The sequence below is a fragment of the Clostridia bacterium genome (assembly GCA_017554615.1).
In the GTDB taxonomy this organism is placed as follows: domain Bacteria; phylum Bacillota; class Clostridia; order UMGS1840; family HGM11507; genus SIG450.
Genome location: JAFZHY010000004.1, coordinates 1 through 115,343, shown reverse-complemented (window position 1 = coordinate 115,343; position 115,343 = coordinate 1). Strand labels below are relative to the sequence as shown.

At 32.7% G+C, this 115,343-nt stretch carries 104 protein-coding genes, 3 tRNA genes and 1 other annotated feature (1 of these 108 running past the window's edge); of the genes, 35 read left to right on the top strand and 72 right to left on the bottom strand.

Going from position 1 to position 115,343, the window contains the following annotated elements:
* The 7 genes in view from IKZ35_01505 to rlmN are tightly spaced (at most 11 nt apart) and all read right to left on the bottom strand, a layout consistent with a single transcriptional unit that may run on beyond the window.
* On the bottom strand, positions 1-487 hold the 5' portion of the coding sequence (locus IKZ35_01505) for an undecaprenyl-diphosphate phosphatase (GenBank protein MBR4892642.1). Its footprint begins 332 nt before the window's first position; 487 of the gene's 819 nt are visible here — the first part of the coding sequence; the start codon lies at positions 485-487; its stop codon lies beyond the left edge, outside the window.
* Positions 488-491: 4 nt separating this feature from the next.
* The gene (locus IKZ35_01500; GenBank protein MBR4892641.1) at positions 492-1,106 is read right to left on the bottom strand and encodes a thiamine diphosphokinase; all 615 of its coding nucleotides are present in this window, start codon (positions 1,104-1,106) and stop codon (positions 492-494) included.
* Positions 1,103-1,735, bottom strand: a complete 633-nt coding sequence (gene rpe, locus IKZ35_01495) for a ribulose-phosphate 3-epimerase (GenBank protein ID MBR4892640.1) — start codon at positions 1,733-1,735, stop codon at positions 1,103-1,105. Before rpe ends, IKZ35_01500 begins: the two co-directional genes overlap by 4 nt.
* Positions 1,735-2,610: a ribosome small subunit-dependent GTPase A gene (rsgA, locus tag IKZ35_01490; GenBank protein ID MBR4892639.1), complete on the bottom strand. Its 876-nt coding sequence runs from the start codon at positions 2,608-2,610 to the stop codon at positions 1,735-1,737. Before rsgA ends, rpe begins: the two co-directional genes overlap by 1 nt.
* An 11-nt stretch (positions 2,611-2,621) precedes the next feature.
* Positions 2,622-4,637 (bottom strand): Stk1 family PASTA domain-containing Ser/Thr kinase, encoded by a 2,016-nt coding sequence (pknB, locus tag IKZ35_01485; protein ID MBR4892638.1) that lies wholly within the window; start codon positions 4,635-4,637, stop codon positions 2,622-2,624.
* Positions 4,637-5,365 (bottom strand): Stp1/IreP family PP2C-type Ser/Thr phosphatase, encoded by a 729-nt coding sequence (locus tag IKZ35_01480; protein ID MBR4892637.1) that lies wholly within the window; start codon positions 5,363-5,365, stop codon positions 4,637-4,639. The genes pknB and IKZ35_01480 overlap by 1 nt, the downstream gene beginning before the upstream one ends.
* The gene (gene rlmN / locus IKZ35_01475) at positions 5,366-6,391 is read right to left on the bottom strand and encodes a 23S rRNA (adenine(2503)-C(2))-methyltransferase RlmN (protein MBR4892636.1); all 1,026 of its coding nucleotides are present in this window, start codon (positions 6,389-6,391) and stop codon (positions 5,366-5,368) included.
* Positions 6,392-6,538: 147 nt separating this feature from the next.
* On the opposite strand from rlmN, the gene IKZ35_01470 reads away from it, so the two are divergent.
* The 4 genes from IKZ35_01470 to IKZ35_01455 are packed head-to-tail and all read left to right on the top strand — an operon-like array spanning position 6,539 to position 9,920.
* Entirely contained in the window at positions 6,539-7,207 is a 669-nt protein-coding gene (locus tag IKZ35_01470; protein MBR4892635.1) for a DUF624 domain-containing protein, read from the top strand.
* A complete protein-coding gene (gene radA, locus IKZ35_01465) occupies positions 7,208-8,551 on the top strand; it encodes a DNA repair protein RadA (GenBank protein ID MBR4892634.1) in 1,344 nt (447 codons plus the stop codon).
* An 18-nt stretch (positions 8,552-8,569) separates the two neighbouring features.
* A complete protein-coding gene (locus tag IKZ35_01460) occupies positions 8,570-9,184 on the top strand; it encodes a sigma-70 family RNA polymerase sigma factor (protein MBR4892633.1) in 615 nt (204 codons plus the stop codon).
* A gap of 46 nt (positions 9,185-9,230) precedes the next feature.
* A complete protein-coding gene (locus tag IKZ35_01455; GenBank protein MBR4892632.1) occupies positions 9,231-9,920 on the top strand; it encodes a hypothetical protein in 690 nt (229 codons plus the stop codon).
* A gap of 44 nt (positions 9,921-9,964) precedes the next feature.
* Here IKZ35_01455 and IKZ35_01450 read toward each other — a convergent pair whose 3' ends face one another.
* The 13 genes from IKZ35_01450 to lon all read right to left on the bottom strand — a co-directional run bounded on the left by IKZ35_01450 (position 9,965) and on the right by lon (position 25,710).
* Positions 9,965-11,320 carry a trypsin-like peptidase domain-containing protein gene (locus IKZ35_01450; GenBank protein MBR4892631.1) on the bottom strand — a complete coding sequence of 452 codons (1,356 nt, stop codon included), beginning with the start codon at positions 11,318-11,320 and terminating at the stop codon, positions 9,965-9,967.
* 77 nt (positions 11,321-11,397) lie between these two features.
* Positions 11,398-12,798, bottom strand: a complete 1,401-nt coding sequence (locus IKZ35_01445) for a HAMP domain-containing histidine kinase (protein ID MBR4892630.1) — start codon at positions 12,796-12,798, stop codon at positions 11,398-11,400.
* A complete protein-coding gene (locus tag IKZ35_01440) occupies positions 12,798-13,496 on the bottom strand; it encodes a response regulator transcription factor (GenBank protein MBR4892629.1) in 699 nt (232 codons plus the stop codon). Before IKZ35_01440 ends, IKZ35_01445 begins: the two co-directional genes overlap by 1 nt.
* 14 nt (positions 13,497-13,510) lie before the next feature.
* On the bottom strand, positions 13,511-14,686 hold the full coding sequence (gene metK, locus IKZ35_01435; protein MBR4892628.1) for a methionine adenosyltransferase: 1,176 nt from the start codon (positions 14,684-14,686) through the stop codon (positions 13,511-13,513).
* A 94-nt stretch (positions 14,687-14,780) separates the two neighbouring features.
* A complete protein-coding gene (locus IKZ35_01430) occupies positions 14,781-15,266 on the bottom strand; it encodes a small multi-drug export protein (GenBank protein ID MBR4892627.1) in 486 nt (161 codons plus the stop codon).
* 49 nt (positions 15,267-15,315) lie between these two features.
* Positions 15,316-16,674, bottom strand: coding sequence for a DUF4340 domain-containing protein (locus tag IKZ35_01425; GenBank protein ID MBR4892626.1), 1,359 nt, complete (start codon positions 16,672-16,674; stop codon positions 15,316-15,318).
* A complete protein-coding gene (locus tag IKZ35_01420; protein ID MBR4892625.1) occupies positions 16,674-18,014 on the bottom strand; it encodes a GldG family protein in 1,341 nt (446 codons plus the stop codon). Before IKZ35_01420 ends, IKZ35_01425 begins: the two co-directional genes overlap by 1 nt.
* Before the next feature lie 15 nt (positions 18,015-18,029).
* On the bottom strand, positions 18,030-18,737 hold the full coding sequence (locus tag IKZ35_01415) for an ABC transporter permease subunit (GenBank protein ID MBR4892624.1): 708 nt from the start codon (positions 18,735-18,737) through the stop codon (positions 18,030-18,032).
* Positions 18,737-19,690, bottom strand: coding sequence for an ATP-binding cassette domain-containing protein (locus IKZ35_01410; protein MBR4892623.1), 954 nt, complete (start codon positions 19,688-19,690; stop codon positions 18,737-18,739). The genes IKZ35_01415 and IKZ35_01410 overlap by 1 nt, the downstream gene beginning before the upstream one ends.
* 34 nt (positions 19,691-19,724) lie before the next feature.
* Positions 19,725-21,518, bottom strand: a complete 1,794-nt coding sequence (gene aspS / locus IKZ35_01405) for an aspartate--tRNA ligase (protein MBR4892622.1) — start codon at positions 21,516-21,518, stop codon at positions 19,725-19,727.
* A gap of 1 nt (position 21,519) precedes the next feature.
* Positions 21,520-22,776, bottom strand: a complete 1,257-nt coding sequence (locus IKZ35_01400; protein MBR4892621.1) for a histidine--tRNA ligase — start codon at positions 22,774-22,776, stop codon at positions 21,520-21,522.
* A gap of 27 nt (positions 22,777-22,803) precedes the next feature.
* Positions 22,804-23,382, bottom strand: coding sequence for a YihA family ribosome biogenesis GTP-binding protein (locus tag IKZ35_01395; GenBank protein MBR4892620.1), 579 nt, complete (start codon positions 23,380-23,382; stop codon positions 22,804-22,806).
* A 9-nt stretch (positions 23,383-23,391) separates the two neighbouring features.
* Entirely contained in the window at positions 23,392-25,710 is a 2,319-nt protein-coding gene (gene lon, locus IKZ35_01390) for an endopeptidase La (protein ID MBR4892619.1), read from the bottom strand.
* Between the two features lie 160 nt (positions 25,711-25,870).
* Here lon and IKZ35_01385 point away from each other — a divergent pair, with 160 nt between their 5' ends.
* The 3 genes from IKZ35_01385 to IKZ35_01375 all read left to right on the top strand — a co-directional run bounded on the left by IKZ35_01385 (position 25,871) and on the right by IKZ35_01375 (position 27,479).
* On the top strand, positions 25,871-26,359 hold the full coding sequence (locus tag IKZ35_01385; GenBank protein MBR4892618.1) for a hypothetical protein: 489 nt from the start codon (positions 25,871-25,873) through the stop codon (positions 26,357-26,359).
* 47 nt (positions 26,360-26,406) lie between these two features.
* The gene (locus IKZ35_01380) at positions 26,407-27,270 is read left to right on the top strand and encodes an RluA family pseudouridine synthase (protein ID MBR4892617.1); all 864 of its coding nucleotides are present in this window, start codon (positions 26,407-26,409) and stop codon (positions 27,268-27,270) included.
* A gap of 134 nt (positions 27,271-27,404) precedes the next feature.
* A tRNA-Gly gene (locus IKZ35_01375) sits at positions 27,405-27,479 on the top strand.
* Positions 27,480-27,692: 213 nt separating this feature from the next.
* On the opposite strand, the gene IKZ35_01370 is transcribed toward IKZ35_01375, so the two are convergent.
* Together IKZ35_01370 and spoIID are read right to left on the bottom strand one after the other, a co-directional pair.
* Positions 27,693-28,388 (bottom strand): M23 family metallopeptidase, encoded by a 696-nt coding sequence (locus IKZ35_01370; protein MBR4892616.1) that lies wholly within the window; start codon positions 28,386-28,388, stop codon positions 27,693-27,695.
* Positions 28,389-28,464: 76 nt separating this feature from the next.
* On the bottom strand, positions 28,465-29,460 hold the full coding sequence (gene spoIID / locus IKZ35_01365; protein ID MBR4892615.1) for a stage II sporulation protein D: 996 nt from the start codon (positions 29,458-29,460) through the stop codon (positions 28,465-28,467).
* A gap of 97 nt (positions 29,461-29,557) precedes the next feature.
* On the opposite strand from spoIID, the gene IKZ35_01360 reads away from it, so the two are divergent.
* From IKZ35_01360 to IKZ35_01335, 6 genes are all read left to right on the top strand, one after another.
* A complete protein-coding gene (locus IKZ35_01360; GenBank protein MBR4892614.1) occupies positions 29,558-30,922 on the top strand; it encodes a citrate/2-methylcitrate synthase in 1,365 nt (454 codons plus the stop codon).
* A gap of 49 nt (positions 30,923-30,971) precedes the next feature.
* Positions 30,972-32,870 (top strand): ABC-F family ATP-binding cassette domain-containing protein, encoded by a 1,899-nt coding sequence (locus tag IKZ35_01355; protein MBR4892613.1) that lies wholly within the window; start codon positions 30,972-30,974, stop codon positions 32,868-32,870.
* Positions 32,871-32,946: 76 nt separating this feature from the next.
* Entirely contained in the window at positions 32,947-33,894 is a 948-nt protein-coding gene (locus IKZ35_01350) for a DUF1385 domain-containing protein (GenBank protein ID MBR4892612.1), read from the top strand.
* Positions 33,888-34,739, top strand: a complete 852-nt coding sequence (prmC, locus tag IKZ35_01345) for a peptide chain release factor N(5)-glutamine methyltransferase (protein ID MBR4892611.1) — start codon at positions 33,888-33,890, stop codon at positions 34,737-34,739. The genes IKZ35_01350 and prmC overlap by 7 nt, the downstream gene beginning before the upstream one ends.
* 37 nt (positions 34,740-34,776) lie before the next feature.
* Positions 34,777-34,935 (top strand): rubredoxin, encoded by a 159-nt coding sequence (locus tag IKZ35_01340; GenBank protein ID MBR4892610.1) that lies wholly within the window; start codon positions 34,777-34,779, stop codon positions 34,933-34,935.
* Between the two features lie 42 nt (positions 34,936-34,977).
* Positions 34,978-36,132 carry an FprA family A-type flavoprotein gene (locus IKZ35_01335; GenBank protein MBR4892609.1) on the top strand — a complete coding sequence of 385 codons (1,155 nt, stop codon included), beginning with the start codon at positions 34,978-34,980 and terminating at the stop codon, positions 36,130-36,132.
* A gap of 36 nt (positions 36,133-36,168) precedes the next feature.
* Here the strand turns inward: IKZ35_01335 and IKZ35_01330 are convergent, their stop codons facing one another.
* On the bottom strand, positions 36,169-36,390 hold the full coding sequence (locus IKZ35_01330; GenBank protein MBR4892608.1) for a hypothetical protein: 222 nt from the start codon (positions 36,388-36,390) through the stop codon (positions 36,169-36,171).
* Between the two features lie 244 nt (positions 36,391-36,634).
* Here IKZ35_01330 and IKZ35_01325 point away from each other — a divergent pair, with 244 nt between their 5' ends.
* The 3 genes from IKZ35_01325 (at position 36,635) to IKZ35_01315 (ending at position 37,729) form a co-directional block, all read left to right on the top strand.
* Positions 36,635-37,480 carry a helix-turn-helix domain-containing protein gene (locus IKZ35_01325; GenBank protein MBR4892607.1) on the top strand — a complete coding sequence of 282 codons (846 nt, stop codon included), beginning with the start codon at positions 36,635-36,637 and terminating at the stop codon, positions 37,478-37,480.
* Positions 37,481-37,570: 90 nt separating this feature from the next.
* A tRNA-Thr gene (locus IKZ35_01320) sits at positions 37,571-37,646 on the top strand.
* 7 nt (positions 37,647-37,653) lie between these two features.
* Positions 37,654-37,729, top strand: a tRNA-Lys gene (locus IKZ35_01315).
* A gap of 203 nt (positions 37,730-37,932) precedes the next feature.
* On the opposite strand, the gene IKZ35_01310 is transcribed toward IKZ35_01315, so the two are convergent.
* From IKZ35_01310 to IKZ35_01285, 6 genes are all read right to left on the bottom strand, one after another.
* Complete coding sequence (locus IKZ35_01310) at positions 37,933-38,097, bottom strand: hypothetical protein (protein ID MBR4892606.1); 165 nt, start codon at positions 38,095-38,097, stop codon at positions 37,933-37,935.
* 115 nt (positions 38,098-38,212) lie between these two features.
* Complete coding sequence (locus tag IKZ35_01305) at positions 38,213-38,380, bottom strand: hypothetical protein (GenBank protein MBR4892605.1); 168 nt, start codon at positions 38,378-38,380, stop codon at positions 38,213-38,215.
* A gap of 801 nt (positions 38,381-39,181) precedes the next feature.
* Positions 39,182-39,340: a hypothetical protein gene (locus IKZ35_01300; protein MBR4892604.1), complete on the bottom strand. Its 159-nt coding sequence runs from the start codon at positions 39,338-39,340 to the stop codon at positions 39,182-39,184.
* A 297-nt stretch (positions 39,341-39,637) separates the two neighbouring features.
* Positions 39,638-40,069 carry a DUF4373 domain-containing protein gene (locus IKZ35_01295; GenBank protein MBR4892603.1) on the bottom strand — a complete coding sequence of 144 codons (432 nt, stop codon included), beginning with the start codon at positions 40,067-40,069 and terminating at the stop codon, positions 39,638-39,640.
* The gene (locus IKZ35_01290; protein ID MBR4892602.1) at positions 40,053-40,244 is read right to left on the bottom strand and encodes a hypothetical protein; all 192 of its coding nucleotides are present in this window, start codon (positions 40,242-40,244) and stop codon (positions 40,053-40,055) included. Before IKZ35_01290 ends, IKZ35_01295 begins: the two co-directional genes overlap by 17 nt.
* Before the next feature lie 2 nt (positions 40,245-40,246).
* Entirely contained in the window at positions 40,247-40,456 is a 210-nt protein-coding gene (locus IKZ35_01285; protein ID MBR4892601.1) for a hypothetical protein, read from the bottom strand.
* Positions 40,457-40,621: 165 nt separating this feature from the next.
* On the opposite strand from IKZ35_01285, the gene IKZ35_01280 reads away from it, so the two are divergent.
* Both IKZ35_01280 and IKZ35_01275 read left to right on the top strand, forming a co-directional pair.
* The gene (locus IKZ35_01280) at positions 40,622-40,930 is read left to right on the top strand and encodes a helix-turn-helix transcriptional regulator (GenBank protein MBR4892600.1); all 309 of its coding nucleotides are present in this window, start codon (positions 40,622-40,624) and stop codon (positions 40,928-40,930) included.
* Positions 40,920-42,053, top strand: a complete 1,134-nt coding sequence (locus IKZ35_01275; GenBank protein ID MBR4892599.1) for a site-specific integrase — start codon at positions 40,920-40,922, stop codon at positions 42,051-42,053. Before IKZ35_01280 ends, IKZ35_01275 begins: the two co-directional genes overlap by 11 nt.
* 642 nt (positions 42,054-42,695) lie before the next feature.
* On the opposite strand, the gene IKZ35_01270 is transcribed toward IKZ35_01275, so the two are convergent.
* A complete protein-coding gene (locus IKZ35_01270) occupies positions 42,696-43,412 on the bottom strand; it encodes a tRNA threonylcarbamoyladenosine dehydratase (GenBank protein ID MBR4892598.1) in 717 nt (238 codons plus the stop codon).
* A gap of 1 nt (position 43,413) precedes the next feature.
* Entirely contained in the window at positions 43,414-44,724 is a 1,311-nt protein-coding gene (locus IKZ35_01265) for a citrate/2-methylcitrate synthase (protein MBR4892597.1), read from the bottom strand.
* A gap of 343 nt (positions 44,725-45,067) precedes the next feature.
* Between IKZ35_01265 and rplU the strand changes: the two genes are divergently transcribed.
* The 4 genes from rplU to obgE all read left to right on the top strand — a co-directional run bounded on the left by rplU (position 45,068) and on the right by obgE (position 47,342).
* Entirely contained in the window at positions 45,068-45,376 is a 309-nt protein-coding gene (gene rplU, locus IKZ35_01260; protein MBR4892596.1) for a 50S ribosomal protein L21, read from the top strand.
* Positions 45,377-45,378: 2 nt separating this feature from the next.
* A complete protein-coding gene (locus IKZ35_01255) occupies positions 45,379-45,708 on the top strand; it encodes a ribosomal-processing cysteine protease Prp (GenBank protein MBR4892595.1) in 330 nt (109 codons plus the stop codon).
* A 2-nt stretch (positions 45,709-45,710) separates the two neighbouring features.
* The gene (gene rpmA, locus IKZ35_01250; protein MBR4892594.1) at positions 45,711-45,989 is read left to right on the top strand and encodes a 50S ribosomal protein L27; all 279 of its coding nucleotides are present in this window, start codon (positions 45,711-45,713) and stop codon (positions 45,987-45,989) included.
* 72 nt (positions 45,990-46,061) lie between these two features.
* Positions 46,062-47,342 (top strand): GTPase ObgE, encoded by a 1,281-nt coding sequence (obgE, locus tag IKZ35_01245; protein ID MBR4892593.1) that lies wholly within the window; start codon positions 46,062-46,064, stop codon positions 47,340-47,342.
* Between the two features lie 345 nt (positions 47,343-47,687).
* On the opposite strand, the gene IKZ35_01240 is transcribed toward obgE, so the two are convergent.
* Together IKZ35_01240 and lnt are read right to left on the bottom strand one after the other, a co-directional pair.
* A complete protein-coding gene (locus tag IKZ35_01240; GenBank protein ID MBR4892592.1) occupies positions 47,688-49,436 on the bottom strand; it encodes an ABC transporter ATP-binding protein in 1,749 nt (582 codons plus the stop codon).
* On the bottom strand, positions 49,423-50,775 hold the full coding sequence (lnt, locus tag IKZ35_01235) for an apolipoprotein N-acyltransferase (protein ID MBR4892591.1): 1,353 nt from the start codon (positions 50,773-50,775) through the stop codon (positions 49,423-49,425). Before lnt ends, IKZ35_01240 begins: the two co-directional genes overlap by 14 nt.
* Before the next feature lie 202 nt (positions 50,776-50,977).
* On the opposite strand from lnt, the gene IKZ35_01230 reads away from it, so the two are divergent.
* The 10 genes from IKZ35_01230 to IKZ35_01185 all read left to right on the top strand — a co-directional run bounded on the left by IKZ35_01230 (position 50,978) and on the right by IKZ35_01185 (position 62,196).
* Positions 50,978-51,220, top strand: coding sequence for an AbrB/MazE/SpoVT family DNA-binding domain-containing protein (locus tag IKZ35_01230; protein ID MBR4892590.1), 243 nt, complete (start codon positions 50,978-50,980; stop codon positions 51,218-51,220).
* Between the two features lie 236 nt (positions 51,221-51,456).
* Positions 51,457-54,201, top strand: coding sequence for a preprotein translocase subunit SecA (secA, locus tag IKZ35_01225; protein ID MBR4892589.1), 2,745 nt, complete (start codon positions 51,457-51,459; stop codon positions 54,199-54,201).
* A 121-nt stretch (positions 54,202-54,322) separates the two neighbouring features.
* Entirely contained in the window at positions 54,323-55,342 is a 1,020-nt protein-coding gene (gene prfB / locus IKZ35_01220) for a peptide chain release factor 2 (protein MBR4892588.1), read from the top strand.
* A gap of 12 nt (positions 55,343-55,354) precedes the next feature.
* Entirely contained in the window at positions 55,355-56,425 is a 1,071-nt protein-coding gene (gene prfA / locus IKZ35_01215) for a peptide chain release factor 1 (protein MBR4892587.1), read from the top strand.
* Positions 56,426-56,429: 4 nt separating this feature from the next.
* Positions 56,430-57,884 carry a threonylcarbamoyl-AMP synthase gene (locus IKZ35_01210; protein MBR4892586.1) on the top strand — a complete coding sequence of 485 codons (1,455 nt, stop codon included), beginning with the start codon at positions 56,430-56,432 and terminating at the stop codon, positions 57,882-57,884.
* Complete coding sequence (gene rimI / locus IKZ35_01205; GenBank protein MBR4892585.1) at positions 57,874-58,311, top strand: ribosomal protein S18-alanine N-acetyltransferase; 438 nt, start codon at positions 57,874-57,876, stop codon at positions 58,309-58,311. Before IKZ35_01210 ends, rimI begins: the two co-directional genes overlap by 11 nt.
* A gap of 3 nt (positions 58,312-58,314) precedes the next feature.
* Positions 58,315-59,406, top strand: a complete 1,092-nt coding sequence (gene tsaD / locus IKZ35_01200; protein ID MBR4892584.1) for a tRNA (adenosine(37)-N6)-threonylcarbamoyltransferase complex transferase subunit TsaD — start codon at positions 58,315-58,317, stop codon at positions 59,404-59,406.
* A gap of 59 nt (positions 59,407-59,465) precedes the next feature.
* Positions 59,466-60,632, top strand: coding sequence for an isocitrate/isopropylmalate dehydrogenase family protein (locus tag IKZ35_01195; GenBank protein ID MBR4892583.1), 1,167 nt, complete (start codon positions 59,466-59,468; stop codon positions 60,630-60,632).
* 16 nt (positions 60,633-60,648) lie between these two features.
* Positions 60,649-61,287: a redox-sensing transcriptional repressor Rex gene (locus IKZ35_01190; GenBank protein MBR4892582.1), complete on the top strand. Its 639-nt coding sequence runs from the start codon at positions 60,649-60,651 to the stop codon at positions 61,285-61,287.
* Positions 61,288-61,332: 45 nt separating this feature from the next.
* Positions 61,333-62,196, top strand: a complete 864-nt coding sequence (locus IKZ35_01185) for a YitT family protein (protein MBR4892581.1) — start codon at positions 61,333-61,335, stop codon at positions 62,194-62,196.
* A 31-nt stretch (positions 62,197-62,227) separates the two neighbouring features.
* Here IKZ35_01185 and thrS read toward each other — a convergent pair whose 3' ends face one another.
* Together thrS and IKZ35_01175 are read right to left on the bottom strand one after the other, a co-directional pair.
* Positions 62,228-63,973, bottom strand: a complete 1,746-nt coding sequence (gene thrS, locus IKZ35_01180; protein MBR4892580.1) for a threonine--tRNA ligase — start codon at positions 63,971-63,973, stop codon at positions 62,228-62,230.
* A gap of 54 nt (positions 63,974-64,027) precedes the next feature.
* Positions 64,028-64,249, bottom strand: a binding site (T-box leader).
* Positions 64,250-64,291: 42 nt separating this feature from the next.
* Complete coding sequence (locus IKZ35_01175) at positions 64,292-65,692, bottom strand: Ig-like domain-containing protein (GenBank protein ID MBR4892579.1); 1,401 nt, start codon at positions 65,690-65,692, stop codon at positions 64,292-64,294.
* Positions 65,693-65,844: 152 nt separating this feature from the next.
* Here IKZ35_01175 and IKZ35_01170 point away from each other — a divergent pair, with 152 nt between their 5' ends.
* Positions 65,845-66,900: an acyltransferase gene (locus IKZ35_01170; protein ID MBR4892578.1), complete on the top strand. Its 1,056-nt coding sequence runs from the start codon at positions 65,845-65,847 to the stop codon at positions 66,898-66,900.
* Between the two features lie 30 nt (positions 66,901-66,930).
* Here the strand turns inward: IKZ35_01170 and IKZ35_01165 are convergent, their stop codons facing one another.
* From IKZ35_01165 to IKZ35_01030, 28 genes are all read right to left on the bottom strand, one after another.
* Positions 66,931-67,842, bottom strand: coding sequence for a dihydroorotate dehydrogenase (locus tag IKZ35_01165; GenBank protein MBR4892577.1), 912 nt, complete (start codon positions 67,840-67,842; stop codon positions 66,931-66,933).
* Entirely contained in the window at positions 67,839-68,612 is a 774-nt protein-coding gene (locus IKZ35_01160; protein ID MBR4892576.1) for a dihydroorotate dehydrogenase electron transfer subunit, read from the bottom strand. The genes IKZ35_01165 and IKZ35_01160 overlap by 4 nt, the downstream gene beginning before the upstream one ends.
* An 11-nt stretch (positions 68,613-68,623) precedes the next feature.
* Positions 68,624-71,806: a carbamoyl-phosphate synthase large subunit gene (gene carB / locus IKZ35_01155; GenBank protein MBR4892575.1), complete on the bottom strand. Its 3,183-nt coding sequence runs from the start codon at positions 71,804-71,806 to the stop codon at positions 68,624-68,626.
* Positions 71,799-72,878, bottom strand: coding sequence for a carbamoyl phosphate synthase small subunit (locus tag IKZ35_01150; protein MBR4892574.1), 1,080 nt, complete (start codon positions 72,876-72,878; stop codon positions 71,799-71,801). The genes carB and IKZ35_01150 overlap by 8 nt, the downstream gene beginning before the upstream one ends.
* Positions 72,879-72,908: 30 nt before the next feature.
* Positions 72,909-73,820, bottom strand: a complete 912-nt coding sequence (gene pyrF, locus IKZ35_01145; protein ID MBR4892573.1) for an orotidine-5'-phosphate decarboxylase — start codon at positions 73,818-73,820, stop codon at positions 72,909-72,911.
* Complete coding sequence (locus IKZ35_01140) at positions 73,821-75,101, bottom strand: dihydroorotase (GenBank protein MBR4892572.1); 1,281 nt, start codon at positions 75,099-75,101, stop codon at positions 73,821-73,823.
* Complete coding sequence (locus IKZ35_01135; GenBank protein ID MBR4892571.1) at positions 75,098-76,030, bottom strand: aspartate carbamoyltransferase catalytic subunit; 933 nt, start codon at positions 76,028-76,030, stop codon at positions 75,098-75,100. Before IKZ35_01135 ends, IKZ35_01140 begins: the two co-directional genes overlap by 4 nt.
* Before the next feature lie 69 nt (positions 76,031-76,099).
* Positions 76,100-77,485 carry a uracil-xanthine permease gene (locus IKZ35_01130; GenBank protein ID MBR4892570.1) on the bottom strand — a complete coding sequence of 462 codons (1,386 nt, stop codon included), beginning with the start codon at positions 77,483-77,485 and terminating at the stop codon, positions 76,100-76,102.
* 33 nt (positions 77,486-77,518) lie between these two features.
* On the bottom strand, positions 77,519-78,046 hold the full coding sequence (gene pyrR, locus IKZ35_01125) for a bifunctional pyr operon transcriptional regulator/uracil phosphoribosyltransferase PyrR (GenBank protein ID MBR4892569.1): 528 nt from the start codon (positions 78,044-78,046) through the stop codon (positions 77,519-77,521).
* Positions 78,047-78,239: 193 nt separating this feature from the next.
* Complete coding sequence (locus IKZ35_01120; GenBank protein MBR4892568.1) at positions 78,240-79,154, bottom strand: RluA family pseudouridine synthase; 915 nt, start codon at positions 79,152-79,154, stop codon at positions 78,240-78,242.
* A 1-nt stretch (position 79,155) separates the two neighbouring features.
* On the bottom strand, positions 79,156-79,614 hold the full coding sequence (gene lspA / locus IKZ35_01115; GenBank protein MBR4892567.1) for a signal peptidase II: 459 nt from the start codon (positions 79,612-79,614) through the stop codon (positions 79,156-79,158).
* Positions 79,615-79,674: 60 nt separating this feature from the next.
* Positions 79,675-82,461 (bottom strand): isoleucine--tRNA ligase, encoded by a 2,787-nt coding sequence (gene ileS, locus IKZ35_01110; protein ID MBR4892566.1) that lies wholly within the window; start codon positions 82,459-82,461, stop codon positions 79,675-79,677.
* 21 nt (positions 82,462-82,482) lie between these two features.
* On the bottom strand, positions 82,483-82,920 hold the full coding sequence (locus tag IKZ35_01105; protein MBR4892565.1) for a DivIVA domain-containing protein: 438 nt from the start codon (positions 82,918-82,920) through the stop codon (positions 82,483-82,485).
* A 13-nt stretch (positions 82,921-82,933) separates the two neighbouring features.
* Positions 82,934-83,704, bottom strand: coding sequence for a hypothetical protein (locus IKZ35_01100; protein MBR4892564.1), 771 nt, complete (start codon positions 83,702-83,704; stop codon positions 82,934-82,936).
* 9 nt (positions 83,705-83,713) lie between these two features.
* The gene (locus IKZ35_01095; GenBank protein ID MBR4892563.1) at positions 83,714-84,172 is read right to left on the bottom strand and encodes a cell division protein SepF; all 459 of its coding nucleotides are present in this window, start codon (positions 84,170-84,172) and stop codon (positions 83,714-83,716) included.
* 45 nt (positions 84,173-84,217) lie between these two features.
* Complete coding sequence (locus tag IKZ35_01090; GenBank protein ID MBR4892562.1) at positions 84,218-84,943, bottom strand: YggS family pyridoxal phosphate-dependent enzyme; 726 nt, start codon at positions 84,941-84,943, stop codon at positions 84,218-84,220.
* The gene (locus IKZ35_01085; GenBank protein MBR4892561.1) at positions 84,915-86,150 is read right to left on the bottom strand and encodes a hypothetical protein; all 1,236 of its coding nucleotides are present in this window, start codon (positions 86,148-86,150) and stop codon (positions 84,915-84,917) included. Before IKZ35_01085 ends, IKZ35_01090 begins: the two co-directional genes overlap by 29 nt.
* A 16-nt stretch (positions 86,151-86,166) precedes the next feature.
* Positions 86,167-87,087: a tRNA (adenosine(37)-N6)-dimethylallyltransferase MiaA gene (miaA, locus tag IKZ35_01080; GenBank protein MBR4892560.1), complete on the bottom strand. Its 921-nt coding sequence runs from the start codon at positions 87,085-87,087 to the stop codon at positions 86,167-86,169.
* Positions 87,088-87,090: 3 nt separating this feature from the next.
* On the bottom strand, positions 87,091-88,908 hold the full coding sequence (gene mutL / locus IKZ35_01075; GenBank protein MBR4892559.1) for a DNA mismatch repair endonuclease MutL: 1,818 nt from the start codon (positions 88,906-88,908) through the stop codon (positions 87,091-87,093).
* 3 nt (positions 88,909-88,911) lie between these two features.
* Complete coding sequence (gene mutS, locus IKZ35_01070) at positions 88,912-91,563, bottom strand: DNA mismatch repair protein MutS (GenBank protein ID MBR4892558.1); 2,652 nt, start codon at positions 91,561-91,563, stop codon at positions 88,912-88,914.
* Between the two features lie 25 nt (positions 91,564-91,588).
* Positions 91,589-91,966, bottom strand: a complete 378-nt coding sequence (locus tag IKZ35_01065; GenBank protein ID MBR4892557.1) for a YlbF family regulator — start codon at positions 91,964-91,966, stop codon at positions 91,589-91,591.
* Between the two features lie 15 nt (positions 91,967-91,981).
* Positions 91,982-93,388, bottom strand: a complete 1,407-nt coding sequence (gene miaB, locus IKZ35_01060) for a tRNA (N6-isopentenyl adenosine(37)-C2)-methylthiotransferase MiaB (GenBank protein ID MBR4892556.1) — start codon at positions 93,386-93,388, stop codon at positions 91,982-91,984.
* Between the two features lie 130 nt (positions 93,389-93,518).
* Positions 93,519-94,757 (bottom strand): permease, encoded by a 1,239-nt coding sequence (locus IKZ35_01055; protein MBR4892555.1) that lies wholly within the window; start codon positions 94,755-94,757, stop codon positions 93,519-93,521.
* 64 nt (positions 94,758-94,821) lie between these two features.
* The gene (locus tag IKZ35_01050; protein ID MBR4892554.1) at positions 94,822-96,096 is read right to left on the bottom strand and encodes a methionine gamma-lyase family protein; all 1,275 of its coding nucleotides are present in this window, start codon (positions 96,094-96,096) and stop codon (positions 94,822-94,824) included.
* A 4-nt stretch (positions 96,097-96,100) separates the two neighbouring features.
* Positions 96,101-97,051 (bottom strand): hypothetical protein, encoded by a 951-nt coding sequence (locus IKZ35_01045; GenBank protein MBR4892553.1) that lies wholly within the window; start codon positions 97,049-97,051, stop codon positions 96,101-96,103.
* A 2-nt stretch (positions 97,052-97,053) separates the two neighbouring features.
* Positions 97,054-98,067 (bottom strand): M42 family peptidase, encoded by a 1,014-nt coding sequence (locus IKZ35_01040; GenBank protein MBR4892552.1) that lies wholly within the window; start codon positions 98,065-98,067, stop codon positions 97,054-97,056.
* Positions 98,067-99,074, bottom strand: coding sequence for a M42 family peptidase (locus IKZ35_01035; GenBank protein ID MBR4892551.1), 1,008 nt, complete (start codon positions 99,072-99,074; stop codon positions 98,067-98,069). The genes IKZ35_01040 and IKZ35_01035 overlap by 1 nt, the downstream gene beginning before the upstream one ends.
* Entirely contained in the window at positions 99,067-100,434 is a 1,368-nt protein-coding gene (locus tag IKZ35_01030; protein ID MBR4892550.1) for a UDP-N-acetylmuramoyl-L-alanine--D-glutamate ligase, read from the bottom strand. The genes IKZ35_01035 and IKZ35_01030 overlap by 8 nt, the downstream gene beginning before the upstream one ends.
* A 138-nt stretch (positions 100,435-100,572) precedes the next feature.
* Here IKZ35_01030 and IKZ35_01025 point away from each other — a divergent pair, with 138 nt between their 5' ends.
* A complete protein-coding gene (locus IKZ35_01025) occupies positions 100,573-101,151 on the top strand; it encodes a hypothetical protein (protein MBR4892549.1) in 579 nt (192 codons plus the stop codon).
* A gap of 21 nt (positions 101,152-101,172) precedes the next feature.
* On the top strand, positions 101,173-102,831 hold the full coding sequence (locus IKZ35_01020) for an STAS domain-containing protein (protein ID MBR4892548.1): 1,659 nt from the start codon (positions 101,173-101,175) through the stop codon (positions 102,829-102,831).
* Between the two features lie 49 nt (positions 102,832-102,880).
* Here IKZ35_01020 and IKZ35_01015 read toward each other — a convergent pair whose 3' ends face one another.
* The 9 genes from IKZ35_01015 to IKZ35_00975 form a co-directional block, all read right to left on the bottom strand.
* Positions 102,881-104,239 carry a sodium-dependent transporter gene (locus IKZ35_01015; protein ID MBR4892547.1) on the bottom strand — a complete coding sequence of 453 codons (1,359 nt, stop codon included), beginning with the start codon at positions 104,237-104,239 and terminating at the stop codon, positions 102,881-102,883.
* A 107-nt stretch (positions 104,240-104,346) separates the two neighbouring features.
* Entirely contained in the window at positions 104,347-106,734 is a 2,388-nt protein-coding gene (locus IKZ35_01010) for a homocysteine S-methyltransferase family protein (protein MBR4892546.1), read from the bottom strand.
* The gene (locus tag IKZ35_01005; GenBank protein MBR4892545.1) at positions 106,731-107,384 is read right to left on the bottom strand and encodes a Vitamin B12 dependent methionine synthase activation subunit; all 654 of its coding nucleotides are present in this window, start codon (positions 107,382-107,384) and stop codon (positions 106,731-106,733) included. Before IKZ35_01005 ends, IKZ35_01010 begins: the two co-directional genes overlap by 4 nt.
* A 2-nt stretch (positions 107,385-107,386) precedes the next feature.
* Positions 107,387-108,262, bottom strand: a complete 876-nt coding sequence (gene metF / locus IKZ35_01000) for a methylenetetrahydrofolate reductase [NAD(P)H] (protein MBR4892544.1) — start codon at positions 108,260-108,262, stop codon at positions 107,387-107,389.
* Between the two features lie 33 nt (positions 108,263-108,295).
* Entirely contained in the window at positions 108,296-108,811 is a 516-nt protein-coding gene (locus IKZ35_00995) for a hypothetical protein (protein MBR4892543.1), read from the bottom strand.
* Positions 108,812-108,847: 36 nt separating this feature from the next.
* Positions 108,848-109,861 (bottom strand): putative sulfate exporter family transporter, encoded by a 1,014-nt coding sequence (locus IKZ35_00990; protein MBR4892542.1) that lies wholly within the window; start codon positions 109,859-109,861, stop codon positions 108,848-108,850.
* 21 nt (positions 109,862-109,882) lie between these two features.
* Positions 109,883-111,133, bottom strand: a complete 1,251-nt coding sequence (locus IKZ35_00985) for a hypothetical protein (GenBank protein ID MBR4892541.1) — start codon at positions 111,131-111,133, stop codon at positions 109,883-109,885.
* Positions 111,134-111,154: 21 nt separating this feature from the next.
* On the bottom strand, positions 111,155-111,946 hold the full coding sequence (locus IKZ35_00980; GenBank protein MBR4892540.1) for a Nif3-like dinuclear metal center hexameric protein: 792 nt from the start codon (positions 111,944-111,946) through the stop codon (positions 111,155-111,157).
* Positions 111,947-112,117: 171 nt separating this feature from the next.
* The gene (locus IKZ35_00975; GenBank protein ID MBR4892539.1) at positions 112,118-114,409 is read right to left on the bottom strand and encodes an AMP-binding protein; all 2,292 of its coding nucleotides are present in this window, start codon (positions 114,407-114,409) and stop codon (positions 112,118-112,120) included.
* Positions 114,410-115,343: the final 934 nt, after the last annotated feature.

The following is a 115,343-nucleotide window of genomic DNA, read 5'->3' as shown; positions in this document are numbered from 1 at the left end:
ACACCTGAAAAAGACCTATGCAAAATGCAGTTTTATAACTTAAATTATCAAGGCTTACGGTTGTAATATTTCTATTCTTTTTTTCGATAAGAATAAATAACACACCATAGATAATAAGCATCAGTGATACAACATATGAATTATAAAAAATCTGGTCTATTTTTTCATCAAATAAAAGACCGATAATCGCAGCAGGGATACATGAAACAATTATTTTAAACCATAAAACTATTGTATTATTATTCATAATAATTTTCCCATTTTCTTTTTTTACAGGGAAAAGTTTTTTAATGTATAAAAATACAACTGCAAGAATTGCTCCCAACTGGATAACAACAAAGAACAGTTCTTTAAATTCCTCCGATACACTTAATTTTATAAATTCGTCAACAAGTATCATATGCCCTGTACTCGATATAGGAAGCCACTCGGTTATCCCCTCAACTATACCTATAAGTAATACTTTTAATAATTCGATAATATTCATTATTTTACTCCTTCACTGCCATTACAACCAATGCGCCGCTCTTTATACTGATTTCTCCTGTATTTTCTAATAATACATTACTTATCCCAAGAGGATAATCACAAGATAAGGTATGGTTATTTAATGTATATTTAAAACCTTTTAAAGTAACGCCCTCACATTTTGGGGAAACAGAAAAAATAGAAACATATTTAAAATCTTCTTTTTCTATTTTCTTTTTATCTAAAACAAGAAAGACTCTTGTTTTATCGTCAATAAGTTCCAAATCGACATTCTTATCGGCTGCATATTTAATAAGAAAAATATTCGCAAAAGTATGGTCTAATCTATTACCTAAACAACCGATACCCACACATTTACAAAACCCGTTTTCCGATGCATAATTTATCGCAAGAGCCAAATCGGTGTCATCCTTTTCTTTTGGATAAACAATTTTATTTTTATACTCCAATATTTTAGAGGAATCAAAATCGCCTATTATAACATCAGGGACAAGATTTAATCTTTTTGCGTGTTTTACTCCACCGTCTGCACATATAATAAAGCATCCTGTAAAGTCCAACTTTTTAAGATATGAATAATCTAAAATATCTGATGCACCAAAAATATATGTAATCATCTTCTTAAACCTTTTATGGCGTTTGCCCTGTCTTCCTTACCGAACACTGATGTTCCCGCTACTATTACATTCGCACCTGCGTTAATAACCTCATCTATATTTGCTTCGCCAATTCCACCGTCAATTTCTAAGTCAATATCTCTTGTGCCGATATATTCTTTTACCTTTTTTAATTTTTCGGCTATGCGGGGCATATATTTCTGCCCTCCAAAACCTGGATAAACCGACATAAGAAGAATCATATCAACTTTATCAAGATATGGTATTACTGCCTCGGCTTCGGTATCAGGGGATAATACTATCCCGCATTTTATACCGAAACTTTTTATTTTATCCAAAGTTTCATCCACATCATCATCTGCTTCAACATGGAATGTTATAATATCTGCTCCTGCTTTAACAAAATCTTCTATATATTTATTCGGATTTTTTATCATAAGATGAACATCAAATACTAAATCAGAATGTTTCCTTAGTGCTTTTACAACAGGTGCTCCAAACGAAATATTCGGAACAAACTGACCGTCCATAATATCTAAGTGGACATAGTCTGCTGTTTGTATATCCTTTATTTCATTTTTCAAATCAGAAAAATCTGCAGCAAGTAAAGATGGCGAAATTTTAATCATTATTTTCTCTCCCAATCGTTAATCAGTTTTAATTTATCATAAAACTCAATGTAATTATCATGCCTTGACTTTATAATATCTCCTCTTTTTACTGCCTCAATAACTGCACATCCTTTTTCCTTTGTATGAGTACAGTCTTTAAACTGGCATAAGTTGGAATACTCTTTAAAGTCTATAAAAAGGTCTGCCAACTCCTCTTTCCTTATCATATCAATAAATAGACCTGAAAACCCTGGAGTATCGGCAAAGAACTTTCCTTCTTCTATTTCAAAAAGTTCAACATGACGGGTTGTGTGCTTCCCTCTTAAGAGTTTATCGCTTACAGCGCCTGTTTCTAATTTTTTATTAACTGCAAAACTTAAAAGGCTTGATTTCCCAACCCCTGAAAACCCTGCGACAGATGTTATACCGTCTGTTAATAAATCTTTAACCTCGTCTGTTCCAATATTATTCTTAGCGCTTGTTTTTATAACCTTATACCCGATTTTTTTATAGTTATCAATAAACTCTTCATTCTTTTTCAAATCGATTTTATTAAAGCATAAAACAGGCTCTATATTATTAAATTCACATATGGCAATCATTTTATCAATGAATGTTGCATCCGGCTCAGGTTCGGCTACTGCAGAGATTATAATCATTCTGTCAATATTTGCGACAGGCGGACGGATAAGAGCGTTTTTTCTTTCTTTGATTTCTTCTATGAAACCTTCTTTTTTATCTTCGTCAACAATTCTTATTTCCACCTTATCCCCCACATAGGGAATAATACTGCTTTTTCTGAAACTTCCTTTAGCCTTACATGTATATACACTCTCTTGTGTCTTTACATAGTAAAACCCGCCAATGCCTTTTATAATAATTCCTTCTGTCAAAAAGACACCTCTTAAATATTTATTTTCTTAGTTTTTCTTATTACACCGTCATAATAAACTGCAATGTAATTTTCGCCTTTTCCTTTTATTGTTTTTGAAATAGTTTTAGAAGATGTAATCTTTTCTTTGAATATTGTTTCATCGTTCATCTTAATTTCAACAACAATAGGATCATCTGTAATTTCAACGTCATGAGTAAATACATACTCTCTTAAATCGTTATTTACAGATGGCCTGTCAGATTCAGTTGTCTTTTTGCCTTTGCTTATAACGATTGAAACCTTTGTATCCTTTTTAATTTCCGTACCCGCTTCTATTCCCTGCTCTATTATTTTACCTTCGGGCGCATCATTTTCTTCTTCTCTTACATTTCCTAAAATGAGTTCATATTCCTTAAGTGCTTCCTGGGCTTCTTCTTTTGTCATACCCAGTAAATAAGGAACAGTTCTTGGGCCTTTGCTCACAGTTATAAATATATCATCGCCCAAGGCAACAGGTGTATCAGGTAACGGATGCTGTTTTATTACATAATCTTTTTCAACTTCATCGCTGAACTCTGTATATTCAACACATACAAGACCTTTATCTTTTATAAGCATTTTAGCTTGTTTAACTTCCTGACCCCTTAAGTTTTCTATTGTTAATTCTTTAGACCCTTTTGAAACTGTAACATGAATGGTATAAGGAAGTTTAACCTCCATACCTTTGCCAGTACTCTGAGATATTATAACGCCTTTTTTGTATTCGTCGTTAATTTCTTCGTGGTCTACAACAATAGTAAAGTCTTTATTTTCATACTGTTTTTTCACTTCTTCGAGTTGCTTGCCAACTAAATAAGGAATTTCAAAATTTTCGCCTTTTGAACTTATTATTCCGTTTGGTAAAAGCACTCCCACAGAAATTGTTATAACAGTTCCTATCATAAGTAAAGATATAATAATTGCTACTATTATTGCAATTTTATCTTTTTTGTTATCCGACTGCACAAAGTTTTTTATAAAACCTTTAACTGAAGTTTCTTCTTCCTCTTCATTTTCTTCATTATCCGGTAATTTTTCTTCCGCATTTTCTTTTTTTAGCGGAATAACAATTTCACGGGGTTCATCGTTTGATTTATTTTTTATTTCTTCCACTTCTTCTTTGGAGATTATTTTTGTTTCACCCATATCTTCCTTAGGCTCTTCTTTTTCTACAACAAAAACATCAGGCTCATTTGATAATGCATATAAATCTTTATACATTTCGTTTGCTGACTGATATCTTAGATTGATATCTTTATTCATTGCCTTCTTAACAATCTCTACAAAGGACAAAGGAACTGCAATATTTATATCTTTTATCGGTTTTGGCTCTGCATTTATCTGCATTACTGCAACTGAAACTGCGTTATCCCCGTCAAAAGGAAGAACTCCTGTAAGCATTTCATACATTGTGATACCAAGAGAATAAATATCACTTCTCTCATCTGTAATAATTCCCTTTGCCTGTTCAGGAGATATATAGTGGACAGAGCCTATAATTCCCTCGTCTACTTTTCTTGTTTCGTTCATATTGGCAACACAGGCGATACCAAAATCAGTTACCTTACAGTTTTCTTCTTTGGATAAGATTATATTTAAAGGTTTTATATCCCTGTGAATTATTCCGTTACGATGCGCATGAGCAAGTGCTGAACATATCTGCATGGAAAACTTAAGCGCAGTTCTCCAGTTCATTTTCTGGTTGTCTTTTATGTATTCCTTTAAAGTAATACCTTCAACAAGTTCCATAACTATATAGTATATATCGTCATCATGCCCCACATCAAATACTGAAACTATATTAGGATGTGTTAAACTTGCTGCCGCCTGAGATTCACGGTTAAATTTCTTTACAAACTCTTCGTCTACCTTATATTCGTCTTTTAAAACCTTGATTGCAACAACTCTGTTTAATTTACGGCATTTTGCTTTATATACAACAGCCATACCGCCATTGCCGATTTCTTCTAATATTTCGTATCTGTCTCCTAAAATTTTACCAATCATTATCTAACACCCTCCTTCTCAACATAACATAAAACTGTGATGTTGTCAGAACCACCGTTTTCATTTGCTTTAACAACAAGTTTATCGATAGATTCCTGAAGCGACAGTTTGTTTTTTAACTCCTGTAAAATATCATTATCAGAAAGCATATTGGAAAAACCGTCTGTGCATAAAAGAACTATGTCTTCGTCATTCTTATCAACTGCAAAAATATCTGCCTCAACATATTTTGACGTTCCTATTGCTCTTGTAATCTGATTTTTATTAGGATGATTATTTGCTTCTTCTTTTGTTATTTTTCCTGACAAAAGCAGTTCTTCCACATAGGAATGGTCGGTAGTGATTTTTTCTATATCTTCGCCTATTATATATCCGCGGCTATCCCCTACATTTGCAAAGAACACTTTGTTTTTTATTATAACTGCCATGGTAAGAGTTGTTCCCATTCCGTGGCAGCCAGGTTGTGCTACTGAATAGTTATACACCTTTTCATTAACACCTTCTATACACAGTTTGATATTTTCAACTGTGTTTTCAAAAAAGCCCTGATTAAGATTATATTTTAAAACTTCATCGATAACAAGTTGACTTGCGATATCTCCCGCATTATGGCCTCCCATACCGTCTGCAACGGCAAGAAGCACATAGTCTTCTTCGTTAACGAATAAATACCTGTCTTCATTTATTTCACGGATTCTGCCTGTATCCGTTTTATAACCGTAATCCATTTACGACATCCCCTTTTCTTTTTTTCTTAACTGACCGCACGCAGCGTCAATATCCGAACCCAACTCTCTCCTTACAGTTGCGTTTATACCAAATGATATTAACCAGTCTTTAAATCTGTTAACATTCTCTGGCTTTTTAAACCCTGTTTCAGTAACTTCGTTAACAGGAATAAGATTAACATGCGCCAACATTCCTTTTAAGAGTTTAGATAACTCTTTAGCATCTTCATACGAATCGTTGAAATTTTTAATAAGCGTATATTCAAACGAAATTCGTCTGCCCGTATAATCAGTATATTCCCTTAAGGCTTCCAATAATGTTTGAATATTGTATTTTTTGTTAACCGGCATAATAGTATTTCTTTTTTCATCGGTTGGGGCATGTAAAGAAACTGATAATGTAATCGGCAGTTTCTCTTCCTTTAACTTATTAATTTTGGGAACCAGCCCACAGGTTGATAATGAAATATGCCTTAGTGATAAATTAAGCCCTTTAGGATTGGAAACATTTTTTAAAAAGGTTAAAACATTATCATAATTATCAAGAGGTTCTCCCATTCCCATTAAAACTATATGGGAAATTCTAACATTAAGGTCTTTTGACGCGGCAAGCACCTGGTCAAGTATTTCTCCGCCCGTTAAATCTCTTTCTTTGCCTCCGAGAGTTGAAGCGCAAAATTTACAGCCCATATTACAGCCTATCTGAGTTGACAGGCAGGCAGATATACCATGTTTATATGTCATGACAACTGTTTCTGCCAAAGAACCGTCGTAAAATTCAAAAAGGTATTTAACTGTCTTATCTTTAGACACCTGTTTTCTTACAATTTTCGGTGTGGCAACATAGAAATTTTCGCTAAGATATTGCCTTAAATCTTTACTTAAATCAGTCATCAAAGAAAAGTCTGAAACCCCTTGGGACAACCATTTAAAACACTGAGCAGCCTTAAATTTCGGTTGGCCTATTGTCGCAAAATATTCAGTTAATTCCTCTAATGTAAAATCTTTAATATTTTTAAGCAAAATAACAACTCCAATCCAACCTTAATTATAGTCTATTACAACTAAAAAAGCAAGTTTTTTTAAATTTATATAGAAATATATAAAGATATATAGTATAATAAATTTAACTTAGTAAAAACTATTTATTTTTTGAAAGGAAGACGGAAAAATATGGGTATTTTTTCATTTACACAACATGGCCCTGGAAGAGGCGTAAAAAAAGATGCCAGAAAACTAAAAAGGCCTTTTTTAATTTTCTATTATCTTTTTATAAATTTAACCAAATTTATTAAAATGAGTTTACTCTTTACTTTAACCAGTTTGCCTGTTGTTACCATCGGTGCATCAATTTGCGGTTTAACCTATTTTTCATATTCAGTTGCAGAGGACAAGCCGATATTTTTATTTTCAGATTATTTTGAAAAATTTAGAAAAAACTTTTTTAAAGGGTTATTTGCCTTTTTATTTACTTTAATTCCTTTAGTATCATTTTTTGTATGTTATTTTAATATTGGAAGAATACCGCATTTTAGAAATCTTATTTTTCCTTTGCTTCTTGTAAATATTATAGTGCTTATGATGAGTTTTTATATTTATCCGCAGATTATATTCTATGATATTGAATTTTTCGGTATTATTAAAAATTCTTTTATTTTTGCGATGATTAAACTGCCTCTTAATATATTTGTGGCATTTATTGTGCTTTTAATTTTATATCTGGCGTTTTTAATTCCACATATAGGATATGTACTTTCGCCTTTATTCTTAATTGCATTTATAAATTATTTTGTTACTTTTTCTGTATGGCCTACTATAAAGAAACATATGGAGGATGAATAAGTGGGAAAAGATACTGTATTTATTTGTTCCGAGTGCGGTTATCAGGCTTCAAAATGGGCAGGAAAATGCCCTGACTGTAACTCATGGAACACTTTTAGCGAAGAAAAAATAATTAAAGATAAATCAAAAAAATTTACCGTTGTATCCAATGTCAAACCTATAAAGATTGATGAGGTTACAGTTTTAAAAGAACAAAGGACATCAACAGGGATAAATGAACTTGACAGAGTTCTTGGCGGTGGAGTTGTATCAGGCTCTGTTAACCTTGTGGGCGGAGACCCAGGAATTGGGAAATCTACTTTGCTTTTACAGATGTGCAGAAAAATATCAAATGATGTAAATGTTCTTTACTGTTCTTCGGAAGAATCGGTAGAACAGATAAAATTAAGAGCAAACAGACTGTCCGAGGGAAATAAAAATGTGTATATCACATCCAAAACAAGTGTAGACTTAATAATAGATGATATGACCGAAATTAAACCTCAGATGGTTATTATAGACTCTATCCAGACAATATTTTCATCCGAACTTGAATCTGCTCCGGGAACGGTTTCCCAGATAAGAGAATGCACTTTAAAAATTACGCGTTTTGCAAAAGAAAATAATATTACTGTATTTATTGTCGGGCATGTTACAAAAGACGGTACACTTGCAGGGCCGAAAGTGCTTGAGCATATGGTGGACTGTGTTCTTCAGTTTGAGGGAGAAAGATATTCAAATTTCAGAATAATTCGTTCAGTAAAAAACAGATTTGGCTCAACAAACGAAATCGGTGTTTTTGAAATGACAGACAAAGGGTTAAGAGAGGTTGACAACCCTTCTCATATGTTTTTAGACGGACGCCCTAAAAATTCTTCGGGAACTGTTGTTATATGTTCAATGGAGGGTACAAGACCTATTCTTGCAGAAATTCAGGCACTTATTACAACATCTTCTCTTGCCACACCAAGAAGAATGGTTACAGGGATAGATTATAACCGTTCTAATCTTGTTCTTGCTGTTTTAGAAAAGAAAACAGGCTTAAAACTTTCATCAGCCGACACTTATATAAATGTTACAGGAGGTCTTAAAATTTATGAACCTGCCTGTGATTTGGGTGTTGCAGTGTCTGTTGCATCAAGTTATAAAAATCAGCCTTTGCCTGATGATTTGGTAGTTATGGGCGAACTCGGTTTAACGGGGGAAGTCAGAAATATATCTTTTTTGGAAAAAAGAATTTCGGAAGCCTATAAATTAGGTTTTAAAAAATGTATTATTCCATACTCTCAAAATGATATAAATATTGAAGGAATGGAAATAATAAAAGTAAAAAATATTATTGAGGTGTTCGGGGCAATTTTTTAAAAAGCGAGGTGAATGTTTATGAGCGAAAAGGAATTGTTAAAACTTGCCAAAGAAGGTCATATTGACGCTTTTGAAAAACTCATAGACGCTCACCAGAAAAGAATTTATAACATTTCTCTTAAAATGCTTGCAAACGAGCAAGACGCTTTTGACGCATCACAGGATGCACTTTTAAAAGTCTTTAAATACTTAAAAAATTTTAAGGAAAACTCGTCTTTCTCCACCTGGGTATATAAAATTGCAGTTAACACCTGTCTTGACTATATCAATAAAAATAAAAAGACTTCACAAAACATTTCCCTTGATGAGACCATAACTCAAAAGGATAATGAAACAACTTTACAGTTTGAAGATAAAGGGCAGAATGTTTTTGATCTGGTTTTAAAATCCGAAAGAGAAAGAGTGCTTTATGATGCACTAAACAAACTAAACTTTGAGCAAAGAGAAATGATAATTTTAAGGGATATTGAAGGATTTTCTTACGAGGAAATCGCAGTTATTACCAATAATAATTTAGGCACGGTTAAATCTAAAATATCCCGTGCAAGAATAAAGTTAAAAGAACTTCTTTTAAAAAACAAGGAACTTTTCCTTTCTTTTTTCGTTCTAATAACTATGAATATCTTTTTTTGATATTCTTAATATATGCTGAATTAAATTAAAAAGAAAGGAGTTTAAAATGAAAAAGAAATTATCTTCTTTGATTTATAAAAAATTAGATAATAACATATCAGATAAAAAATTAAAGTTACTTAACAAATATTTAGAAAAAGACAGTAAGTTAAAAGAAGAATATAATCTTACAAAGAACATATTAGCCGAATTTAAAAATAGCACTGATATAGATTTACCTGATAATTTTAAATCTGAACTTCATAAAAAACTTGTTGACTATAATCTTTCAAGAAAAGATACACTAAAACGATGTTTTAAACTTTCGGGTATTATGGCTACATCTGTTGCTTTAGTATGCATTATGATATTTGCTTTTAATAACAGTTTAATTAAAAGTATAGTTTCTAATAACGAAACAAATATCGAATATAATCAGGATATTTCTAATGAAAATCAAGTTAATAACCCATATTTAAGAACTCTTACTAAAGAAAACGACTCAGGTCAGGGTATATTAAATGATATATCCCCCATTCCTTGCGAAGACGGTTCGGATATAGTTATAAAGGTAAACTCTGCTCCCCAAATAACTAAAGATTTAAATTTCATTACAAGATATAATAATACATTTATTGTATCGGTTACAGAACTTGAAAAAGCAAAAGAATTATTAAAAGATTATAATTACACTATTATTTATGATGAAGAAAAAGCCAAAGACAATGGTTATTTCTACTTAATATTTTTAGAATAATTTAAAAACCTCCTTGATTTTACATCAAAGAGGTTTTTAATTATTTATTCGTTTGTTTTTTCTTCGCCTAATACTACATTTACGCTTATTGTTTCTCCCGAACGGTCAATTTCTAACAAAATTGTACTTCCTGCCTTTTTGGTATCTCTTATTTTATTTAATTCTTCAATAGTTTTTACCTTTACACCGTCGGCTTTTACTATAATATCTCCTCTGCGTATACCAGCACTTGCCGCACCGCTTCCTGACTGAGTTTGCTCTACAAATATACCCTGAGGATATTCATAATATTTTGCAACCTCTTCGGAAATATCTCGCCCTATTATTCCTATAACAGGTCTTCCTTTAACATAACCGTAGTTTAACAAATCTTCAAACACAGGTTTTGCTTCGTCGATAGGAATGGCAAACCCTAACCCCTCAACACCTGTTGAAGAAATTTTAAGCGTATTTATACCGATTACCTGACCTTTGGTATTAACCAATGCACCGCCTGAATTACCTGCGTTTATCGCGGCATCTGTCTGTATAAGATTAAAGGTTTTACCCTCTGTTTCAACTGTTCTGTTAAGAGCACTTATATATCCTACTGTAACACTTCCTGCAAATTCCATGCCTAAAGGGTTACCTATCGCAACGCATAATTCTCCAACCTGAAGTTCGGAAGAATTGCCAAGTTCTGCATATGGATACTGGCCATTTTCCAATTTTATAACTGCAAGATCGGTTTTAGAATCATAACCTACAAGTTTTGCACTCTTTTTCTCTCCGCTACTTAAATATACTTCAACCGTTGTTGCACCTTCTATAACATGGTTATTGGTTACAACATATCCATCAGGCGAAACTATAATTCCTGAACCACTGCCCTGACTTTTTTCAACTCCAAAGAATGTTTGCCTTGGCACAGTTGTAACAATTCCTACTACTGATGTACCCACTTTCTTTGCAATATCTACAACAGAGAGTGTACCCTGTTCCATACTAACTCCGGTATTAGCATCAACAGGGCCTTTTGATGTTGCCTCAAAATTATACGGAGAATATTTATTATATTTTGTATTCTTTTCTATTCTTTCATAAATAAAATCAGGCATAAGACCAAAACACAGGCCACAAGTTAAGGCAGAGCCTAAAAATGCAGAAATAAGTGCAACTGCAACTATTTTCATATACCCTTTTTTATTTTTTGACTTTTTGATGTGTGTTTCGTTATAAGTATAGTGGTAATCATTATCATCTTTTACATTTACCAAATCAGAAGAGGTATAATTAAATGATTCTTCTTCGTCTTCTATATCATAGTTTAAGGAAGTATTGTTATCAAACAATGCGTTATTATCAAACGAGGTATTTATATTATCCTCATCATTCCATTTATCATTATAAAAATCTGACATATTGATTCCTCCCTTTTAGTTCTTTTATTATATTGTAAACTGTAAATATGAATAAATTTTTAACATAAAGTAAAAATTTATTTTTTTAAGGTGAATATAAATTCAGCATACTCATTTTCTTCGCTGTTTATCCATATTTTTTCACCGTGTTTATTTATTATACGTTTAACAATATAAAGACCTAAACCAACACCGCCTTTATTCTGACTACGAGATTTATCAAGTTTATAAAACCTTTCAAAAATTGTTTTCTGCTCGTCTTTTGATATACCTGCTCCCTGATTTTTAATAGATACATACACTTTCTTGCCCTTTTGTTTTGTAACAATACAAATAGTGCTGTTATCATAAGAAAATTTTATGGCATTATCCAAAAGATTGGTTAAAACTCTTTTTATACTGTCCTTTTCTGCAAAAACTTCTTCAGTTTCGTTTTCAAATGTAACATCAACCGACAGATGCTTTTCGTTAAGTCTTTTTTCAAAACCTATTACAGACAGCCTTATAAGTTCGTTAATATCAAATTTTATCTCATCTAACTTAACCTCTGACGATTCAATTCTTGAAATATCAAGAAGGTCGCTTACAAGTTTGGATAATCTTTTTGATTCTTCCAAAACAATGGCTAAATACTCTTTTTGCTTTTCTTCTTCGATAGTATCATCAAGTATCCCTTCGACAAACCCAGTTATAATTGTCATGGGAGTTCTTAACTCATGAGAAACGTCAGAAATAAAAACTCTTCGCATATACTCAGATTTTTCTATCGATTCTGCCATATTATTAAACTGCTCGGCAAGTTGACCGATTTCATCATCTTTATTATATATTTTAACTCTTGTTTTAAAATCTCCGCTCCCGATTTTTTTAGATGCAATTTTTAATGCTTTAATAGGGTCTGTTACTTTCTTTATTATAATTAAAGTAAGAATAATTGAGATTAAAAATACAAATATAGCCGAGAATAGATATATCTTTATAACATCCTGTCTTAGTCTTGTCATTTCAGGAAGAAGAGTTAAAAGATATACACCGCCGATTATCTCATTCCCTACCATTACCGGCACTCCGGCAATAAGGGTGGAATCTTTTAAACCGTTAATTTTTGTAACAATAGCAATTTTTTTACCACTGTTAACTTCATTTAAAACATCCTTTGGAAGTTCATAAATATAATTATTCTGCACGGAATATGAATATGATATAACTTTACCGTTTCTATCAATTAAAAAAACATCACTGTTCATATTCTTTGAAGTAAACTCTGATAAAATATTAAAATATGATTTAAATTCTTTCTCGTTATAGTTAATCATCTGAGATGTAACACTGCTTATTCTTTCGCCTGTGTTAATTAAAGCATCTTTTTTTTGCTCTACAAGATAGTTACCTAAAAAGTAAAACATAATTATTCCCAGTATGATTGTAACAATTAAGATTGTGGAAACAAATGTAGTAAATACTTTTTTAAAGATCATTATTTTAGCACCTCAAATTTATATCCCACACCCCATACGGTTTTTAAATTCCAGACACTGCTTTTATCCTCTATTTTTTCCCTGATACGCTTGATATGAACATCAACTGTACGCGAATCTCCGAAATAATCATAACCCCATACACTAGACAGTAGTTGGTCTCTTGTAAAAACCTTATTGGGATTTGATGCAAGGTAATACAAAAGTTCCAGTTCTTTGGGTGGAATTTCTATTAGTTCATTATCAATTTTAAGTTCGTAATTGGAAAGATTTATATATAAGTTTTCGTACTGCGCAATTTCTTCTTTTTCCTGATGTGAATTTTCAACGCTAAGACGCCTTAAAACTGCCTTTATACGCGCTATAAGTTCTTTAACGTCAAAAGGCTTTACCATATAATCATCTGCCCCCAGTTCTAACCCCAGAACCTTGTCAAAAACATCACTTTTTGCTGTTAAAAATATTATGGGAACAAGACTTGTTTTTCTTATTTCTCTGCATACTTCATATCCGTCTTTTTCAGGCATCAGTATATCTAATATTATAAGGTCAGGCTGTTCACGAAAGAAAGCATTTACTGCTTGTCTTCCGTCATTTGCCAGTATAACCTCAAACCCCTCTTTAACTAAATACAGACGGGCAAGTTCACATATATTTTTATCATCATCGCAAAATAAGATTTTAGCAGATGTATTCATAAGTATTTCTCCTGTTAAATATTTGCTTCTTTTCTTAAAATTTCTGCTTTATCGGTCTTTTCCCATGGAAGATCTAAATCTTCTCTTCCGAAATGTCCGTATGATGCAGTTTGTTTATAAATAGGTCTTCTTAAATCAAATTGAGAAATAATTGCACTTGGTCTTAAATCAAAATGTTTTGCAACAAGTTCTTCAATAACTGATTGTTCAACTTTATTTGTTGAGAAAGTATCAACTAATATTGATACAGGCTTTGCCACACCTATTGCATATGCAAGTTGAACTTCGCATTTATTTGCAAGACCTGCTTTTACAATATTTTTTGCTACATATCTTGCTGCATATGCTGCAGAACGGTCAACTTTTGTAGGGTCTTTTCCTGAAAATGCTCCGCCCCCATGTCGTGCATATCCGCCATATGTATCAACAATTATCTTTCTTCCTGTAACACCTGCATCTCCCATTGGTCCGCCAACTACAAATCTTCCAGTAGGATTGATGTATATTTTGGTGTTTTCATCTATCATATGTGCAGGTATTTCTTTTTTAATGACAAGTTCTATCATATCTTTTTCTAAAGTTTCTTTTTCTACATCTTCTCTGTGCTGAGTAGAGAGTACAACTGTTTCTACTCTTACAGGCTTGTCATTTTCATATTCTACGGTTACCTGAGTTTTTCCGTCAGGTCTTAGGTAGTCTACCACACCGTCTTTTCTTATTTTAGAAAGTCTTTTAGACATATTATGCGCAAGATATATAGGAAGAGGCATTAAGGTATCTGTTTCATCACATGCAAAGCCGAACATCATTCCCTGGTCTCCTGCACCTAATTCGTGTGTTGAATTTTCATTTTTGCTTTCATAGGAATTATCAACTCCCATGGCAATATCTGATGACTGATTATGAATTGCAGTTAAAACGCCACAGGTTTCACAATCAAAACCGTATTTTGCTCTGTCATACCCAATCTCTTTTATTGTATCACGAACAAGGCTCTGATAATCTATGGTTGCATTTGTAGTTATTTCTCCCATTACCAATACAAGCCCTGTGGTAATTGCTGTTTCACACGCAACTCTGGCATTCTTATCCTTTTCTAATATGGCATCTAACACTGCATCAGAAATCTGGTCGCAGATTTTATCAGGATGCCCTTCTGTTACTGATTCAGAAGTAAAAAATTTTCTCATTTGTATTCCCCTTTCAGATTTATGAACAACTTTTAACTAAATAAATTAAAAGTATATTTTTCTTTTGTATATTGTAAAGTTATAAGATAACTCTTTAAAACAGCCCTGTTATAAGTTCAAGTGCACCTGTTGTAATTGATGTTGCAACAACTGTTCCAATAAATATAATAGGCAATGCTCTGCTTATTCTCATTTTTAAAATTGTTGCTGCGAGTGCTCCTGATATAGCACCTGTTCCGGGAAGAGGCAGTGCAACAAATAAAAACAAACCCCAGCCTTCAACTTTTTTTAGTTTGGACGCTTTTTTATTAGCAATTTCTTCAAGTTTTTCCCCTATATTTTTTAAATATTTGGTTTTTAAAAACCAATTAACAATAGGACGGAAAAGAAGAATAATAATCGGCACGGGCACCATATTTCCAAGAACGCTTAGTAAAAACAGTTGCCAGAAATCAATTCCCATATCCATAAAGAATAATATCGCAAATCTTGACTCCACAAAAGGTATCATAGACGCAAAAAAAACTTTCATCCATAACGGTACCGGAATGGCAATTAAAATATTTTTTACAAAATCCATCTTATAACCCTTAAGCCAAACATATAAAAATATGTTTTACGCTTCCTCCTTATTTATTTAAATTTTTATTTATAATTTCATTTATCTTATTTATTCTTTGGTAAAACTCAGTTGCATCTGCATAAAAATATATTTTACCGTTAACAGATGCTGCTATTTTTCTTTCGTCTACCTTATAATATTTTACAGTTTCGCTTTTATCGTTATTATATATAAAAGTATACTGTGCAACAGGCTCTCCCTGTGCTTTATAATCAACGGCTCCTGCCATTTTGATACTTATAATTTCTCTGTATATTTCTTTAAATATTTTCTGGTCGATAAGTTTGTTGTTATATTTTATATCGTGATTATCAGAGTCTATTACCTTAATTTCAAATTGGGATACGCTATTATCAAAACTGTAACTGAATTTCTTTAAATCATCAATAGACCTTAGAGCAACAAACTGCTGAAGATATACTATCGGCTCGTAATCTAAAAATTCAAAGCCCTCGGCACTTACAAGGTACACAGAATTACTTTCATTATTCATAATATATAAATTACCGTCTTTGTTACTTCCAAGATATATTGTTTTAGTTACTCCGTTCAAATCTGTAACCGAAATAAAATTATCAGATTTTTTTATACCGTATTTTGATACATCCAAAACATTATCTTCAACATATTCTAAAATTTCAACCTCGTTTAAATGGTCTAAACATTTTTCTAATATTGAGGCTTCCACTTCCCAGTTATACGGTCTTACCATATTGAATGCCGCAAATGAATTTATTTCAAGATTTTCGTGGTCATTTCTTAAAAATTCACATATGTTTTTACCCTTTGAAAAAACCACTTTGTTAACCGTTGAAGGCGGCACTGAAAAAAGCACGGTGTTTCTGTAATAATCAAGTTTTCTTAAAAAGCAGTCGGCTTTATAATTATCTATTATATAAACCTTTTTATCATCTTTATACTTTAGATAGTAACCTGCCAAGTCAGGAGTTTTATTACCTAAAAATAGTTTTATACCATCCCCTGATTTTAAGGAAATATCAATAGAGTTAACAGGATTTAAAAGCCCGAAATCTTCTAAGTTCAAATTGGAATCGGCTATAACATCTGATGCAAATAAAGATGAAAACTCTCTTTTTAATTCACTAAGTTTCTCGTCGTCTTTTTCTACATTCTTATTCTCTATTTTAATATCCTCGCCATATAAAACAGTATATTCATCCAGACTGTTTTTAATGCTGACAGACAAGATATCATCTGAATTTACACTGTATATTTCTTCAATCACATTTTCATCTGTTTCAGGTGGCACTTCAACCTTAGTGTCAATATTAGATACCAAAATTATGGCAGATATAAGAACTAAAATAAGAATTCCATAAATTATATAACTTCTATATTTTTTCATTACAGTTTTCTCCTCTTATTCCACACAAAGATTCCAAAAACTATCAGGCTAGCAGAAATAATTATAATTATAAGTATAAGGAAAATTATATTTGTTTCTGTCATAATAAATTTATTTTCATCTGCTAATTTCAAAGGGATATCAACATAACTTTCGGTTGGAAGAATTCCGTTTATAACACTTAAGGCTATATCTTTATTATTTATTTCTTCCCCGCTATATGCCATTGAAGTACCTGACACATACATTTTTGATATTTTATCATCATTAACATAACGCTCACAGATAAGCGAAATGTTATGTTTTCCTGTATTGCCTTTTATTTCGCCTGAGTTACGATCCATAGTATCAGCAATACTGCTTGAGGTTAATACAGGTTTTATTGTTATTCCGTTTATATTACTGTATAAGTCTTCAAGTTTAAATGAAAAATCATAGTACAAGGTTTGGTTTATATTTTTAGTATATTCATTAGATTCTACTAAAGGAATAGTTAAGCCCTGTCTTGTAATATGCTCGGCATTTTTTTCATAGATAACATCTTCTTTTACTTCAATGCCCCATTCTTTTATATACTCGCATAAATTTGAAAGATATGTTTCATAAGGAGAAAGGTATATCTCTAAATGCCCTCCGTTTTTTACATAATTTTCAATATCTGTAATTTCAACAGGTGAAAAATCAGTTTTCGGGCAGTATATTACAAGAAGGTCGCAGTCTTTTATTGCTTCTTTTGTGGTATCAAGATAGGATATATTATAGAAATTGCTTTTGGCAACATTTTCTAAAACATATGCTTTATCTTCATTATGCCCACTTGTAAATACAAGGTTTTTCTTTTCCCCTTTAGTTACAGATAATATACCGTTTGTTATAAGTGATTCGGCATTTTCAAATTCTCCCGTTTCACCGTATAAGTCCATAAAACTTACTACTTCATATTTTTCGTTATTTTCAAATATAATTGAACCGCGCGGGTCAATACCTGAATATTTATTTGCAACAGCAGGGTTTTTGGAAATATTGATTTTTTCTATTGAAACTAAATTATTTATCCTTTTATATCTATCTAAATATTCTTCTATAAGTGTATCTGATTCGTCAGAATTATAAACTATTTTAATATTAACAGGTATATTAGTATTTCCAATGGCTTCTTTGGTTATATCACTGATTGAAAACATCTTGTTTTCTGTTAAGTCTAAATTGATCTGAGGAAACTTTGCTGTTAAACTGCTTACCAATGCGTTTATTAAAAGAACTATAACAATAAACAAAACAGTTATAACGGTTGCACTTGTTCCATATCTTATTCTTTTGGAATTAAAAATATTTTTCACTAAACTTAACCTCCATTATGACCATCTTTTTTTATCTATCATACGGATAGTGATAAACACAAATATACTTGCAAATGACAGATAATATACTATTGCATCAAGACTTAAAAGTCCTATTGCAAAACCGTTAAATCTATAAGACAGTGAGAAGAAACTAAAAAACTTAACCAACCACTGAGGATTTCCGAAAATAGCAGGTACAATTTCAGAAAAATAGAATAGTACCAACATACCGAAAGATACCAAAACTGACATCATCATACTGCTTGAAACTGAGGAAACAAAAAGCCCCACAGATATAAAGGCAGCACCTATTAAAATTTCGGCTATATATAAGAATATAAAGCCCACTAAATCAAAATCAGCGTATATTGATATTATAAAGGCATAGAAAATCATAACTGACATAATCAGTATATAAATTATAAGTGCCGATAAAAATTTTCCTAAAACTATCGCTGTTATAGAATTTGGCGATGTAAAAAGCAACTGGTCTGTTCTTTGTGTTTTCTCTTCTGAGAAAAGACGCATTGTAATCATGGGAACAATAAACACAAATACCGAGTTAACACTCGCTGCAAGGTATCTTAAATGTGCATCCCCATAAAAAACATTGGTAGTAAAAAAGAATACAAATGATATTATAAAAAATATACTCATAAGAATATATATTAAAGGAGAATAAAAATACGATTTAAGTTCTCTTTTTAAAATTGCTGTCATTATCGTTTTCCTCCTTTTGTATTTGCTTTTTTAGTAAGTTCTATAAATACGTCTTCCAAAGTCATTTTTGCAGGTTGCATCATAAGTACAGGCATTGAATTTTTGCTAAGAACATTGAATAATGGCTTTCTTACATCAAAACCTGTTTCAACATCAAGAATAAAATCATAAGAGTCGTTTTCTTTTATTCCGACTTCTTTTATACCTCTTACGCCAGGGACAGACTGAAGAACATTTTTAATTGCTCCTCTTTCCCCTGCTATTCTTAATGATAACTGCTGATTCTTTGTATATTCATTTGAAAGTTTTTCAGGAGAATCTGCTGCAACAATTTCTCCGCAACTGATAATAACGACCTTATCGCATATAGCACTTATTTCCTGCAGAATATGAGAACTGATAATAACAGTTTTGTTTTTACCAAGTTGTTTTATAACATTTCTTATCTCTATAATCTGATTAGGGTCAAGACCGACTGTCGGCTCGTCAAGTATAAGAATTTCAGGGTCGCCTACAAGGGCAGCAGCAAAGCCTACTCTTTGACGGTAACCTTTTGAAAGGTGCTTTATAAGTCTGTCTTTTACATCAAAAATGCTTACAGAATTCATTACAGATGTAATATGAGCGTTAAAGTCAAGTTTAACTTTTTTAAGTTCATACACAAACTTAAGGTATTCAAGCACCGTCATATCAAGATATACAGGAGGCAGTTCAGGAAGATAACCGATTTTTCTTTTTATTTCCATCGGGTTATCTATAACTTCCATCCCGTCTACCTTAACGCTTCCTTCTGTATAGGATAAATAGCCTGTGATAATGGACATAGTGGTAGTTTTCCCTGCACCGTTAGGTCCTAAAAACCCTAAGATTTCTCCCTTATTAACAGTAAAATTTATATTCTTAAGAATTTGTCTTTTACCGTAACTTTTATAAAGATTTGATATTTCAATCATTATTTAAGTTCCTTTCGAATGAGTAAAAAGTAATTTACTGAGGTTTAACGCATTTTATATACAATTCGTTAAGTTGTTTATCATCAACAAGGTTTGGTGCATCTGTCATAAGTTCTGAAGCGTTCTGAACTTTAGGGAATGCTATTACATCTCTTATTGAATCTTTTTTAGCAAGAAGCATAACAAGTCTGTCAAGACCGTATGCCATACCACCGTGAGGAGGAGTTCCGTATTTGAAGGCTTCCATAAGATGACCGAACTGTGCCCATGCCTGTTCTTTTGTAAAGCCTAATTTTTCAAACATCTTCTGTTGAAGTTCGGTATCAAAAATTCTGATACTTCCCCCACCTATTTCACAACCGTTAAGCACCATATCGTATGCCTTTGCCCTTACATTTTCAGGGTCGGTGTCAAGAAGGTCAATATCATCATCTTTAGGAGATGTGAACGGATGATGCTTTGCAACAAAGCGGTTTTCTTCTTCGTCATATTCAAAAAGAGGAAAATCTACTATCCATAAGAAATTGAATTCATCTTTGTTTATAATACCAAGTTTATCTGCAACATGGCATCTTAACGCTCCTAAAGAGTTATATACAACACTGTTTTTATCAGCCACTATAAGAAGAATATCCCCTTCCTGTGCGTTGGTCTTTTCAACAATGCCTTTTATTTCTTCTTCTTTTAAGAATTTTAAAACGGAAGAACGAACGCCCTCTTTATCTATTATCATATAAGCAAGGCCTTTTGCTCCGTATGTTTTAACAAATTCGGTTAATGCATCGATTTCTTTTCTTGAAAGGCTCTGTGTTTTATCTTCCTTAGCGTCTACTTTAATGCATCTTACACTTCCCCCGCCATTAATCGCAGAAGAGAATACATTAAATTCAGTTTGAGATAAAATATCACTTATATCGCAAAGTTCCATACCATATCTTAAATCTGGCTTATCAGACCCATATTTATCCATAGCATCTTTATACGGAAGTCTTAAAAACGGTGTTTTAACATCCATCCCCATAACATCTTTAAAAAGATGTTTAATAAACCCTTCATTTATTTCTATAACATCATCTTCATTAACAAAAGACATCTCTAAGTCAATCTGAGTAAATTCAGGCTGACGGTCTGCTCTTAAATCTTCGTCTCTGAAACATTTTGCAATCTGCATATATCTGTCCATAGAGGATAACATTAAAAGTTGTTTATACTGTTGAGGAGACTGTGGCAGAGCATAAAATTTATTAGGATGAACACGGCTTGGAACAAGATAGTCTCTTGCTCCTTCAGGAGTGCTTTTTGTAAGCATAGGAGTTTCAATTTCCAAAAATCCGTGCATATCATAATAATCTCTTGCAGATTTGGCAACCTTATGTCTTAAAATAAGATTTTCTTTCATATCTGCTCTTCTTAAATCAAGATATCTGTATTTTAATCTTAGTGCTTCATTTGCATCAGAATTTTCTTCAATAGCAAACGGAGGTGTTTCGGCTTTGGATAAAATTCTAAGTTCTGTAACTTTAACTTCTATTTCACCTGTTTTTAAATTAGGGTTAACTGCTCCCCCTCTTTTTAGAACAGTACCTTTAATTGCTATTACAAATTCTTTTCTTAAAGTTGCAGCTTTTTGTTTAAGAGTTTCTTCACAGTCTTCGCCAAAATATATCTGACAGATACCTGAAACGTCTCTTAAATCAATAAAAAGAAGACTTCCTAAATTTCTGTAATTATGCACCCAACCCATTAAAGTTACTTCTTCGCCGATATTATCAGAACTAAGCTCGGCAACTCTTGATGTTCTTTTTAAACCTTTGATATTTTCTGCCATTTTACTTTCCTCCAAATTTATTTAATAGTTCGTCATATGTTAAACTTATAGTTTCGCCTGTATCCATATTTTTTACATTGAATTTATTGTTTAATATTTCTTCTTCGCCTATTACAACGGTATTTTCTGCGTTAATCTTATTTGCATATTTAAGTTGTGCTTTTAAGGTTCTTGACATAAAATCTTTTTCGCACTTAACATTTTTCTTTCTTAAATCGTTTACTATTTTCGAAGCGTAGATATCTGCTTTTTCGTCAAGTGATACAACAAATAAACTTACTCTTTTTTCGCTTTCAAAAGGAATATTTAAACTTTCCATAACTAAAAGCAATCTTTCAAGACCGATAGCAAAACCTATTCCAGGAATTGACTTACCGCCTATTTCTTCTATAAGGTTATCATATCTTCCACCGCCACATACTGTTCCCTGAGCACCAATATCGGTTGATACAAATTCAAAAACTGTTTTGGTGTAATAGTCAAGACCTCTTACAATACCTTTATCAATGTTATATTCAATATTCATATTATCAAGGTACATAAGCACCTTATCAAAATGGTCTTTGCAGTCATCACAAACCGAGTCAAACATGGTCGGCGCATCTTGTACAATATCCTGACAAACTTTTGACTTACAGTCAAATATTCTCATAGGATTTTTTTCCAGTCTGCTTTTACAGGTATCACATAAATTGTCTTTTTTATCGCTAAGGAATGTAATAAGTTTTTCGTTATATTCCTTTCTGCATTCAGGACAACCGATGTTATTTATATTAAGGGCTAACTTTTTAATGCCCAGTTCTTCAAATATTCTTTTTGCAACAGATATTATTTCAGCATCACATGAAGGACCTTTGGCACCGTACATTTCAACGCCGAACTGTCTGAATTCTCTTAAACGCCCTGCCTGAGGTTTTTCGTATCTGTAACAAGGAATTATATAATAAAGTTTTGTCGGCTGACTTTCTGCATACATCCCTGTTTCAATAAAACTTCTTGCTGCACCTGCAGTTCCCTCAGGTCTTAGGGTAATACTTCTGTCCCCTTTATCCAAAAATGTATACATTTCTTTGGATACAACATCGGTAGTATCTCCTACTCCCCTTTGGAAAAGTTCAGTATGCTCAAAGTTGGGAGTTCTTATTTCTCCAAAGTTATAAATATCTGCGATATTTCTTAATTTCTTTTCAATATAATGCCATTTATACACATCTTTGGGTGTAATATCTATTGTACCTTTAGGTGCATTTATTATCATTGTGTTTCCTCTTTTCTATTTTTTAACTTAGTCTTTAAGTATTTCTTCAACAAGGTTTAATATTTCATCCCTTCCAAAGCCTGACTGGGAAGAAAACGGATAAACAGAATCTATACCGAAAAATTCTTTAAATTCATCCACTCTCGGTTGCACTTTTGTTTTAGCAAGTTTATCAACCTTGGTTGTAATAACAATCGGCTCAAGCCCTTTTTCGACAATAAAGTTAAACATAACTATATCGTCCTTAGTCGGCTCGTGGCGAACATCACAAAGAAGAAATACTGCTCTTAAGTTTTCTCTTTTGTTAAGATAAGTTTCTATCATTTTCCCCCAGGAAATCTGCTCACTTTTTGATACATTGGCAAACCCGTAACCCGGAAGGTCAACAAGCATAAACTCGTTATTTACCTTAAAGAAATTTATCAGTTTTGTTTTCCCTTGTGTTTTACTCACCTTTGCTATATTTTTTCTGTTTAAAAACTTATTTACAAATGATGATTTTCCTACATTCGATCTTCCTGCAAATGCTATTTCCGGCAAATCTGATTTAGGATAGCCTGGTGCGCTTTTTGCAGAAGTAACAAATTCCGAATTTTTTATTATCATATATTTCTCCTATAAAAGTGCGTATTCGATAACTTCATCCATATTTTTGACAGGAATAAAATTAAAATCGTTAATAATCTCTTTTGGAATATCCTCAAGGTCTTTAAGATTATCATACGGTATAATAATATCGTAAATCTTATGTCTGTGAGCCGCAAGAGATTTTTCCTTAAGTCCGCCTATCGGAAGAACTCTTCCTCTTATGGTTATTTCCCCTGTCATAGCCACATTCTTTTTAACAGGTCTTTTTGTAAGGGCAGAAACCAAAGCAAGAGCCATAGTTATCCCTGCTGACGGACCGTCTTTCGGTGTTGCCCCTTCGGGAACGTGGATATGAATATCTTTATCTTTATAAAAATCTTTGTCTATCTTAAGAGTGTCTGCCTTAGAGCGTATATAACATATAGCCGCTTTAGCCGACTCTTTCATAACATCGCCCAACTGACCTGTAAGTTCAATATTTCCTTTTCCGTCAAGAGCAATGGCTTCGATATTTAAAAGTGTTCCTCCGTAACTTGTATAAGCAAGACCGTTAACAACCCCAGGCTCGTTAATTTCAGTGTCATTCTGCTCAACATATTTTCTTACGCCGAGATATTTATTAACTTCTTTATCGGTTATTGATATTTTACTTAAACCTGATATTTTAATTTCAAATATCCCTTTTCTTATAAGTTTGGAGATTTCTCTTTCAAGATTTCTTACCCCTGCCTCAATGGTATAATAATTTATTATTTCCTTTAAGGCACTGTCTGAAACACTTACCTGAGCCTTTGTTACATTATGCTCTTTTAACTGCTTAGGAAGAAGATATTTTTTTGCTATATTGAATTTTTCAAGATAGGTATAACTTGAAAGTTCAATTATTTCCAGCCTGTCATACAAGGCAGGAGGAATAGTTAAATGTGAATTTGCAGTGGTTATAAACATAATGTTACTAAGGTCAAAAGGAACTTCAAGATAATGGTCTCTGAAATTATGGTTTTGCTCTTTATCAAGAACTTCCAAAAGTGCAGAAGCAGGGTCGCCCCTGAAATCAGTTGCCATTTTATCTATTTCATCAAGTAAAATTATCGAATTATTTGCACCTGCATTCCTTACAGCGTTAATAATTCTTCCAGGCATTGCACCTATATATGTCTTTCTGTGGCCACGGATATCCGCTTCATCTCTCACACCGCCCAAAGAAAGCCTTGCAAATTTCTTGCCTGTTGCTTTTGCCACAGATGAGACTACCGAAGTTTTACCAACCCCCGGAGGACCGATAAGGCATAAAATCATACCGTTTTTTTTCGGTGCCTGTTCTCTTACTGCGATATATTCTAAAATTCTTTCTTTGACTTTTTCAAGCCCGTAATGTTCTTTATCCAGAAGTTTTTTGCTTTTTTCAAGATTGGTTTTTTCTTTGGTTGCAACATTCCAAGGCAGGTCAAAAACTGTATCAAGATATGTTCTTACAACTGTTGCCTCATGAGAATTATCAGGCATAAGAGAAAGTCTTCTTATTTCATTTTCAATTTTTTCTCTTATATCAGAGGATACATCAAGTTTTTTAAGTTTAGTTAAATACCTTTCGGTTTCACTCTCCGAACTTACTTCCATATTAAGTTCGCTCTGGATAACCCTTATCTGCTCTCTTAAATAATACTCTTTCTGGTTTTTATCAATATTTTCCTTAACCTTAACCTGAATATTATTTTTGAGTTTTAAAAGTTCTATCTCGCTTACTAAGATTTCCATAATAAGTTCTAATCTTTTTGCAACCGAAAAGGTTTCTAATAAAGACTGTCTTCTGTCAACCGAAATATCTAAATTGGATGACACAAGGTCAGAAAATCTTTCATAGTCTTCCAAAGAAGAGGTAATCATACTGAATACATCTGAGTTTATATGCTTGGTGTATGTGAAATATTCGTCAAATAACGACATAATATTTCTCACAATCGCCTCGGTCTTCTTGGTTTTTCTCTTAACTGAAGTTATTTCAACAGGGGTAATACTCCCCATAAAGAAAGGCTCTTTTGATATTAAAGCATCAAGCCTTGCAGTTTTTACCCCCTTGACTAAAACTCTTAAGTTATTATCAGGAAGTTTTAAAATCTGCTTTATAATTGCAATAACTCCGATAGGATATAAGTGATTATACTGTGGGTTATCTATTTCGGCATCTTTTTGCGCAGTAATAAAAATAACCTGGTCTTTTTTCATTGCAGTATTAACTGCATTAACCGAAATGTCTCTTTGCACATCAAGAGAGATTGACATTTCCGGGAATATATTAAGTCCTCTTAAAGCAAGGACAGGAATTTCAATATTATCAAATTTCATTTCTTTCCTCCAAAATGGTCATAAAAAACTATTACACATCATTTTAATACAAAAAACAATATTTTTCAATAGAAAATATTAATTTTAACAGTTTATTAATATATTTAATATAATAATACGGGAGTAACACTCCCCAAAAAATAAAAAATGGTGATTAAATATGAATAACTCAAATACAAATACTTGCTTAATCGTTTTAATAAGTATTGTCATAGGTGTTATAGGTGCCGTTTTATACAATATGGGGTTATTAACAAACATTCTTGTAATAATACCTTATTTTGCAGTTATTGCGGCAGTCCTTATTGCCTTTATAACAATTCTTCTTTTAATACCTGCAAATAATAAAAAAGCATTGTCAAAATGCCTATGTGCATATAGCGGAATAATTATTGCTTCCTCTATTTTGACTATTGCTTTTGTTTTACTTGCTTTAACTGTAACATTAGTTGTTACAAGCATTGTAAGTGCAGTAATTATCGGTATTCTTATAGCATTATTTGCTATCGCAGTATTAAGTTTTGTCTTCTTTATTTTCTGCCTTATTAACAGAAAATGTGGTTTTTGCAACCAAGGTAGATGTAACTGCTGCTGTTACCCAAGAAACCAGGTTTCTTCCGATGATTCTTGTGGCTTTGATTTAGATTAGTTTGACATTTTGCCAAAGAAGAAATATAATATCAAAAGGTGAAACAAATGAAAGAAATTATAATAAAAATAAATGATGAACTCTTTGGAAAAAGCATAAAAGAAATACTAAAAAAAGAACTTGATATATCAAACAAACTTTTAACTAAACTAAAAACTTACGAAGACGGAGTTACACTAAACGGTCATAAGGAATATGTAACAAAAATTCCCAACAAAGATGACATTTTAAAGATAAAAATTTATGACGAAAATTCTAAAAAAATTCCTCCGAGTGATATACCCCTTGATATAATTTTTGAAGATGAGGATATTTTAGTTGTGAATAAACCGAGAAATATGCCTACCCATCCCTCTTATAACCACTATACGGATACTCTGGCAAACGGTGTTATGAACTACTATAAAAATACCAACTTCACTTTCAGGGTTATAACCCGTCTTGACCGTGATACTTCAGGAATTGTGGTAATTGCAAAAAACAAATTCTCCGCTGAGAAACTCTCCTCTCAGATGCAGAAAAAAACCATAAAAAAAGAGTATTATGCAATATGCGAGGGAACTCCCAAAAATAAGAGCGGTGTAATCGATGCTCCTATAAAAAGAGTTGACGGGTCAAGTATATTAAGAGAGGTTAACAATGAGGGAAAAAGCGCTCTAACAAAATATCAGGTAATTAAAGAAAAAGACGGATATTTTTTAGTAAAATTACTGCCCAAAACAGGCAGAACACATCAATTAAGAGTGCATCTGTCTTACCTTGGAACACCGATTAAGGGCGACTCATTATACGGTTCTTTAGTTAAGGATATGTCTACTCTTCTTCATTGTAAAAAGATTATATTAAATCATCCTATAACAGATGAATTACTTGAATTTGAAGCACCTATTCCTCTTGATATGAGTTTATAAAACTTATGATTATTTAAATAAAGGATAAAGAGTATAACACGAAATTTCGGGTTGTACTCTTTTTGTAATTATTTTGTTTTTTTAAAAAAACACTTGATTTTTATAAAAGTGTGTGATATTATCATATAGGCGATGCGGGAGTGGCTCAGTGGTAGAGCGTCACCTTGCCAAGGTGAACGTCGCGAGTTCGAATCTCGTCTTCCGCTCCAGAAAAAAAGACTATTCATTTGAATAGTCTTTTTTTCAACTAAATCCGTCTTACAGACGGAATAAATCCACTAAAAGCGGATGAAATCACTTCGTGATGAAATCCGACTAAAGTCGGGATATTTAAGACGGATTTAAGTTCATCCGAATAAAATGAGGATTTCATCCAAACTTGTTTGGATTTCATCGTGCTTTGCACGATTTCATTTTTCATACTAATTTAAAAAATCTTCAGGGTTTTCATTTGCTCCGTCTTTTGTAATTTCAAAATGAAGATGTGCAGGGTCTTTTGATTCAAAAATTCCATTTTCCCCTACCGTTGCAATTATCTGCCCTTTTTCCACAATGTCGCCGATGTTTACTATATTTTCATCGGATAAATTTTTATAAATAGATTTATAACCGTTATTATGGTTTATTACTATAACTTTTCCTTCCATCTCATTTGTGCTGACCTCTTCAACAAAACCGTTAAAAACGCAATAAACATCTTTATTATTTTCGGCTAAAAAGTCTACTCCCTTATGAGTTCTGTAATCTTCAAAAGTTTTTGAAAACACAAGTTTATCCGAAGAATACCCTTTTATAATTTCACTGTTTACAGGGTAAATAATTTCAAATTCTTCATTAGTTTGTAATGATACTTCTTCATATTCGTTTAAATAAATTTCCTCGCTTGTTTCATAGTTTGCTACAGGCTCTTCTTTTTTAATTTCGTTAGTCTTTGTATTTTCTTTAGGTGAATCTGAAATAACTTCTATAATATTTTTCGGGGGTGAAAGAGCCTCTTTTTTTATAGTATATTCCCTGTAATTTTTCATTCCGTACATTAAAACGGTTACTAAAACACATAAAAGAGAAACCGAAAAAACAACATAATAATTCTTTAAAACCTTTAAAAATTTTTCCATATAAAGCCTCCTGTTTTTTATAAATAGGATGGCTTTTTTACTTAATTTTATACATAAATATTACCAGCATTTATTTTTAAATATTCTTTATTTCTACACCAGAATAATATTTTTTTAATATTAAATCATAAGTATATCCGTTTTCTGCCGCATAATTCGCACCGTATTGGCTCATTCCTACACCGTGTCCGTTGCCTGTTACATTAAAAATTACTTTATCCTTTATTTCTATTTTAAAATTTGCAGACCTTAACCCAAATATATTTCTTATATCCGTACCCTTAAAATTAACACCTAAGATATTAACATACTTTACACTGCCCGATTCGTTATATTCAATATTTTTTATCCATTTTTGTTCGTTATCAGTAAATTTAATATCAGGCGATGCATTTTTTATTTTTTCCTTAAATTCGCTTTTTTCAATTACAACCTGAGACTGATATCTCGGAGATTTTTCCTCTCCCTCGCTTTTAACGCTCCTTAAATACGGAAGCGCTTCAATCCATACATCTTCTGAGTTTTCGGTCATACCGCTGCTGGTTGAATGAAATACAGCAGAAATAGGCTCATCATTATAGGTTACTATCTGCCCCAATGTACTGTTGACTGCACTTTTAATTTTATTTTTATATTTGTCAGTCCATTCATTTCCCCACCTTTCCAAAGCCTCATCTTCTGTTAAATATGCCTTACAGTGAGTAGAATCTGTGCAGACAGTTGCCAATTTATGCTTTTCATCTTCCACACCTTCTCTGCTTATTATGTATGTACGCGCAGCAACTGCCTGTGCTTTTAATGCTTCTTCGTTAAATGACGGAGGCATTTCTGCAGGTAATACTCCCATAAGATATTCTTCAAGTTCCACAGTTCTTGTTTCATTCGTTTTATGAAAATAGACACTTATCATTTTTTCATTTTTGCTATCAGGAACACTTTCATAATCGTTCTTACTTATAACAATATTTTTGCCTGAAAACATAGAACTTAAAATAATTGTGATAAAAGTAAACATAAATGGAAGAAATAGATAAATATATTTTTTTGCAAGATTAAAGTTTATTTTTTTCATTTTAACACCTTAAATTATAAAAAATTATTTGACAGATTTTTCAAATCATAGTATATTATAATATAATTATATTTAAGAAAGGACATTGATATTACATATGGATTTTTATATAAATGAAATTACCGAAAAATATCTGGATGAGTTATCGAGCGTTTCTACTGTTAAAAACAAAATACCATCCGAAAAATATACTGAATACAACGTTAAAAGAGGGCTTAGAAACAGTAACGGTACAGGTGTTTTAGTCGGACTTACATCTATCGGTGAAGTAAGCGGTTACATTATGGAGGAAAATGAAAAAATTCCTGCACCCGGAAAACTTTTTTACCGTGGGATAGATATAAACGATATAGTTTCCGATATATCACAAAATGACCGTCATGGGTTTGAAGAAGTAATATTTTTACTTCTTTTTGGCACACTTCCAAATAAAGAGCAGTTAAAAGATTTCAAGGAACTTCTTTCACATCTTTCAACTCTTCCTGACGGTTTTACAGAAGACACTATTTTAAAAACACCATGTGAAAATATTATGATTAAACTGTCAAGAAGTGTTCTTGCACTTTATTCGTATGATGAAAATGCTGAAGATAATTCGGTTGTAAATGTTTTAAAACAGTCTATCGGCCTTATTGCAAAATTCCCTACCCTTGCGGCATACGGTTATCAGGCAAAGGCACACTATTTTGACAGAAAAAGTTTATATATTCACTCAGTTAACCCTGAATATACAACTGCCGAGAATTTTCTTCATTTAGTTCGACCTGACAACAAGTTTACAAAACTTGAAGCAGATATTCTTGACTTGATGCTCATACTTCACGCAGAACACGGTGGAGGTAATAACTCAACATTTACTACCCATGTTGTATCTTCAACAGGTACAGATATATATTCTGCTGTTGCTGCTGCCATAGGCTCATTAAAAGGCTCTAAACACGGTGGCGCAAACTTAAAGGTAACATCTATGATTGACAATATTATAGATAATGTCAAAGATTTAAATAATGATGAAGAAATAAAGAATTATCTTATAAAAATGCTTAAAAAAGAAGCCTTTGATAAATCAGGCTTAATTTACGGGTTAGGCCACGCAGTTTATACAGTGTCCGACCCTCGTGCAGTTCTTTTAAAGAAAAAAGCAATGGAACTTGCCATTGAAAAAAATGCAATGGATAAATTTAAGGTGTTTGAATCTATTGAAAGGCTTGGCCCTGTTGCATTCTGCGAGGTAAAAGGCCCTGATAAAGAAATATGTGCAAATGTTGACTTATATTCAGGCTTTGTATATCAGATGCTTGATATCCCTATCGAGTTATGTACACCTCTTTTTGCTGTATCAAGAATTGTCGGATGGTGTGCTCATATACTTGAAGAGCATATTACAGGCGGAAGAATTATGCGTCCTGCGTATAAAAATGTAAGCCAGAGAATGACCTACACAAAATTAGAAGACAGATAAAAATAATTACTGTACAGTACATATGTATTGTGCAGTAATTGTATATAATATGAAAAAAGGCTGGAAGAATATGATATTGGAATTAAAGGATATTGTAAAAACCTATTCGGGAGAAGTAATACTTAGCAATATAAACTTAAAAATTGAAGATAACGACAGGATAGGTTTAATCGGTCAGAACGGATGCGGAAAAACTACTCTTCTTAATATAATAACCAAAAATACAAACTATGACGAAGGCGAAATAATATATCATAAAAATCAGATAGGATATCTTAAGCAAAACCCTGAATTTAAAACAGATAAAACAGTTATAGAAGAAGTTAGAAGTGTATTTAAGGAACTAAATGATATAGAAGAAGAACTTAAAGATTTATACGCTGAAATTTCCAAAACAACCGATGAAAAACAACTGGATATTTTAAATAAGAAATATGCAAATCTTCAGACCTATTTCGAGGCTAAAGACGGATATAACAAGGAAGTTAAGATAAATACCGTATTAAACGGAATGGGCTTTTTAAATAAAGACTTAAACATCCCTGCAGCCAACCTTTCAGGCGGCGAAAAAACAAGACTTGCCCTATGCAAACTTTTATTAAAAGAACCTGATTTACTTATACTCGACGAGCCTACAAACCATCTTGATTTTAAAACTCTAAAGTGGCTTGAAGACTATCTTTTATCATATAAAGGCGCAATTCTTATGGTATCACATGACAGATATTTTCTTGATAAAACAGTTAACAGTATATGTGAAATTTATAAAGGAAGCCTTAAAAGATATTCTGGAAATTACACTCAGTTTGCCGAAATTAAGAAAAATATGATTTCCTTTCTTACAAAGGAATATGAAAAGCAACAAAATGAGATTGCATCTTTAAAAGAGTACATTGCAAAAAACAAAGTAAGAGCATCTACTGCAAAAAGTGCAAAAAGCCGTGAAAAAGCACTTGAAAGGCTTGAAATTATAGATAACCCTAAAGAATATTTAAAAACCATTTCACTTGACTTTAACTTTGATTTTGACCCGTCATTTGAACTATTGGATGTTAACAACCTGTCTTTGCAAATTGAAGATATACCACTTGCAAAAAACCTTGATTTAAGTGTTAAGCGAGGAGAAAAAATAGCAATAGTGGGTGCTAACGGAATTGGTAAAACCACCTTTTTAAAAGCACTCTTAAATAAAGTTAACTATGACGGAAGCATCAAATGGGGGAAAAATCTTAAAATAACCTATTTTGAGCAGGAAAATAAAACTTTAAAAAAAGAAAACACCTTACTTAGAGAACTTATGGATAAAACAGGAATTTCAACCGAACTTGAGGGAAGAAATACATTAGGAAGACTTCTTTTTTCCGGCGAGGATGTGTTTAAAAAGGTTGAAAATTTAAGTGGCGGAGAGAAAGCCAAATTAAAATTTGCTATTATGATGCTAAATAAAGGCAATATCTTAATAATGGACGAGCCGACCAACCACCTTGATTTATCATCAAAAGAAGTGCTTGACGAGAGTCTTAAAAATTATCAGGGTACAATAATTATGGTATCTCATGACAGGTATCTTCTTAATAAAATTCCTACAAAAATTGTGGAACTTGATTCAGACGGTTTTACAGTATATGAAGGCAATTTTGATAATTATCTTCAGAATAAAACAGAAAAGACAAAGCAACCTGAGATAAAAAAAGAAAGCGAAGAAAAAAATAAATTTTACCGTTCCAAAAAAGACCGTGCCGAAGAAGTAAAAATTAAAAATCTTATTAAGAAAACAGAAGATGAAATCGAAGAACTTGAAGCAAAGATTTTAAGTTTAAATGAAGAAATATCTTCTAAAGAAATTGCCACAGATTATGAACTTTTAAATTTAAAATGCAGCGAACTTGAAGAAACAAAAGAACTTCTTAACTTAAAGTATAAACTCTGGGAAGAATTAAATATGTAAACAATCTGTTAAATTCATTGACATTATACTTTTAAAATGAGATAATATTTAAGAAAATTTATCAGGAGGTGAACCTATGGGTAAGTGTTTAAAACCAACAAGCGTAGGCGGTCAGGCAGTTATTGAAGGTGTTATGATGCGTGGCGTAAAAGATATCGCTACTGCTGTAAGATGCCCTGACGGTCATATTGAAATAGAAAAAAAGCCGATTAACTTATTAAGCGTTAAATGGAAAATAAATAAAATACCGGTACTTCGAGGTGTATTTTCATTTTTCGAATCATTATATACAGGTGTAAGTTGCTTAATGTTTTCCGCTAAATTCTTTGAAGATTTGGAAGATTCGCCTGAAAAAATGTCTAAATTTGAAAAGTGGCTTATGGATAAATTCGGAGATAAACTTGTTACAGTTATAATGTATATTTCTGTACTTTTATCTCTTATATTAGGTATAGGATTATTTATGCTTTTGCCTAATTTTATTGCAGGGCTTTTAAAGTATCCGTTCCCAAATATAAGTATAGTTGCACTCAACCTTACAGAAAGTATAATTAAAATGGCTATTTTTCTTGCCTATTTATACTTAGTCTCTAGAATGGAAGATATAAAAAGAGTGTTTATGTACCACGGTGCAGAGCACAAATCAATATTCTGTTATGAACACGGAGAAGAATTAACAGTTGAAAATGTTAAAAAATATTCCCGCTTCCACCCAAGATGCGGAACAAGTTTTTTAGTAATTGTTATGATTGTAAGCATACTTGTTTTCTCCTGTATTTCATGGGGAGAACTTCATTTAAGATTATTATACCGTCTTTTACTGTTACCTGTTGTTGCAGGGCTTTCCTATGAACTTATAAAAATTGCAGGAAAATATGATAACACATTTACTAAAATTATATCAAAGCCGGGAGTTTTACTTCAGCATTTAACAACAAAAGAGCCTGATGAAAGTCAGATTGAGGTTGCACTCGCTGCCTTAAAATCAGTTATATCAGAAAACAGAGAAGATGACAAATGGTAAAAACTATTTTCGATGCCTTAACAGAAGGCACTAAAATCTTAGAAAAATCAAATATTGAAAGTTATATAAGCGATGCTAAAATTCTTTTATGCCATATCTTAAAAAAAGATAAAAGTTATCTTACAGTTCATAAAACTGATGAAATTAAAGAGAGTGATTATAATAAGTATATAGAACTTATAAAAATGCGTTCCAAAAAAACACCTGTAAAATACTTAACAGGTGTGTGTGAATTTTATTCTCTTCAGTTTAAGGTTAACAGCAGCGTTCTTATCCCCCGCCCTGATACCGAAATAATTATAGATACTCTAATAGATAAAATAGACAAAGAATGTAGTTTATCAATACTTGATTTATGTACAGGCTCAGGATGTATAGGAATTACTCTTGCAACAATTTTTAAAAACAGTAATGTTACATTAGTTGACATATCAGACGAGGCGCTTGATGTATGCTCTTTTAATGTTTTAAAACACAATATAAATGACAGAGCAAAAATAATAAAAAAAGATATTTTAAATGATACCATTGATAAAAAATATGATTTAATTGTGTCAAACCCTCCGTATATAAACGAAGATGACTTTTTAGGCCTTGAAGATGATGTTAAAAAATACGAACCATTTATTGCTCTTGTATCACCTGATGATGAATATAAATTTTACAAAAGAATAATTGACGATTTTTATAACAATCTAAATGATGGCGGATATATGCTCTTAGAGATGGGAATAAATCAATGGAAGTATCTTTACGATTATGCAATAAAGAGCAATAAATTTAAATCGGTAGAAATAATAAAAGATTTAGCAAAAATTGAAAGAGTTTTATGTTTAAAAAAATAATATAGCGTTTATAATAAATAAAAAAAGGAGATTTATTATGAAAAAATATGTATGTAATGTATGTGGATATGTTTATGACGAAGAAACAGGCGAACCTGATTTAAACATCAGCGCAGGAACAAAATGGGAAGATGTACCAGAAGATTTTGTCTGCCCTTTATGTGGAGTTGGAAAAGAAGATTTTTCAGAAGAATAATTAAAAGCAGGTTAAACCTGCTTTTTTAAAAGGAGAATTACAATGGAAATTACAAATAACATTTATTACATAGGAATAAATGATAAAAAAATAGACTTATTTGAAGGACAATACAAAGTAAAAAACGGAATGTCTTATAATTCCTATATTATTACTGATGAAAAAACTGCTGTATTTGACACGGTTGAAAAGGCTTTTGGCGACGAATGGCTTAAAAAAATTGAAGATATACTAAAAGATAAAGAGCCAGAATATCTTATCATTTCTCATATGGAGCCTGACCATTCGGCAAACATTCATAAATTTATGGAAAAGTATCCGAATGCAACACTTGTTTCAGGGGTTAAATCATTCCCTATGATAAAGCAGTTTTTCGGCACAGACTATAACGAAAGAAGCATTAAGGTAAACGAAAATGATACCTTGTCATTAGGCGAACATAACTTAACCTTTATTAACGCTCCTATGGTTCACTGGCCTGAAGTTATAATGACATATGAATCAACCACCAAAACTTTATTTTCTGCCGACGGCTTCGGTAAATTCGGAACTGTTGATGCAAACGAAGAATGGATAGACGAAGCCAGAAGATATTATATAGGCATTGTAGGAAAATTCGGTCCTCAGGTACAGAGTGTTCTTAAAAAAGCAGCAACTCTTGATATAAAAAGAATTTGTGCTTTACACGGGCCTGTTTTATCTGAAAATCTTTCATATTATATTTCACTTTATGATAAATGGTCTTCATATACTCCTGAAGAAGACGGAGTTTTAATTGCATATAGTTCTGTATACGGTAACACCCAAGAAGCAGTTTTTCTTCTTAAAAAAGAACTTGATAAACTAAATTATAAAAATGTATCAGTTATGAATCTTGCGCGTTGTGATATGCACGAAGCAGTATCTTTGGCATTTAAATACAGTAAACTTATTCTTGCTTCCACAACATATAACTCAGGTCTGTTCCCTTGTATGAAAGAGTTTTTAAATCATCTTACAGAAAGAAACTTTAAAAACAGAAAAGTAGGTATAATAGAAAACGGAACATGGGCAGCCACAGTTAGTAAAAATATTAAAAAAGTTTTTGAAGATGCAAAAGATATAACCTATTTTGATACCTTAGTTTCAATAAAATCTAAGGCAAATGATGAAAACAAAGAAGAGATTGTAAACCTTAGCAAAGAAATTATAAACTAACAAAAAGCATAGTGTTTCTTAGAAACACTATGCTTTTTATAAGTTTAATAAATCATAAATTACATCCTTAAAATGATATATACTAACATTATTATCGTTTAATACCCTTAAAATTTTAAGAGCCTCGCACAGATTAACCGTTATATCCCCTACTTCCTCCTCTTTGTTACTTGTTCTTATTCCGTATGCTGTGTAACTTCCGTTATCCTCATCCCATTTATCTTCTTTAAAAAGTTCATATGTAATAATTTTATCCATAAATTCCACCCCTCATATTTTCGCACAAAATGCGAATTAGTTTTTAAAAAAATTTATCAATTCCCTTACTTGATAAATATAATATTCCCAATATTTTTATTTTTCGCATTTTATGCGACAAGGTAAATTTATCACATAAAAATACATTTGTCAATATTTTTTTCGCATATTTTGCAAAAGTAAGCAAAAAGATTATTGCAAGAAAAGAAATTATATGCTAAAATACGAAATATGAGGTGATAATATGAATATTGGTCAGAGAATGAGAGACAGAAGAATTGAACTTGATATTAACCCTAAAACCATTGCAGATAAAATAGGTAAATCAGTTTCTACTTATTACAGATATGAAACAGGCGAAATAGAAAAATTAACTATTTCAAAGATGTGTGAAATTGCTGATTTACTTAAGGTTTCCCCTATCTATTTATTGCTTGGAAAAGATTCTGATAATGAAAATTATTCTTTGGAAAGTAATAATATTTCTAAAAATATAATTACTAATTTCTCTGTTCAATTAAAAAGGTTAATGACCACTTATAAGGTATCAAAGGAAAGTTTATCAGAAAAAATACTTGAAAATTCGGGGATAAAGGTAAATTATAATGAAATTGATAACTGGGAAAAGGGGTTATCTTTTCCTGATATAACTATATTCTCTTCAATATCCCAAATCTTTAATGTATCCTTTGACTATTTATTCGGCAATGTAGACTATAAAAATGTTAAATTCAGAAAAAGCAGAGCAAGTGAGCCTCATAAAGGATATAACGAAAAATCACCGTCAGTTATAAATGTTGAAAATCTATTTAAATCTTCAAATCTTTCTATACCTGAATTAGCAAAAAAGGTTAATCTTGATATCGACACTGTTACACTTTATTACAATGCACAAAAAGAGGATATTCCTTTAGAGCATTTAACCAGTATTGCAGATGCATTTGATTTTAAAGTTTCTGACCTTATATTATTAAGAGACCCAAGACCTCTTATGGAAAAAATCACATATCTTGATGCAGCAGATATTAACAGGGTTGAAAACTTTGTCAATAAACTGTTATCTGAAAATAAAGACCTTACCAAAATATAAAAACACTGCCATTTTAATTGGTAAAAAAATTGGTTTTTCTCTTGACTTTTATTCTTTATTATAATATAATATCTTTTGTTGTTAAGATATGCTGACGTGGCACAGTCGGTAGCGCACCTCCTTGGTAAGGAGGAGGTCGGCGGTTCAAGTCCGCTCGTCAGCTCCAATTTTTTGCACCATTAGCTCAGATGGTAGAGCACCTGACTCTTAATCAGGGTGTCCAGGGTTCGAGTCCCTGATGGTGTACCATAAAGAAACTCTTACGGCCACAATAGTTGTAAGAGTTTCTTTATTTTATTAAAATGTTTGTTTTTTATTTATTGGGACACACTTTAGGACACATTTAGTAAAAGAGTTACCATTAAAAAATGGTAACTCTTTTTCCGAACTTGAATTTATTTAATTGTTTAGCATTGAAGCCATTTTCATTATATTATTATATTGTTGAGTTGTCAACAATATAATTTTATTTGATGTTCTTCTTCAAATTCTTTTATATCTTTTTTTATGATTTCCTCAAAATGTTCTGACATTGTGCAACCTTTTATCATACACATATGTTTAAACTTTTTATATGTCTTTAATAATACTCTTATTGATATTGTTATTTTTTCCATTGATAAACACTCCTTTTTTATAATTTAGATAACAAGTTTTTTATTTTTCTTGAAATGTAAAAAACTTGTTATGACGAGGCTTAGCCTCGATTTTTTATATATTTATTGTAGGACATTAACTCTCTTTGGCAATCATAAATATTATTGCTTTTCTTATAAAAGAGGATAATGAACAACCTTTATTTTTTGTAATACATTTTACCGCTTCAACCATTTCTTTATCTAACCTAACTCTTATTATACATTCTTTTCTTTTATTTCTTTGATATTTATATAATCTCATTTGTTTTATTCCTTTCTTTGTTTGTATATTTTTCTTTAAACTAAGGACTAATGACGAGGAAGACGAAAGCGCAGTTTTTTCTTCTGCGCTGAGGAAGCCGAGGAAGTAGGCCTGTATGTTCATAAACTACTTACAAACATCTTGAAATTATCCTACCGGCTACAACAACGAGCAAGGCAAGTGCTTTGGTGGAGCGCACAGGAAAGGCGTTTGAGCAACGCGACAGCCTTGCCGAGCACACCACCAAAACACGAAGACTGCGACTGTCCGTATGTGCCTTATGGCTATGATAGATATATGTTTATTTATAAACATATTCCTTGGGCTTACTTTGTCGGGAAAGGGACAAAGGAAGCCCCCCCTCACAAAGCGCCATTACGATTACAGGAAGCGCATTTGTGAGGGCATACCGTAAAACATGCATTATTGTATATATGACACAATATACTAAGGCATATATCTTTTTTGCTTCAAAGGATAACCCAAAGTTTTTTATAAAAACACAAAGGGTTTTTATAGAAAACTTTTTATACAAAAAAATTATTTTGTAGGGTGGGACACCCCTTGTAAAAAGATAAGACGGACCCTAAAGAATACTCACATATCTTTTTATACAAAATACCGATATTTTTTGTATAAGCAGTAAAAAAAAGATATATGCCGATAACATTATGTAACCTTAGCGCTCTTGTTGACCTCTGAGCGCAGAAGTGCGAAGAGGAGCAACAAGGGCGCGACCTTTCTCAAATAAATTAAAAATAAATTGAATTACATAATGTTGCGATATGCAACTTAATTAAATTATATAATCAAACAGTTTATATAAGTATCTTTATAATCAAGAATTATATTTAATGCCATGTCATATAATTTAGAAGTTCTTAAGTTATTATTTTTTATATTATATTCTTTGTCTTGTTGTAGTAAGTAAATTAACTCTATAAAGTCTTTTTCATTCATATATACCACCTTTTCAACATTTAAAAAAATAGTTTTCAACAAAAACAGTTTATTATTAAAAATAATTTTAGACACAAAATATATATTAAAAAGTTTTAAACATAATGGTAAATATTTCCATTTATTATTCTAAGGAATAACTTAATTATTCCTAATTATAATTAAGTTATTCTTATAAATATATATTAATAAAATACATTTATTCGTAGGAAAAAGTGCATAAATAAAATAAAATAAAAATATATAAAATAAGAATAAATAAATTTCGAGATGTACTTATATATTAGAATAATTTAATTAAATTATTTCGATATAATCTTCTGTATCTTCTTTTAATAATATCCATATTTTTCCATTTATTTTAACTGGACTTTTTTTCCCTCTTGCTTTTACAGAAGCCTGATAAGTTTTTTGGATTCTCTCAGAAGTTAAACAATATATGCTTTTACTTATTTCTTTTTTTATCAAAAGATTTAAAGTAGCCATATAATCAATTATTTCTTTTATTACTTCGGCATCTTCTCTTATTGAATCTGCAATATCAAAAATTTGATCGTCGTCTATAAAAATATAATAACCCTGCTCTTTATATATTTTGGTTAATAAAAAAATATATGTAACTATGCCAAGTGTTTTGTATTTACTTCTTAATTTTTTTATTCTGGTATCTTCAAAAAAATCAACATCAAAAGAAAAATAATCAATACCTTTTTTAATTGGTCTTGCCATTATTGGTACCACCTTTCAGCATCCATTCGTCAAGTTTTGCAGTAAAATAATATCTTCTGTTATATAGTTCCAAATATGTACCCTCTAAATAACCCTCTCTTTGCAATTTATCTAAAGTTGAAAGACTGCAACCAATATAAGCACTTGCTTGTTGTCTTGTTAATCTATTACTCATTATCAAGCACTCCTTTGTTCAAATAAATATGAAAAATCTTTTTTAAAATAATTTAATAAGCATATTATCTCCGTTAATTTAAAATTGCCTCTTTTCTTTTTTTTACAATAACTTTCTCTTGATATTTTTAATATCATGGCAACATCATTGTCATTTAGTGATAATCTGCCCTGTTCTGCTTCTAAATTTGGAAATAACCCTTTCTTTCTCATAATATCACTCCTTATAATTATATATTAGCAAAATGCTAATTACATTTTTATTATATTACCTTTTTGCTAATATGTCAATATATTTTGTTAAAATAAATTAACACAATGTTAAAAATATGTTGACTAAATTATTATAATGCTATATAATATATTTGAGGTGGTTTTATGAAAGGCTTTGGTAGTAAGATAATAGAACTTAGAAAAATTAAAGGTTATACGCAGAAACAATTAGCAGAGTTTTTACAAATATCCCCAACGAGATTAAATTACTGGGAAAAAGATAAGAGAGAACCAGATTTATTTAATATTCTTAAACTTTGCGAAGTTTTAGATATAAGCCCAGACGAACTTTTAAATATTGAAAAAAATATTATTTTAAATGAACTTGAACAAAAAATTATCTTAGAATATAGAACAAATATTAAATTCAAAAATATTGTTAATGTTTGGCTTGGTGTTGAAAATGAAAAATAGAAAGATAGGCAATATCACTAAATTAAAAGATAATAAATATAAAATAAGAATCTCTGCAGGGTTTGACGACTTTGGAAAAAGAAAAGTTATCAGTAAAACTATTTCCTGTTCTTCTGATACCGAAGCGGAAAAATATCTTATAAAACTTTATAATGAAAAAGATTTTTTTAAAAGTTCAAGCAACCCGAAATATTTAAAAGATTTAATTGATGTTTTTATGGCTAATCACGCGAAAAATTTATCTTTAAATACTATTGATTATTATAATACTCTCAATAAACACCTTGTTAATTTTCATTATTTAAAAATTGAAAATTTAAATATTATCAATATAAATAAAATACTCGACTCGTTACCTGATGGGAAAATAAAACAATCAGTTTTTAAATTTTTAAAAACTGTTATCAACAAGAATATTACTTGGGGATATTTCAAAAATATTAACCCATGTAATATGATAACAACTCCAAAATATAAACCTAAAGAAAAAAGTATTTTAAATATAAATGATATCGATAAAATTAACGCTCTTATTATTAACGAAGAATTTAAATATCAATGTATTTTTTATTTTGCTGTTTTACTTGGTTTAAGGCGTGGGGAAATTATTGCGCTTAAATGGAATGATATAGATTTCAAAAATAAAACTGTTTCCATTAACAAATCTGCAACTTTGTCCCATAATAGCAATGAAGATTATGTTGTTTTAAAAGAAACAAAAACAGTTTCCTCCGTGCGTGTCTTATCTCTTCCAAACATATTGGCCGATATTCTTCGTAAATTAAAACAAGAACAAAATATAAATATTTTAAAATTAGGAGATTTATATGTAAATAATAATTTTATTTTTACAACTTGGAATGGTAAAATTATGAACTTACACACTCCAACTAATTGGTGGCGAGATTTTACCAAAAAACACAATTTAAGCAATGTTACCTTACATGGTTTAAGGCACACCTGCTGTTCACTTATGCTAAAAGAGGGGAACGACATAGCCACTATCTCTAAAACTCTTGGACATAGTAATATATCAACCACTTTAAATATTTATTCGCATATGATAGAGGACAACAAAAAGAAAGCAATAGAAAGCGTTGCAAGTTATTTTATAGCAAAATAATTTTTAAAAAAAGGACACACTTTAGGACACACATAGTATAATTTTGTGTGTCCTGTGTTACTTTTAAAATTATTAAATAAATATAAAAAAGGCTTGGTTAAGCCTTTTTAATTTTATATACTTTCTATTTAATAAGACTCTTAATCAGGGTGTCCAGGGTTCGAGTCCCTGATGGTGTACCAAGAAAGCACTTGTGAAAGCAAGTGCTTTTTTAATACCCTCATTCTCCGTTTCACTACGACGGATAGCGATGTTCGTTGCTCTCCATCCCTATCTCGCAGGGACTTTAATCTATGAAATAATTCCCCAAATTATTTCATTACGATTAAACTGATGGTGTACCAAAACAAAAATCCTGTCGAAAGATAGGATTTTTTGTTTTGTATTATTCATTTTTCATTATTCAATATTCATCATTCATTTAATGCGACAGGATTTTTTAATGAATAATGAATGATGAAACCGCTTCGCTGATGAATAATTAATAATTATGGTTACTTCACTCACGCAAAGTTTATTTTTATGAGTATCTAAACCGTTCGTTTATATAAAATTTGCAAAGCGAGATATCGCTAAAAATCTTATAGTTCCACTAAAAATCAAAAAAACCAAAACACATACTATGTTTTGGTTTTTTTATTCTTAAAAGTTTTTATTTTTTCCTATTATATGATTTACTATCTGTGATGCGATAATAAGGCCTGATACAGATGGTACATATGCCATACTGCCGGGTGTTGACCTTCTATTTTCTTCCTCTATATTAACCAAAGGTTTTGTCGGAATTTCCTTTGAATAGACAACCTTAAGTTTCTTTATTCCCCTTTTTTTAAGTTCATATCGCATAACTTTTGCAAGGGGGCAAACAGAAGTTTTATAAATATCTGTTACTTCAAAGGCTAACGGGTCAAACTTATTTCCTGCACCCATTGCGCTTATTATTTTAGCATTTGCTTTATCGCATTTTTCAATTATTAAAATTTTAGACGAAACAGTATCAATAGCATCTACAACATAGTCATATGAAGAAAAATCAAAATTATCAATATTCGATTTATCCAAAAACAAATCAAAAGCATTAACCTTAATATCTTTATTTATACTTAAAAGCATTTCCTTTAACACATCCACTTTTTTTCTTTCCAATGTGTTTAAATCTGCTATAAGTTGACGGTTGATATTAGTTACACTTACTGTATCATTATCGATAATATCAATATTATAAACTCCGCATCGTGCAAGTGCCATTGCAGCATAAGAGCCTACCCCTCCTACACCAAACACTGCAACGCGCGTGTTTTTTAATTTTTCCATATTATCTTTTCCGACTATAATTTCTGTACGCAAAAACTGTTCCATTTTATCTGTCCTTCATTTTAATATATTCTTTTCTTGGCATAACTGATTTATAGGCAGGACGAATAATTTTACCTGCGTTAACAAGTTCTTCAATACGGTGTGCACACCAGCCAGGCATTCTTGAAACTGCAAATAAAGGTGTGAACATTTCTTTTGGTATATTAAGAAGACTGTATACAAGGCCTGAATAAAAGTCTATATTAGCACTTACGCCTTTATATATTTTTCTTTCATTTGCAATAACTATCGGAGCAATTCTTTCGACCTTTTCATAAAGCGCAAATTCCTTTTCCATTCCTTTTTCCTTAGCAAGAGAAGAAACGAACTTTTTAAGAATTACTGCTCTCGGGTCAGAAATTGAATACACAGCGTGGCCCATTCCATAGATAAGACCTGATTTATCAAACGCCTTTTTATTTAAAACTTTTGTAAGATAGTCTGCAATTTCCTTTTCATTTTCCCAGTCAGATATTTGCTTCATAATATCTTCAAACATTTCTGCAACCTTTATGTTTGCTCCACCGTGTCTTGGGCCTTTTAGTGAGCCTAAAGATGCAGTTATAGAAGAATAGGTATCAGTTGCCGAAGATGTTACAACATGAGTGGTAAAAGTAGAGTTATTACCTCCTCCGTGTTCTGCGTGAAGCACCATACACAAGTCTAAAATTTTTGCTTCAAGCTCGGTAAAAGAACCGTCTGTTCTTAACATATGAAGAATATTTCCTGCAAGTGAATATTCCTTTTTCGGCTCTCTTATAACAAGGCTTCCCCTGTTATAAATATGGTTATATGAATGATAACAATATGTCATAAGAAGTGGCATCTGGGCAATTAACTGAACAGACTGCCTTATTACATTAGGAATAGTTATATCGTCTGCATATTCATCATAAGTATAAAGGGTAAGAACACATCTCGCAAGCATATTCATCATATCCTTACCAGGAAGATTCATAACGGAATCTCTTATAAACTCACCCGGAAGTCTGCTCACATCAAATAAAATTCTTTTAAAATTGATATACTCTTCTTCTTTAGGAAGTTCACCAAACAGCAAAAGATAGGCAACTTCTTCAAAACCGAATTTATCATTTTCGGTAAAATCGGCAACTATATCGTTTATGTTATACCCTCTGTAATAAAGTTTTCCGTCACATGGGACAAGAGTGTAATCTTGCATAGTATGTGAAACTATTTCAGAAACTTCTGTTAAACCTGCTAAAACACCCTTTCCTGAAATATCTCTTAAACCTCTTTTTACTTCATATTTAGTATATAATTCCGGGTCAATTTTATTATAGTTATTAACCATATCGGAAAACTTATATATATCATTTCTGTATTTTCGAAATTCGTCTGTTAAAAAAATATGTTTCAAAAAATCAGCCCTTCCTTTATATATATGTCATTTAAGTATATTATTTTTTTAAATCTTTTATACTTATTCTTAAGTTTTTAATAGTATACCACATCTTTAATAAGATTGTCAAAAATAATGGCAAAAAAATTTTAAAAAAATACCAAAAAAACCTTGACATATAGACAAATATGATTTAAAATAGTACGGTAACCGCGCGAATAGGGTCTTAATATTATAACTTGTTATAATAACCTTATAAGGCGAGTCCTATAAAAATAAAGGGAGGTGCTACAGAATGTACGCAGTAATCGAAACAGGCGGAAAACAGTATAAAGTTTCCGAAGGTGATGTTATCTTCATTGAAAAATTAGAAGTTAACGAAGGAGAAGTTATCACTCTTGACAAAGTTGTTGCAGTTGCTGATGACAACGGTATCAAAGTTGGTAGCGAAGTTAGTGGTGCTAACGTTTCTGCAAAAGTTTTAAAGAACGGTAAAGAAAAGAAAGTTATCGTTTACAAAATGAAACCTAAAAAAGGTTACAGAAGAAAACAGGGCCACAGACAGCCTTATACAAAAGTTCAGATTGAAAAAATCTCTATGTAATTATGACTAAGATTGAAATTACAAAAGATAAGTCAGGCAATATAATTAAATTTGTTATTGACGGTCATTCAGAGTTTTCAGATAGTGATGACATTGTTTGTGCCGCCATATCCTCTGTTTCATATGCCACACTTTTGGGAATTGAAAAAATATTAAACATTCCTTTTGGCTATGAAAAAGATGATGGCTATTTATATTTTTGTCTGCCTGATGATTTAAAAAACGAATTAAGAGAACAAGCTAATATATTACTTAATTCTATGTATTTGTTCTTTTTAGATTTAGAAGAACAGTACGAAGATAATGTTAATATTACTACGCTGGAGGTGTAAAAATGTTTAGATTAGATCTTCAATTATTTGCTCATAAAAAAGGTATGGGTAGCACTAAGAACGGCAGAGACAGTGAAGCTAAGAGACTTGGTGTGAAAAAAGGCGACGGCCAGGCTGTTTTAGCAGGAAACATTCTTGTTAGACAGAGAGGAACAAAAATTCATCCGGGAACAAATGTTGGTAAAGGTTCTGACGATACTCTTTTCGCATTGGTTGACGGTAAAGTTAAATTTGAAAGATTAGGCAAAGACAAAAAACAGGTTAGTGTTATTGCCGGTTAATCATTTTGATTTTTGTGGGTTGCAGCTCTTGGTTGCAACCCTTTTTTAAAACTGTTTTTGGAGGTATTATTTATGTTTATAGATAAAGCCAAAATATTTGTTAAAGCCGGAAACGGCGGAAACGGTTGTGTTTCTTTTCATCGTGAAAAATATGTTGCGGCAGGTGGCCCTGACGGTGGCGACGGAGGTAAAGGCGGAAGCGTTATATTTGTTGCAGACCCTAACCTTTCTACCCTGCTTGACTTTAAATATAAAAGAAAATATGTTGCAAAAGCCGGTGGAGACGGTATGAGTGATAACCGTATCGGGAAAAACGCCGAAAACTTATATGTAAAAGTTCCTGTGGGAACAGTAGTTTACGATTGTCTGACCGGTCTTATTTTATGCGATTTAAATGAACCTGGAATGGAAGCAGTTATTGCAAAAGGCGGAGACGGAGGCTTTGGCAACAAAAAATATGCTACGCCTACAAGACAAATTCCAAAGTTTGCAAAGCCTGGTTTTCCAGGTCAGGAAAGAGAAGTTTCATTAGAACTTAAACTTCTTGCAGATGTTGGTCTTGTCGGGTTCCCTAATGTTGGAAAGTCTACTTTCCTTTCAGTAAGCACAAAGGCTAACCCTAAAATTGCAAATTATCATTTTACAACTTTAATTCCAAACCTTGGTGTTGCTGACTTAGGAGCAGGAAGAAATTTTGTGATTGCTGATATACCCGGGGTTATAGAGGGTGCATCAGAAGGAATAGGTCTTGGGCATGACTTTTTAAGGCATATTGAAAGAACAAGGCTTTTACTTCATGTGCTTGATGCTTCAGAATCTGAGGGAAGAAATGTTTTAGAAGACTTTGAAATTATAAACAATGAGTTAATTAAATTCAGCAGTGTTCTTGCAAATAGAGAACAGATTATAATTCTTAATAAAACCGATTTGATATTTGACGAAGAAATATTAAATGATTATAAGAAAAAATTTGAAGAAATGGGATATAAAGTGTTTATATGCTCAGGTGCAACAAAAAAAGGTGTTAAAGAAATTCTTGACTATGCATATGAAAGACTTCAGAAAATTCCGATGCCTGTTTTATATGACGAAGATAAGATTTATAACGAAGAAATACACAAAGTTGTAGAAAAACCTTTTGAAGTATTCGTTGATGAAGATGGCGTATATAACGTTACAGGTCCGTTTGTTGACAGATTATTAAAAAGCACAAATCCTAATGACTTTGAATCTATGCAGTATTTCCAGAGGGCTTTAAAATCTCATGGGGTTATTGAGGCATTGGAAGAAAAAGGTATTAGCGAGGGAGACCTTGTAAGACTAGATGAGGTTGAATTTGAATTCGTACTTTAGGATGGATGTTAAAATTCCTAAGAACACGCAAAAAATGATAAAATTAAAGTGTATCTATAATATATAGGTACACTTTTTTAATATTTCTAAGGTATAAATTGCAAGGCAATTTATAAATTTAATTTTTGCGTTTTCAATGAAAATACCTCTCGATGTATCACATACACCTTCGGTTATTTTCATTGAATCTAAGAAATTTTTCCTATCCATCGGTTTTATGAAGTTGATATCGAATCAACTTCATAAAAGATGGATGTTAACCATACCATTAAACAACAAAAAGATAAAATTAAAGTGTATCTATATTATATATATAGGTACACTTTTTATATATAAAATTAAAGGTTAATCAATTTGCTGGTCTGCTTTTAGATACAACTTATAATATACTCCTTTTTTATCCATGAGTTCCTTATGAGTTCCCTCTTCTTCTATACCGTTTTTTGTAAGCACTATTATTCTTTCTGAATCTATAATAGTTGAAAGTCTGTGTGCTATTGTAAAGGTTGTTCTTCCTTTTGCAAGTTCTTTTAATGATTTTTGAACAATATATTCGCTTTCATTATCAAGAGCGCTTGTTGCTTCGTCTAAAATTAAAATTTTAGGGTCTTTTAAAAATGTTCTTGCAATGCTTATTCTCTGTTTCTGACCACCTGAGAGTTTAACTCCTCTCTCGCCGACATAAGTATCATAACCCAAAGGCAGTTCTTCGATAAACGAATGTGCATTTGCAAGACGCGCTGCATTAATAATTTCTTCTTTGGTTGCCCCAGGTTTACCGTATGCAATATTTTCGTATACTGAGCCTGAAAATAAATACACATCCTGTTGCACAACACCTATATTTTCTCTTAAAGATTTTAGTGTTACATCCTTTATATCAACTTCGTCAATTAAAATACTACCTGAATCAATATCGTAAAACCTTGGAACAAGGTTTACAAGAGTAGTTTTACCTCCGCCTGAATAACCGACAAGGGCAACATTTTCCCCAGGTTTTACTTTAAGATTTATATTATTAAGAACTGAATCAGAAGATGAAGAATATCTGAATGTAACATTATTAAACTCTATTGTTCCTTTAACATTTAAAAGTTCTTTAGCGTCTTCTTTTTCTTTGATATCAACAGGGGTATCGATAATTTCTATAAATCTTTCAAACCCTGTAAGACCTCTTTGGAACTGCTCTGTAAATTCCACCAGTTTTCTTATTGCTGCAAGAAGAGTCTGCACATATAAAAGATATGCCACAAGGTCTGCTGCGTTAATTGCTTTAATTTTTAAGAAAAATGCGCCTGAAAACACAACGGTTAAATACATAAACCCGTCAAAGAATTTTATTCCACTGTGAAATAAGCCCATATAATGATAAGACTTTTTCTTGATTTTTAAGAACTTATCATTTCCCTCTTTAAACTTATCTTCTTCTATATTTTCATTGGTAAACGATTTAACTATTCTTATACCGAGAAGACTGTCTTCCACTCCTGCATTTATTTCCCCTATCTGCGCTCTTTGTGCTTTAAATGTGCTTTTCATTTTCCTGTTCATTATGATAGAGAAAAAGAGCATAACAGGAATACACGCAAATATTATAAGAGTTAGTTTTACATTAACCCCTAAAAGAACAATAAATGCACCGATTATTTTTAACGATGACATAAAAAATTCTTCAGGACAGTGGTGTGCAAACTCAGTAACATCAAATAAATCGCTTGTTATTCTGCTCATCAGTTGGCCTATTTTTGTATTATCATAATAAGAATACGGAAGTTTCTGCAGGTGAGAAAACAAATCTCTTCGCATATCTGTTTCCATTTTTGTTCCCATTATATGACCTGTTGAACTTACATAATAATTGGCAAGAGAATCTAAAATCACAAAAACAAGCATCAAAAGACCTGTTTTAAAAATTATTTCATAAGATATTCCCCCACTGTTTAACCCCTCATTTATTATGCGCCTTATAAGAATGGGAGTTATAAGAGCAACCATACCGCATAAAAACGCACAAAGCATATCACAGATAAATGTTGATAAATACGGTTTATAATAAGGAATAAATCTCCTTATAAGCCCTTTATTTTTTTTCATAATAAACTTTTCCTCCCTTTATAACTGTATACCCTCTTGTAAGTGGCTCTAACTTTCCTTTTATTTCTCCTTTAGGAGTAATAACTGCTGTTATCCCTGTATTACCTGTTCTTAAAAGATAACTGTTATTTTCTACTGCACGGAAAATACTGTGTGCAAAATGGCTTTCTACCCCAAATGAATCTTCAAACCACGAATCGTTGGTTATAAGCAAAAAATACTCACTGCCCTTTAGTTTTGTTACATAAGTTAAGTGAGGGTATGCAGAATCTATACATATTATTCCCCCTGCTTTACCCGATAAGATATTAAGTATAGTTGCATCTTTTCCTGACACCAGTCCGTTCATTCCAAAAGTTACTTTTTCTGCAAAAGGGATAAGATGCCTTTTATGGTAAATATCCAAGTATTGCTCACCGTTTTTATTAAAGGCAACAAGACTGTTGTAATAATAGTTATTTTCAGGATAAAAGCAACCTGTAAAAAGTTCCAGCCTGTTTTCTTTTGAAAACTCAGATATTCTGTTATACCAATACCCACCTTTATCAAGTTCAACATTTATAACCGTTTCAGGCCATACTACCGAGTCTACCTGATATTTTTCTTTTGCTTCTATGCTTAACTTACTATAAATATTAAAACTATTTAAAAGACTGTTACTCTCCCATTTTTCTAAGGATGATAAATTCCCCTGAATAAGAGCAATATTATGTTTAAAATGAGATGGTTTATAAAGATTAAATCTCAACGCCCCAAAACTTAAATTGATGACAAATATTAAAAGCGCAAAAATTAAAAACTTTAATTTTCTTAAAGTTAAAAATTTATATATAAACACATTGATATATACAATAATTAAGGTTAAAAAATATGAGGACAGCAATGAGGCTGACTGTATAAAATAAAGGTTTTTATACCACGGAAGATAAAGATGAGAAAAGGTAAGCCCCAATATTCCCACACTGATTATAACTTCATATAGTACATAGCAAAGAGGAAAAAGATAAATATTATTTACATATTTTTTATAAAAATAAGAAAAAAAGCCTCCCCAAAAACTTTCAACTATTAAAATTCCTAAGTACATTAAAAATATTATACCTATACTTTTAATTCCCGAAAAGCCCATAAATTCCATAGGATGCATTTTAAATAAAAATGACATACTTGTTCCATATAAAAACACTGCAAAAGTTAACCCTTTTAAAAAGTTTTTTTCATTATCCTTTAATGCATAAAGAAAAGGCAATAAAGAAAACAGGGTAAGAAAACAAAAATCTTTATATATAAATGCAATTCCTGTAATAATTCCTGCTACTGCACTTAGAAATAAATTCATTCTTATTCCCCTCCCTTTTTTTAACTTCATATGTTTTTATTATATAAAAATCTTAAATTAAAATCAACTTATTTAACCTATCTTTTATGCCATTTTATTACATAAAAATTTATTTATTTATTATATAAAACTTTAATTGACATTTTTTGGATAATATGTTATGATATTCCTGTAATAAAAAATAGAGAAAGGGAGTTTTTTTATGAAATCTACAGGAATAGTTAGAAAAATTGATGAATTGGGAAGATTGGTGTTACCTATCGAGTTAAGAAGAAATATGAATCTTGACATTAAAGACCCTATTGAAATATTCGTTGAAGACGATATGATAATCTTAAAAAAATATGAGTCATCCTGTATATTCTGTCAGGACGCAAGAGATAATGTTATATATGAAAATAAACATGTATGCAGAAAATGCATAGAAAAATTAAAATTAAAATAATTTATTTAAAGCAGTGTAATTTTACACTGCTTTTACTATTTTTAAAATCGTTATAATTTCAAGTAAAATTAAGGGCAAAATGCATTTTTTCTATTGTAAAAACTAAGAATTAGTGATATAATGTTATATTAGGATATGATAGGTATAGACTATAATTTAAGACTATTTAAATAAGTTTTTTTACAGTTTTTATAAATTGATAAAAATACCCTTTAAATTACTATGAGGTGAATTTAATGTTTAAATCTATAATTGAAAAAATGATTGGCTCTTATTCCGAAAGAGAAATTAAAAAATTAAAATCTATTGTTGATTTAACTCTTTCATTAGAAGATGAATTTTCCCGACTTTCTGACAGTGAATTAAAAGCCAAAACTCCATATTTAAAAGAACAACTTAAAATGGGAAAAACTCTTGATAATATTCTTCCTGAGGCTTTTGCTACCGTAAGAGAGGCTGCATGGAGAGTTCTTGGGCTTAAGCACTACCCTGTTCAGATTTTAGGCGGAATTATTCTTCATCAGGGAAGAATTGCAGAAATGAAGACAGGAGAAGGTAAAACACTGGTTGCAACTCTTCCTGCTTATCTTAACGCATTATCAGGAAAAGGCGTTCACATAGTTACAGTTAATGATTATCTTGCAAAAAGAGACAGTGAATGGATGGGCAAAATTTATAAATTCTTAGGTTTGACTGTCGGACTTATTATCCATGATATTGACCCAAGCGACAGAAAGGCAAACTATCTTGCCGATATCACATACGGTACAAACAACGAATTTGGTTTTGACTATTTAAGAGATAATATGGTTATCTATAAAGAACAGATGGTTCAAAGAGGTCATAACTTTGCAATAGTTGACGAAGTTGACAGTATATTAATTGACGAAGCAAGAACTCCTCTTATTATCTCAGGCGCAGGAGATGAATCAACAGACATATACGAAAAGGCAGATAAATTTGTAAGAACTCTCTCTTATAAAACTATTGTGGAAACTGATTTAAAAAAAGAAGAAGATGAAAATGCATCAGTTGACTATATAGTTGACGAAAAGGCAAATAACGCTACTCTTACAAAACAAGGTGTAGAAAAGGCCGAAAGAGCATTCTCCCTTGAAAACCTTTCCGACCCTGAGAATATGACAATTTCACATCATATAAATCAGGCTTTAAAGGCGCACGGTGTTATGAAAAAAGATGTTAACTATGTTGTAAGAGACGGAGAAGTTATTATAGTTGACGAATTCACAGGGCGTTTAATGTTTGGAAGAAGATACTCAGAAGGTCTTCATCAGGCTATTGAAGCAAAAGAAAGAGTTAAGGTTGAAAGAGAGTCTAAAACTCTTGCGACAATTACTTTCCAGAATTATTTTAGATTATATAATAAACTTTCAGGTATGACAGGTACTGCTCTTACCGAAGAAACAGAGTTTCAGGAAATTTATAAACTTGACGTTGTTGTTATACCTACCAACAAGGAAATAAAAAGAAAAGACTTATCTGATTTTGTATATAAAAACGAGGCTGCAAAATATCAGGCAGTAATAAATGAAATAGTTGAAAAACACGAAAAACTTCAACCTATATTAGTTGGTACAATATCTATTGAAAAAAGCGAACTGTTAAGCAGACTTCTTAAAAAACACGGAATTAAGCATGAAGTTCTTAATGCTAAATATCACGAAAAAGAAGCAGAGATTATCTCTCAGGCAGGAAAACTTGGTGCAGTTACTATTGCTACAAATATGGCAGGTAGAGGTACAGATATAAAACTTGGCGGTAACCCTGAATTTATGGCTAAAAAAGAAATGGCTAAAAGAGGATACTCTGACGAAATCATTTCTTTATGCGTAGGATATCAGGATACTACTGACGAAGAGATATTAGAGGGAAGAAAACTTTATCAGGCACTTCTTTACGATTTTGAATCTAAGACAGACGAAGAAGCGAAAAAAGTTGTCGATGCAGGTGGACTTTGCATCATCGGTACTGAAAGACATGAATCAAGAAGAATTGATAACCAGTTAAGAGGCCGTGCAGGGCGTCAGGGAGACCCTGGGGAAACAAGATTCTTTATTTCCTTAGAAGATGACATTATGCGTTTATTTGGTTCTGAAAGAATTATAGGCATGGTTAACGCTCTTGGTATGCCTGATGATGAGCCTATTGAGCATAAGATGTTAACAGGCGCTATTGAAAATGCCCAAAAAAGAGTTGAGGGCAAAAACTTCCAGATAAGAAAACACGTTCTTCAGTTTGACGATGTTATGAATAAGCAAAGAGAAGTTATCTACTCTCAAAGACAAAAAGTGTTAAACGGAGAAAACATCAAAGAAAGCATTGAAAAAATGCTTATTGATTCTGTTAAATCTTTTGTATCTACCCAGTGTATAGAAGAATATCCTGACGACTGGAATATGAATTATATTTTAGAGTTTGCAAATGCAAATTATGCTCCTTTGGATAAAGAAATTATAATTAAAGAAGATGAATATTCATATCTTACAAAGGCTAAACTTACAAAACTTTTAACTGAAAATATGCTTGAAAGATACAAACAAAAAGAAGAAGAGTTTGGCGAAAATATAAGAGAACTTGAAAGAGTTGTTCTTCTTAACACTGTTGATAAAAAGTGGATGGACCATATTGATGATATGGACCAGTTAAGACGAGGAATCGGTCTTAGAGCGTATGGACAAAAAGACCCTGTTATAGAATACCAGATTGAAGGCTTTAATATGTTTGAAGAAATGATAGAATCTATCAGTAACGATACTGCTAAAATTCTTTTTAACCTAAAACTTCAGACCAATATGGAAAGAAAACAGGTTGCCCGTCCGCAGAATGCAGTTTTAGAATCAAATGAAGAGCCAAGAAAGGTTACAGTAAGAAAAACCCAGAAGGTTGGAAGAAACGACCCTTGCCCATGCGGTTCGGGTAAAAAATATAAAAAATGCTGCGGATTTAATTCCAATGATTAGTTTTAAATATTATTATTTTAAGGAGTTGATTAAATGTTAGAGTATGAAGAATTACAAAAAGACCTTATAACTCTTAAAGAAGATATTACAAAGTTAGGTGATTCACTTTAACTTAGCATCTATGCAAAGTGAAATTTCCTCTTTGGAGGAAGAAACCCAGAAGCCTGATTTCTGGAGTAATTCAGATAATTCATCAAAAATTCTTCAGAAGATAAAAAATCTTAAGGATAAAATAGGTGCTTACAACTCACTTTTAGATGTGTGCGAAGAAATAGAACTTTTAATTGAACTTGGCACTGAGGAAGAAAGTTTAACTTATTTAAAAGATGCAAAAGATTTATTTAAAACTTTAAAAGAGAATACAAACACAATGAATCTTGAAACTCTGCTTTCCGGCCCGTATGATAAAAACAATGCTATTATCTCTCTTCATGCAGGAGCAGGAGGAACAGAAGCACAAGACTGGGTTGAAATGCTTTACAGGATGTACTCAAGATGGTGTGAAAGAAGAGGCTTTAAAACTGAAACGGTAGACTTTTTAGACGGCGATGAAGCAGGTATAAAAAGTGTTACAATGGTTGTTTCAGGGCTTAATGCATACGGATATTTAAAAGCAGAAAAAGGAGTTCACAGGCTTGTGAGAATTTCCCCTTTTGACGCATCAGGAAGAAGGCACACATCCTTTGCATCCCTTGATGTTTTGCCTGAACTTGATGACGATATCCAGATTGATATAAATCCTGACGAAATAAGAGTGGATACTTTCAGGGCATCGGGTGCCGGAGGGCAACATATAAACAAAACCGATTCTGCTATAAGAATAACCCACTTCCCTACCGGTATTGTAGTATCCTGCCAGAATGAAAGAAGTCAGCATAAAAACCGTGAAACTGCTATGAAGATGCTAAAAGCCAAACTTTTGGAAATCAAAGAGCAGGAGCAAAAAGACAAACTTTCTGATATTCAAGGCGAACAAATGGATATCGGTTTTGGAAGCCAGATTCGTTCATATGTTTTCCACCCTTACAATCTTGTTAAAGACCATCGCACAAATTTTGAAATGGGAAATATAAACGCAGTTATGGACGGAGATATTGACGGATTTATTAACGAATATTTAAAATTTCAGTTAGAGAAGTAAGAGGAGAAAAATATGTTTGATAAACTTGATTTTTTAGAAGATAAATATAACAAACTTAATGAAACCATCTCAGACCCTTTGGTTATCGCAGACCAGGAAAGATGGAGAAAACTTATGAAAGAACAAAAGGACTTAACCCCTATTGTTGAAAAATACAAACAGTATAAAAAGGCTAAGGACACTATTAACGAATCAAAAGAACTTCTTTCTACCAGTTTGGAAAAAGATTTTGAAGAACTTGTTAAAATGGAACTTGAAGAAGCAAAAGAAAACATTGCTGTTTATGAAGAAGAATTAAAAATTCTTCTTTTACCTAAAGACCCTAACGATGATAAGAACGTTATTGTTGAAATAAGAGCAGGTGCAGGTGGCGATGAAGCGGCACTTTTCGTTGGCGATTTATACAGAATGTATTCTATGTATTCCGACCAGAGAAGATGGAAGACAGAAGTGCTTTCAGAAAGCCCTACAGGAATTGGCGGATACAAGGAAATTTCGTTTATGGTTTATGGCGAGGGCGCTTATTCAAGACTTAAATATGAAAGCGGAGTTCACAGAGTACAGCGTGTTCCTGAAACTGAATCAAGCGGAAGAATACATACTTCTACTGTTACGGTTGCAGTGCTTCCTGAAGCAGAAGAAGTAGACGTTGACATTAACCCTGACGATATTGAAACAGATACACTGCGTTCATCAGGTGCAGGTGGTCAGCACGTTAATAAAACTGAATCTGCAATAAGACTTACTCATAAGCCTACCGGTATTGTTGTTATGTGTCAGGACGAAAGAAGTCAGCATAAGAACAGAGATAAGGCTATGAAAATTCTTCTTTCAAGACTTTATGATATGAAAATGGCAGAAGCACATGAAAAAGTTGCAAGCGAGAGAAAAAGTCAGGTTGGTACAGGAGATAGAAGTGAAAGAATAAGAACATATAACTATCCTCAGGGAAGAGTTTCTGACCATAGAATTAAACTTACCATTAACCAACTTGAAAACACTTTAAACGGAAATATTGATGAATTTATAGATGCTCTGATTACTGCAGACCAGGCAGAAAAACTTCAGAATCAAGAAAATTAACAGGGTGATTAAAATTACTAAAATTATAAGTGTAACAAATGAAAATGAACTTAATATTTTAGATGAAGTTGCTTCGGCTTTAAAAAAAGGCGAAGTTGTTGCTATACCTACTGAAACTGTTTACGGTCTGGGAGCAAATGCTCTCTTTAGTGAATCTGCACAAAAGATTTTTACAGTTAAGGGAAGACCGTCTGACAACCCTTTGATAGTTCATATTGCAAAGGAAGAAGATGCAAAAGAAGTGGGAAAGGATATTCCTGAAATTTTCTACACACTTTCTAAAAACTTCTGGCCAGGTCCTCTTACTATGATTGTTAAGAAAAATGATAAAATTCCCTATTCGGTTACAGGTGGCTTAGACACTGTTGGAATTCGTATGCCTGACAATATATACACAAGATATTTAATTGAAAAAGCAGGTTGCCCTGTTGCTGCACCGAGTGCAAACATATCGGGTACGGTAAGTGCTACATCATCCCAATATGTGTATGACGATTTTAAGGGTAAAATTCCTTATATTGTAGATAACGGGAACTGTGAAATAGGGCTTGAATCTACTGTTATAAATCTTACTGTAACACCTAATATGATTTTAAGACCGGGAAAAATTACTATTGATGAGATTAGAAAGTTTATTCCTGATGTTATATATCATCCGTCTCTTATTAAAAATGTTTCGGATATTAAAAACCCTGCTTCTCCAGGGATGAAATATAAGCATTATTCCCCATCCTGCCCTGTTGTTTTAGTAAGAGGTAATTCAAAGGATATCCAGGAATACATATTAAAAAATATAAAAGAAACTGAATGTGCTTTTAGTTTTTCTTCGTATAACAAACTAAAGGAACTTTTCCCCAACTTCTGTTTAGGCGATGAAGATAATCTGTCAGAATGCGGAGAAAAAATATTTAAATATTTAAGAGAAGCAGACAAACAAAAAGTTTCTAAAATTTATATACCTTCGGTTAAAGAAGAAGGCATTGGCGTTGCCATTATGAACAGGCTTAAAAAAACCTGCGGAGGAAATATAGTGGATATTAAAAATGTGCTTTTTATCTGCACAGGCAATACCTGCAGAAGCCCTATGGCAGAATTTATACTAAAAAGTTATAATTTAGACGGTGTTTTCGTTAAATCAAGAGGGCTTTATGTGTGCTGTATGTCTAATATGGCATTTAGTTCTGAAAAAACACTTAAAGACAATGACATTCCTTTTGGTGATTTTAAAGCATCACAGGTATCAGAAGAAGATATAGTAAGAGCCGATATTATATACACTATGACAAACAGCCAGAGAGATGTTTTAGTTAAGGCATTTCCGCATTTTGAAGAAAAAATAAAAACACTTAAAGAAAATGGAGATATTTTAGACCCTTATATGCAACCAATTAAGGTTTATCAATCCGTTTTTGATGAGATAAGATTTGCTATTGAAAAGAGGTTTTTATATGAAAACTAAAATAGTGTCTCTTGACTTTTCAAATGTTGATAAAGTATATGAAACGGAAGTTTCCTGCTTTTTACACCCATGGACTAAGCAATCTTTTATCGAAGAGATAAATAACCCTCTTGCAAAATATTTTGTGCTTTTATTAAATGATGAGCCTGTGGGTTATGTAGGCTTATGGCATATTTTAGACGAGGGACATATTACAAATATCGCAATAAAAAAAGAGCATCAGGGAAAGGGACTTTCCCATCTTCTTATAAAAGAGATTATAGATTATAAAAATAATAATCATCTTAAATTTCTAACTCTTGAAGTAAGAGAATCAAATATAGTTGCAAGAAAACTATATGAAAAATATAATTTCAAAATAATCGGCGAACGAAAAAAATACTATGAAAATAACGAAACTGCAATTCTTTACAGTTTGGAAGGATAAACTATGAGTACAATTATTATGGGAATTGAATCTTCATGCGATGAAACTTCCTGTGCCATTGTAAAAGACGGACGCGAAATTTTATCAAATACGATTTATTCTCAAATCGATGTTCACAAAGAATACGGAGGAGTTGTGCCTGAACTTGCTTCCCGTATGCATATTGAAAAGATTTCTTATGTGGTGGATAAGGCATTAAAAGACGCATCCTGCACATTAAAAGATATAGATGCTATAAGTGTTACATACGGTCCTGGACTTGTGGGTGCGCTTTTATGCGGTGTTTCATATGCTAAATCATTATCATATGCACTAAAAATACCTCTTGTAAAAGTTCATCATATAAAAGGCCATATTGCAGGAAATTATCTTACACATAAAGATTTAGAGCCTCCTTTTTTATGCCTTGTTGTATCAGGGGGGCACAGCCACATTATTGAAGTTAAAGATTATAACGAATATAATATCCTTGCAAAAACCAAAGATGATGCAGCAGGAGAAGCATTTGATAAAATAGGCAGAGTTTTAAACCTGCCGTATCCAGGAGGAGCAAAAATAGATAAAATAAGTTACTTGGGAGATAAAAATGCTATTTGCTTTCCTAAAGTTACTTTTTGCGACTCGTATGATTTTTCTTTCAGCGGTGTTAAAACCTCTGTTATAAACTATCTTCACAGAATAGCACAGATTAACCCTGATTTTCAAAATGCTGATTTTACCGATATTGTTTTAAGAGAAAAATTAAACGGTAATGGTGTTAAACAGCAAAAAGAAGAAATCACAAAAGCAGATATTCTTGCATCGTTTACCAATGCAATAGTTTCTATTCTTTGTGAAAACACCTTTAAACTTGCAAAAGAAAAAGGGTATGACAAAATTGTATTAGCAGGTGGAGTTGCCTGTAATACACACTTAAGAACAATATTTGAAGAAACTGCAAATAAAGAAAATATGAATATATTATATCCCCTACCCGTTTTATGCACAGATAATGCGGCTATGATAGCATCTATGGGATATTACTTATATAAAGAGAAAAAGTTTGCAGACCTTAATTTAAATGCTGTACCGTATATAGATATTGAAAACAGTTGAAAAAAACCTTAGAATATGATAAAATTACTTGATATGTTATATAAGAAAGGAACTTTAAAATGAACGAAATAATAAAAAATGCAACCGAACATTTTGCAAAAGTTTTAGAAGACCAGTTAAAAAGAGTTGAAAGAATAAATTCAGATAAAGATTTTATTGATTTTGATAAACTTGATACAATTATCATTGGTATTTGCGGTGGCGACGGAATAGGCCCACGTATAACAAATGAAGCACAAAGAGTGCTTGAATTTTTATTACAGGATGAAATTAAATCTGGAAAGGTTAAGTTTAACATTATAGACGACCTTACAATAGAAAAAAGAGCAGAACTTAATACTGCCATTCCACCATCTGCACTTAACGAACTTAAAAAATGCCATGTTATACTAAAAGGCCCTACTACTACTCCAAGAGCAGGAGACCCTTGGCCAAATGTTGAAAGTGCTAACGTTGCAATGAGAAAGGAACTTGATCTTTTTGCAAATGTAAGACCTGTTAAAGTTAAAGAACAGGGTATTGACTGGACATTTTTTAGAGAAAACACAGAGGGTTCTTACGCTGTCGGCTCAAAGGGAATTCATGTTAACGATGACCTTGCTATTGACTTTTGCGTTACCACAACAGAAGGAACTAAAAGACTTGCAAGAGCAGCATTTGAATACGCAAGAAAAAACGGTAAAAAACGAGTTACTATTGTTACCAAGGCTAATGTTATTAAAACAACTGACGGTAAATTCTTAAAACTTTGCTATGAAATGGCGAAAGAATATCCTGAACTTCAGGTTGATGACTGGTACATAGATATTATGACTGCAAAACTTGTTGACGAAAAAAGAAGAAATCAGTTTGAGGTTGTTATTCTTCCTAACCTTTACGGTGATATTATTACCGATGAGGCTGCTGAATTTCAGGGAGGCGTTGGTACTGCAGGAAGTGCTAACTTAGGTAAGAAATATTCTATGTTTGAGGCTATTCACGGTTCTGCGCCAAGAATGGTTGCTGAGGGCAGAGATATTTATGCAGACCCTTGCAGTATGCTAAGAGCAACTGTTATGCTTTTAGAACATATCGGCTTTACAGACAAGGCAAAAAAACTTGAAGATGCACTTAATAAATGTATGTTTGAAGAAAAGAAAGTTCAGATTACCGGAAGAGATACCGGTGCTACATGCAGTGAATTTGCAGACTATGTTATGAGCACAATTTCAGATATAAATTCATAATTGAAAGGATTATAATATGAATAATCAAAAAAAAGTGTCTGAAGCCGTTATTAGAAGGCTTCCGAGATATTACAGATATTTAGGCGACTTACTGAATAGCGGAATAACAAGAATTTCTTCAAAAGATTTAAGCGAACTTATGGGCACAACTGCATCCCAGATAAGGCAGGACCTTAACTGTTTCGGAGGTTTCGGACAGCAGGGATACGGATACAATGTTGAGTATCTTTATAAAGAAATTGGAAACATTCTTGGAACAGACAGAGAAAATTCGGTTGTAATTCTTGGGGCTGGTAACCTTGGAAAAGCCATTGCAAATTACACAAACTTTAAAAGAAGAGGGTTTTCTATAAAAGCCATTTTTGATAATAACAAAAACTTAATAGGCACAAAAATAAACTCTATTAAAGTTCTTGATATTAAATCTTTGAAAGACTTTCTTGACACCAACAGTATAGATATTGTTGTTCTTACCATTCCTGCAGCAGGAATTAAAGAAGTTATTGATACTGTTGTTAATTCCAACGTTAAAGGGATATGGAATTTCTCTTATCTTGATTTAAAAGTTCCTGATAATATTGCTATGGTTAATGTTCACTTATCTGACAGTCTTATGACTCTTTCTTATAAAATAAATGAACTGAATAAAGAATAAATTTTCAGTCCTTGTAAAATAATATTTTACAAGGACTGATTTTTTATGAAAATAGCAAAAGATTACTTTGATATTATTTTGGGAAGTACGGTGTTTTCCCTGTCAGTTGCATGGTTTGCCGACCCTATGGAACTTGTTATAGGCGGAATATCGGGCTTGGCAATAATTATCAAATGGCTCTCTAATGATTTAATACCTTTATTTATTACAAACCTTATTCTTAATATACCGTTATTTATTATTTCAATAAAACAAAGAGGCTTTAAGTTTATACTTAAATCTCTTATTTCCGTTATATGGATGAGTATAATATTAGAGGCGGCAGTATATATTAAAAACCCTCTTGATGTGTCAGATGATATTCTTCTTACTTCCCTTCTTACAGGTTTATTCTCAGGCGTTGGCTTAGGGCTTATATTAAGGTCGGGAGCAACATCAGGGGGAACTGATATGATTGCATCTATATTTAAGAAAATAAAGCCTCATTGTGATATATCAAAACTTCTTTTTATTACTGATTTAATTATAATACTTATCGGTATATCAGTATTCGGTGTAACAAAAGGTATATATGGCATAATAGCAATATTTGTGTCCATGCTTACTATAAATTTATTTTTAGACGGAGCACATTTTGGGCGAGGAGTGTTTATTCTTTCTGATAAGTATGAAGAAATATCAAAAGAAATATTTACAAAGTTGGAAAGAGGAAATACAGGAATATCTGCACAGGGAATGTATACAAAGAAAGATAAAAAAATGCTCTTTGCAGTAGTTAACCCAAAGGAAATAGTTAAACTTCAAAACATTGTAAGAAATATTGACAATGAGGCTTTTATGGTTATATTTGATGTAAGACGAACCTTAGGAAAGGGATTTTTCGACTTAAATAAAACCGACTCATTATAAAAAAAGAAGGCTTTATGCCTTCTTTTTTTAATTATAATCTTTTTTCTGCAATTTCTACAAGGATATCTTTTAAGAAGTCAGTTGATAAAACTGCGCCCTTATCCCCTTCTTTTCTGGAACGCACAGCAACCTTTCCTTCTTCCATTTCCTTATCGCCTATAACGAGCATATAAGGAACTTTTTCAAGTTGAGCTTCTCTTATTTTATAACCGATTTTTTCGTTTCTTAAATCAACTTCAACTCTTAAGCCACTGTTTTTGAACATATTGCCGATTTCTTTGGCGTATTCATGATGAGCCTCTGCAATAGGAAGAATTTTAACCTGAGTAGGAGCAAGCCATGTTGGGAATGCACCTGCATATTTTTCTATTAAAAGCGCTAAAGTTCTTTCATAACAGCCGATAGAAGTTCTGTGGATAATATAAGGGTTTTTCTTTGTTCCGTCGCTGTCCACATATTCCATACCGAATTTTTCGGCAAGTAACTGGTCAATCTGTATTGTTATTAAAGTATCTTCCTTACCGTGAACATTCTTAATCTGAATATCAAGTTTAGGGCCATAGAATGCTGCTTCCCCTACCCCTACTTTATACGGAATATCAAGGTGGTTAAGAATTTTTTCCATTATGCCCTGTGCTTCATTCCATTGTTCGCAAGTTCCGATATATTTTTCTTTATTTGATGGGTCCCACTGAGAAAATCTGTATGATACATCTTCATATAGACCTAATGTTTTAAGCATATAAATTGCAAGTTCCAAGCAACCTTTAAATTCTGCTTCCAACTGGTCAGGAGTACACATTAGATGCCCTTCTGAAATAGTAAACTGACGAACTCTTATAAGCCCGTGCATTTCGCCTGAAGATTCATTTCTAAAGAGTGTTGATGTTTCGTTATATCTTAACGGTAAATCTCTGTATGAACGCTGTTTATTAAGATATGCCTGATACTGGAACGGACAAGTCATAGGACGAAGAGCAAAAACTTCCTTATCATCAGGGTCGCCCATTATAAACATTCCGTCCTGATAGTGATCCCAATGGCCTGATAGTTTATATAAATCGCTTTTTGCCATATATGGAGTTTTGGTTAACTGCCATCCTTTTTCCGCTTCTGTATCTTCAACAAATCTCTGCAGAATATGAATTATTTTTGCACCTTTTGGAAGAAGAATAGGAAGCCCCTGACCGATTAAATCAGATGTTGTGAAAAGTTCAAGTTCTCTTCCTAACTTATTATGGTCTCTTTTCTTTGCTTCTTCAAGCTGAGTAAGATGTGCTGCAAGTTCGTCTTTTGTGGCAAACGCAGTACCGTATATTCTCTGAAGCATTTTATTCTTTTCAGAGCCTCTCCAATATGCACCTGTGGCACTTAAAAGTTTATATGCCTTAACTTTACTTGTATATGCAACGTGAGGACCTGCGCAAAGGTCAACAAACTCGCCCTGTTTATAAAAAGATATAACAGCGTCATCAGGTAAATCGTTAATAAGTTCTACCTTATAAGGTTCGTCTTTCATAAGTTCCAACGCTTCTTCTCTTGGTAATTCAAAGCGTTCAATCTTAAGATTTTCTTTTACAATTTTTTTCATTTCGGCTTCAATTTTTTCTAAAACTTCGGTTGTAAACGGAGTTTCGGAATCAAAGTCATAATAAAATCCGTTTTCTACCGCCGGACCTATTGCAAGTTTAACATCCGGAAAAAGTCTTTTAACTGCTTGTGCCAACACATGAGATGCACTATGTCTTAAAATCTGAAGTTCATTTAATTCGCTCATTTTAATTCTCCTTTTATTTGTATTAAAAAACCCCTGAAAAGCCTGTTATGACTTTTCAGGGGTGCATAAAAACGCACGGTTCCACCCTGATTGCGATAAATTTCGCCTCTTAAATTTCCTTTAACGAAAGGTTACGGCAAACATTACTAAGATTTCCTTTCACATTTGCAGCTTCGAAGTGGTGTTCACAAATCTTGTTACAGGAAAACTTCCAGCCACGGTTTTCCTCTCTGGGTATAACACATAGATTGCTACTGTCTTCATCATCGCTATTAAAATTATTTTAACACTAAAATTCATATTCGTCAATAGTTTTTGCTACATTTGGGTTTCTTCATCTGCGCCTAAAACCTGTACATATACGGTTTCGGTAAAATCATTATATTTAACATATACTTCGGTGCTACCCGCATTTTGCGCCTTAATAAGTCCGCTATTATCAACTGATGCGATATTAGAGTCCAAAGATGAATATATAAGATTATCTTTAATTCTCTCAACGCTTTCTTCAAACTCAATTTGTTTTTCTTCGCCAACATTAAGTGTCAGGTTTTTGTTTGAAACACTAACCCCTACTGTAACATTGATTATGGTAATATCAAAAGAATGGGTATATTTTTTTGACGAAAGGGTTACACTGCACTTACCTGAAGATTTTGCAAGATACTCGCCATCTTCTGTAACTAAGAGCACATTTTCATCAGAAGATGTAAATTTAACTTTCTCGGAAGCATTCTCAGGGGTAACCTCTATTTCAAACTTACCACTGTCGTTTATCTTAAGTTCACTTATGTTTTTAGTAATAACAACTGAATCAATTAAAATATCCTTTGCCTTTTTTTCTTTTGGTTTGCCAAAAATTAAATTAAACGATACTATTAAAAGTATCAGGGCAACTACCAAGGCAATAATTCTTTTAAATAAGCGTTGCTTTTTTATCTTTTTCTTTTTTAACCTTGCACCTAAAGTTAGAGAATCTCCTGCTTTAATAAGCATTAAAGTACCTTCCTCGTGGTTTCCGTTGCTTCTTATTTCCTTCATAAGTTTCTGTACTGCAGCATATGAAGAATCAGAACTGTTTATTATTCTTATAATATCTTCTGTATCAATAAAATTTAAAAATCCGTTTGTACAGATAAAGAAGACATCTTCTCCTTTAACTTCAACAGGCTTTGATATATGAAGTTTTGCAGAAGTTTCTTCATATATATTACCAAGACTTGCAACAGAGTTACCATCTCTTAAATCATCGGTAGAAAGTTTTATAAGTTCCTTATCTCTTAACATAAAGGCGCTGGTGTTTCCTATATTATAAACTGTAGCAACATCATTTTTAAATGCCATAGCACAAAATGTTGAGCCTAATTTTATAAACCCTTCTTTTTTTGAATATTCTTTCATTTTTTCGTTTGCTTCAGTTATTATATTAGCGATATTCTTCTCATCATTTCTTGCCTGAAGCATTTTTATTTTATCGTGGTATTTTTTGACTGTTTGCGCTGTAATTAAAGAGGCTTCTCTTGCGTAAGTTTCATCCCCCAACCCATCAAAAACACCAAATATAAATTCTGAGCCTGACGGATTATTACGGTATAGAATTTTTTCATCATTATCATATGAATATACATACATTCCGTTTAAATAAAAATTATTTGTATGAAATTCAGACATTTTATCTCTGTCTGAGCATACTGCTGCAGAATAATTTATGATATCCACTTCTATACCTCCCTTTTTTATCGGGCATAAAAACCCATAGTAGATAATTTGTCTTATTATATCATTTAAATAATATTTTTGTCAAATAAAAAACAAGTGATTTAAACTTTACTTTTCTAAAAATTTGTGCTAAACTCATTTTAAAAAAAGGGGTGGTAAAAATAGGAAATCTAACAATTAAAAAAAGAAGGCCTGAACTTTCCTTTCTTAATACGCTTTTCTGCCTTCTTGTAATTTTTATTCATATTATTTCGTATATGGTTTATTCATTCCCTGTAAATACTTTTAAGTATAACGCCCTTATTTTTTCGTGGAAGGGTTTAACCTTTGTAGTTCAGGGGTTTATTATGCTTTCTGCCTGTAAATTCTTTCTTACCAAAAAAGATGAGGTGCCTTATTTTAAGTATATAAAAATAAGATTAAAAAGCGTGGCTATACCGTATGTTTTTGCGTTTATAGTTTACTATATTGTTTTTATGTTAAGATACGATTACAAGTTAGATTTTTGGTTTATATTTAAAAATTTCATAAGCGGAAATCTTGTGTATCATCTTTATTTTATACCTTTAATACTGCAGTTTGATTTACTTACTCCCCTGTGGAAAAAAATTATTGATAAAGTTTGTCCAGTTGCAGCAATTCCTTTCTTTATAGTTTTAACTATGCTTTGTCAGGACTATTTGCCATATATTATAAACAAGTGTTTTCCTGACTTTACATTTTTATATAACGACAGAATTGTTACTACTTATTTATCCTTTTACATTATAGGAGGATATATAGGAAAAAACTATGACAAATTTTTAAACTTATTAGTAAAACATAAAACTAAAGTATTTATTATTTATCTTTTTATAACTTTGGTATTTTCATATTTTACATATGTAAATTACAACTATATATATACAGTTTCTTTTTATAATAATATTCATTCTTTATATGTGATATCTGCTTTAATTATATTGTTTCTTATTGCTTTTAAAATCGCGCCTTTTGTTATGGATAAATTTAAGATTTTAAAAGATATAGATAAGGCAAGTTTTTATATATACTTATGGCATGTGCTTACATTATACGGGGCAAATTATATTTTGGAAAAATTCGGTATAATTTCAGACTTTTTATCTTTTTTTATAAGAATAATAATTGTTTATCCTGTAACTATTTTCTTATGTATTTTATATTTTAAAAAAATTAAAAGCAAGTAATCTATCTTTTAGATTACTTGCTTTTTAAATTTAGTTTGGAATAATAGTATTTACAATATCTGAAATATTATTTAGTTTATTATCCTGAACATATCCTTCTAAACCTGAAATAATATTTGGTGCAGTAAATGGGTCAACAAAATTGGCTGTACCCACAGATATTATATCTGCTCCTGCAATCATAAACTCAACTGCGTCTTCCCAGTTTGAAATTCCACCCATACCGATTATAGGAAGTTTAACTGCATTTCTTACCTGCCACACCATTCTTACAGCCACAGGCTTAACGCAAGGACCGGATAGCCCTCCCATATTATTAAATAAAACAGGGCGTTTTGTATTTATATCAATTCTCATTCCCAAAAGTGTGTTAATTAAAGAAAGAGCATCTGCGCCACCTGATTCAGCAGATTTAGCAATTTCTGTTATATCGGTTACATTAGGTGTAAGTTTTACAATAAGAGGTTTTTTACAATGCTTTTTAACCTCGCTTGTTATTTCTTCAACCATTTTAGGATCTGTTCCGAAATTAAGACCGCCTTTTTTAACATTAGGACAAGAAATATTCATCTCTATCATATCAACTTGTGAATCGGATAATATTTCTACCATTTCGCAGTATTCTTCAACGGTGTTGCCTGAAATGTTGGCTATAAGGTTTGTGTCAAACTTTCTTATAAACGGAAGCATATTGTTAACAAATGTTTTTACCCCGGGGTTCTGAAGACCGACACTATTTAAAATTCCCATTGGTGTTTCTGCTATTCTTTTTGGAGGGTTGCCCTGTCTTGGCTTTAGGGTAAGCCCTTTTAAAGACATACCTCCAAGGCAGGAAACATCATAATATTTATTATATTCTGTTCCAAACCCGAATGTTCCCGAACTTGTTATAACGGGGTTTTTAAATTCTATTCCACAAATTGAAGTTTTTAATTTACTCATAATATCACCTCATTTATGTTGAATACAGGGCCATGAGAACATACATGGGCATAAGTATACCCTTCTTCCAACTCACTATCAACCACTGGTGTTGCACAGCATAGACAAGCGCCTATTCCGCAACCCATTCTTTCTTCTAAAGACACTTCGGTAAAAATATTGTATTTTTCGCCTATTACTTTAACTGCCTTTAGCATAGGCATTGGGCCACACGCAAAGATAGCATCAATTTCTTTTTCTTTAATAAGTTCTTCTAAAACTTCTGTAACAAGACCTTTTCTTACATAACTTCCGTCATCAGTTGTAATATACACTTCTTTACATACGCTTCTAAATTCTTCTTCCAAGGTTACAAAATCTTTATTTCGAAAACCTAAAATAGCGTCTGCTTTAACCATTTTTGCTGTTTGCAAAAGAGGGTAAATTCCTATTCCCCCTCCTATAACAACAGGGTTTTTATATTCCTTATCAACTGAAAAACCGTTACCCAAAGGACCTAACACACTAAGAGTATTTCCCACCGAGAATTTAGAGAGAGCCAATGTTCCCTTTCCTCTTACCTGAAAAATAAACTTAAGTGTATTATTCTTTATCTCACAGATAGATATTGGTCTTCTTAAATATACCGAATTATCACATTTTACATGAATAAACTGACCTGCTTTGGCAGTGCCTAATTTATTATCTGCATCAATGATAAATTCGAAAATATCTTTTGCTATTTCTCTTTTACTTAGAATTTCTGAATTTATAACTTCACTAATAGCCATATACTTTCACCTTAAATAGTTGTTATATCAATAATTGACGGATCAGATTTCTTTTTCTTTTTATCAAGAAGAATTTTTCCTACTGCTTTTGCAGTATCTAAAGATGTGAAACACGGAATACCATGTTCAACTGCAAGTCTTCTGATTTTAAAACCGTCTGTTTCTGCTTTACGGCCTCTTGTCGGAGTATTTATAATAATGTCAAAACCGTTTTTATTCATAATGTCTATAACATTATTATCTCCGTCTGCAATCTTTTTAACCACACTTGCTGCAACAAAGTGATTATTAAGTACATTCGCAGTACCAGATGTTGCATATATATCAAAGCCCAATAAATCATATAAGGATGCTATATCTATAACTTCCTGTTTGTCAGTGTCTTTTACAGATATAAATATTTTACCCTTATCCTTAATGTTTATGCCTGATGCAATAATTCCTTTATAAAGCGCTTCGTCAAAGTCTTTTGCTATACCTAAAACTTCGCCTGTTGATTTCATTTCAGGGCCTAATGTTGCATCCACACCGTGTAATTTTTCAAATGAGAATACAGGAACTTTTACGCAAGAATATTCGCTTTCTTTATAAATACCTGTGCCATATCCTAAGTCTTTTAACGGTGTGCCTAAAATTACTTTTGTTGCAAGGTCAACCATAGGCACGGTTGTTACTTTGCTTATATAAGGAACTGTTCTTGATGAACGAGGATTAACTTCTATAATATAAACCTCTTCGTTATATATAACAAACTGAATATTAACAAGACCTTTAACATTAAGTTCCATTGCCAGACTCTTTGTATAGTTATATATAATTTCTTTCAGCCTTGGAGAAATTGTTTTTGCAGGATATACTGAAATACTGTCCCCTGAGTGAACACCTGCTCTTTCAACATGCTCCATAATACCAGGAATTAAAATATCCACTCCGTCACATATTGCGTCAACTTCAACTTCTTTACCAAGAAGATATTTGTCAATTAAAATAGGATGCTCTTTTAATTCTGACTGAGATGTGATAATCTTCATAAATTCTTTTATATCATTATCACTATATGCAATTTCCATTCCCTGTCCGCCAAGAACATATGAAGGACGAACAAGTACAGGATAGCCAAGTTCGTTTGCAACTTTTATGGCTTCCTCTTCGGTAAATACTGTATCACCCTGAGGGCGTTTAATATTTAATTTTTCTAAAATTGCATCAAATTTTTCTCTGTCTTCTGCTGCATCTATATCTTCAAGTTTTGTTCCTAAAATTTCAACACCAAGTTCAGTAAGTGCTTTTGTTAATTTAATCGCAGTCTGACCGCCAAACTGAACGATAGCACCGTCAGGTTTTTCAGTGTTTACAAGATGCTTCATATCCTCTTTTGTCAAAGGTTCAAAATATAATTTATCTGCAGTGTCAAAATCGGTACTTACAGTTTCAGGGTTATTATTTGCAATTATTGTTTCATATCCTTCTTCTTTTAATGCCCATACACAGTGAACGGAACAATAGTCAAATTCAATACCCTGACCTATTCTTATAGGGCCTGAACCCAATACAAGAATTTTCTTTTTATCTGTTCTTACACTTTCATTGTATTCATCATAAGTAGAATAGAAATACGGAGTTTCTGCTTCAAATTCTCCTGCGCATGTATCAACTGTTTTATATACTGCGCCTTTTTCAAATTTAAGTTCTTTGCCTGCAAGTTTTTCGATTATTTCATCTAAAAAGCCCATTTTCTTTGCGGCAATATATGTTTCTTCGTCTAAGTTTTCCTTGATTTTTTCTTCCATATCAATAATGTTTTTAAACTTCTTTAAGAAGAAGATATCCATTTTGATTTTTTCTGAAATTTCATCAATGGTAACTATATGACGCCTTAAACCTTCACAGATTGCAAAAATTCTTTCATAGTCCATAGTAAAGATTTTTGCTCTTATTTCTTCGTCTGAAAGTTCATCAAACGCTTCAAGCCATAGATGTTTTGTTCCAATTTCAAGTGATCTTACTGCTTTTAGAAGAGCACTTTCTAAGTTATTTGAAATAGACATTACTTCCCCTGTTGCTTTCATTTGTGTTCCAAGTGCTTTCTGCGCATTTACAAATTTATCAAACGGGAAACGAGGGAATTTTATAACACAGTAGTCAACAGTAGGCTCAAAACAAGCATATGTTTTTTTAGTAACTGCGTTTACAATTTCATCTAATGTATAACCTATTGCAATTTTGGATGTTACCTTTGCGATAGGGAAACCTGTCGCTTTTGATGCTAATGCTGAAGAACGGCTTACACGAGGGTTAACTTCAATTACTGCATATTCAAAACTTTCAGGATGAAGTGCAAACTGAACGTTACATCCACCTTCAATTTCCAATGCTGATATAATATTAAGTGCTGCGCTTCTTAGCATCTGATATTCTTTGTTTGCCAATGTAAGTGCAGGGGCAACAACTACACTATCCCCTGTATGAACGCCGACAGGGTCGATATTTTCCATGCTGCACACTGTAATAGCGTTATCTTTAGCATCTCTTAATACTTCAAATTCTACTTCTTTCCAACCTGAGATACATTTTTCAATTAAAACCTGAGTAACACGGCTTAGTCTTAAACCGTTGGTTGTTATTTCTCTTAATTCTTCTTCGGTATATGCAATACCTCCGCCTGTTCCCCCTAATGTATATGCAGGACGAACGATTACAGGAAGACCGATAGATTTTGCAAAGTCCATAGCATCTTCCAAAGTATTAACAACCTTAGATGCGATACAAGGCTGGTTTATACTTTCCATAGTATCTTTAAACGCCTGTCTGTCTTCTGCTTTTTTAATAGAGGAAACACTTGTTCCAAGCAGGGTTATTCCATGCTCGTCAAAGAAACCTTCCTCTGCAAGTTCCATTGCAAGGTTAAGACCTGTCTGACCTCCTAATGCAGGAAGCACACTGTCAGGCTTTTCTTTTAAAATTATTCTTTTAACTGTTTCAACATTAAGAGGCTCGATATACACATGGTCAGCAATATTTGAATCGGTCATAATTGTTGCAGGGTTAGAGTTTATTAAAACAACTTCAAGCCCTTCTTCTTTTAAAGAACGGCAAGCCTGTGTTCCCGCATAGTCAAATTCTGCTGCCTGACCGATAACAATCGGACCTGAGCCTATAACTAAAACCTTTTTTATACTATCCTTTTTAGGCATTTATTTTTCCTCCCATTAAATTAACAAAATCATCATACAAATATGAAGTATCACAAGTTTCATTAGATGTTTCCGGATGAAACTGAACTGAAAAGGCAGGATAATTTTTATAAATAATGCCTTCTATTGTATCATCGTTTATATTTATATGAGAAACTATCATACTTTCTTCATTAATTTTAGAAACGGTATAACCGTGATTCTGACTTGTTATATGAGTTTTACCTGTTGACAGGTTTTTAACCGGTTGGCTTGAACCTCTGTGCCCATACTTTAACTTTTCTATATCTGCACCTAAGGCAATAGCCATTAACTGATGCCCAAGTTCAATTCCAAAAATCGGAACTTTAAGTTCAAAAAGTTTTTTAATTTCTTTTGTAGTTTCTTCTAACTCACATGGGTTACCAGGCCCGTCAGATAATACTACACCGTCAACCCCAAGATTTACTATGTCTTCTGCCTTAAAATCAAAAGGCAGAATTTTTATATTTAAGTTTCTTCTTTTTAAACTTTCTAAAACGCTGTTTGTAACACCAAAATCTATAACTGCAACTTCACCTGAAGGCTTTTCAACTTCTATTTCTTTAATTTCTTTTACTGAAACTTCTTTTACTGCGTTTTTTATTTCATAGGCGTTTACAACTTCAAGTTCTTTTTCCTTATCCAGAACATCTCCTATGATAATTTTGCCATTCATAGTTCCGTTATCCCTTAAATGTCTTGTTAAGGCTCTTGTATCAATATCATAAAGAGCAACGATATTATTTTCCTTTAAATAATCGTCCAATGTGCCTTCACATCTGAAATTATTAGGAAAATCGCAGATGTCTCTTGTAATTATCCCTGACACATACGCTCCGTCTCTTGATACATCTTCTTTATTTACTCCGTAATTTCCTATAAGAGGGAATGTTAAAACCACTAACTGTCCTTTATATGCAGGAGTTGTAATAAGTTCCTGATAGCCTACCATAGAGGTACAGAAAACAACTTCGCCAATAGTATTTTCTGTTTTTCCTTTAACCTTACCGTTAAATATTGTTCCGTCGGCAAGTAATAATGATGCTTTCACTATACAATCAATCCTTTCTTTATTCTGCCATTATTTAATAAAAGAAATTTCATCTCTCATTCTAATTGCTTCTTCTCTTGCTGCCTTTGCATATTCTTCTTCGGTATAGTTTCCTTTTTTATATGCACACATAATTCCTCTTGAAGAATTTATTATTGCGCCAAGTCCTTTCTCGTCAAATGCATATTTAATGTCATCTGCTCCCCCACCTTGCGCACCGTAACCAGGTACTAAGAAAAAGGTATTAGGATTTGACTTTCTTATTTCTTTTAACTGTTCAGGATATGTTGCGCCTACTACTGCGCCGACTTTAGAGTAACCATACTCTCCTACCCAATCTTTACCCCACATATCAACAAGTTCTGCCATTTTTTCGTAGATTTTTTTACCGTCTTTAAGTTCTAAGTCCTGAAGTTCTCCGCTTGATTTATTGGATGTTTTAACAAGGACAAATATAGTTTTACCTAAGTCAAAAGTATTTACAAACGGAGATATACCGTCAGTTCCTAAATACCCGTTAACTGTCAGCGAATCTGCACCAAACGCAGGTACTTTTAAATCATCTGAAATTTTTGTTTTGCCTAAGTACGCAGTTGCATATGCTTCACTTGTTGCACCTATATCGTTTCTTTTACCGTCTAAGATAACATATAAGCCTTTTTTACTTGCATAGTCTATTGTTTCTTTTAAAACTTCTTCGCCATACACTCCGTACATTTCATAGTACGCACTCTGGGGTTTTACGGCAGGAACGATATCGCATAAAGCATCAATAAGTCCTTTATTGAATTCTAAAATTGCATAGGCTGCACCTTTTAGTGTTTCTCCGTATTCTTTGTAATATTTGTCAAGTATAAATTTTGGCACATAATCAATTTTAGGATCAAGACCTGCTACTGTTGGGTTTTTCTTTTCTATAATTTTCTTTATAAGTAAATCCATTTATTTTTCCTCCAAAACATCTTTACCGTTAACAAAAACATTCTCTATCTTACTTTCAAACTTAAAGCCTATATAAGGTGAGTTTTTACTCTTTGAAACAATATCTTCTTCCTTATACTCATATTCTTTATCAACTGATGCAATAACCAAATCTGCATCTTCTCCCTCTTTAATTTCTCCACCGCTTAGTTTTAAGAATTTATTAGGGTTATAACTCATAAGTTTAATAATCTCGGAAAGCGAAAATCCTGCGCCTTTATGAAGATATTTATAGGCAACGCTAAACGCAGTTTCAAAACCTATAATTCCGTTTAAGGCTTTATCAAACTCACAGTTTTTTTCGTCTATATGATGAGGTGCATGGTCTGTACCTATCATATCTATTGTTCCGTCTTTTAATCCTTCTATTATAGCACAAACATCCTCGTCTTCTCTTAAAGGAGGATTCATTTTTGCGTTTGTATTAAACCCTTCACACATTTTATCAGTTAGTGAGAAGTAGTGCGGACAGGTATCACAGGTTACTTTTACTCCCTGCTTTTTAAAATCTCTTATTATTTCAACTGCTCCCTTTGTGCTTACATGGGTTATATGCACAGGGGTATCGGTATTTTTCGCAATTATAATATCCCTTGCAGTCATTGCTTCTTCTGCTGCTTTGTTTGTGCCTCTTAGTCCAAGGTAGGTAGACATAAACCCTTCGTTCATACATCCACCGTCTACAAGACTTAAGTCTTCTGCGTGGGATATAACGGGTAGGCCTAACATATTTGCATAGATAAGCGCTTTTTTCATAAGCGATGCATCCGAAACAGGTTTTCCATCGTCTGTTACTGCAATTATCCCTGACTTTTGCATTTCTCCCATTTCGGCTAATTCTTCGCCTTTTAGACCTTTGGATATAGCACCTGACTGATAAACTTTAATACACGCTTTTTCTTCTATTTTTTTATAGATATAGTCAATTACTGTTTTATTATCTGCGACAGGGCTTGTATTAGGCATTGCAAGAACTGCAGTAAAACCACCTTTTGCAGCGCTTTTAGCACCTGTTTCTATATCTTCTTTATATTCAAAGCCAGGGTCTCTTAAATGGCAATGGATATCACAAAGGCCTGGAAATGCAATTTTGCCAACTCCATCTATTACCTTTTCACATCCGTTATCTGAAAGACCCTTACCGATTTTTTCAATTTTACCGTTATCATTATTTATGATAATATCTAAGATTTCTTCACTGTTAAAATTTATTAAGTTAATATTTTTTATAATTGTTTTCATTTTTCTTCACCCATTCCTTTTCTGGTAAGCAGATATAATATTGCCATTCTTATTGCTACACCGTTTGTAACCTGCTCGTCAATAGCTGAACGCTCATGAGCGTATATTCCGGATGTTATTTCCACACCTCTGTTAACAGGTCCAGGATGAAGTATAATTGCATCTTTCTTTGCAAGTTTAATTCTTTCTTCGTTAATTCCGAAAATGTTTGAATATTCGTTAATTGTAGGGAACAAACCTTTCTTCTGTCTTTCAAGTTGAATTCTTAGTCCCATAACAACATCTGCATCTTTAATTGCTTTTTCCACATCGCAGAATGTTTTTACATTTAATTTTTCTATTTCCTTTGGCATTAATGTTGATGGTGCACAAAGTGTAACCTCTGCGCCAAGTTTATTAAGTAAATATATATTACTTCTTGCCACTCGGCTGTGAAGAACATCGCCGACTATGGCAACTTTCAAACCTTCAATTTTACCTTTTTTCTCTATCATTGTATAAGCATCAAGAAGAGCCTGTGTAGGATGCTCGTTCATACCGTCTCCTGCGTTTATAACAGATGCATTCACATTCTGTGCCACAAGATGAGGCGCTCCTGCAGACTGATGTCTTATAATAAGGGCATCTGTACCCATCATATTTATTGTACGGGCTGTATCGATAAGCGATTCCCCTTTTGCAACAGATGATGATGCTACTGCAACATTGGCTGCATTGGCACTTAAGTATTTAGATGCAAGTTCAAAGGATAATCTCGTTCTTGTACTGTTTTCATAAAACAGAGTGATTACTGTTTTCCCCTGAAGATGAGGAGTTTTTTTACTGTTTTTAGTAATAATCTCCTTCATTATAGACGCAGTTTTTAATATTTCGTTTATCTGGTCTGCGTTTAACTCTTTTATCCCAAGTAAATCCTTTGGAAACTTCATTTAACTTATGCCCCTTTCAAGTTTTATTAAACGGGACTGCTTTTTATAACAGCCCCGTTTAAAATTTATTTATTCTTTATCAAATACATAGTCATTGCCAGGTAATACGATATTTAAAATAATACCTAAAATTGACGCAACTGCAAGTGCAGATAATGAAATTGTAACTGCACCGATTGTAAATGTTGCAACTGAACCAAGACCTAACGCAGACACTAAAATAATAGCAGCAATAATTAGGTTTCTGCTCTTTGTAAAATCAACTTTGTTTTCAACAATATTTCTAACCCCTACTGCAGAAATCATACCGTAAAGGATAAATGATATACCACCAATAACAGCAGTTGGAATAAGTGATACCAATGCTGCAAATTTAGGAGAGAATGATAAAATTACAGCAATTACAGCAGCAATTCTTATTACTTTAGGGTCATATACTTTAGAAAGCGCAAGAACCCCTGTGTTTTCTCCATATGTTGTATTGGCAGGACCACCAAATAAAGCGGATAAAGATGTAGCAAGACCGTCTCCCATAAGTGTTCTGTGAAGACCAGGTTTTGCAATAAAGTTTTTACCTACTGTTGAAGATATAGCAGATATATCGCCTATATGTTCCATCATTGTAGCAAGGGAAATAGGGATAATTGCTATAATTGAACTTATAATTAAAGAACTGTTAGACCAGTCAACCCCTCCGAAAACTGTGCCGTTCCATTTAACAGGGAAACCTATCCAGTCGGCTTCCATAAAGTTTTTAAGAGCACCGTTATCAAAAAGGATAAGAGCAGGGTTACCTGCAAGTGCTATATATGAGCCACCGTTAACTTCTATTGTCTGCCCCCAGATAAGAGCTAAAACTGATGCTATAAGGCATGAGCCTAAAACACCTAAAAGAATAGGAACAATTTTAGCCATTCCTTTACCCCAGATGTTAAATATAACAATAATAGCCAATGCAATAACTGCGATAAGCCAGTTTGAATTACAGTTATTAACTGCGCTTCCTGCAAGTCCAAGACCTATTGAAATGATAATAGGACCTGTAACAACAGGCGGGAAGAATTTCATAACTTTATTGATGCCTACAAGTTTAATAAGCCCTGCAAGAACAAGGTATACAAGACCTGCACATGCAACACCGATACAAGCGTATGGTAAAAGTTGCGCATTTGTCATACCTTCAACGCCTGACAGTGGTGCAATAGCACCATATCCACCAAGAAAAGCAAATGAAGAGCCTAAGAAAGCAGGAACTTCACCTTTTGAAATAAAGTGGAAAAGTAGTGTTCCAAGACCTGCCATAAGAAGTGTTGTTGCAACATCAAGGCCTGTTAGAAGAGGAACTAAAACAGTTGCTCCGAACATAGCAAACATATGCTGAAAACCTAACACCAATGTTTTTGCAAGTCCAAGTTCTCTGACATCATAGATGCCGTCTTTTAAATTGTTTGACATGAAAAAACCCCTTTTCTTTTTTTATTTTATTTTTTACTGCTCAAGTGTAACCGAATCTTCCCCGTCATACTCTTTCGTATGAACATGGACAACTTCCTTTTTGGAAGTAGGCAGATTCTTACCTACATAGTCTGCGTGGATAGGCAGTTCTCTATGCCCTCTGTCAATAAGAACTGCAAGTTGAATTGACTTCGGTCTGCCCAGGTCCATAACAGCATCTATTGCCGCTCTTGTGGTTCTTCCTGTATATAAAACATCATCTATAAGAATAATCTTTTTATCAAATATAGAAAAAGGAATATCAGTACCGTTTAAGATGGGATGCTCGTCCAACACGCTTAAATCATCACGGTAAAAAGTGATATCAAGAATTCCTAAATCGATATCCACGCCCTCGTTTTCCTTAATACGCTCTTTAATCATTTTAGCAAGGGAAACGCCTCTTCTTTGGATACCTATAAGGCATATATCCGAACACCCTTTGTTTTTTTCAATTATTTCATAAGAAATTCTTGTTGCAGCCCTTTTAATACCAGCTTCATCCAAAATAAGTTTTTCCATATTAATCCTCCGTTAAAAAAATACCGTTTATCTGCTGATAAACGGTATTATAAAATCGTAGAAAGATAGTATTATAACCATATTATAATATCGCCTTATCAGCCTCTCGGGACTAATTTAAAGGTCTTAAATCTATGTGTGGGATTTATCCCTCGAACACTGTAATAATTATACTACTTTTATTTTAACTTGTCTATACTTTTTTCGATAATTTATCTAAAATTTCCAAAAAATATTCGGGAAGTTCTGTTTCAAATGTCATAGGCTCTTTTGTAACAGGATGGGTAAAGCCTATTTTAAAAGCGTGGAGCATCTGCCCGTCTAAATTAAACTTTTGCTTTTTAGGGCCATACACCATATCTCCAAGAATTGGTTTGCCTATATAAGACATATGAACTCTTATCTGATGAGTTCTTCCCGTTTCCAATCTACAATGAAGAAGTGTGTATCCGTTATACCTTTCTTTTACTGTATAATGGGTTATTGCTTCTTTGGAATTTTTATAGGTTACTGCCATTTTCTTTCTGTCTTTTTCACTTCTGCCTATCGGGGCATTAACCGTTCCATCTTCTTTAACTTCGCCTATCACAAGGGCAAGATATTCTCTTTTTGCAGAATGCTGCTTGATTTGTTCGGCTAACGAAAGATGCGCACGGTTAGTCTTTGCAACAAGCAAAAGACCACTTGTGTCTTTATCTATTCTGTGAACAATTCCAGGGCGAATTACACCGTTAATCTCGGACAAAGAGTCTTTGCAATAGCCCAAAAGCGCATTAACCAATGTGCCTTCATAATTTCCTGCCGCAGGATGAACAACCATTCCTTTTGGTTTATTGATAACCAAAATATCGTCATCTTCATAAACAATTTCAAGAGGTATTTCTTCTGCTTTTACATCAAGCATTACAGGGTCTGGAACTGTAAGGGTTATCTCATCATTAAGTTTTGGCTTATAGTTTGATTTTACTTTTTTACCGTTAACAGACACCATTTCCTTATCAATAAGATTTGCTATATTATTTCTTGTGAAAGTTTCCAGTTTTTCACAAAGATATTTATCAATTCTTATATTATCGTTTTTGGTTACCGTTATTTTAATTTCTTCCAAATTACTTCTCCTCCTTGCGACCATCCACAAACAGAATGTAATAAGACAAAAGAATAACACCGATAACTATAAAGCAGTCGGCAACATTAAAGATCGGAAAATTGATAAAGTCAAATTTTATAAAATCGGTAACGAGTCCGACACTCACTCTATCAATAAGGTTTCCTATTCCCCCGCCTATTATAAAAGACACGGATGTTAAAAGAAGTTTGTTGGTTGCTTTAATATAAATAAGATAGCCTATTAAAGCACATATAACAACCAGAGTGATACTTACAAGCAACCATCTTTGCCCATTTAATATCCCCCATGCTCCTCCGCCATTTCCTCCATTATGCTGAAAGGATAATACTCCCTCTATTACGGTAATGGTTTTATTTAAAATAACAGTATTGGCAAGATGTTTTGTGTATATATCCAATGCTATTATGAGCATAGTAATCAAAATATAAATCCACATTTTTATCTCCGTTTTTTAAAAAAGGACTGTTAACAGTCCTTTCTTAATTATTCATTATAATTATAAAAGTGCATCTGCACATCTTGAACAAAGTGTAGGATGGTCTTTATTTTCTCCAACAGAAGTTTTAATCATCCAGCATCTTTCACATTTTTCGCCTTCTGCCTGGCTTACTTTGACTTTAAGGCCTAAAACATCTTCACAGTCTATGGCATCTTCTGCTTCACCAAGTGCCTTGATTTTAACATCAGATACAATAAATACTGTTTCCAAATCTTTTTCTATGCTCTTTATAAAGTCTAAAAGTTCACCGTCTGCATATAAAGTAACTGATGCACCAAGAGAATGACCTATAACTTTATTTGTTCTTGCAATTTCAAGACCTTTTGATACTGCGTCTTTTAATTTTGAAATTCTTTCCCATTTTTCTAAAAGAGAAACATCGTTTAATTCTTCTTTAAATGATGGCATATCGTTAAAGATTACACTGTAAGAATCGTCTTTTGATGTGTGAGGCATATTAGCCCAGATTTCTTCTGTTGTAAATGCAAGTACAGGAGCAAGAAGTTTTACAAGTGAATCAAGCACCATATACATAGCAGTTTGTGCACTTCTTCTTGCAAAAGAATCTTTCTTTTCAGTATATAATCTGTCTTTGATAATATCAAGATAGAAGTTTGACATATCTACAACACAGAAGTTATGAATTGTGTGATATAAAATATGGTATTCATAATCTTCGTATGCTTTTAGCGCTTTTTGTGTAACAGAGTTTAATTTTGCTATGGCATATCTGTCAATTTCAAGCATATCCTTAAATTCTACCAAATCGGTTTCAGGATTAAAATCATGAATATTACCTAAGATATATCTTGCTGTATTTCTTATTTTTCTGTATATTTCAGAAATCTGTTTTAAAATATCGTAAGAAATTCTTATATCTGCTTTATAGTCAGAAGAGGTTACCCATAGCCTTAAAATATCTGCACCCATTTTTTCACAGATATCTTTAATAGGGTCGATACCGTTGCCTAAAGATTTAGACATTTTCTTGCCTTCTCCGTCAACTACCATACCATGAGTAAGTACTGTTTTATACGGTGCAACGCCTTTTGTTGCAACGGAAGTTAAAAGTGAAGACTGGAACCAGCCTCTGTACTGGTCGTTACCTTCAAGATACATATCAGAAACTTCTACGCCTTCTCTTTCTTCTATAACAGAAGCGTGAGATGAACCTGAATCAAACCAAACGTCCATTATATCAGTTTCTTTTCTGAATTTATCACATCCGCATTCGCATTTAACACCTAAGTCGGCTAAGAATTTATCCTGATCAAGTGTATACCATGCGTTAGAACCTTCTTTGCCGAAAAGTTCTTTTATTGCATCAATAGTTTTTTCATTGATAATCGGTTTATTACATTCTTCGCAGTAGAAAATAGGAATAGGCACACCCCATGTTCTCTGACGGGAGATACACCAGTCTGCTCTGTCTTTAACCATTCCTGCAATTCTTTCTTCTCCCCATTGAGGAACCCATTTAACTTTTTTTATTGCTTCAATGGCTTTATCTTTAAACGCATCAATTGATGCAAACCATTGTTCAGTTGCTCTGAATATTATAGGGTTTTTACATCTCCAGCAGTGAGGGTACTGGTGAGCAATTTTAACACTCTTTAAAAGATGACCTGTTTCATCTAATTTTATTGCAATTTTCTTGTTTGCTTCTTCATATTTAAGGCCTGCAAATTCTCCTGCTTCGTCGGTCATACAGCCTTTATCGTCTGCTGAAACTATAATAGGAAGTTCTTTATAATTCTGGCAAACCAAAAAGTCATCCATACCAAAGCCAGGAGCAGTATGAACGCATCCTGTACCTGCTTCTAATGTAACATGGTCTCCGTTTATTATAAGAGATTTTCTGTCAAGGAACGGATGTTTACACCATATTCCTTCCAAATCTTTTCCTTTTATAACCTTTAATTCTTCGTAATTTTCAATACCGATAGTTGCAAAAACAGACTGAGCCATTTCTTTGGCAACAATTAAATTGCCTTTTTCTGTTTTATATACACCGTAATCAAAATCAGCATTAAGACATATAGCAACGTTGCCAGGAAGAGTCCATGTAGTAGTTGTCCAGATAACAAAATATGCGTTATCAATGCCTGATAAAATATTATTTACATCATCGCATACTTCAAACTTTACATAAATTGAGTATGTTTTATCTTCCTGATATTCAATTTCTGCTTCGGCTAAAGCAGTCTGACAGTCAGGACACCAGTAAACAGGTTTTAAACCTTTATATATAATATCTTTTTTTGCAATTTCGCCGAATAATTCAATCTGTCTTGCTTCAAATTCAGGCTGATATGTGATATACGGATTTTCAAAATCTCCGATTACACCAAGGCGTTTGAACTGTTCAATATGGTTCTTTATATAACCTTCTGCGAAATCTTTACACACTTCTCTGAATTTAACAGGCCCTGCTTCAAAACGGTTAACACCCATTTTTTTAATTGCCTGAGTTTCAATAGGAAGACCGTGAGTATCCCAGCCAGGAATATACGGTGTTTTATAACCTGTCATCGCTTTATGTTTAATAACAATATCCTTTAAGATTTTGTTAAGCGCATGTCCTGTATGGATATCCCCGTTTGCAAACGGAGGTCCGTCGTGAAGAATAAATAAAGGTTTACCTTCGTTTTTTTCCATTAACTTATTATAAAGGTCCTTTTTATTCATTTCTTCCAAGAATTCAGGTTCTCTTACAGGCAGGTTACCACGCATAGGGAACTCGGTTTCAGGAAGATTCAAAGTAGTTGAGTAATCTTTTTCCATTTTATTTTCTGTCCTTTCGGTCTAAATTTCGTTAATTATTTTAAGTTGCTCTTCAACTGTATTTTTAATTTTTATTTTATAGATATCATATTCCTGCGCCAATACTTCTTTACGGTTTATAATATCGCTTACTTCTTTTTTTGCATTTATTATTATATCGGCTGCTTTATTTTCTGCTTCTTTAATAATGGTTTCGGCTTTTAATTTAGCAGTTGTTTCAAGTTCTGTTGCAACATTCTGCGCAGTCATAATAGTACTCTGAAGTGCCGCTTCCATAGATTTATATTCTTTTATTGCATCGCGAAGCATATTTATTTTATCATTAAGCGCGATATTTTCTTTATATAAAGCATCATATTCACTTTCTATAATGCCTAAAAATTCGTCTACCTCGTTTTTATTGTATCCAAATGCACTTTTTGAAAATTCCTTATTCTGTATTTCAACAGGTGTAATCATAAATATATCCCCCTTACAGATATTTTTTGATACTTACTATGATCTTGCCTTTTTTACTTTGCCCTTTTTCTCCTAAGAACAATACTTTTCCCTTGCCTTTTAAGGTTATTTTATCATTCTCTTTAACCTTATAATCGTTTGCAGTAACAGTTCTTGCTGACACTGTAGCCTTACCTGCTGCTATATACTTTACACTGTCGCTCCTTTTAATATTAAAGGCTTTAGATAAAATTAAATCTAAGCGAAGTGATTCAACAGTTACCGTTAAAATTTCGCTTTTTTCTTCCCTTACAATTTCTTCGCCCAAGTATTCTAAGACGCTTACTCCCACATTGCCGACTTTAGACAGGTTAAATATAATATAATCTGCAATTTCTTCTTTTACAAACACATAGCATTTATCCGATATGATAATATCGCCTACTGTATCTCTTTCAATTCCAAGACTCATTAAAGCGCCTAAAAAATCACGATGGGAAAGTTTCTTAATATCCCTTCCTGTAATTTCCAGACATTTTATAGGGTAGGCTTTCTTTTCTTCATTCACCAAAAAAGCAGAAATCACTCTTTCTGCTCCTTGATATCCGCCATATGTATCAAATTTTACATCACATTCATTGCCGAATGCACTTTCTATAAGCAATGTTTTTTCTTCGCTAAAAAAATTTGAATATGTATTATGGTTTTTTGTAACTGATTTAACATAATTGTCAAAGATATGGGAAAGAAGAAGCCTTTCCTCTTTGTCAGTTGCATAATACAACACTCTGTCTTTTTTTTGCATAAATTCACCTTATCTGTTAGTATAAGGGAAAACTATTTTGTTTTTCATAAGCTCGTCCTTAACATCTCCGCCCATAATACCAACATTATAAGGAGCGATAAGGAAGATTCTGTCTGCTATTTTCTGGATGCTTCCGTCAACTGCATAAACAGAGCCTGTTAAAAAGTCGATTATTCTTCTGCCAACAGAAGTTTCAACATTTTCTAAATTTATTACAACCGGTTTTTTTGCTTTTAAGTGGTCAGCAATTTCTCTTGCACTGTCAAAAGAATTAGGAGTGTATACAACAACTTTTAGCTGAGTAGTAGTATGGATATTAACCACCTTATTCTTTTTAGGGCTTACTGAGAAAGAATCGTTTTTCTTTTCTCTTTCGCTTTCTTTTTCTTCTACCGGTTCAACATCGATATTTTCATCTTCGTCTGATAAACCTATAAATTCCATTGTTTTTTTGAAAAAATTAGCCATTTTATTTCCTCCCGATTTATATATTTCTCATTTTAAGATTTGCCTTTATCTTTCGCCGAATATTCCTCTGCCTATTCTTACCATATTAGAGCCTTCTTCTATGGCCAAAAGGTAATCACTTGACATACCCATAGACAGAATATCCATACATATATTATCCCTTTTTTTGCCCATAATGTCAATATAAATTTTATATAATTTTTGAAAATATCCTCTTGCTGTTATTTCATCTGTAAAAACAGGAGGAATAGACATAAGACCTTTTATAAAAATGCCCGGAAGTTCGCTTATTCTATGAGTAATTTCATCAACCTCGCTAAAGGATACACCTGATTTAGATTCTTCATCTCCTATATTTATTTCAACCAGTATATCCATTGTGGTATTATGCTTTAGCGCCTGTTTTGAAATTTCTTCTGCCAGGTGGAAACTGTCCACCGACTGAATAAGGTCTGCCTTATCGATAATATATTTTACTTTATTGGTCTGAAGATGACCGATTATGCTTGTTTTTAAATTATTCGCTTTATAGAAATCATATTTAGAAAGATATTCCTGAACTCGGTTTTCCCCCACATGGGTTATCCCCTCGTTTATTGCGCAAAGTATTTTATCTTCTTTAACCGTTTTTGTAACGCCCACTATTTCAATTTTTGAAAAATCTCTGCCGCTTTTTATACAGGCATTAAAAATATCTTCTTTAATTTTCTTAATATTATCAGAAATCATTTCTTTCTCCCAACTAATGTGCGAAATCCCCTTCTTTAACATGTTCAGGATTTACCACCACAAAATCGTATAAAATGACATTTTCTCCCTCTGAGCCACCCTCAGTTGTTTTATCTTTTAAAAGGACAAACTTATCTTCAAAAAGCACAGGCTCTACTTTAATAAATTTATACACACTGTCTTTAATTGCATATACTCCGTATTCATTTCCTCTTTCTATTATGGCAGACGGAGGAACTTTAAAGCCTGACCTTGTTCTTAGTATCAGTTCAAATTCTATTTTATCAGTTACCCATATATTATCAAGATGTTTGGTTGATTTTAAGGCAACAACCACTTCTTCATCCTCCTCATCGGATATATATATAACCGTTGCAGGAATTTTACTGTCAGATTTATTTAAAATTCTTAAATGAACAAAAGACCCCTCGCTTATTCCCTCAATTTCTTCCTTTTTAAATTTAGCCACAGTATACCACTCGTAGTTATTTACAATTTTACAAAAATTCTTACCGGGTGCGATATCATTTTGTTCTTCAATTTTTGTATTATAAATTGAGTCATACTCGCCTGGTGAAAGACTGGTTACTTTTTTTGGAGTAATAAGTTCATCAAAGTTTGTAACCTTTGTTGAAAACATACCGTGAACAGGGCTTTTATATTCAGTTTTATTAAGATTTAGCGAATGCTCAACCTTTATAATTTCGTCTTCAATATTTTCTTCCTTAACCTCTATTTTTTCGCCTTTTAATTCAAAAAGTTTCTTATTATAAAGGTTTATTTCGTTCTTTATTTTATAAATATTTGAATAGTTATTTTCATTAGTTTCGGTAATCGCCTGTGAAATAGATTTACTTATTTCTCTTGTTATGGTAGGGACATCCCCCACTATATTATCCTTGTTTTTTACATTTGCACCTGCATATACTATTTTATCGTTAAGATTTTTTAAAGTGGTGCGTGTATCATCATCTATTACACCTGAATAGATTGTTGCTATTTTATAATAAGGGACAATCATTTTCCCTTCAGGACAAGTAAATAAAACTTCGCCTGTTTCATTTGCACTAATTAATGTAGACTCGGTACATATAAATCCTTTGGCATAAACCTTTTCTTCTACCGATTCTTTATAAACAGTTATTGTATTTGCTGAGGAAGAATTTATGTAATACATACTTATTAAAACAATAATAGAAAGCACTAAAATAAGTATTCCTGTAATTTTTAGTTTATAATTTTTATTCATAAATCCTCCTTTTTTGTTATATATATTTTTCTATAAATTCAAGTTGTAACTCTGGCGTATTGTATTTTTCTATATCTATCCAGATAATTCTCTCATCTCTTCTAAACCAGGTTAACTGCCTTTTGGCATATCTTCTTGACTCCTGCTTTATAAGGTCTATGGCTTCTTCTTTTGTTAACTTCCCTTCAAAGTGCATTATAAGTTGTTTATAGCCTATTGCCTGCATAGATTTATACCTTAAATCTATCCCTTCATTATACAAAGCGTAAACTTCATCAAAAAGACCTTGTTCAACCATAATATCCACTCTTTTGTTTATACGCTCATATATAACTTCGCGCCTTGTGTTAAGTCCAAAATATCTTACATCAAACTGGGACGGAACATTCTTTGAGTTTTTTATCTGCTCACTCATTGTCATCCCTGTTGTTTTATAAATTTCTATTGCTCTTATAACTCTTCTTATATTGTTCGGATGAAGCCTTAAATATGACTCGTAATCTATGTCTTTTAACATATTATGAAGATATTCGGCGCCTTTTTCTTCTGCTAAATTCTTAAGTTCTTCCCTTAATCTTTCATCCTGCTCACTTTCTGAAAACTTAACATTATCAATAAGAGAGGATATAAAAAGGCCTGTGCCCCCTACTATAACAGGGAGTTTATTTTTTTTAATTATACCGTCTATTTTTTTATTGGCTAAATCAACAAATTCTTTTACCGAAAACTGAGAACAAGGAGAGATTATATCAATTAAATGATGCTCTATTCCCTCTTTTTCTTCTTCGGTTGGTTTGGCTGTGCCGATATTTAGTTTTTTATATATTTGCATAGAATCGGCAGAAATAATTTCACCGTTATATTTTTTTGCTGTTTCTATGCCGAGTTTTGTTTTTCCTGACCCTGTCGGCCCGGCAATACAAACTATTTTTTTCATAGCCTATGTTATCCTTTTAAAGTGTTTTTCAATTTCATATTTAGTGTAAGACACAAAAAGAGGTCGTCCGTGCGGACAGGTGTTTGCATCCTGAAGATTTAAAACATCATCAACAAGTTTTTCAAGTTCATAATCTGAAAAGTTCATATTTGCCTTTATTGCACTTTTACACGCAAGGGTGTGAAGTGCTTTTTCCTGCTTGTATGTAATAAGGCTCTTTTTATTATCTTTTATTATTTCTATAATTTCCAAAACTGTATCGGTAAGTTCATTTATTCCAAGTTCAAAAGGAATTTCCCTTACTGCAAGTTCGTTATCGGAAAACACGCTTATATCAAAACCAAGACCTGAAAAAACTTCAAGGTTTTCTATCGCTATGCTATATTCAGTAGGCGACAGGCGAATTGTACGTGGCATAAGAAGTTTCTGGGATATGATATTTTTATTTTCATATTCTTTTCTTATTTTATCATACAAAAGGCGTTCATGGGCTGCGTGTTGATCAAGAAGAAATATTTTATCTTCTTTTTCTATTACCACATATGTTGAAAACAGTTGGCCTATTATTTTATAATCTTTTACTTTTTCTTCTTTTTTTACAACCATTTCTTTCTTATCTTCAACGATATAAGGTTTTGAAGGCTCTTTTACCTTTGGAACAAGCGCTTCAAATTTCGGTGTATCAACCACATCAAACTCTTTGTTATATTCCTTTTTTTCTTCCCTTAATGTCATTTTAATAGGTTTTTCTATAAACTCTGTCGGTTTAATAAATGACATTTTTTCATATTCTTCTTTTAAAGGTTCAATATTTTTACTTTCATCTTCCATTCCCGAAACTTTGGAAGATGAATATATGGCATTATAAATATGGTTATAGATAAATCTGTCGTCTGAAAATTTAACTTCTGCTTTGGTAGGATGAACATTAACATCCACTTCTTCAGGGTTAACAGTTATATCAAGTATTATAAAAGGATATTTGGATACCATAACCTTTTCTTTTAAGGCTTCGTCTGTTGCACTGTAAAAAATTCTGTTTTTAACTACTCTTCCATTAACAAAAAATATCTGATTTTTTCGGTTGGAACGAAGTATTTTTTCGTTGCCTAAATAACCTTTTATTGTGATATAGTCTTCTTTGTAATCTATTTTTATTAAATTATCGCAGATGTCCTTTGAGTAAATATTTAAAAGGTTGGAAAACTCATTGTTATCCCCTGCTGAATATAAACATTCCTTTTTATTTTTTATAAAGAGAAATGAAATATCAGGCCTTGCAATAATAAGTTTTTCCATAATCTCTGTAATATAGGATGCTTCAGTTGTATCCGATTTTAAAAACTTCATTCTGACAGGTGTGTTAAAAAAGAGATTTTTAATTGTAATAACCGTTCCCACATTACATCCAACATCAGAAACATCGATTATTTCTCCTGCTTTTATATGCACTCTTGTTCCCGTTATATTTTCTTTTACTCTTGTTTCCAATATCACTTCGCTCACTGCGGCAATACTTGCTAATGCTTCGCCCCTGAAACCTAAAGTTATAATATTTTCCAAATCTTCTTTGGTTGAAATTTTACTTGTTGCATGGCGAAGAAAACAGGTTTGGGCGTCTTCCCTTGTCATACCAGACCCGTTATCTGTAACCTTTATTAAAGTTTTGCCACCGTCTTCTATCTCAACTATTATACGGTCAGCACCTGCATCTATTGAGTTTTCAACAAGTTCTTTAACTGCAGACGAAGGTCTTTCCAAAACTTCTCCTGCTGCAATCATATTGGAAAGTTGTGAACTAAGAACATTAATTCGGGACATTTTTTATAACTCCTTAACTTTATTACTTAAATCGTAAAGAATGTTAAGTGCCTCAACGGGAGTAAGAGTGGTAACATCTATTCCCTTTAAGGTTTTAACTATATTATCATTTGCCATATTTACAAAGCCAATCTGAGTGTCATCCTCTTTTTTTGGCTCAGGCATATTTTTTAAAGTAATTTCATCAATAGCAAGGTCTTTGCTTTCTAAAACTTTTACTATTTCTCTTGCTCTTTTTACAACATCATTAGGCACTCCTGCAAGAAGGGCAACTTCTATACCGTAACTGTCATCAGTGCCACCCTCAATAATTTTTCTTAAAAAAGTTATATCATCGCCTCTTTTTTTAACTGCGACCTGATAATTTTTAACACCTTTTAATTTTTCTTCAAGAACGGTAAGTTCGTGATAATGAGTTGCAAAAAGAGTTTTTGCTCCAATTTTTTTAAGTATATATTCCACTACCGACCATGCTATGCTAAGACCGTCAAAGGTGGATGTGCCTCTGCCTATTTCGTCTAAAATAACAAGGCTGTCTTTAGTGGCATTTTTTAATATATTGGACACTTCGCTCATTTCCACCATAAAGGTAGACTGACCTGAAGCAAGGTCATCCGATGCTCCTACTCTTGTAAATATCTTATCCACAACAGGAAGAGTAGCGCTTCTTGCGGGAACGAATGAGCCAATCTGACTCATTAAAGTAATAAGAGCCACCTGACGCATATAGGTAGATTTACCTGCCATATTAGGCCCTGTGATAATGGAAAATATATTATCAGTCATATCAAGATATGTATCATTAGGGATAAATGCGCCTGTTGTAACAACCTTTTCAACCACAGGATGTCTTCCCTCTTTTATGATAATCTTTCCGTCAGAAGACAGAGTTGGTTTAACATAATGGTTTTTAAAGGCAACCGTTGCAAAAGAACAAAGAACATCAAGTTTTGCCAGTGCTTTGGCAGTTTTCTGAATTCTTTCCAATCTTTTATACATTTCTTCTCTTATTTCGGCAAAGAGTTCATACTCAAGGTTAATACTTTTATCTTCTGCACCGATAACAAGGCTTTCAATATCCTTTAACTTTGAGGTTATATATCTTTCGCAGTTTGCAAGAGTCTGTTTTCTCACAAAGTAGTCAGGCACCATATTTAAGTATGATTTTGTTACTTCAATATAATAGCCGAATACTTTATTAAAACTTATTTTAAGATTTTTAATTCCTGTTTTTTCTCTTTCCTGATTTTCTATCTGTAAAATCCATTCCTTGCCCTCTCTCATAGCACGGCGAAGTTCGTCTAACTTTTCATTATAACCGTCTTTTATAAGACCACCCTCTTTTACCGAAAGGGGTTGTGCTTCATTAAGGGCACGGTCTAATATATCCACTCCGTCAGTTAAAGGGTCAAGTTCTTCATATATTTCTTTTAAGAGTGTGCTTGTACACTTTGATAGTATGCTTCTAATTTCAGGTACACAGCCAAAAGATTTTCTTAAGGCAACCAAATCTCTTCCGTTAGCGCTTTTATATGAAACCCTTGAGGCAAGTCTTTCAATATCGTATACAAAATCTAGTTTCTTTATTATTTCTTCTCTTACCTCTCTTTTTTCTAAAAGTTCTTCTACTGCTCCGTGTCTTAGGGCAATATGAACATAAGATTTAAGAGGCATTTCAATATATTGTTTAAGAAGCCTTGCACCCATAGAGGTAGAGGTTTTATCAAGTATACCAATAAGCGACCCCTGTTTATTGTTATCCCTTAAAGTGCCTGTAAGTTCTAAATTTCTTTTAGTGGAAATATCAATATGGGCAAAATCTTCTTCATTATAACATTCAAATTTACTAACGTGCTTAAGCTCGTTAAACTGAGTTTCGCAAAGGTATTCTATCATTTTAGAAAGAGCGTTAACCGACTGCTTATAATTTAATATATTTGTTTTTCCAAGTTCATAATCGGTAAATTTACTCTTTATAATCTTAATACCGTTATTATTATCATAATCTTCTTCGTCAATAGAATTTATATACGGGGAGTATCTTAAACTGATTTCTTTTAAAAGTTTTTCATTTTGTGCTAACTTTTTATTTATAAGAATTTCTTTTGGGGAATATTTAGAAAGTTCGCTTATTATCTTGTAGGCATATTCGCTTTCCATAATGGGATTTATAATATCAAGTTCACCTGTTGAAACATCAGAAAAAACCATACACACGCCTTTTTCATCGCCGTATACTGAGCATAAAAAGTTATTGCTCTTTTCACTTAGCACATCAGTATCGGTAACTGTTCCCGGTGTAATAACTCTTACTATTTCTCTTTTTACTATCCCCTTTTTGTCCTTAAGGTCTTCCACCTGTTCGCAGATGGCTACTTTATATCCCAAACTTGTAAGTTTGCCGATATATCCTGACACCGAATGATGAGGAACACCACACATAGGCGCACGTTCTGTAAGTCCGCAGTCTCTGCCTGTTAAAGTAAGTTCTAAAAGTTTGGATGTAAGAATTGCATCGTCAAAGAACATTTCGTAAAAGTCCCCTAAACGATAAAAAATTATTTTATCCTTATTCTTTAACTTTAACTCAATATACTGCTTCATCATCGGAGATATATTTTCATTTAATAAATCTTCCAGTATGAATTTCCCCATTTTTTAATTCTCCCGTTTTTTTAAATTAGTGGCAACCTGAACAACTAGAACATGAACCGCCGCAACCACCGTTTACTGCGCCTGAAATAATGTTCATAATCTGCTGATTTAATATTTCAAAATCTTTCTGCGCTTCTACATAGTTTTTTATAACATCATATTCCATAAGTTCGTTAAACGCATCGTTTATTTCTTTTCTTACCGCTTCTGTTTCTTCTTCGCTTAACTGAGAGCACTGCATTCTTACTGCGATATCTCTTCTTTTATCGTTATATGCTTGAATCATCTGTTGCGCTTTTTCATCATTTGCCTGAATGGCTTCAGTTTCTTTTGCAAGTAAGTATTCTTTACTTGTTTTAATAAGTTCTGCAAGTTCCTGTGCTTTTTGTAATAATTCGTTCATTGTAATTTCTCCTTTTTATACTTCTTCGCCTATAAGCGCCCAAGTTTGCGAACTTGTAACTTTAACATTAACAATATCGCCCTCTTTTGCGTCTTTTTTTGCGAAGTTTATTATTTTATTTGTATCTGTTCTTCCTGACATCATATCAGGGTTATTTTTGCTCACGCCTTCTACCAGAACGCTATAAGTATTTCCCACATAGGTATCGTTTATTTCTTTTGAAATAGCATTCTGAACTTCTAAAAGTTCATTAAAATTCTTATGCTTTTCTTCCTGTGAAATACTGTCTTCCATTTTTGCGGCAGGTGTGCCAGGCCTTTTGGAATAGATAAAGGTAAAGAGTGTGTCAAACCTTACTTCTTTAATAAGATTTAGAGTTTCTAAAAAGTCTTCATAGGTTTCATTAGGGAACCCGACAATTACATCGCTGGATAAAGCAATGTTTGGTATTTTTTCTCTTACCTTTCTTATTATGTCAAGATATTTTTCCCTTGTATATTTTCTGTTCATCTTCTCTAAAATACGGTTACTTCCCGATTGAAAAGGAAGATGAAGATAAGGAACAACCTTTTCACATTCTGCCATAGCATTTATGAGTTTATCCGAGATATCTTTAGGATGAGATGTCATAAACTTTATTCTCTTTATCCCGTCAATTTTATTAACCTCTTTAATAAGGTCGGCAAAATCAAAAGGCTCGTCTAAATCTTTTCCGTATGAGTTTACATTCTGCCCTAAAAGAGTAATTTCCTTATACCCTTTATCATTAAGTTCCTTAATTTCTGAAATTATATTTTCAGGGTCTCGGCTTCTTTCTCTTCCCCTTACATAAGGCACTATACAGTACGAACAAAAATTATTGCAACCGTACATAATAGAAACTGACGCTCTGAATTTATCTTCTCTTAACTGGTCTATCCCCTCTACTATATACCCATCGCAGTCTATAATATCAAATTTTCTTACTCTTTTTGATATAACTTCCCACATTATTTCGGGAAAACGGTATAGACTGTGAGTACCAAACACTATATCAACATGGCGAAATTGTGATTTTATTCTTTTTGAAACTTCTTCCTGCTGAGCCATACATCCGCAAATTCCGATAATTAAATCATCTTCTTTTTGCTTTCGGTGTTTTAGCGCACCTAAGTTTCCATACACTCTTTCCTGAGCGCCCTCTCTTACTGCGCAGGTATTAAATATAATAACCTTTGCTTTTTCTGGCGTATCACATATTTTATAACCCATATCGGATAAATACGCTTTTAACTTTTCAGAATCGTTCTCATTCTGTTGACAACCGTAGGTTATAACACATGCATAAATTCCTTTATCTATCTCATTTTTTACTTTTAAAACAAAGTCTTTTTGCCTTTTTATTTCGTTAGCGGATATCTTATTCAAGACACTATCCTCCATAATATATTATATATTTTAAATAATAATATATTTTAGCATAATTTTTAAAATATTACAATATTTTTTAACCTAAAAATTAAAAAAGAGCCTTATCAGAATATAAATGATAAGACTCTTAAATTTTTAACCTTTAAACTGCAAAGAATATTATAATAAACTGCGATACCAACACAACTGCTACAAGAGCGATAGGATAGGTTGCAGCATATGCTGCGGCAACATCTTCTGTACCTGCTACATGAATTAAAGTTCCTAATGCAGGGGTACTTGTCATTCCTCCTGTGATTGAACCTAAAATATTTAAAATATTCATCTTAAGCACAAATTTTGCAAAGATAAACCCTATAATCATAGGCACAACAGTCATTAAAGCACCGTAAACAAAATAATCTATTTTAAATTCCTGAACAAATCTTGCTCCGCCAGAAATACCTGCGCCTATTAAGAAAAGCACAAGCCCAAATTCTCTGAATACTTTAAGTGTTGTTACACTTGGCATAAGATTAACTTTTCCAGCCTTTCCAAAGTGGCCGAAAACAAGTGCTGCCAGTAAACATCCGCCTGTTGTTGTAAGGGAGAATGTTGTTCCGTCAAGACCTTTGGATGAAAGAGGAATTTTAATCATACCAATAACTATACCAATAATTGCACTAAGTGCAAAAGGTGCAATACCAAAACTGTCAAGTTCTAAAAGTTTACCTGTAATTTTTTTTGTATCAGATGCATTTTCTAAAGCAATAAGTTTTTCTCTTTCTTCTTTCATATTTACTTTTAAAATTTTTGGCATAAGTTGAACAAATAAAACAACGCCGATAACACCAAATATATATGCTATACCATATCCCACGGAAACTAACTGCTCAAGTTCGTTTGTAGAAACAGATGCTTTTGCCGCAGAAAAGGCAGGTGTAGATGTAAGCGCTCCTGCAAAAAGCCCTGAAACTATGGCAGATAATTTCTGCATATCAGTCTCACCCATAAGTTTTCCTGCATATACACATAAAACTGCGCAAATGCCTCCTGCAACAATAATTATAAAACCTAACAGTACATAAGATGTAAAGTTTTTCTTTATATTTCCAAAAAACTTTGGCCCTGCGATAAAGCCAACTGATGAAACGAACAGTATAAGCCCTATATTTTCAACAACTTTAAGCGCATTGGATGTATACTCAGGAAGTTGTTTGGATAAATCGTCGTAAAAAACGCAACCAAATATAAGTGCAACAATAAATACCCCTGCAGTACCAAGTGATACGCCTTTAAATGTAATTCTGCCAAGTGCATAGCCTATTATTGTAATTGCAAACAGGCAGAAAACAAGATATGTAATTCCTGTAATGGAAATAACACCACCAAATAAACTCATTTAATTACCCCATTTCTTTAAGCATTTTAACCCATTTAATATTTTTAGTCAAGTATATATTGAGTTATTTTATTATATTATTTTTAAGAAGGCTATCCACAGCAAAAAGAACGCCTGTTTTACCGTAATCATATGTAACCCCACCCTGCATATATGCAATATAAGGAGGAGTTATAGGACCGTCTGCCGAAAGTTCTATTGATGACCCCTGATTAAAAGCACCTGCAGCCATAATAACCTGATGCTCATAACCCGGCATATCCCATGGCATAGGAGTTACAAAAGAGTCTACTGCTGCACCTTTTTGAATTCCCTGACAGAACAGGCAAACACCCTCTTTTGTGCCAAACTTTATTGCTTCTATTATGCAAGACCTTTTTTCGTCTGCCTTAGGGCATACATCAAACCCTGCATCTTCAAATATTTGAGCAGTCAAGATTGCAGTTTTAACTGCCTGAGATACAATAAAAGGCGCAAAATATATACCCTGATACATTTCTTTATTAAGCCCTAAAGTTGCACCACATTCTTTGCCTATTCCCACTGCGTTTAATTTATATGAACACATTTTGACATATTCCTTCTTTCCAGCAATATATCCACCTGTTCTTGCGATACTTCCGCCAGGGTTTTTAATTAAAGATCCTGCCATTAAATCTGCTCCTACTTCTGTCGGCTCTTTATCTTCCACAAATTCTCCGTAGCAGTTGTCAACTATTGTGATTATATCTTTATTTATACTTTTTACAAAAGAAATAATTTCCCCGATTTCATCAACTAAAAGAGATTCTCTAAAATCATAACCCTTTGACCTTTGTATAATAACAGCCTTTACGCTATCGTCTACTGCATTCTTTATCCCGTCAAAATCAACTTTGGAATTTTTCAAGGGAACTTCTTTGTAGTTTACTCCGAAATCTTTTAAGGAGCCGACTCCTTCTTCCCCTCTTATACCTATTGTTTCTTCAAGTGTGTCATAAGGTTTTCCTGTTACTGCAACCAAAGTATCATTCGGTCTTAAAACTCCAAAAAGACAAAGCGAAAGAGCATGAGTGCCTGAGATTATATTGTGTCTTACCAATGCATCCTCTGCACCGAAAATATCAGCATAGAGTTTATCAAGGGTATCTCTTCCCAAGTCATCATAACCATATCCTGAAGTTGAGTTAAAATGCGCTTCGCTTATTCTGTTATCCCTGAACGCTTTTAAAACCTTAAGTTGATTTATTGTTGCTATCTCTTCTACTTTCTTAAAAGAGGCTTTTGCTCTTTCTTCGCCACAATTTACAATTTCAACAGCCCTGTCTGACACGTCAAAATATTTTTTATAATCTATCATTTTTTTACCCCTTGTTAATTATTGCTATTAGACCTTTTTTAAATTCTTTATAGTCATTTTTATTTACAGTTTTTATTAAGCCTCCTGCTTCTTTTGCCGGAAGATTTATATTAGCAGTTAAAATACCGTTATTAAGATACATTATTTCGTTATTAGAAAGTCCTGAATTTGACAAAACCTCCAACTGATAAGGCACTAAATTTTGGGAAAGTTTTTTAATAACCATATCTCTTAAGTTTTTATTTACTATAATATGGCTGTCTTTAATTCTTACAACTACGCCTTTATTTAATTTAATATCTGTTTCTTTTAAATTTTCATAAGACAAAGAAGAGGTTATACATATATCAGGGTTTATACTAAAAGCAGCAGTTTTAGCACCCTTAAATCCTGTATTATCCATAACACTAAAACAGTAATATAAATCAAAATCGGTATTTAAGTTTTTTATTATATCAAGGTGTGCTGATATATTTAAACATCTGTCAACCGACACACCATAAAGATTATCTCCCACTTCAAAAGACTTTTCAAAAACTTCTAAAACGTCGCCTACTTTAACCAAAACATCTTCTTTTTTATAAGCGCCAAAATCAACATATAAATCGTCTTCGTCTTTTACTTCATCCGAGTCAGACATAATAACACCAATGATTTTTCCATCACGGTTTCTTACTCTTTTGCCAAGCATTTTTTCATAGCATATGTTGCCAACGCCTTTTATTTTCCCTTTAAAGTCTTCGGTTATATGGGATATAAAAAACCCGTCAGAAGATATGGGAACATTTATAAGAAGTTTCTCGCCAGTACCCTTTTTTCTTAAAATTACATTTCCAAGTTTATCTATATACCCTTCGTCTACATATCCTTTAGTTTCACTTAGTAAAAACAAGGCTAAATCATTTTCATAACCTGACAGGGCAAATATATTTTCTATAATTTTAATATTTTCCATTTCTATAAACCTCCCACATTATTTAAAAAGGCTTTTGCTATTTTAAATGCCGAGTTAAAATCATTTTTATCCATCACACATACAGGGGAATGGATATATCTTAAAGGCACGGATAAAACTGCAGTTTTGCATCCGTCTTTTGCAACCTGAATTGTCCCTGCATCATTTCCGCCTTTGTTAGTTCTTTTATATTGAAGAGGTATTCCCTCTTTTTTAGCAAGATTTATTATATAATCATTAAGTTTTGCATCCGATATTGATGCCTTGTCCCATATTGAAAGGGCTGCACCCTTTGAAAGATTTGTTGACTGAAGATGCTCTTTTGTATCTAAAACATCCGAGCAGGTAGTTCCCTCTAAGATTAAGGCAATATCAGGGTTAATATAATAAGACGCTGTCATAGCACCTTTTAGGCCTATTTCTTCAAGAGAATTAAACACTGCATAAAAATCGTATTCACTCTCTTCTTTTAAAAGGTCAATAAGAATTTTAACGCCGACTCTGTCATCAAGTGCTTTTGCCATAACCCTTGTAGAAGATAATTCTTCGTATGATGAATCAAAGAGGATATAATCTCCCCTGTTTATATAATTTAGAGCATCCAAGTAATCATAAGCACCTATATCAACATATAGTTTTTCTATCGGTATTAACTCTTCTCTTTCTTTTTTATCAGTCATATGAACTGCTTTTATACCGATAATACCTGGTATTTTATTATCGCCCACATATACTTTTTTGGACGGAAGAATTCTTGAATCTATCCCCCCTACCGAGCAGATTTCAAGATACCCCTCTTTTGTAATATCTTTTACCATTAAACCTACTTCGTCGGTCTGTGCACTTATCATTATTTTTTTATCACTTGTTTTTCTGCCCTTTTTAAAGGCTATTATATTTGAATCTTTTAAAATTTTTATATCGGTTACATAGTCTTTTATTTCATCAATTATAATATCTCTGACCTCTTTATCGCAGCCTGATACACCAAATGCTTCGGTTAATTTTTTAAGCATTACACTTCACCCCCTATTGAATTTAAAAACTCTAAAATTAAATCAACAGAAGATAAAATATCCCCTTTATCACAAACTTCATAGGATGTGTGCATATATCTTAAAGGAACAGACACCATAACAGACGGACAGGAAGTTTTAAGGCTATGATATACCCATGCATTTGTGCCTGTATTTCCTGGCTCAACTTCTATCTGGATATCTATATTCTTTTTATTTGCAACCTTTTTAATCTTATCGTTATACTCTTTTGAAAGGGATGGGCCAAGAGTTATAACAGGGCCTTTACCTAATTCAAACGCTCTGTTTTTAATAGCATCAGGTGTCATACCGTGGGTTACATCAATTATAATTGCCAAGTCAAAGTCGTCAAAGTTACTGATAACTTTTGCGCCTTTTAAGCCTATCTCTTCACCGATAGTTGCAACACCAAAAAGACAGATATTTTCATTATCCATCTTACTTAAAACTTCAGATACTATATAGACGCCTATTTTATCGTCAAGACCTGCCGATGCAATCCTGCCATTTAAAAGTTCAGTATACTCGCTTTTAAAAGATATAACATCCCCTACGGATACTATTTTTTTTAGTTCTTCTTCGTCTTTCCCTGTATCAATAAACAAATCTTCAATTTTATAGGCACTCTTATCGTCCCCTTTTAAAAGATGAGGAGGGACAACACCTATAACCCCTGTTATATCTTTACTTCCGTGCACTGTAACAGTAAGGGAGGGTAAAATTCTTGGGTCTACTCCGCCCAAAGCAGTAAATTTTATAAAACCGCCTTTTAAGATTTTAGTTACCATAAGCCCTATTGTATCAAAATGGGCATCTAATAAAACCTTAAACTTTCCTTTTTTATTTTTTGTGGCAATAACATTTGAAAGTTTGTCGAGCGTAACTTCTGCTCCACTATTTGAAAAAATTTCATAAACTTTATTACTGCCGGACAACTCACTGCCTGATACTGTATTAACACTAAGAAGTTCTTTTAAACTATCCATTATTTACATACTCTTTAAAAAGATTTCCTCTTTCTTCAAAATTTTTATATTTATCAAAACTTGTACTTGCGGGAGATAATACTACAATATCTCCTTTATCTGCGTCTTCTTTTACTTTTTTAACCGTTTCTTCCAAGGTATAGAAAAATTCCACAGGGAAATTCTTATCCACATCATAAACTGCTTTTTCTATTGCCTTCGCTGTATTAAGATGAGGGTTTTTAAGGTCTCCCACAAGATATATTTTCTTGGTTTTATTTACTATTTCCTTACCAAGCAAAGTAAAATCAAGATTTTTATTTTTTCCGCCTAATATAAGTATCGGCTTTTTACCCATAGAATAAAAAGCATTTATACACGCAGTTGTTCTTGTAGGGCTTGAAGCAATAGAATCGTTATAATATTTTACTCCGTTTTCTTCTTTAACAAACTCTATTCTGTGATTTACCCCTTTAAAATTCTTTGCAACTTTTTTTAAAACATCAACTGTTATATAATCTTTTACTGCAAGATAGGCTGCCATATAATTATCAACATTATGCATTCCTGGTATTTTTATATCTTTTATATCAATAAGTTTTTCGCCTTTTTCTAAAATTTTTAAGTCTTCATAATATAAACCGTCTTTACAGAGTGCATTAAGTGAAAAATAACAAACATTATCTTTCTTATTTTCTCCGATTTTTCTTGTTATTTCATTATCGTAATTTACTATGAGTTTATCCTCTTTAGTTTGAAATTTAGTTATATTTTCTTTTGCTAAAATATACTCTTCATACGATTTATGAACGTCAAGATGATTAGGAGTTATATTGGTTATAACAGCCACAGACGGAGATTTTTTCATAGTCATAAGTTGAAAACTTGAAAGTTCCACAACGCATATATCATCAGGTTTTATATTTTCTATGTTAGGTAGCAGGGGTGTGCCTATATTTCCCCCTGTGTGAACTAAGTACCCTGCTTCCTTTAAAAGTTCTGAAATAAGAGAAGTTGTAGTTGTTTTACCGTCGCTCCCTGTTACTGCGATAATCTTACAAGGGCAAACATCAAAAAACACTTCCATTTCAGAGGTAAGTATTCCACCGTTTTTTGTAAATTCCAAAAACTCAGGAAGGTCAGGACGGATACCAGGAGATTTAAAAATATAATCTCCTTTTATATCTTTTAAATAATCTTCTCCAAGTTTATATGAAATATCAACATCTAAAGATATATCTTCATTTTTATCTCTGCCTATAACAAATGCCCCGAAAGATACAAGCATTTTAACAAGAGGGATATTACTGACCCCCAGCCCGATAACATTAACCGTTTTACCTTTCATTTTTTCTTTAAAGTCCAAAAAATTTGCAAACATTTTTTTGCCCCGCCCTTTTTGTAATTATAATTTACTTTTCATTATACTATATTATTTATAAAATTAAAATATTTTTTTAAGTATTTATTTGATTTTTTTATACTTATATTATATAATAACTTCTTAGGGAGTGATTTTATGAAAACTAAAACCACCGGCATTGCATTCATCTGTCCTGATTGCGACGATTACAGGATAGTTGATATAAATATATTTGACTTTTCGGGAAACAGAGTTAAAGACTATTTTTGCGAGTGTGAAAAAAGCAAAATCAAGGTTACAAAAAATTCTACAAAGTCTTTTAAGATAGAACTTTTCTGCCCTGTGTGCAAAGAGGAGCATTCTTTTATGGTGCCTTTTAATCAGTTCTTCTCTAAAGATTGTTTTTCTTTTTCCTGCCCTTACTATGAAGCAAATGTTTTATTCGTAGGAAACAGGGAAAAAATCAAAGAAAAAATTAAAGAATATATAAAAGAAGGCAGCGAATACACCGAAGAGGCACACTATATTGCAGACGCTCATGTAATTGAACAGATGGTTACTTTATCTAAAATTGTGTATGAGCATCCTGAAAAAATAAAGGTGTGCGATTGTAAAAGCACATATTCTGTTGCCTATAATGAAAAGGGGCTTTATATTATCTGCGATAAATGTAATTATGCTTTACCTGTTTCGTTTGATAATATTGATTTGGTACTTAAAGATATTTTAAATTAAATAAGGGGATGTGTTATTAACATGTATAAACCTAAGTCTTTTGAGGTTTTTAAAAATTTAGGGGGATATTTTAAAGACGGCACCTGGTCTAAAGACCTTATTGCAGGAATTATAGTTGCAATAATTGCTCTGCCTTTATCTATCGCTCTTGCAATTTCTTCAGGTGTTTCTCCTGAAAAAGGTCTTATAACTGCATTCATTGCCGGTTTTTGTATATCCTTTTTCGGTGGAAGCGACGTTCAGATTGGTGGGCCTACGGGAGCATTCGTTGTTATCATCTGCGGAATAATTGCTCAGTACAGAATAGACGGTCTTATTATTGCTACACTTATGGCAGGTGTATTCTTAGTTCTCTTTGGTATTTTTAAATTGGGTAACGTTATAAAATACATACCGTATACAATTACCGTCGGGTTTACAACTGGTATTGCAGTTACACTTATGTCTACCCAGATTAACGACCTTTTAGGTCTTAATATTTCAGGCATACCGTCAGAATTTATACATAAATGGATAGCATATTTTGAAAACTTTTCTAGTATTAACTTATGGGCAACTGCTATCGGTGTTTTAACTATTGCAATTTCGTTTTTATGGCCTAAGATAAATAAAAAAATACCAGGCTCTTTAATAGCACTTATTGTTACAACATTATTGGTTACAATATTTAAACTGCCTGTTAACACTATTGAAACTCAGTTTGGTGAAATTTCAGGCTCTCTGCCTTTGCCAAGTTTACCAAAAATAGATTTTGAAACTTTAAAAACTCTTATATCTCCTGCATTTACTATTGCTCTTTTAGCAGCGATTGAATCTTTGCTTTCAGCAGTTGTTGCAGACGGGATGACAGGTAAAAAACACGATTCAAATGCAGAACTTATCGGTCAGGGTATAGCAAATATTTCCGTTTCATTCTTCGGTGGTATCCCTGCAACAGGTGCAATAGCAAGAACAGCGGCAAATATTAAAAACGGTGGAAAAACTCCTATGGCAGGTATTATCCATGCCATAACATTATTTCTTATAATGCTTGTATTTATGCCATATGCAAAACTTATTCCAATGTCTGCACTTTCCGGTATCCTTGTAGTTGTTTCCTACAATATGGCAGAAATAAAATCTATGAAAACTCTTTTAAAATCTTCAAAAAGCGATGCTTTGGTTATGATGGTTACCTTTATTTTAACCGTTGTTTTTGACCTTGTAGTTGCTATTGAAGTGGGAATGATTTTAGCACTTGTCTTAATTGTTATGAAGGTTTCAGACAATACTACTGTTAAATCTTATAAAACAGACGAATATGACAGCAATTTATATAACAATGATAAGATTATGATTTATGAAATAAACGGTCCGTTATTCTTTGGCTCTGCAAGTAATTTTTTAGATGTTTTAAGAGATATAAATACAAAATTAAATATTGTTATATTTGATATGTCTAAAATGACAGTTATGGATGCTACTGCGTATGACGCATTAGAAAAAATTCAAAAAAGATGTAAGGAAGAGCATATTCTTCCAATGTTTGCAGGAGTAAGCGAACAACCTTTAAAAATCATATCCAACTTAGGCGGTATGGAGGGCATAAAGAAAGAAATGTTCTTTGACACAGTTTCCGATGCGTATAAAGAAGCAGAATCAATCGTAGAACTTAGTAAAAAAATTAAAAAAAGACGCTAAAAGATAAATTTAAAGGGTAAACGAAAGTTTTCGTTTACCCTTTTTTTGATTATATTTTAAATATTCCGAATGCTTCAAGCACTGATGAAAGAAGAATTAAAACAATAAACACAGGAGCAACATATTTTATAACTACTTCAAATAATTTCTTTCTTTTAAAAGTTCCTGTAAGTTCTATTTCATCGATAAGTGCTTTTGGCTTAATAATGTAGCCTATGAAAATACAGGTTAAGAATGCAACTATCGGCATTATAACACTGTTGGATATAAAGTCAAAGAAATCTAAGAACTGCATTCCAATTATTTTAACTTCATCAAAAATACTGTATCCATAGCATGATAATAAACCTAATATTAAAGAAAATACATAAACTATTATACAAGATACAATTCTTTTTATTTTCAGTTTATCACAGATAATTGATACAACTGTTTCCATAAGTGAAATAGATGAAGTAAGAGCAGCTAAAAGAACAAGCACAAAGAATACTATTCCTATTATATGCCCACCCCACATTGTATCAAAGATTTTAGGAAGAGCAACAAACATAAGGCTTGGCCCTTTACCTAATGCCGCAGGGTCTCCGCCTGAGAATGCATAAGTTGCAGGAATAATCATAAGACCTGCTAAAAATGCTATACCCGTGTCAAAAAGTTCTATTTGTTTAACTGCCCCTTCTAATGATACATCTTTTTTCATATAAGAACCGTATGTTATCATTATCCCCATTGCAAGAGACATTGAATAAAACATTTGCCCCATTGCTCCAAGAACTGTCTCAACAGAAAACTTTGAAAAATCAGGAAGTATGTAATAAAGCACTCCGTCAAAAGCCCCCGGTAAAGACACCGAATATCCTGCAATAACTACAGACAACCCAACAAGCACCGGCATCATTATTTTGCTTACTTTTTCTATACCTTTTTCAACGCCGAACATAACAATAACTGCTGTAACAGTTACAAATAATACAAACCATATAACAGGCTCAGTAGCACTTGAAATAAACTGACCGAAGTATGTATCATAAGATGCACTAGATCCATGCCCTGTTACAAAAACTGATAAGTATTTTAAAACCCATCCGCCTATTACAGAGTAATAAGGAAGAATTATAGCCGGAACTAAAGCAGCAAGATAGCCTATAAATGCATATTTCTTATTTAAAATCTTAAATGCACCAATAGCGCTAAGCCCTGTTTTTCTTCCCAGTGCAATTTCCCCTGCCATAAGAGCAAAGCCAAAACTAAGCACTAAGCATATATAAACAAATAAGAATATACCTCCACCGTATTTTGCAGCAAGGTACGGAAATCTCCATATATTACCTAAGCCAACTGCCGAACCTGCCGCAGCAAGAACAAAGCCAAGTTTGCCCGTAAATGAACCTCTGTTTTCATTTCCCATAAAAGTTTCCTCCAAAAAATCACATATAATGCACTATTATACTATAAAGTTACAAAAAGAGCAAGAAAAATATATAAAAAGAGTGCAGTAATCTTACTGCACTCTTTTTATCTGATATTTAAAGCATACCTTACTGTTTCCATTGCGTCTTTTGCATATTTATCTGCATCAATCTTTTTTGCATATTCTTCATTAAGCACTGCTCCCCCTACAACAACTTTGCACCATGGGGCTTTTTCTCTTAATAGTTTTATTGTTTCTTCCATTGCAGGTACTGTTGTCGTCATAAGAGCGCTCAGTCCACATAAAGGAGAGTTGTTTTTAGTAACTGCCTCTAAAATTTCTTCGGGTGGTACATCCTTTCCTAAATCTATGGTATTAAACCCATAGTTTTCAAGAAGTAGTTTAACAATGTTTTTGCCTATATCGTGAATGTCCCCTTTAACAGTTGCTATAACAAAGGTGCATTTATCCCCTTTGGAAGTTTTTGACGAAGCCTCTTTTATTACTTCAAAGGCAGACTTTGCAGCCTCTGCGCTCATAAGCAGTTGAGGAAGATATAATGTTTTATTCTCATATCCTACACCTACAATATCAAGTGCAGGGATAATTTCTTCATTAACAATTTTTAACGCATCTTTCTTAGTAAGAAGTTCTTTTGTATGTTCTCCTGATAGTTCTTTAAGCCCTTTTATAATAGAATTCATAAGAGGAGAATAATTATTTTTTTCCTTTTCTTCTCTTTTATTTTCTTTATATTCTTCCTTTACAAAAGAAGACGCAAAATCTATGTAATTAACACAATTACTGTCCATTCCGGTTAGTGCTAAATACGAATAATATGACTTTAACATTTCAAAAGAATAAGGGTTCATAATTGCTGCAGAAAGTCCGTTAAATAATGCCATTGTAAAGAAACTGCTGTTTATAATCTCTCTTTCGGGAAGACCGAAAGAAACATTGGATACACCTAAAGATGTATGACATCCAAGTTCTTCTTTTATTATTTTAACTGCCTTAAGAGTTTCTTTCGCTGCACTTTCAGATGAACTTATAGTAAGAGCAAGAGGGTCAAATATAATATCTTTTTTATTTATTCCGTATTCTTTTGCTCTTTCTAAAATTCTTCTTGCAATATCAACTCTTTCTTCTGCTTTTTCGGGAATTCCGTTTTCATCTAAAGTTAAGGCAACTATCACTCCACCGTATTTTTTAGCGAGTGGGAAAACTGATGCCATACTTTCTTCCTTACCGTTTACAGAGTTTATCATTGCTTTTCCGTTATATATTCTTAATGCTTTCTCCATAGCAGACGGGTTTGAAGTGTCAATCTGAAGAGGAAGATTGGTTACTGCCTGAAGTTCTTTTACAGAGTCTGTAAGCATTTTTTCTTCGTCTATATCAGGTAGCCCAACATTAACATCAAGGATATGAACGCCCTTTTCCTGTTGGCTAAGTCCCTCTTTTAAAATATAATTTATGTCATTTTCCTTTAATGCTTCTTTAAATCTTTTCTTGCCTGTCGGATTGATTCTCTCCCCTATAAGAACAGGAATTTTGGAAAATACAACACTCTTTGAATATGATGAAACAACTGTTAAATTCTTATCTTTTATTTCTTCTAATTTAACATCCTTTGAAAAGTCATAAAGGGTTTTTATATACTCAGGTGTTGTTCCACAGCACCCTCCGACACATCTTACCCCTTTATTTAAAAGGGCAAGTACATCATTGGCAAATTCATCAGGCGATACATTAAACACAGTTTTGCCGTTTACAGATTTCGGAAGACCTGCATTAGGCTTTAAAATTACAGGAACTGATGCATATTTTAAATACTCCTCTGCTACCTTTCCAAGTTCTTTTGGACCAAACGAACAATTCATCCCGATAGCGTCAGCACCCATTCCCTCTAAAAGTGAAATAACGCTTAGAGGGTCTGCACCTGTCATAAGGCGTCCGTCTTCACTGTATGCGTTTGAAACAAACACAGGAAGGTCGCAGGTTTCTTTTGCTGCAAGAAGTGCTGCCTTTGTTTCATATAAATCATTCATAGTTTCAATAAAAATTAAGTCTACTCCGTATTTAACGCCTAATGATATAGTATTTTTAAAAATATCAACTGCATCGCAAAAGTCCAAATCACCGTATGGGGCTAACATTCTTCCCAAAGGCCCTACATCTAAAGCAACCCATTTAGGATAGTTATTTATACTTTCACTTCGGGCATTTTTAGCATTTAAGACTGCATTTTTTATTATATTATCAAGTTCATCCATAGAAAACTTAAGAGAATTTGCACCGAAAGTATTGGTGTTTACTATATTGCTTCCGGCATCAAAATAATCTTTATGAATTTTTGTGATTATCTTAGGGCAAGATATGTTCCAGTATTCAGGGTGTTCCCCCGGCATAAGCCCCTCTTTCTGAAGAAGAGTTCCCATACCTCCGTCTAAATATATTGTGTTATTTTTTAAATATTCTTTTAATTTCATTGTTTTCTCCTGAATTCACATTCAATTTTATCGCATTTTTCACACGGTGCTTTCTCTTTACAAAAGTTATCCGATATTCCTATAATCGCTGTAACCGATTTTGAAGGTGTCATAACAAGGCTTTCGTTAAGAGTTAAGCCTATGTGTTTATAAGGGGATAAAAGTTTAAATATTTCCTTTTGATAATTTAAACTAAAATCTCCGTAACCAGGACTGAATCTCGGCTTTATAAAATGGTTTTTTTTAATCTCTCTACAAAACTTATCACATAAGGCTTCTATTCTTTCTGCTCCTATCGCCTGAAAGATAAGCGCTTTTACAGGGGACAGTTTAGTGTATTTAACAATAAGTCTGTCAATCTCAATACCAATAGTTGCACCAAAAATTACAGCCTCTTTTACACTTTCTAAGTTTTTTGACAAATCTTTTGACTCACATGTAAAATATCCGAAATCTACTTTGTCATCTACCTTAACAGGTAGTTTTATATAGCATACTTTATAGTTAAGTTTACCTTTTATTTCATCTAAAGATTCGTTTATTAAATTATCAATTTCTTGGGTTTTTTCCCCCATACCCATATATCTTAAAATTTCATCTTTGTTTACAGGGGGTTCGTCATAATTTTTGATTAAAATATGTTCTCCCATTTTTACCTCAATATATCAGATAAATTACTTTGTATATGTTCTGCCACAAAAGGATTATTCATAGAATACACATGAACATTTTTAATTCCGTTGGCAAATAAATCTATAATCTGGTCAGTTGCATATATAATACCTGCCTGAAGCATTGTTTCAGGAGAATGCCCGAATTTATCCACAAGGCTTTTAAATCTTTGAGGCATAAAAGAGCCTGATAAATTTATTGCCCTTTCCACCTGTTTTTTATTTGTTATCGGCATAATGCCAGGTATAACAGGCACGGTTATCCCTGCTTCTCTTATTTTATACATAAAACTGTAAAAAAGATTATTGTCAAAAAACATCTGGGTAGTTAAAAATGAGCAACCTGCATCTACTTTTTCTTTTAAATATTTGATATCTTCACTGCTTGATTTACTTTCAGGATGAATTTCAGGATAACACGCTCCGCCTATACAAAAATCATCACTGATGTTTTTAATATCACGCACAAGGTCAATAGCATTCTTATATGCCCAGTCTTTTCTGTCTTTATCCATTAACTCAGGAGTTAAATCGCCTCTTAGAGCCATAATATTTTTAACCCCTGCATCTTTCATATCGTTTATACGCGCCTTAACAGTTTCTTTAGTGGAAGATACGCAGGTTAAATGTGCAAGAGTCGGCACATTGTAAGTTTCTTTAATATTCTTTGCAATCTCTAAAGTATATTTACTTGTTCCCCCACCTGCTCCGTATGTAACACTCATAAAAGACGGTTTTAATTTTGCTATTTCTTCGGTTGCAAATTTCACTGTATCAAAATTCGAGTCCGTTTTTGGCGGAAACACCTCAAAAGACAAGGAAAATTTATCATTGTTTAAAATTTCTGTCAGTTTCATAATTGCCTATCTCCCTTACAATTTATTTCATCACTAATACTCCATATCAAATGTTAATTTTTCATAGATATCTACAATTTCTAATGCATAGTTCTTTCTTAATTCATATAATTCATTTGCACAAAGAGGGCCGATAATACTTCCACCCGAATATTTTAAACTGTAGATTTCTTTTTTTAAATCTAAATTACTTTTTTCATATTCTTCATATGATGCTTTTAAGTTATTAAGTTTTTCTAAAATAACATCCTTTTTATCTTTAAAATTTTCTTTTGTAACTGATATAATTTTTTCATAGTATTCATCAGATACTGCATCCCACTTATTTTTATACTTATTAGCAAGTTCTATCATTCCTGCAGTTGTTAAATATCTTTCATATTCTGATTCTTTTTTATATTCACTCTCAATGGTATGTAAAAGTTTCTCACTTATTAATTCTTTCTCTTCGCTTGTATTTATGTCTGACTCTTGTTGAAAATTTTTTGTTTCACATGAGCAAAGGAAGAATATAGACAGTAATGTAATTAATATAAGTATTCTTTTCATTTTATTTTTACCTCTATAAACTCATCCTGTTTATTATTACATAAGACCCATACACCAAATAACTATAAGCGCTGTCAATGTTACCAGTGTATCAATAGTTATTCCGTAAAACATTGGCGAAAGTCCTGCTTTCTTAAAGTCAGCAAGGCTGGTGCCAAGACCGATAGCAGCCAATGCTGATACCATAAGGAATTTACTTAGAGTTTTCATAATATTAGATACACCTAACGGAATAAGTCCAACACTGTTTGCTATTGCCAATAGTAAAAAACCACCAATAAACCAAGGAATAATTTTCATAATACTTACTTTTTTGCCTTCGCCCACTGTTTGCAATTCTTTTTGTTTAATGCGTGTGCCAATATATGCAAACACCAATACCGTAGGAATGATTGCAATAGTACGGGTAAGTTTAACCATTGTTGCAAAGTCCCCTGCTGCCTCTGAAAAAGCATATCCTGAAGCAACCACACTTGCTGTGTCATTTACAGATGTTCCTGCCCAGATACCATAGGCAATGTCAGTCATACCTAAAAATTTCCCCATAACAGGATATAATGCAACCATTACCATATCAAATAAAAATGTGGAAGATAAAGCAAATGCTATATCTTTATCATCGGCATCTATAACAGGTGCAATAGCCGCTACAGCCGAGCCACCGCAAATTCCTGTTCCTGCTGAAATTAAATTGCTTAGTTTCCAGTTAAGCCCAAAAAGTTTTCGAACAAAGAACCCACCGCCAAAACACATAGCAAATGTGAAAATCATTACAAAAAAGGTCATTTTACCAACAGTCATAATGGTACCAATAGATAAAGATGCACCAAGTAAAACAATGGCTGCCTTAAGTATCCTTTTGGATGTAAATTTAAGTGCCGGTTTTATCCAGTTCGGATGGAAAAAACTATTGATTATTGTTCCCATAAACAGAGCAATAATCGAAGAACCTAAAAGTTCTCCGGGGATTACCCTTTCAAGAATAATAGATAATATTGCTACAACCATACAGATAGCAACACCCAATATAAACATACCAGTTTTTTTCATTTTTTGTTCTCCCTTTTTTATTTATAAAGACTGCTTATAATACACACTGTCTACATCAAAAAAGGTTTCGTTAATATATTCCTTTTTTGTTCTCATATTATATCTGTCTAAATTAAATCTTTCTGAAACTACAACGCCCTCTTCTAAAAACAAAGTTCTCATTGCAGGGCTTACAGGACAGAAATAATTATATCCCATATCTTTTAGATATTTAAGCCTTTCGTCCCCCTCTAAAAGATGATATCCGAACGGACTTATGTAAATATCAGGGTTTAACACCCACTCAGAAGTTCTCTCTCTGAAACGGTTAGTATCATAATTTAAGTCTTCATTACTTACATTACCATCAGAAAAATAACTGTTATGTGTATAACTGTGACAGGCAATAAGCCATCCATTATTTTTTAGTGCCTGTGCAACTTCTTTTGCTTTAAGCATAAGAGCGTTTCTTTCTTCTTCGCTAAGAGATTCGTTTTCATAGTTATATCCAAAAACACCCTCATATCCTGTTACTGCCACAACACCCTTTGCACCTCTATATGAAAAATCGGGATGCTCTTTAACAAAGGCATCAAGTATCGGCATAACATCTCCGTCATATGTAATAACCTTTTCGCCTGTCGGCGTTTTAACCTCTGTTGCAATCTTGCCATCGTTATCTACAACCAGCCTGTCAGAAAAACCGTCGTTTTCCATATATTCATAGTAATTAACATCGTCAATAGAGATTATAAGAGGTTTCTTACCCTCAGGAAGAAATATCTTTTCGCCTTCCTTTATATCCGATAAATTATAAAGAACAAAACCTCTTTCATAAAGTTGGGGAAGCATTGCTTTAAATTCAGATACGGTAGTCATCCACATATCATAGCCTTCGTGCATAAAGTCCCCATCAAATGCAAGGGAAGGATAAACGATAAGACTATGGAAAAACACATGGTAAACCTGACCGTTATATTCTTTTTGATTATCCTTTTTTAACAAAAGTTCATCCCTAAAGGCTATAACTTCTTCTTTCCCTACATATTTGGAATTATCAATTAAATCTATTGCTTCCTGATAAAAATATCCGTCGCTTAAATTTTTAACATTTTGTAAAAATTCGTTTACTGCTATTTTTTCTTTGTTAGCCTGTTTTTCCTCTTTCCCCTGATTTATGCCTAAAATAATTCCTGCAATAATAAGTGCAATAAGTAAAAAAACAAGAATTATTGCTATGTAGTACCTGTTTTGTTTGAAAAATCTTTTGATTTTTCTAAAAAAAGCCCCCACTTTATTTCCCCCTGAATATCATTAGTCAGTATATGTATAAACTTCATCACATTCAAAATATTTAACTTCAAGTTCAGGATGCATATTTTTAAGAATTTCTGCAGTATATACCATACCATCTCTTTCCGAGCCAACATGTCCTAAAATCATAAGTGTTTTATTAAGACCTAAAAGTGCCGCTTCTCTTGCATATTCTGCGTAGCACCATTCACAAGTTTCGCCAACGAGCACTATTTCGCTTTCGTCTCTTTTAAGTTCATCAAATGCTACTGCGCCCCCTGCACCGAACACACCTGATAAAACCTTTGATTTAATATCTCTTTGCCCACAAATTCTGACATGCTTAACATTTAATTTTTCTTCTATAATTTTTGCAAGTTCTAACGCTGTAACAGGCTCTTTAAGATGAAGCCTTACAAGGTCAAACACATCTGTTGTTTCAAGTTCTCCCTCTAAGCCAAGTGCTTTAAACTCACCTAAAGCTATAATATCAGGAGTAGTATAATGAGGATGGTCGTGAAAACGGTAGATTGTAAGCCCTGATTCTTCTACTATTTTTCTTTTAAGTAAAGAAACTTTATCTTCTTCGTTAATCTGGCCTCTGCCTATAAAATATAAAGGCTCATGGGTTATAAGAAGCTCTGCTCCCCACTCGGCTGCTTCTTTTATAACCTTTACGGTAGGAAACATTGTAACTGCCACTTTTGAAACTTCTCTGTCTTTATCCCCTGCCTTTAGTATATCTCCCTCGGTAGAATATTCTCTTTTTTCTGCCAATGAGAATAAATCTTCCATTATTTTACTTACCTTCATATATATCTCCTCCAAATCTTTTTTCTATGTTTAAAATCTCTTCATTTTTTGTCATTTATAGTATATATTATATATTAAAATCTTCTCTTTTGTCAACCTAATTAGAAGTTAGTAAAATACTAAAAAACTGCAATAACCATAATAGTTACTGCAGTTTTTAAAAAGCATATTTTATAGTTTATTTCTCTGAATTTTTCCGCTTACTGTTTTTGGAAGACTTTCCTTAAACTCCACAATTCTTGGGTATTTATAAGGAGCAGTTTTTTCCTTAACATATGTCTGAATTTCTTTTTTAAGTTCTTCAGTCGGCTCTGTACCGTTAACTAAAACAATACTTGCCTTAACTATCTGACCCCTTATTTCATCAGGAACAGCAGAAACACCACATTCTAAAACATACGGAAGTTCCATAATAACGCTTTCTATTTCAAACGGGCCGATACGGTATCCTGAAGATTTGATAACATCGTCAACTCTTCCAACATACCAGTAGTATCCGTCTTCATCACGCCATGCAACGTCGCCTGTATGATAATAACCGTCATGCCAAACTTCTTTTGTTTTTTCTTCGTCCCCATAGTATCCTGTAAACAGACCGCAAGGAGCACCGTCTTTAATATTTATAACAATTTCGCCCGACTCGTTTGTACCTACCTGATTTCCATCAGCATCGTGAAGTTCAACTTTATAAATAGGAGCAGGTTTACCCATAGCACCGATTTTATGAGGTTTACCGATAAGGTTACCTATAATCATTGTGCTTTCAGTCTGCCCGAAGCCTTCCTTAATCTGAAGACCTGTTGCCTTTTTAAATTGACGGTAAACTTCAGGGTTTAGCGCTTCCCCTGCAGTAGTCATATGAGTAACTGAAGAGAAATCATATTTTGATATATCCTGTTTAATCATCATACGAAGCATTGTAGGAGGTGCACAGAATGTTGTAATATGATGTTTTGCAAACATAGGTAATATTTCGGCAGCGTCAAATCTGTCAAAATCGTATACAAATGTTGCCGCTTCGCACAGCCATTGGCCATATAGTTTTCCCCACATAGCCTTTGCCCAGCCTGTGTCAGAAATGGTAAAGTGAAGACCGTCAGGGTCAACATTATGCCAGTATTTTGCAGTGTGAAAATGGCCTAAAGGATATTTATAATTATGGGTTGCAATTTTAGGGTAACCTGAAGTTCCCGATGTGAAATACATAAGCATCGGGTCATTACCGCAAGGAGAATCTTCATTTCTTGTAAAGTGGGTGCTGAATCTCTTATACTCTTCGTCAAAGTTTCTCCAGCCTTCTTTTTCTCCCCCAACCATCATTTTATTAACAACCTGAGGACATTTTTTAATCGCTTCGTCTACAAAATCTGAAATTTCTCCGTCTTTAGTACAAACAATGGATGTTACACCTGCAGCATCAAATCTGTATGTAAGGTCATGCTCGTGAAGTTGGTCAACTGCAGGAATTGCAATTGCTCCCAATTTATTAAGACCAAGCATTGCTATCCAGAACTGATAGTGACGCTTTAGAATAAGCATTACTCTGTCGCCTTTTTTAATTCCCAAAGATGCAAAATAGTTTGCACACTGGCTGGAGAGTTTTCTCATATCAGTAAAGGTAAATCTTCTTTCAGTTCCGTCTTTTGAGATATGAAGCATAGCAAGTTTTTCAGGCTCGCGTCTTGATAATTCGTCAACTAAGTCAAACGCAAAGTTAAACTTATCTTCGTTTTTAAATGTTATTGATGTAGGTGTTCCCTGTTCGTCTTCTACTATATCAATAAATTTATGATAAATTCTGTCTTTAGTATCTCTGTGAACAGTTCCTATAATCTGCTCCATACTTCCTATATCAGAATTTGTATCTTCCCCTTTTACTCCGTCTGACTTAAGAACGATAGCATAAAATTTACAGTCTTTTCCGTTAACTGCTATCATACCGTGAGGAGTATCACTGTTATAATAAATACTGTCGCCAGGGCCTAAGATTTCCTTATGTTCGCCAATCTGAACCATAAGATTTCCTTCAATAACTATATCACATTCCTGACCTTTATGAGTGGTAAGTTCAATATCTTTATTGATATTATTTTCGTCATAGGAACTTACAACATATAAAGGCTCTGCAATACGGTTTTTAAAAGCATATGCAAGGTTATGATATACCATATCATGTGCCTTTGCAATCTGCTGACCGTGGCCAGAACGTGTAACAGTATATGATTTAACCCTTGGGCTGACACCTTCTATAATATCTGTTACATTAACCTGAAAAGCATCTGCACAACGGTAGATAAAAGCAAAGTTAAGGTCTGATTCCCCATTTTCGCACATAAGATATTCGTCAACTGAGATACCTGTTTTTTCTGCCATTTCTTCAGGTGTGTAATTTTCAATTTCACGAAGCTCTTTTATTCTTCGAGCCATATCCTTGATTTTTTCACTGATTATCATATTTTTCATATAAAATTTCTCCTTTATACGAGGCAAAAAAAATCTCGCCTCAAAAGTTATAAAACTTTGAGACGAGTAAATAAATTACCCGCGGTACCACTCAAATTGCGATTATTAAAACCGCCACTCTCAAGGTCTGACAACCTTTATGCATTAACGCAGCAATCACGGAAAGGTTCTACTTGCTATACGCTTTCTTCCTTTCGGCTCAGAAGCTACAAACACATTTTGTCCTCTATGACTTGCACCAAACGTCATTTCTCTAAAAGATTCATAAAATATGCCCTCTTCGTCAAAGCCTTTATATTAAAATACCACATTTTTTATAATATGTCAAGAAATATTTTATGTACCTATAACTCGATTTTCTGTGGAACGGACTTTTTATTGAAATCTCAAAGAGAAATTGAATTGTAAAGGCATTTTCATATGCATAATTGGTTGTGTCGCAAAGTTCCACACATTATAAATAATATTAGAGGTTTTATAAAAACTATCAAAAGTTTTATAAAATCTCTTTTGTTTTTTATAAAACTGATTATAATAAATCCTCATTCTTTTATAAAAGATTGCAGAAGATTTATAAAAAATATTTAGACTTTTATAAATTATTGACCACCTTTTTATAAAATCAAAGACGGATTTTTATGATTTTACCGTCGACCTTTTATAATTTTAGTTCTGTAGTTTTATGTTTTCAGTTCTGCCCTTTTATAAATAGTTACTGATGTTTTATAAAAGGTGTCTGTTCTTTTATAAAAACTGTTAGAAATGCTGATTTGACAACAATCTAAACGGTTTTTGCAATTTTTACCACTTATTATATAAGTGTCATTTATAAGTGTCGAAAAAAACGGAAGATTTTCCGACCGTAATTTTTTATTGATTTTACCTGCTAAAAATATGGTTTTTTAGAAAAATTAATAGGTAAATATATAAAAGT

Coding starts and splice junctions, on each gene's coding strand:
- IKZ35_01015 (MBR4892547.1), bottom strand. CDS start 104,239: ATGGGAAATGAAAACAGAGGTTCATTTACGGGCAAACTTGGCTTTGTT.
- aspS (MBR4892622.1), bottom strand. CDS start 21,518: ATGGCAGAAAATATCAAAGGTTTAAAAAGAACATCAAGAGTTGCCGAG.
- metF (MBR4892544.1), bottom strand. CDS start 108,262: ATGAAACTGACAGAAATTTTAAACAATGATAAATTTTCCTTGTCTTTT.
- IKZ35_01470 (MBR4892635.1), top strand. CDS start 6,539: ATGGGTATTTTTTCATTTACACAACATGGCCCTGGAAGAGGCGTAAAA.
- lnt (MBR4892591.1), bottom strand. CDS start 50,775: ATGAATTTATTTCTAAGTGCAGTAGCAGGAATTATTACAGGAATTGCA.
- IKZ35_01450 (MBR4892631.1), bottom strand. CDS start 11,320: ATGTCAGATTTTTATAATGATAAATGGAATGATGAGGATAATATAAAT.
- IKZ35_01355 (MBR4892613.1), top strand. CDS start 30,972: ATGAAAAAAGGCTGGAAGAATATGATATTGGAATTAAAGGATATTGTA.
- rpmA (MBR4892594.1), top strand. CDS start 45,711: ATGTTTAGATTAGATCTTCAATTATTTGCTCATAAAAAAGGTATGGGT.
- pyrF (MBR4892573.1), bottom strand. CDS start 73,820: ATGGATTTACTTATAAAGAAAATTATAGAAAAGAAAAACCCAACAGTA.
- IKZ35_01055 (MBR4892555.1), bottom strand. CDS start 94,757: ATGAGTTTATTTGGTGGTGTTATTTCCATTACAGGAATTACATATCTT.
- secA (MBR4892589.1), top strand. CDS start 51,457: ATGTTTAAATCTATAATTGAAAAAATGATTGGCTCTTATTCCGAAAGA.
- IKZ35_01105 (MBR4892565.1), bottom strand. CDS start 82,920: ATGATTACACCTGTTGAAATACAGAATAAGGAATTTTCAAAAAGTGCA.
- IKZ35_01460 (MBR4892633.1), top strand. CDS start 8,570: ATGAGCGAAAAGGAATTGTTAAAACTTGCCAAAGAAGGTCATATTGAC.
- IKZ35_01455 (MBR4892632.1), top strand. CDS start 9,231: ATGAAAAAGAAATTATCTTCTTTGATTTATAAAAAATTAGATAATAAC.
- IKZ35_01370 (MBR4892616.1), bottom strand. CDS start 28,388: ATGGAAAAATTTTTAAAGGTTTTAAAGAATTATTATGTTGTTTTTTCG.
- pknB (MBR4892638.1), bottom strand. CDS start 4,637: ATGATTGGTAAAATTTTAGGAGACAGATACGAAATATTAGAAGAAATC.
- mutS (MBR4892558.1), bottom strand. CDS start 91,563: ATGGGGAAATTCATACTGGAAGATTTATTAAATGAAAATATATCTCCG.
- IKZ35_01360 (MBR4892614.1), top strand. CDS start 29,558: ATGGATTTTTATATAAATGAAATTACCGAAAAATATCTGGATGAGTTA.
- IKZ35_01135 (MBR4892571.1), bottom strand. CDS start 76,030: ATGAAGTTTCCAAAGGATTTACTTGGGATAAAAGAGTTAAACGCAGAC.
- IKZ35_01005 (MBR4892545.1), bottom strand. CDS start 107,384: ATGGGAGAACATATTTTAATCAAAAATTATGACGAACCCCCTGTAAAC.
- IKZ35_01445 (MBR4892630.1), bottom strand. CDS start 12,798: ATGATCTTTAAAAAAGTATTTACTACATTTGTTTCCACAATCTTAATT.
- IKZ35_01500 (MBR4892641.1), bottom strand. CDS start 1,106: ATGATTACATATATTTTTGGTGCATCAGATATTTTAGATTATTCATAT.
- IKZ35_01290 (MBR4892602.1), bottom strand. CDS start 40,244: ATGAGTAATAGATTAACAAGACAACAAGCAAGTGCTTATATTGGTTGC.
- obgE (MBR4892593.1), top strand. CDS start 46,062: ATGTTTATAGATAAAGCCAAAATATTTGTTAAAGCCGGAAACGGCGGA.
- IKZ35_01310 (MBR4892606.1), bottom strand. CDS start 38,097: ATGGAAAAAATAACAATATCAATAAGAGTATTATTAAAGACATATAAA.
- IKZ35_01165 (MBR4892577.1), bottom strand. CDS start 67,842: ATGAGTAAATTAAAAACTTCAATTTGTGGAATAGAATTTAAAAACCCC.
- rplU (MBR4892596.1), top strand. CDS start 45,068: ATGTACGCAGTAATCGAAACAGGCGGAAAACAGTATAAAGTTTCCGAA.
- metK (MBR4892628.1), bottom strand. CDS start 14,686: ATGAGAAAATTTTTTACTTCTGAATCAGTAACAGAAGGGCATCCTGAT.
- IKZ35_01335 (MBR4892609.1), top strand. CDS start 34,978: ATGGAAATTACAAATAACATTTATTACATAGGAATAAATGATAAAAAA.
- IKZ35_01395 (MBR4892620.1), bottom strand. CDS start 23,382: ATGATAATAAAAAATTCGGAATTTGTTACTTCTGCAAAAAGCGCACCA.
- IKZ35_01130 (MBR4892570.1), bottom strand. CDS start 77,485: ATGTCAAACAATTTAAAAGACGGCATCTATGATGTCAGAGAACTTGGA.
- IKZ35_01330 (MBR4892608.1), bottom strand. CDS start 36,390: ATGGATAAAATTATTACATATGAACTTTTTAAAGAAGATAAATGGGAT.
- rpe (MBR4892640.1), bottom strand. CDS start 1,735: ATGATTAAAATTTCGCCATCTTTACTTGCTGCAGATTTTTCTGATTTG.
- thrS (MBR4892580.1), bottom strand. CDS start 63,973: ATGAGCGAATTAAATGAACTTCAGATTTTAAGACATAGTGCATCTCAT.
- IKZ35_01430 (MBR4892627.1), bottom strand. CDS start 15,266: ATGGATTTTGTAAAAAATATTTTAATTGCCATTCCGGTACCGTTATGG.
- IKZ35_01065 (MBR4892557.1), bottom strand. CDS start 91,966: ATGAACGAATTATTACAAAAAGCACAGGAACTTGCAGAACTTATTAAA.
- IKZ35_01340 (MBR4892610.1), top strand. CDS start 34,777: ATGAAAAAATATGTATGTAATGTATGTGGATATGTTTATGACGAAGAA.
- IKZ35_01285 (MBR4892601.1), bottom strand. CDS start 40,456: ATGAGAAAGAAAGGGTTATTTCCAAATTTAGAAGCAGAACAGGGCAGA.
- IKZ35_01270 (MBR4892598.1), bottom strand. CDS start 43,412: ATGGAACAGTTTTTGCGTACAGAAATTATAGTCGGAAAAGATAATATG.
- IKZ35_01035 (MBR4892551.1), bottom strand. CDS start 99,074: ATGGATAGTTTAAAAGAACTTCTTAGTGTTAATACAGTATCAGGCAGT.
- spoIID (MBR4892615.1), bottom strand. CDS start 29,460: ATGAAAAAAATAAACTTTAATCTTGCAAAAAAATATATTTATCTATTT.
- IKZ35_01025 (MBR4892549.1), top strand. CDS start 100,573: ATGAAAACTAAAACCACCGGCATTGCATTCATCTGTCCTGATTGCGAC.
- IKZ35_01410 (MBR4892623.1), bottom strand. CDS start 19,690: ATGATTGAAATATCAAATCTTTATAAAAGTTACGGTAAAAGACAAATT.
- IKZ35_01255 (MBR4892595.1), top strand. CDS start 45,379: ATGACTAAGATTGAAATTACAAAAGATAAGTCAGGCAATATAATTAAA.
- prmC (MBR4892611.1), top strand. CDS start 33,888: ATGGTAAAAACTATTTTCGATGCCTTAACAGAAGGCACTAAAATCTTA.
- IKZ35_01100 (MBR4892564.1), bottom strand. CDS start 83,704: ATGCAAAAAAAAGACAGAGTGTTGTATTATGCAACTGACAAAGAGGAA.
- IKZ35_01030 (MBR4892550.1), bottom strand. CDS start 100,434: ATGTTTGCAAATTTTTTGGACTTTAAAGAAAAAATGAAAGGTAAAACG.
- mutL (MBR4892559.1), bottom strand. CDS start 88,908: ATGTCCCGAATTAATGTTCTTAGTTCACAACTTTCCAATATGATTGCA.
- IKZ35_01095 (MBR4892563.1), bottom strand. CDS start 84,172: ATGGCTAATTTTTTCAAAAAAACAATGGAATTTATAGGTTTATCAGAC.
- IKZ35_01085 (MBR4892561.1), bottom strand. CDS start 86,150: ATGAATAAAAATTATAAACTAAAAATTACAGGAATACTTATTTTAGTG.
- IKZ35_01190 (MBR4892582.1), top strand. CDS start 60,649: ATGAATAATCAAAAAAAAGTGTCTGAAGCCGTTATTAGAAGGCTTCCG.
- IKZ35_01295 (MBR4892603.1), bottom strand. CDS start 40,069: ATGGCAAGACCAATTAAAAAAGGTATTGATTATTTTTCTTTTGATGTT.
- IKZ35_01325 (MBR4892607.1), top strand. CDS start 36,635: ATGAATATTGGTCAGAGAATGAGAGACAGAAGAATTGAACTTGATATT.
- IKZ35_00980 (MBR4892540.1), bottom strand. CDS start 111,946: ATGAAGGTAAGTAAAATAATGGAAGATTTATTCTCATTGGCAGAAAAA.
- IKZ35_00975 (MBR4892539.1), bottom strand. CDS start 114,409: ATGAAAAATATGATAATCAGTGAAAAAATCAAGGATATGGCTCGAAGA.
- IKZ35_01415 (MBR4892624.1), bottom strand. CDS start 18,737: ATGACAGCAATTTTAAAAAGAGAACTTAAATCGTATTTTTATTCTCCT.
- miaB (MBR4892556.1), bottom strand. CDS start 93,388: ATGGAGGATAGTGTCTTGAATAAGATATCCGCTAACGAAATAAAAAGG.
- IKZ35_01045 (MBR4892553.1), bottom strand. CDS start 97,051: ATGGAAAATATTAAAATTATAGAAAATATATTTGCCCTGTCAGGTTAT.
- tsaD (MBR4892584.1), top strand. CDS start 58,315: ATGAGTACAATTATTATGGGAATTGAATCTTCATGCGATGAAACTTCC.
- ileS (MBR4892566.1), bottom strand. CDS start 82,461: ATGGAAAAAGATTACTCAACTACTTTGAATCTTCCTGAAACCGAGTTC.
- IKZ35_01300 (MBR4892604.1), bottom strand. CDS start 39,340: ATGAATGAAAAAGACTTTATAGAGTTAATTTACTTACTACAACAAGAC.
- lspA (MBR4892567.1), bottom strand. CDS start 79,614: ATGTGGATTTATATTTTGATTACTATGCTCATAATAGCATTGGATATA.
- IKZ35_01400 (MBR4892621.1), bottom strand. CDS start 22,776: ATGATAATAAATGCACCTAAAGGTACAATAGATATTACACCCAAAGAT.
- IKZ35_01040 (MBR4892552.1), bottom strand. CDS start 98,067: ATGCTTAAAAAATTAACCGAAGCATTTGGTGTATCAGGCTGCGATAAA.
- miaA (MBR4892560.1), bottom strand. CDS start 87,087: ATGAAAAAAATAGTTTGTATTGCCGGGCCGACAGGGTCAGGAAAAACA.
- IKZ35_01050 (MBR4892554.1), bottom strand. CDS start 96,096: ATGATAGATTATAAAAAATATTTTGACGTGTCAGACAGGGCTGTTGAA.
- carB (MBR4892575.1), bottom strand. CDS start 71,806: ATGCCTAAAAAGGATAGTATAAAAAAGGTTTTAGTTATAGGCTCAGGT.
- IKZ35_01160 (MBR4892576.1), bottom strand. CDS start 68,612: ATGGCTATTAGTGAAGTTATAAATTCAGAAATTCTAAGTAAAAGAGAA.
- pyrR (MBR4892569.1), bottom strand. CDS start 78,046: ATGGAAAAACTTATTTTGGATGAAGCTGGTATTAAAAGGGCTGCAACA.
- rimI (MBR4892585.1), top strand. CDS start 57,874: ATGAAAACTAAAATAGTGTCTCTTGACTTTTCAAATGTTGATAAAGTA.
- IKZ35_01350 (MBR4892612.1), top strand. CDS start 32,947: ATGGGTAAGTGTTTAAAACCAACAAGCGTAGGCGGTCAGGCAGTTATT.
- IKZ35_01440 (MBR4892629.1), bottom strand. CDS start 13,496: ATGAATACATCTGCTAAAATCTTATTTTGCGATGATGATAAAAATATA.
- IKZ35_01240 (MBR4892592.1), bottom strand. CDS start 49,436: ATGAAAAAAAATAAAGGGCTTATAAGGAGATTTATTCCTTATTATAAA.
- IKZ35_01280 (MBR4892600.1), top strand. CDS start 40,622: ATGAAAGGCTTTGGTAGTAAGATAATAGAACTTAGAAAAATTAAAGGT.
- IKZ35_01185 (MBR4892581.1), top strand. CDS start 61,333: ATGAAAATAGCAAAAGATTACTTTGATATTATTTTGGGAAGTACGGTG.
- IKZ35_01230 (MBR4892590.1), top strand. CDS start 50,978: ATGAAATCTACAGGAATAGTTAGAAAAATTGATGAATTGGGAAGATTG.
- IKZ35_00995 (MBR4892543.1), bottom strand. CDS start 108,811: ATGAAAAGAATACTTATATTAATTACATTACTGTCTATATTCTTCCTT.
- lon (MBR4892619.1), bottom strand. CDS start 25,710: ATGAAATTTGATAATATTGAAATTCCTGTCCTTGCTTTAAGAGGACTT.
- IKZ35_01265 (MBR4892597.1), bottom strand. CDS start 44,724: ATGGTTAATAACTATAATAAAATTGACCCGGAATTATATACTAAATAT.
- IKZ35_01380 (MBR4892617.1), top strand. CDS start 26,407: ATGAAAGAAATTATAATAAAAATAAATGATGAACTCTTTGGAAAAAGC.
- IKZ35_01305 (MBR4892605.1), bottom strand. CDS start 38,380: ATGAGATTATATAAATATCAAAGAAATAAAAGAAAAGAATGTATAATA.
- prfB (MBR4892588.1), top strand. CDS start 54,323: ATGCAAAGTGAAATTTCCTCTTTGGAGGAAGAAACCCAGAAGCCTGAT.
- IKZ35_01480 (MBR4892637.1), bottom strand. CDS start 5,365: ATGGATTACGGTTATAAAACGGATACAGGCAGAATCCGTGAAATAAAT.
- IKZ35_00990 (MBR4892542.1), bottom strand. CDS start 109,861: ATGAAAAAAACTGGTATGTTTATATTGGGTGTTGCTATCTGTATGGTT.
- IKZ35_01020 (MBR4892548.1), top strand. CDS start 101,173: ATGTATAAACCTAAGTCTTTTGAGGTTTTTAAAAATTTAGGGGGATAT.
- IKZ35_01090 (MBR4892562.1), bottom strand. CDS start 84,943: ATGTTAAAGAAGGGGATTTCGCACATTAGTTGGGAGAAAGAAATGATT.
- IKZ35_01385 (MBR4892618.1), top strand. CDS start 25,871: ATGAATAACTCAAATACAAATACTTGCTTAATCGTTTTAATAAGTATT.
- IKZ35_01010 (MBR4892546.1), bottom strand. CDS start 106,734: ATGAAATTAAAAGAATATTTAAAAAATAACACAATATATTTAGACGGA.
- prfA (MBR4892587.1), top strand. CDS start 55,355: ATGTTTGATAAACTTGATTTTTTAGAAGATAAATATAACAAACTTAAT.
- IKZ35_01425 (MBR4892626.1), bottom strand. CDS start 16,674: ATGAAAAAATATAGAAGTTATATAATTTATGGAATTCTTATTTTAGTT.
- IKZ35_01140 (MBR4892572.1), bottom strand. CDS start 75,101: ATGAAAACAATTATAAAAAATATTAACTTAATAAATTTTAACAGTGAA.
- IKZ35_01195 (MBR4892583.1), top strand. CDS start 59,466: ATGAACGAAATAATAAAAAATGCAACCGAACATTTTGCAAAAGTTTTA.
- IKZ35_01275 (MBR4892599.1), top strand. CDS start 40,920: ATGAAAAATAGAAAGATAGGCAATATCACTAAATTAAAAGATAATAAA.